A 115,343-nucleotide genomic window follows, 5' to 3' on the forward strand; every position below is an offset into this window, starting at 1 on the left:
CGTCAGGTCGATACCCTGGGCCTTCAAGGGCTCGCGCTGTTCACGCAACCATTGCGGCAGGCTGTTGTGCCCGGCCGCAGGCTGTCGGGGGTCGAACAGTTGCTGGGCCGAGTATCGGCTGAGGATCGCCATCACCTGGGGTTTGTCGCCCTTGGCCAGCAAGGGCCGGGCGCCGGCAAGGGCATGCTCGGTGGCGCGCAGGTTGCTGCTGACGAGCCTCTCGAACAGCTCGGTGTCCGGCGTGTCGTCGGCGAGGTAGTCACAGACCCCGGCGTTGACGATCAAGCCGTCGAGCGCACCCCATTGGCGTTGCAGCTGCTGGCTGGCGGCTTCAGCCTGAGCCCGGTCCTGAATCTGGCCAGGCACGCGCAGCAGGTGATTGCCATGGCGCTGCGCAAGTGCGTCGAGTTCCTGGCTATCCATGGCGCTGGCGGCGACCCGATGCCCCTGTTCGAGCAACTGTTCCACCAGGGCCAGCCCAAGTCCTTGGCTGGCTCCCGTCACCCAGAAACGGCGCGTAATACTCAAGATGGTTCCCTCTGGTTCTGCCAGGTGGACAGCCCTTTGAAGGCGTCCAGTGCACGCTGGCGACTGCTGTCGAGATCGACGATCGGACTTGTGTAGCTGTTTGAGTAATTATTAGTAGCAAATAGATCGGCAGATTTCACCGGTCGATGAATCGTTTTTTCGTCCAGTTGCTGCAACTCAGGCAGCCATTGGCGAATGAAGGTTCCCTTCGGGTCGAAGCGTTGTGACTGGGTGGTCGGATTGAAGATCCGGAAATAGGGCACCGCGTCCGTTCCGGTCGAGGCGCTCCACTGCCAGCCGCCGTTGTTGGCGGCCAGGTCGCCGTCGATCAGGTGGCGCATGAAATGGCGCTCGCCCTCGCGCCAGTCGATCAACAGGTTCTTGCTGAGGAACATGGCGACGATCATGCGCAGGCGGTTGTGCATCCAACCCGTCTCCAGCAACTGACGCATGGCGGCATCGATGATTGGGAAGCCGGTCCGTCCTTGTTTCCAGGCCTCCAGGTCGCCCGGCGCGTTGCGCCACGGCAAGGCCTCGGTATGTACACGGAAGGCGCGGTGCCGCGAGACCTGTGGATAACCCACCAGGATGTGCTTGTAGAACTCCCGCCACAGCAGTTCGTTCACCCAGGTCTGCACCCCGGCGTTGCCGCTGTCGAACTCGCCGTGATTGCTGGCCAGTGCCGCGTGCAGGCATTGGCGTGGCGAGATGACGCCGGCCGCCAGGTAGGGCGAGAGCTGGCTGGTGCCTGCCTTGGCGGGCAGGTCGCGCAGTTGCGGGTAGTCTTCGACGGTTTCGTCGATGAAGCGCGACAGCCGCCGCTGGGCTTCTTCTTCCCCGGCTGGCCAGTGGTCGCGCAGAGGCTGCGCGGGAATGGTAAAGCCATCGACCTGCTCCGGGATGGTATCGCTGGCGATGTCGAGAGGGGCTTGGCGATGCGGCTGTTGTGCTCGCGCGGGCAGGCTGCGGTGCAGGTGTTCGAGGCAGACGCGCTTGAACTGGCTGAACACCTGGAAGTACTGGCCGCCACGGGTCAGTACGCTGCCGGGCTTGAACAGCAATTGGTCGAGATGGGCGTGGGTGGCGACCCCGGACTGCTCCAGCAGGGTACGAGCCGCGCTGTCGCGCAGGGTTTCATTGACGCCGTACTCTTCGTTCCAGTGCACGGTGTCGATTCGGTGCTGGCGGCAGACTTCGAGCAGTACCTGGGGCACCTCGCGCCAGGTGTCGGTGGTGCGCACCAGCAGGGGGATGTTCAAGGCTTCCAGGGCCTGGCTCAGCAGGCGCAGGTTGCGCAGCCAGAAATCCACCTTGCAGGCGGCGTCATCATGGCATTGCCATTGGCCGGGGCTGGCGATCCAGAGCGCCACGGTCGGGCCACCCTGGCTGGCGGCCGAGAGCGCGGTGTTGTCGTCGATGCGCAGGTCGCTGCGCAGCCAGATCAGTTGCATGGGCATTCGGGCCTGTGGTGGTCGATCAGGGTTGCTGAAGCAGGCGCAGGGCTGCCTGGGGGCTATCGAACAGTTGCAGGTGGGGCAGTGCCAGTGCCTGCAATTGCGCTTCGAACAGGCCGATGGCGCTGCCGCCTGCCAGTGTGTTCACACTGATTTCCCGCAAGGCTCGCGACAGGGCGGGCAGATCCGGGCGGCGCCCGAGGTGCAGCAGCAATGCGCGGGGTTGCAGCAGCTCCACGGCTTGGCGCAGTTGCCGAGGTTCGACCGGCCATTCGAGGATTTCCAACGGCTGGCCGCTGCTGCTCAACAGCCAGGCGCAGAGCCAGAATTCGGCTTCGAAAGGCGTGTCGTCGGTGCGGGCGAGCAACACGCAAGGGCCGGCCAGTGAGTGGCTGTCGTGGTAGACCCGTGCGCCCAGCTTGCTGCGCAGCCAGGTGTGAAAGAACACCTGCTCCAGGCGCGCGTCGAAATGCGACTGCCAGCGCAGGGCGAGGGCGTCCAGCAGAGGCAGGAACAGGCGTTCACAGACGGTCACGGCGGGGTAGAGCGCCATTGCCTGGTTCAGCAATTGGTCCAGCTGGCGCTGGGCAAGGCGGGCGATAGCGCCGACCATCTGTTCGATGCGCTCGCCCCATTCGCCCTGCACGGTGGTCGCGGGGTCAGCGGCCTTGTCCAGCAGTTCGCGCACCTGGCTCACCGCCGCGCCCCGTTCGAGCCAGCGCAGCACGGCTTGCACCCGCTGCACCTGGTCCTGTGGATAAAGCCGATGCCCTTTGGGCGTGCGCTGGGGTTTGATCAGGCCGTAGCGACGCTCCCAGGCGCGCAGGGTGACCGGGTTGACGCCGGTCAGCCGGGCCACTTCGCCGATGGGTAGCAGGTCTTCAGATTGCATTGCGTAGTCCGAGGGTTTCCGGGTGGGGTTGCAGGTAAGCCTGCTGCATCAGGTAAGGGGCCGGGTAGTTGCGCAGGTGGTGCTTGAGCAGGGTCAGGGGCACCACCAGCGGCACCACGCCTTTCTGGTACTGGCCGATGACCTGCTGCAACTCGAGCTTGTCCGCTTGCTTGAGGTCATTGCGCAGGTAGCCGCTCAGGTGCTGCAACACGTTGCCATGGGTGCCGCGGCTGGCGCAACGACGCAGGGCCTGCATCAGCTGGCTGAAGTAATGTGGGCCGATTTGTTCGGGGGCGTCGTCGCGGGTCATGCTGCCCAGCAGGCGCCCCAGTTTGCGATAGGCTTGTGGGTTGTGGGCCATCAGCAAGTACTTGTAGCGTGCGTGGAAGCGGATCAGCGCGCCACGGCTTAGCCCATCGCTCAGCAAGCCCTGCCAATCGGCGTAGGCGTAGACGCGGGTGATGAAGTTTTCCCGCAGTACCGGGTCGTGCAGGCGCCCCTCTTCCTCGACGGGCAGGTCGGGGCGTCGGGCGCAGAACGCCGACGCATAGGCGCCGCGTCCGCCCAGGTACGGAGGGCGGCCGTTGTCCTGGTACACCTTGACCCGCTCAAGGCCGCACGAAGGTGACTTCTGCATGAACACGTAGCCGCAGATGTCATCGAGTTCGCCTGCCATCTGTTCGCCGTATGCACGCAACGGTCCAGCCAGATCGGTGGTGGTGTCGCGGCTGCCGGTGACGGCGGGATGATCCGGGTCGCCCACCAGGCGAATGGGTTCGCGGGGCACACCAAGGCCAATGGCGACTTCCGGGCATACCGGCACCCACTCGAAATGCTCGTCGAGCAGGTCGCGACACAGGTCGGAACGCTTGTGGCCGGCGTTGTAGCGCACGTTCTGCCCGATCAGGCAGGCGCTGATGGCCAAGCGTGGTTTGCCACTGGGAGCGGAAGGGTTCATGACGGACTCCGGAATAACCTGTACAGGGTGATCGTTTTGTACAGGTTTATTCCAGCACATTTGCAAACTTATACAAGTGCTACTTTTTGTATAAGCTTGCCGTTCCCACTAATCCAGGTGTTCCAGCAAGCGCCTTGCGGCTTCCTGGCCGCTGAGCCAGGCACCTTCGACACGGCCGGATAGGCACCAGTCTCCACAGGCGTAAAGGCCTTGGTCGGCGTCGGCGAGAGCGCCCCATTCATGGTTGCCGGCAGGGCGGGCATACAGCCAGCGGTGGGCGACGGCGAAGGAGGGAGGTGGTACCGCGCAGCCGACCAGCTCGGCGAACTCACGGTACAGTTGATCGATCACTTCTTCCTTGGACAGGTCGATATGGTGCTTGCTCCAGTTCGAGGTGGCGTGCAGCACCCAGGTGTCGAGCTGTTCCTCACGGCCAGGCTTGCTGCGATTGCGTGCCAGCCAGTCGAGCGGGTTGTTCTGCACGAAGCAACCTTGCATGGGGGTTTCCAGAGGATTGTCGAAGCCCAGGGCAATGGCCCAGGTCGGCTCCATCTGCACCCCGGCAGCCACTGCTGCGAGTTTGGGTGTGGCGGCCAGCAAGGGTGTGGCCTGAGGGGCTGGCACGGCGATTACCACGCGGCTGAACGGGCCATGGCTGCAGCCTTCGGTGTCCTGCAGGTGCCAGTACTGCTTGCCGCGGAACACCTCGGCGATGCGGCAACCGAAGTTCACCGTGACATCCTTGAGCAAGCCGCGAGTGATGGCGCTCATGCGCGGCACGCCAACCCAGCGGATCTGCTCGTCGGGGGAGGGGGTGAGTTCACCATCGCGATAGTTGTACAGCTGGGGTTTCCATTGCGCTGCCCAGCCGGCAGCGACCCACTGCTGCACCTGCTCGACGAAGCGCCGGTCGCGGGCGGTGAAGTACTGGGCGCCCAGGTCGAGCGCGCCGACCTCGCTGCGCTTGCTGGCCATGCGCCCGCCGCTGCCGTGGCCCTTGTCGAACAGGTGGACGGTCTGCCCGGCCTTTTGCAGGGCCTGGGCAGCAGACAGGCCGGCGATACCGGCACCAATGATGGCAATTGGAACAGTCATGATGGCCTCTTCGAACCGTGCTGTGTGCAGCCTACGCTGCTCGGCAAACCTGTACAATGCACAATGTTTGTATAAGGTTATTCCGCTCGATGGTCAGGTTCGCCTATGTTTATCCGAGAGCGTATGGTCAAAAAAGTGCCTTGATCTTAAAAATAGACCACGGCTGCCAACTGTGAGGACACAGCCATGCATATATTGCTGACCGGCGGTACTGGCCTTATCGGCCAGCACCTGTGCCAGCTCTGGCGCGGCCAGGGCCATCGCCTGACCGTGTGGAGCCGAACCCCCGAACAGGTGCCGAAACGTTGTGGCACGGGCGTGCGGGGCGTCGCTCGTCTGGACGATATCGCCCAGGACGATCCGGTGGATGCGGTGATCAACCTGGCGGGGGCGCCGATCGCCGATCGCCCCTGGACGGCCGCACGCCGGACCTTGCTGTGGGCCAGCCGCGTGACCCTCACCGAACAGTTGTTGGCTTGGCTGGAAAGCCGCGAGCAGCGCCCTGGCGTGTTGATCTCGGGCTCCGCCGTGGGCTGGTACGGTGATGGCGGCGAGCGTGAACTGACCGAGGCCTCGCCCCCTGTGAAGGAAGACTTCGCCAGCCAGCTGTGCATTGCCTGGGAAGAGACCGCTTCCCGCGCGCAGGCACTCGGGATTCGCGTGGTGCTGGTGCGCACGGGGCTGGTGCTGGCCAGTGACGGCGGCTTTTTGTCGCGCCTGCGCCTGCCGTTCAAGCTGGGGCTGGGCGGGCCGTTGGGCGATGGCCGGCAATGGATGCCCTGGGTCCATATAGAAGACCAGATCGCCCTGATTGATTTTCTCTTGCGGCACAACGAGGCGAGCGGTCCTTATAATGCCTGCGCGCCAGAGCCTGTGCGCAATCGCGAGTTCGCCAGGCGCCTGGGCCGAGCACTGCACCGCCCGGCATTCATGCCGATGCCGGCGTTGCTGCTCAAGGCCGGGCTCGGCGAGCTGTCGACGCTGCTGCTCGGTGGCCAGCGCGCGCGCCCCGTGCGCCTGCTGGCGGCAGGCTTCACGTTCCGCTTCAACGATCTGCAATCGGCCCTGGACGACCTGTCCAGGCGCCTCTGACATAGGAAGCTGCATGACCGATCACGCCCTGCTGCTGGTCAACCTGGGTTCGCCGGCCTCCACTTCGGTGGCTGATGTGCGCCGTTACCTCAACCAGTTCCTCATGGACCCGTACGTGATCGACCTGCCCTGGCCGGTGCGGCGGTTGCTGGTGTCGCTGATCCTGATCAAGCGCCCGGAACAGTCGGCCCACGCCTACGCCTCGATCTGGTGGGACGAAGGCTCGCCGCTGGTGGTGCTGACGCGCCGTCTGCAAGCGGCCATGGTCGAGCATTGGCCCCACGGGCCGGTGGAAATCGCCATGCGCTACGGTGAGCCAGCCCTACCGGACGTGCTGGAGCGCCTGGCGGCCCAGGGTGTACGCAACGTGACGCTGGCGCCGCTGTATCCACAGTTCGCCGACAGCACCGTGACCACGGTGGTGGAACTGGCGAAGCACACCATCGCCGAGCGCAAGCTGCCGCTGCAGACACGCATCCTGCAACCGTTCTACGACCATCCTGACTATATCGAGGCGCTGGCCGCCAGCGCCCGGCCGTACCTGGCGCAAGACTACGATCACTTGCTGCTGAGTTTCCACGGCTTGCCCGAGCGTCACCTGAAGAAGCTCGACCCTACCGGCAACCATGACTTCCAGGCCGCCGATTGCTGCAAGGACGCCAGTGCCGAGATGCGTGCGGTGTGCTACCGCGGCCAGTGCCTGGCCACGGCCAAGGCGTTCGCGCAGCAGATGGGCATTCCCGACGGCAAGTGGTCGGTGTCGTTCCAGTCGCGCCTGGGGCGCGCCAAATGGATCGAGCCCTACACCGAGACGCGCCTGGATGAGCTGGGCAAGGCAGGGGTGAAGAAGTTGCTGGTGATGTGCCCGGCGTTTGTCGCCGATTGCATCGAGACGCTGGAGGAGATCGGCGATCGGGGCAAGGAGCAGTTCATCGAGGCGGGCGGGAAAGAGCTGGTGCTGGTGCCGTGCCTGAATGATCACCCGGAGTGGGTGAAGGTATTGGCGGGGATGTGCGAGAAGGCTTGAGGCGCTTTCGCCGGCGAGCCGGCTCCTACAGGGCCTTGTAGGAGCCGGCTCGCCGGCGAACCAACGCAAAGGATCAGTGCAACTGATCGTCCAGCTTCTTGTTTTTCCAGCCGTCGTTGCCCGGCAGGATCAGGTTCAGGGCAATGGCCACGATGGCGCACAGGGCGATGCCCTTCAGGCCCCAGTCGTCCGGGCCGTCGCCACTGCCGATCAGTACGCCACCGATACCGAACACCAGGGTCACCGAGACGATCACCAGGTTGCGCGCTTCGGCCAGGTCGATCTTGTGGCGGATCATGGTGTTCATGCCCACCGCCGCAATGGAGCCGAACAGCAGGCAGAGAATGCCGCCCATCACTGGCACCGGAATGCTCTGCAGCAGCGCGCCGAACTTGCCGATGAAGGCCAGGGTGATGGCGAACACCGCCGCCCAGGTCATGATCTTCGGGTTGTAGTTCTTGGTCAGCATCACCGCGCCGGTGACCTCGGCGTAGGTGGTGTTGGGCGGGCCACCGAACAGGCCGGCTGCGGTGGTCGCCAGGCCATCACCCAGCAGGGTGCGGTGCAGGCCGGGCTTCTTCAGGTAGTCACGACCGGTCACGCTGCCCACCGCAATCACGCCGCCGATATGTTCGATCGCCGGGGCTAGGGCCACTGGAACGATGAACAGGATCGCCTGCCAGTTGAATTCCGGTGCAGTGAACTTGGGCAGCTCCAGCCAGGGCGCAGCGGCGATCTTGGCGGTGTCGACCACGCCAAAGGCGAACGACAGGGCAAAGCCCACCAGTACGCCCGAAATGATCGGCACCAGGCGGAAGATACCCTTGCCGAATACCGCCACGACCAGCGTGGTCAGCAGCGCCGGCATCGAGATCATCATCGCGGTCTGGTAGGGCATCAGCACGCTTCCGTCACCCGCCTTGCCCATGGCCATGTTGGCGGCGATCGGTGCCATGGCCAGGCCGATGGAGATGATCACCGGGCCAATCACTACCGGTGGCAGCATGCGGTCGATGAAACCAGTGCCCTTGATCTTCACCATCAGGCCCATGAAGGTGTAGACGAAGCCTGCGGCCATCACGCCACCCATGGTCGCGGCCAGGCCGAACTGGCCCTTGGCGAGGATGATCGGGGTGATGAAGGCGAAGCTCGAAGCGAGGAACACCGGGACCTGGCGGCCGGTCACCAGCTGGAACAGCAAGGTACCGAGGCCGGCGGTGAACAACGCCACGTTGGGGTCGAGGCCGGTGATCAGTGGCATCAATACCAGCGCGCCGAATGCCACGAAGAGCATCTGCGCGCCCGAGACGACCTGGCGCCAGAGCGGGTCGTTGAAGCCGTCCTGCATGATCAGGCGTCCTTCTGCTTGGTGCCGAAGATCTTGTCGCCGGCATCGCCCAGGCCGGGGACGATGTAGCCGTGCTCATTCAGGCGCTGGTCGATCGATGCCGTGTAGATCTGCACGTCCGGGTGGGCTTTTTCCACCACTTCGATGCCTTCGGGGGCTGCTACCAGCACCATGGCACGGATTTCCTTGCAGCCGGCCTTTTTCAGCAGGTCGATGGTGGCGACCATCGAGCCGCCGGTGGCCAGCATCGGGTCGATGATCAGGGCCAGGCGCTGGTTGATGTCTGGCGCGAGTTTTTCCAGGTAGGTGTGGGCTTCCAGGGTTTCTTCGTTGCGGGCAACGCCCACGGCGCTGACCTTGGCGCCCGGGATCAGGCTGAGCACGCCGTCGAGCATGCCGATGCCGGCACGCAGGATCGGTACCACGGTGATCTTCTTGCCGGCGATTTTCTCGACCTGTACCTTGCCGCACCAGCCGTCGATCTCGTAGGTCTCGAGTGGCAGGTCCTGGGTGGCTTCGTAGGTTAGGAGGGCGCCGACTTCCTGGGCGAGTTCGCGAAAATTCTTGGTGCTGATATCGGCACGACGCATCAGGCCGAGCTTATGGCGGATCAGCGGATGGCGGATCTCACGAGTAGGCATGGGGGAGGGCTCCGGGAGGCGGGCAAAAAAACCGCGATAGGTTAATCTATTCAGTCCCTGATGTCGTGCAGTCATTGTGCACGTTAGTCCATAAAGGCTTGATCTGGGACGAGCGGATGCGTACCTTTGCCCGCTTTTCCAAAACGCACCCCCTGGAGAGCGCCATGTCCGCCGATCTCGAGCATATCCGTCAAGTGATGCGCGAGGCTGATTGCCTGTACAACGAAGCCGAGGTCGAGGCCGCCATCGCCGAGGTCGGCAAACAGATCTGCAAGGACCTGCACGACAAGAACCCGGTGGTCTTCTGCGTGATGAACGGCGGCCTGATCTTCTCCGGCAAGCTGCTCACTCACCTGCAGTTCCCGCTGGAAGCCTCCTACCTGCACGCCACCCGCTACCGCAACACCACCAGTGGTGGCGAGCTGTTCTGGAAGGCCAAGCCGGAAGTGTCGTTCATCGACCGTGACGTGCTGATCGTCGATGACATCCTCGACGAAGGGCACACCCTGAGCGCCATCATCGAGTTCTGCAAGCATGCCGGCGCCCGCGCGGTGCACACTGCCGTGCTGATCGACAAGGATCATGACCGCAAGGCCAGCCCGGACCTGAAGGCCACCTACACCGGCTTGCCGTGCGTGGACCGCTACATCTTCGGCTATGGCATGGACTACAAGGGCTACTGGCGCAACGCCAACGGTATCTTCGCCGTCAAGGGGTTGTGATCATGCGCCAGCCTGGGTTCCTCGATCAGTCGTTGTTCACTGCGCTGGCCCTCAAGGCCGCCAACAGCCCGCGTGGTCGCCAGCACCACAATTTCCATGAGATGGAAGAGCCCTGCCACCGCATGGCTGTTGGTCTCCAGCCCAACACCTATATTCCGCCGCACCGTCACTTGGGTGATGACAAGGCCGAGGCACTGATCGTGCTTAAAGGGCGGTTAGGGCTGCTGATCTTCGACGAGCAAGGGGCGGTGACCGACAAGCGCGTCCTGCAGGCTGGTGGAGACTGCCTGGGTGTCGACCTGGCGCCAGGCACCTATCATGGCCTGGTGGTAATGGAAGCGGACAGCGTCATGTTCGAATGCAAGGCCGGCCCTTATCGACCGGTGGGTGAGGGCGAGCATGCCCACTGGGCGCCACGTGAAGGCGATGCGGGCGTTGCCGAATACCACGCCTGGATGCGCGCGCAGTTCGATTGAGCTTTCGACCCATTGCAGGGCAGGCTTGCCTCCTCATCGTTGGAGCGGGCTTGCCCCGCGACCGGGCCAGTGCGTAGAGTGCCTGCTCATGCCAAGGAGCCTCACATGCGTGCGATCGTCCCTCTCCTGCTGGCGGTGAGCCTTCCGCTTTCCGCCGCGCCGCTGCACAGCCAGTTCCTCCCCCCCGACGACCTTTCCCTGCGCCAGGAAGCGCCGACCAGCCAGCAATTGTTGCAGGTCACCGACTACACCGTGGTGGTGGGTACCCAGCGTCAGTCCGACCAGCAACCCATCCCCATTACCTCTTCCTTGCAGATGCGCCTGAAGGGCAAGCCATTGAGCAAGGGCTCGACCATTGGCCAGGTGCTGATCAATTTCGATGGAGAAGGTGGCAAGAGCCTGAAAAAACCGCTCTATGACGACAACAGCCGCACGCTGACGCTCAATTACCCGATGGCCGACTACCGGGTGATCATGGACCTGCTGCGCAACGAAACCCTGTACGTGCAGTTCCTCACCTACGCCAACGGCCACGTCTGGGCCGACTTGCACACCGGTACCGTACGTACGCGTTGAGGCTCGCAGGTTTCGAGGGGTACACTGCCGGCCTTCGAATTACCGTGATGGTCCAGTTGGAGTCGGCGATGCGCAAAGACAAGAAACAAGTGATTGGTGACGAGATCAGCGATGAGTACATCAAGTCGTTCCTGCAGTTCGAGCCGGCCGATGGCCTGACCTCGCCATCGCATCACAAGCTGATCAAGGGCTATCGCGGCCTGCGTGTCGATGACTTCGAACGCTATGTGGGGTTCTTCGTCGCGGCCGGCTACGACCTGGATGGCAAGGACGAGCATGGCAAGACCTTTGTCGAGGTGATCGCCGACCAGCGCAATGCGCCGGAGTACATCGAGATCATCGACAACGCTCGCGGTTGACTCCGCCCGTTCGGCCCCTCCTGTCGGTGCAGGGTGGGTGGCACAGGCACAAAAAAACGCCCCGAGGGGCGTTTTTTCGTTTCAGCCGGTTCAGGCGTAATGCTGTTTGGCCGGGCTGCTGTCCACCAGCTCCAGCGCCACGTCGTTGTCGGCGCTGATCTTGTGGTACAGGGCGGCATCGGTGGCCAGGACCTTCTCGCGAGCCGGGAAGATCTCCTTGAGCTTGGCGGCCCAGGCACCCTTGGCTTGCTCGGGGAAGCAGCGCTCGATCAGCTCGAGCATGATCGACACGGTCACCGAGGCGCCTGGCGAAGCCCCAAGCAGGGCGGCCAGGCTGCCGTCCTCGGCCGCCACCAGTTCGGTGCCGAACTGCAGGATGCCGCCTTTCTTCGGGTCTTTCTTGATGATCTGTACGCGCTGGCCGGCCACTTCCAGGCGCCAGTCCTCGGCTTTGGCTTGCGGGTAGAAGCGGCGCAGCGATTCCAGGCGTTGCTCCATCGATTGCATCACTTCGCTGACCAGGTACTTGGTCAGGTCCATGTTGTCGCGGGCCACGGCCAGCATCGGGCCGATGTTGCCCATGCGCACCGACAGCGGCAGGTCCATGAGCGAGCCGTGCTTGAGGAACTTGGTGGTGAAGCCGGCATACGGGCCGAACAGCAGCGACGTGTTGCCATCGACCACGCGGGTGTCCAGGTGCGGTACTGACATGGGCGGCGCGCCGACCGCGGCCTGGCTGTAGACCTTGGCCTGGTGCTGCTTGACGATCTCCGGGTTGTCGCAACGCAGCCATTGGCCGCTGACCGGGAAGCCACCGAAGCCCTTGCTCTCCGGGATGCCGGACAGTTGCAGCAGGGGCAGGGCCGCGCCGCCGGCACCGAGGAAGACGAAGCGGGCATCGACTTCACGGCTTGCGCCGCTGTTGACGTCCTTGATGCTCACGGTCCAGCCGCTGCCGTTGCGGCGCAGGCCGACGACTTTCTTGCTGTACTTGACTTGGGTATCCGGGCTGTTGCCCAGTTGCTTGAGCAGCTTGTTGGTCAGGGCGCCGAAGTTGACGTCGGTACCCTTCATCACGCGGGTGGCGGCGATGCGCTGGTCGGCCGGGCGGCCCGGCATCATCAGCGGCATCCACTCGTTCATCACGGCCTTGTCTTCGGTGTATTCCATGTCCGCGAAGGCGTGGTGCTGCTTGAGCAGCTCGAAGCGCTTCTTGAGGAAGGAAATACCCTTGTCACCCTCGACATAGCTCAGGTGCGGCACCGGGTTGATGAACGCGCGCGGCGAGCCGAAGCTGCCCTTTTTGCTGAGATACGCCCAGAACTGGCGCGATACCTCGAACTGGGTGTTGATGTGCACGGCCTTCTTGATGTCGATGCTGCCATCGGCGGCCTGCGGGGTATAGTTCAGCTCGCACAGGCCGGCATGGCCGGTACCGGCATTGTTCCAGGGGTTGGAACTCTCCGCGGCCCCGGAGTCCATCGCCTCGACGACCTCCAGCTTGATCGACGGGTCGAGCTCCTTGAGCAGTACGGCCAGGGTGGCACTCATGATGCCCGCGCCTACCAGTACCACATCAACCGATTCGTTCTGCGCCATTTAACGCGTCTCCACAATCTACAGCACCTAATTGACAGCACAGGGACCTGGGGTTGCCAGGATCGCCATGTCCGACTCTTCGCAGTTCTTGCAACTCCAGCGGACACCGCCAATCAGTCTTGGGTGTTCAGGTATTGAACGCCGTTTGCCACGGGTGCGGCAATTCGACTTATGGTCAAGGGGCCCGTCGTGCGTTATGGATCGGCCTCAGGCTCCTATCCTGCAGGAGCACTTGCGCCGTCTGCTCAGGGCTGTTTGTGAATCATCTGCCGCTTTTACACATGCCAGACTGTTCATTTGCTCGCCACACTCTCGTGAAGTTGTGAAAAACCGTTTTTTCACGCTCTTTTGGAGTCGTGAACCTCAAAAGTGGACTGCGCGATGGCAACCCGCAGGTTCATGCGAAGCAGAAGGCCGGAAACAGCAGGCACGACAGCCAATGCAAGACCTGAGTGGAAGGCTCTCTGTGGGCGAAGCGTCGAGGGTGCCGGGGTCAATCGGCGAATGCGGGGCCCGATCAGGAGACGTCCTTATAATCGGGGGGAGATTATAACGAGGTCGCGGGCAGAAAGGTCATGCTTCTTGGGTTTTTATTGCAGCGTTTGTCAGGCAGACAGGGTGCGTTGCTGCCAACGGCGCCTTGCAGGGGTGCAAAGGCGGGCGCTGGCCGGCAGCGGTTGACCCAGCCAGCCCAGGTGCGCCTCGCTGACCTGGACCCAGCCGCTGCCCGTGGGTGGCAGGCGGCACTGCTTGAAACCCAGGCAGATACCGTCGCTGTCGAGACGGGCATAGGTGGCGTGGCGCGGGCGTTGCAGGAGCAGGTTCCAGAACGCGGTCATGGCGGATGGTCCTGTGTGTTCGGGCTGGCGCCAGAATAGCGCGCCGGCCATGAAACCATTGTGACAGGCGGGAAAGGCCGATGGCTGGGCTGTGGCGCGCTGGGTATACTGTGGGCCTTTGCCGCTTTTTCTGGAGAAACGCGCATGTTGCAACGTCTGTTGGTCGGTTTGTTCGCGGTAGCCAGCCTGAGCCTGGCCGGTTGTGCCCACAGCCCGCAACAACTCAGCCCGCAACCCAAGCTAACGCAACAGTTGGCCCCGGTCGGCCACGGCCAGCCGGTGGTGGTCAAGGTGGTCGACGGGCGTGCCTCGCAATCGCTGGGCACCCGTGGTGGCATGTACCCCGAGACCAGCACCATCACCGTCAATGGCAACGACGTCGTGCCCAAGTTGCAGGCCCAGGCCGAGGCGGCGGTGCGCTTGCTCGGCTTCACCCCGACGCCCAACGCCTACAACGCGCCGCAGCTGACCGTGACGCTGGCTGAACTGAAATACCAGTCGCCCAAGGACAAGATGTACGTGACCGAGGCAACCATTGGCGCCACCTTCCGTGCTGATGTGTCGAACGCCAACCGTCGCTACAGCGGCCGTTACGGTGCCTCGCTGGACCAGCGTTTCGGCATGGCACCCAACCAGGAAACCAACACCAAGCTGGTCAGCGACGTGCTCAGCGATGCCCTGACTCGCCTGTTCAAGGACCCGACCGTCGGTCAGGTACTGGGCGAATAAGGCTTTCGCAATGAAGAAAACCCGCAGCTTGTGACCAGGCTGCGGGTTTTTTGTTGTCTGTGCCGACGCGAGCCCGCTAAGTGGTCAGTGCAAATCAGGCAGCCAGCACGTTGAAGTCCAGCAGGCTGATGCCCGTCAGCGCATCGACCTCCGGCAGGTCATGGTGGGCATGCCCGCCCAGCGCGCAATAGACCAGCCACTGGTGGTCCTGGACATTGATGGCGAAGCCGTCGATCAGCGCCTGCTGTTCGTCGCTCTGGGCCACGAGGTAGAGGCGGTCCTGGTTTTCGGCGTGCAGCATGACAAGCTCCGGTTCGGTTGAAGGCCGACAGGGTGGCCTGTCTTGATGACGAGCGTGTGACAGATGAAATTTACCGCAGCTGGTCGCAAAGTCAGGGCGGTACTCGTGGGCTTGGGTAGAATGCCGGGCTTTGCCGTCGTGATACCGAGGTCGCGCAATGTCGTTGCAAGTGCTGTGGGGCTTCCTGGCCGCCCATCCCGCCAAGCTGATCAACCTGTTGGCCCTGCTGATCACCTGCCCAGGTGGCCTGCTGCTGCATAGCGCCCGGCGTCGGGCGAGCATGACCCGCGAAAGCCTGGCGGTGGATGAGGGGCTGGTGGATGCCTTCGACCTGCGCGTGCCGCGCTACTACTACATCCTCGGGTTCTCGTGCCTGGCGATGGCGTTGTTGCTGTCCTGGTTCAGCACCTGGATCTGACCGTGACACTACCTGTAGGAGCCAGCCTTGCTGGCGAATCGCCCATTCACCACCGATGATGAGTGGGGTTCGCCAGCAAGGCTGGCTCCTACAGGTGTTTGCAGTCAGGCCACGGTGGCCTGCTGCCTGACCTGGTACTGATTGCGCACCGGCGTTGCGTACTGCTGCACCAGGTAGGGCTGGTGCTCCACCGGGCAAGCGTCCAACCGGCGCTGCCACTCTTCCTTCGCCTTGGCCAGCTCATCGGCCGGGAACAGCGTCTCGGCGCCCGGCACTTCCAGCGCCGCGTCCTTCTGCGCCCACATCGCATAGGCCAGGTAGTGCACCGGGAACAACCGGTAGCCACCGAGAATCTGCCGGTCGATAGCCTGTGCCAGCTGCTTGGTGTCCTCGTGGTACTCGGTCACCGGAGGCGCGAAGTTGATGTGCACCCGGCCTTTGTAGCCGGTGATGCCCTGGGCGATGCTGTTGTCATCCTCGCCTGGCACCTTTTTGTAGCTGCCGGTGGTGGCGCGGATGTACAGCTCACGGGCCTTGGCCTGGTCGCAGGGGTCGTATTCGTAGCTGATCGACACCGGAATCAGGTTCAAGCTCTGGATCACCGCGCCGAACGGCTCGTCCTTGCGGCTCATGTGGAACATTTTGAGAATGGCCGAGTCGGTGCGATCGTCACCGTCCTTGGCGCGGCCCTCGGCCTGGGCGATCCAGATCGACACGCAGTCGTTGCGGATCGAGTGGTTGATGTAGGCCGACAGCAGCTGGTAGGCCGCCAGCTTCTCGCGGCGGCCGCTGATCGAGCGGTGCACGATGAAGCTCTTGTTCAGGCGCATCATGTCGCTGACGAACGGCTTCTGCAGCAGGTTGTCGCCGATGGCGATGCGCGGTGTCGGCAGGCCGGCGTGGTACACCGCGTAGTTGACGAAGGCCGGGTCCATGACGATATCGCGGTGGTTGGCCAGGAACAGATAGGCGGTACCGGACTTGAGCTGTTCGACACCGGTGTAGGTGACGCCGTCGGTGGCGCGGTCGATGGTCCGGTCGACGTAGTACTCGACTTTGTCCTGCAGCGTGGCGACACACTGCACCCCTGCGAATTCCTTGCGCAGGCGCCGGGCGATCAGCGGTTTGAGCAGCCAACCGAAGGCGCCCGCCGCGCGCGGGAAGCGGAAGTGGGTGAGGATATCGAGGAATGCCGGGTCGCTGAGCAGGCGTGCCAGAACGGCAGGCACTTCAGCGTCGTCGTACGGTCGGATGGCATCGAATTCGCCCATCATGCTCTCTTGTTGGAAACGGCTAGGGTAATAAGGTAGGGGTGGGGCCCGAAAAACGGCTCGGACACACGCAGGCCCTGTAAACAGACCGGCAATTATACGCACAAGTCACTCGGGAGGCCGCGATGCTGGAAAGTGCGATCTACGATTGTCCCTATTGCGGTGAAGAAGTCGAGACGACCGTGGACTTGTCCGGCGGCGACCATGAGTACATCGAGGACTGCCAGGTCTGCTGCAAGCCCATCCGTTTCGTGCTGCAGGTGCATGGCGAGGAGTGGATGCTGGATGTCTATGGCGAGAACGACTGATGCAGCGAATCTATGACCCGGAAAACCTGCTGGAGGCGCAGATGCTGGTGGGCATGCTGGCCAGCGAGGGTGTCGAGGTGCATCTGGTCGGGCGCGACCTGATGGGCGCTGTGGGCGAGCTGCCGATGCAGGGGCTGCTGGGCCTGGCGGTGCCCGATGAGCAAGCCGGTTACGCGCGACAGTTGATCGACGCGTACAATGCTGCCCAGCCGCTTGTCGGCGAAGCGCCGGAGAGTTATCCCGGTACCCTGATCTGCTAGGTTCTGAAATCGCCCATGTGTGGACGCTACGCCCTGTTTCGCTGGACCCAGGCCTTCGCCGGCCTGCCCGGTTTCCCTTCGAGCCAGCAGGCCCAATGGAACATCTCGCCCGGCGCCACGGTGCTGATCCAGCGCCAGCTCGATGGCCAGATGCAACTGGCCAGCGCCCGCTGGGGGCTCACCCCGGCCTGGCTGACCGACTTGTCGCGCACGCCGGCCCAGGCCCGTGCCGAAACCCTGGCCGAGCAACCCATGTTTCGCGAGGCGCTGCGCCAGCGACGCTGCTTGATGCCGGCCAACGGTTTCTACGAATGGCGCGGCACGGCGCGTAAACGCCCGTACTGGGTGACACCGGGGGAGGGGGCTTCACTGTTCTTCGCGGCGGTGTGGGAAGTCTATCCGGTGCAGGAGCAGCAATGGCTGAGCTGTGCCGTGGTGACGCAAGCGGCAATGAACCAGCGTCGGCCATTGATCCTGGATGAAGCCGAGCAGGCGATCTGGCTGGACCCGGATACGCCGCTGGCGCGCCTGCATGAGTTGCTGGCCAAGCCGCCGACCGCCTTGCGCGAGCGAGCGCTGGCGTACTTCGTCAACGATCCGAAGCTGGATGGGCCGGAGTGCCTGACGCCGGCTTGAGCTGTGCACTGTAGGAGCGGCTTCAGCCGCGATGCGAACGACGCGGTGCTTGGCACCGGCATTGCCGGTGTTCGCGGCTAAAGCCGCCCCTACAGGTTTGCTGCATTTCAGACCCTGAACTGATTGATCAGGCGCCGTTGCTGCTCTGCCAGCTTGGTCAGCTCGGCGCTCGCCTGGCTCGACTCGTCGGCGCCACCAGCCACCTCGCCGGCCACCTGGCCGATGTTGATCACATTGCGGTTGATGTCCTCGGCCACCGCGCTCTGCTCCTCGGCGGCGCTGGCGATCTGGGTGTTCATGTCGTTGATCACCGACACTGCCTGGGTGATGCTCTCCAGCGATTCGGCGGCGCGGCTGGCCTGCTGCACACTGATGTCGGTCTTGCCCTGGCTCTGCTCCATCACCCTGACCACTTCCTGCGTGCCCTGCTGCAACTGCTGGATCATCTGCTGGATTTCTTCGGTGGCCTGCTGGGTTTTCTGCGCCAGGTTGCGCACCTCGTCGGCGACCACGGCGAAACCACGCCCTTGCTCGCCGGCCCGGGCGGCTTCGATGGCCGCGTTCAACGCCAGCAGGTTGGTCTGCTCGGCGATGGCGCGGATGGCGACCAGGATGGCGTTGATGTTCTCGCTGTCGCGGGCGAGGTCCTGGACCACGGTGACCGCGCGGCCGATCTCGGTGGCCAGGGCGCTGATCGAGTGCGAAGTGCCACGCACGATATCCAGGCCTTCGTTGGCGGCGCGGTCGGCGTCGCTGGCGGCCTGGGCCGCCTGGGTGGCGTTGCGTGCCACATCCTGGGCCGTGGCGGTCATTTCGTGCACGGCGGTGGCCACCTGGTCGATCTCGGCCATCTGTTTGTGCACGCCCTGGTTGGTGCGGATGGCGATGTCGGCGGTGTGTTCCGACGAGTCGCTGACCTTCTGCACCGAGCTGACTACCTGGCTGATCATCGTCTGCAGCTTGGCCAGGAAGGTGTTGAAGCCCTTGGCGATCGCGCCCAGTTCGTCGGCGCGGTCGCTTTGCAGGCGGCGGGTCAGGTCACCCTCACCCTGGGCGATGTCGTCGAGCATGGCGACCATCTGTTTCAGCGGCCGGGCGATGCCCTGGGCCAGCAGCCAGATCACCAGCAGGCCCAGGGCAGCGATGCCCAGGCCGACCACGGTCATGCCGGTGATATCGGTGCGGCGCTGCTCGGCCAGGTCCTTCTGCAACTGGGCGACGTCGGCCATGACGGTACTGAGCGGCAGCTCCAGCAGCAGGGTCCAGCGGGCGTCGGTGCTGGCCACCTTGAACGGCAGGTACAGCTCGATGCGGTCCTTGGCGGTCTCCACCTTGTAGTGCAGGTCTTCGCCCACGAGGTTCTTGAGGGTGCTCGCTTCATCGGCGTCCAGTACGTCGCTGGCCTTTTCGCCGAACTTGGCCGGGTCGCGGGTGTAGGCCACCAGGCGGCCGTTACCCGATACCAGGGCCAGTTCGCCAGCGCCGTTGTAGAGCTGACGGTCGGCGGCGTTGAGCAGGTCCTGGATGAAATTCACCGACAGGTCGGCACCGGCCATGCCCTTGAACTGGCCGTCGACCATGATGGGTTCGACGAAGGACGCGAGCATGACCATCTTGTCGCCTACCTTGTAGGGGGCCGGGTCGATCACGCAGGCCTTCTTCGACTCTTTCGGGCACAGGTAGTACTCGCTGGCGCGCACGCCGGTGGCCAGCACGGTGCGGTCATCGACGTCGGCCAGCTTGTCCTGGCCGAGGCTGCCATCACTGTTGCGGAACCACCACGGCAGGAAGCGGCCGCTGGCGCTGTCGATACCGACCATGCTGCTGCCGACATAGCGGGCGTCGTCGTGGTCGAGGGCGTTCGGCTCCCAGCCCAGGTAGGCGCCGAGCACGCTCGGGTTGGCCTCTACGGTGCGCTTGAGCTGGTTGATCAAGTGTTCGCGTTCGACCCGCATCAGTGGGCGGCCATCGGCGCCTTGCATGCCGATCATCGCGTTGCCGGTGGCCAGGCCGCGGGCGATCGACAGGGGCGCTTCCAGGCCGCGCTGGATCTCGCTGACCTGGGTGCGGGCCAGCGCCGACAGGCGCTGTTCGATCACGCTTTCGAACTGTTGCTGGGTGCGCTGCTGTACCAGCGCCTGGGTGCGTTCCCCGGAATACACGGCATAGAGCACCAGGGCGGCGACAATGCTCAGTACGATGGCACCGGCCAGGGCGGCCACGGAAAACTGGATCGACTTGAACTTCATGGAAGGCTCCGCGCGCAAGGAGGTCGTGTCCCTGTGTTATCGGCGGGCTAATACGAAAGCATGAGGGGCGTGCAGAAATCTTCCCTGTGGCTCTGGCGGGGCCAGGCGACTGGGCCTAGGATACGCGGCACGTAAAAAGGGAGTGTTTCAAATGCGTAAGTCATTCGTTGTCAGCATGTTGAGCGCCAGCGTCCTGCTGGGCGGCTGCCAGGCGGTCAATACCACCAGTGGCGGTGCCGTGGGCGTCGAGCGCAAGCAGTACATGTTCAGCATGCTCTCGACCGATGAGGTCAACCAGATGTACGCCCAGTCCTACCAGCAGACCCTCGGTGAGGCGTCGAGCAAGGGCGTCCTGGATAAAAGCAGCGCCGACGCCAAGCGCGTGCAGGCCATCGCCGACCGCCTGATCGCCCAGGCGCCACAGTTCCGGCCGGATGCCGCGCAGTGGAAATGGGAAGTCAACGTCATCAAGAGCGATGAACTGAACGCCAACTGCGGCCCGGGCGGCAAGATCATCGTCTATACCGGCCTGATCGATCAGCTCAAGCTTACCGACGCCGAGATCGCCGCGGTCATGGGCCACGAGATCGCTCATGCCCTGCGCGAACATGGCCGTGAAGCGATGTCCAAGGCCTATGGCGTGGAAATGGCCCGCCAGGGCGCGGGCGCGATCTTCGGCCTGGGCCAGGACAGCATGGCGCTGGCCGACACCGTGGTGAACTACGCCATGACCCTGCCCAACAGCCGCGCCAACGAGAACGAGGCCGACTTGATCGGCCTGGAACTGTCGGCCCGCGCCGGCTACGACCCGAACGCCGCGATCACCTTGTGGAACAAGATGAGCAAGGCGTCCGAAGGCGCGCCGCCTGAGTTCATGAGCACTCACCCGGCTTCGAGCAGCCGTATCGCTTCGCTGCAGGCAGCCATTCCGAAGGTGATGCCCCTGTATCAGGCCGCCAAGAAGTAAATTTCCGGGGCCCTCTGCAGGAGCCGGCTTTGCCAGCGAACACCGGCAAAGCCGGTGCCAGGCGCCTGGTTCGCCAGCAAGGCTGGCTCCTACCTTGCGACGTTTACCCTCAGCCAATCCAGCCGCTGGTCTTCATCGCCGAATACACCGCGACGACGGCCAGCACGAAGAACGCCGCCGCCGCCAGGCGGCGGATCAGCGTAAGCGGCAGTTTCTCCGCGGCGAAGTTGCCCGCCAGCACCACCGGTACGTTGGCAATCAGCATGCCTAGGGTGGTGCCGATGATCACCATGATCAGGTGCGGGTACTGGGCGGCCAGCATCACCGTGGCGACCTGGGTCTTGTCGCCGATTTCAGCCAGGAAGAAGGCGATAAGCGTGGTCAGGAACGGCCCGAAGCGGCGTGCGTTGCTGGTTTCGTCATCGTCCATCTTGTCTGGCACCAGGGTCCACAGCGCGGTGGCGGTGAAGCTCGCGGCGAGGATCCAGTGCAGCACGGCTTCGCTGAAGAAGCTGCTGACCCAGGCACCCACGGCGCCCGCGGCGGCGTGGTTGGCGAGGGTGGCGGCGATGATGCCGGCGATGATCGGCCAGGGTTTGCGAAAGCGCGCCGCGAGGATGAGCGCGAGCAGTTGCGTCTTATCGCCGATTTCGGCGAGGGCAACGATGGCGGTGGGGACGAGCAGTGATTCCAGCATCAGGATTCCTACGGGGGCGGGTCGACACGGCTATGACACGTACGACCTCCCCGCCCCGGGTAAGGTGTGCGTGTCATAGGTCTTGTCAAACCCTGGACCTGTCTGCGCAGATCGTGGGTCGCACGCGCCATGGCCTGTGGGCCAAGTGTGTTGACGCGTACCGGGCGAGCGGAGGGCTCGCGGGAGACTACTCCCCTAGGACGGAGCGGATTCTGCCTACGCAGGGCGGTTTCGGCAAGCCCTGTTTTTATCCACGTGTCGCTCGGTAGATACGAAAACCCTGTGCCTCGGCGCGAATCTCGCAGTTGCCCAGAGCGCCCTCGATGAGCGGTTGGTAACGCAGGAAGCTGTTGGCTACAAGGCGCATTTCGCCACCTTTTCGCAGATGTTCGCCGGATTTTTTCAGCAGGTTTTCCGAGGCTTGGTAATCGGTATGCACCCCGGTGTGGAACGGCGGATTGCTCAGGATCAGGTCCAGTTCGCCCGGAGCGGCATCGATACCATCACCACTGATCACTTCCCCTTCCAGGCCATTGGCAGCCAACGTCAGGCGACTGGCGGCAACGGCGAACGCATCGACATCCAGCAGGGTGACCCGGCTCTGTGGGTAGCGGCGCTTGATGGTCGCGCCCAGCACGCCGGCACCACAACCGAAGTCGAGGACATGCCCGCCGGGCAACCCGTCAAGGTGCTCCAGCAGCAGGGCGGTGCCCTTGTCCAGGCGACCGTGGCTGAACACGCCCGGCAGGCTGACCACCTGCAACGGACCGTCCTCGAGCGGCAGCTCGAAGCGCTCGGCCAGGCTCTCGAGCGGCGTGGCCTCGGGGGCATGGTCGACGGTCACCTGCCACAGCTGGCAGTGGCGCGCGCTGTCGAGCTTGCGGGGCTTGCCGAACGCTTGCAGCTGTTTCGCCGCGCCCTCGATGCCGCCGCGTTTCTCGCCGACCAGGTACAACTCGCGCCCGGCCAGGCGCGCGGCCAGGGCGTTGAGCAGGTAGGCGGCCAGCTCGCGGGACTTGGGCAGGAACAGGATGGCGGCGTCGAAGGCCACTTCGGGCACGCTCACGCCATGGTGGCAGCGGCCGCCGAAGCGGCTTTCGAGCAGGGCCTGGTCGCCTGCGTGCCAGGTCCAGCCATGTGCCTCGGGCAGTTGCCCGAGCAGGCCGTCGGCTGGCGCGCCGGCGATCAGCAATGGGCCCTGGAACAGCTCCGCCTGGCGGAGCACTACTTCACTGCGCGGGTCCATAAACGGAGCCTCCTGAAAAAAAGTGGCGCAGTGTACCAGAGCCGTCGCCGGCTCAGCCGACCACTCGCCGCGGCTGCCCGGCAAAGAACGCCTGGGCGTTTTCGGCGAGCTGGCCGACGATGCGCTGGCGCGACTCCACCGCGCCCCAGGCGCTGTGCGGGGTTACGATCAGGCGGGGAACGTCCGCCGCCAGCAACGGATTGCCATTGACTGGAGGCTCGACACTGAGCACATCGGTTGCCGCGCCGCCCAGGTGACCGCTGCGCAGGGCTTCGGCCAGGGCTTGCTCGTCGATCAGCCCGCCACGGGCGGTGTTGACCACCAGTGCGCCGGGCTTGAGCAGGGCCAGCTCACGGGCGCCGAGCATGTGCCGGGTGCGGTCGTTGAGCGGGCAGTGCAGGGTCAGGGCATCGACCTGGGGCAGCAGCTCATCGAGTGGCAGGCGATCGTCACGCGCCGGGCGCCCGGGCACCTGCCCGCTGAGCACGCGCATGCCGAACGCCTCGGCCAGCCGCGCCACCGCGCCCCCCAGCTCGCCGTGGCCGAGCAGGCCGAGGGTCTTGCCCTCGAGTTCGACGATGGGGAAGTCCAGCAGGCAGAACTGGCTGGCCTTGGCCCATTCGCCCCTGGCCACGGCCTGCTGGTAGTCGCACAGACGCGTGGCCAGGGCCAGCAGCAGGGCCAGGGTGTGCTGGGCCACCGATGGCGTGCCGTAGCCCTGGCAGTTGCACACCGTGATGCCTTGGGCGTGGGCGGCGGCCAGGTCGACGTTGTTGGTGCCGGTGGCGGCGACCAGGATCAGCTTGAGCTGCGGATTGGCGGCCAGGCTGGCGGCGTCGAGCATCACCTTGTTGCTGATCACCGCCACGACGCCTCGCAGGCGTTCGGTTACCTGGTCGGGGCGGGTGGTGGCGAACAGTTGCAGATCATCGAACTGATCCCGCAGGGGGGAAAGGTCGAGGTCACCGAGGTCCAGGGACGGATGGTCGAGAAACACGGCGCGACGTGGGCTGGGCATGGGGGCTCCGATGTGGGAGTGGTTCGGTCGCCGCGGTGGGTTTGGTCGGCGGGACTCTGTAGGGGCGGGTTTACCCGCGAACACGGGCGAAGCCCGTGCCATGCACCGCGTTGCCTGATTCGCGGGTAAACCCGCTCCTACAGGGGGCGCGATCCAATCTGGGCAGTGTCTGGCCCGTCGGTGCCGTTCGTCAACGCCGGCATTGCCGCTCATACCTTTGCGCGGCAAATCATTCCTTCGGCTGATTTGACCGGCGCGTCACCGATCTAGAGTTGATCCCAGAGCTGTCCGGCCCGCATCACAGAAAAGGGATACCCATGTTGCAGACGCGCATCATCAAGCCCGCCGAGGGCGCCTACGAATTTCCGCTGCTGATCAAGCGCCTGCTGATGTCCGGCAGCCGCTATGAAAAGACCCGCGAGATCGTCTACCGCGACCAGATCCGCCTCACCTACCCGCAACTGGGCGAGCGCATCGCGCGGCTGGCCAACGTGCTGACCGCAGCCGGCGTCAAGGCGGGTGACACGGTGGCGGTGATGGACTGGGACAGCCACCGTTATCTGGAGTGCATGTTCGCCATCCCGATGATCGGCGCGGTGGTGCACACCATCAACGTGCGACTGTCACCGGAACAGATCCTCTACACCATGAACCACGCCGAAGACCGCTTCGTGCTGGTCAACAGTGATTTCATCGGCCTCTACCAGGCCATTGCCGGGCAACTGACCACAGTGCAGGGGACCGTGCTGTTGACTGACGGCCCGGACAAGAGCGCCGACCTGCCAGGCCTGCGCGGTGAATACGAGCAACTGCTGGCAGCGGCCAGCCCGCACTACGACTTCCCCGACTTTGACGAGAACTCGGTGGCCACCACGTTCTACACCACCGGCACCACCGGCAACCCCAAGGGGGTGTATTTCACCCACCGCCAACTGGTGCTGCACACCCTTGCCGAAACCTCCGTGCTCGGCAGCCTGGACAGCGTGCGGTTGCTGAGCAGCAACGATGTTTACATGCCGATCACGCCCATGTTCCATGTACACGCCTGGGGCATCCCCTACGCGGCGACCATGATGGGTATCAAGCAGGTCTACCCGGGGCGCTACGAGCCGGACATGCTGATCAAGCTGTGGCGTGAAGAGAAGGTGACGTTCTCCCACTGCGTACCCACCATCCTGCAGATGCTGCTCAATTGCCCGTCCGCCGCCGGCCAGGACTTCGGCGGCTGGAAGATCATCATTGGCGGTAGCGCGCTCAACCGTGCGCTTTATGAAGCTGCACTGGCCCGGGGCATCCAGCTCACAGCCGCCTACGGCATGTCCGAGACCTGCCCGCTGATCAGCGCCGCGCACCTGAACGACGAGCTGCAGGCCGGCAGCGAGGATGAGCGCACCAGCTACCGGATCAAGGCCGGAGTGCCGGTGCCGCTGGTCGAAGCTGCCATCGTCGATGGCAATGGCAACTTCCTGCCCGCCGATGGTGAAACCCAAGGCGAGCTGGTGCTGCGTGCACCCTGGCTGACCATGGGGTATTTCCGCGAGCCGGAGAAGAGCGAAGAGCTCTGGCAGGGCGGCTGGCTGCACACAGGCGATGTCGCCACCCTCGACGGCATGGGGTTCATCGATATCCGCGACCGCATCAAGGATGTGATCAAGACCGGTGGCGAATGGATCTCGTCACTCGACCTCGAGGACCTGGTCAGCCGCCATCCGGCCGTGCGCGAGGTTGCCGTGGTCGGCGTGCCTGACCCGCAGTGGGGCGAGCGCCCGTTCGCACTGCTGGTGGTGCGTGAGGGGCTGAACATCGACGCACGCAGCCTGAAGGAACACCTCAAGCCGTTTGTCGAACAGGGGCATATCAACAAGTGGGCAATTCCCAGCCAGATCGCCATTGTTACTGAAATTCCCAAGACCAGCGTCGGCAAGCTCGACAAGAAGCGCATCCGTGTGGATATCAGTCAATGGCAGGCCAGTAACAGCGCCTTCCTCTCCACGCTGTAACCACTCCCCGGGTTGCGGTCGCCAGATCGTGACCCGCACGCTAGAGAGGGTGGTGTCTTGTCAAACGGCGAAATTGAGCCATGCTTCACCACTGCCAGCGCACAGGCCGGTCTTTTGGGGCAGGCCAGCAGCAGGGAGCGCAAATCACACTTTAGAGGGATCTAGCACCTGTGACCGCTGGCTATAGTCGGGCCAGGGGATTTTCAGGAATGGGGGAGGGCGCCGCGCATTGTCGTGGCGCCTCGGGCAGGAGCCGGTTTCACCAGGCGCTCGGCCGTTTCTGAAAGGACTCACTGCCATAACAAAAAAGTACATGGAGTAGCGTCGATGACATCTGCAAACCCGTTCTGGCGCCGGGCACGTCTGCCCTTGGCCGTCAGCCTCGCTTCTACGCTCGCAAGTCCTGCTTTCGCGGTCAGCTTCAACATCGGTGAAATCGAAGGCCAGTTCGACTCGTCGCTCTCCATCGGCGCCAGCTGGTCGACAGCCAACCCGAACAAGAACCTCATCGGGGTCAACAACGGCGGCAAGGGGTTGTCGCAAACCTCCGACGATGGCCACCTCAACTTCAAGAAGGGCGAGACCTTCTCGAAGATCTTCAAGGGCATCCACGACCTCGAGCTCAAGTACGGTGACACCGGCGTGTTCGTCCGTGGCAAGTACTGGTACGACTTCGAGCTCAAGGATGAACACCGCGAGTTCAAGGACATCAGCGACTCCAACCGCAAGGAGGGCGCCAAGTCTTCTGGTGCGGAGCTGCTCGACGCCTTCGTCTACCACAACTACTCCATCGCCGACCTGCCAGGCTCGGTGCGCCTGGGCAAGCAGGTGGTCAGCTGGGGTGAGAGCACCTTCATCGGTGGCGGCATCAACTCGATCAACCCGATCGACGTGTCTGCCTTCCGCCGCCCAGGTGCCGAGGTCAAGGAAGGCCTGATCCCGGTCAACATGTTCTACATCTCCCAGAGCCTCACCGACAACCTGTCGGCCGAAGCCTTCTACCAGATCGAATGGGACCAGACCGTCGTCGATAACTGCGGCACCTTCTTCTCGCAGCCGGACATCATCGCCGACGGTTGCAACAACAACCTGCGCGTGCTCAACAGCAGCCGCACGGTGCCTGGGGCTGCCCAGCAGTTCCTCGCCACCCGTGGCGTGAACATCAACGAGGAAGGCGTGATGGTCGGCCGCGGCCCGGACCGTGACGCCCGCGACAGCGGCCAGTTCGGCGTCGCCATGCGCTACATGTTCGAACCGCTGGACACCGAGTTCGGTGCCTACTTCATGAACTACCACAGCCGCGCGCCGATCTTCAGCGCCACCGGTGCCCCGCAGTCGGTGTACGCCGGCTTGGCCGGCTTGCCGGCTCAGCTGAGGTCGCTGGCGCCGATTATTGTCGCGGGCAACTCGAAGTACTTCGTCGAGTATCCGGAAGACATCCGTCTCTACGGCCTGAGCTTCTCCACCACGCTACCCACCGGCACGGCCTGGAGCGGTGAGCTGAGCTACCGCCCCAACGCCCCGGTGCAGTTGAACACCACCGACATCCTGTTCGCCGGCGTGCGTCCGATCGGTGGCGCGCTGGCCAACGCTTCGCTGCTCAACGGTGTTCCCGGCCAGGACCTGCATGGTTATCGCCGCAAGGAGATCACCCAGTTCCAGACCACCCTGACGCACTTCTTCGACCAGGTGATGGGCGCCAGCCGCATGACCGTCGTCGGTGAGGTAGGCGTCACCCACGTCGGTGGCCTGGAAAACGCTCACGAAGTTCGCTACGGCCGCGACCCGGTCTATGGCCCTGGCCCGCTGCCCGCCACCGGCGGTGCCAACACCTGCCAGGCACTCAATGCCAGCACCATCGCCGGTGCCGGTGCTGGCGCTTCCACCGCCAACCTCAACCGCAAGTGCGAGAACGACGGCTACACCACCAGCACCTCCTGGGGCTACCGCGCCCGGGTGATCTGGGACTACAACGACGTCTTCGCCGGGGTCAACCTCAAGCCCAACGTGGCCTGGTCCCACGACGTCTCCGGCTACTCGCCGGGCCCTGGCGGCAACTTCGAGGAAGGCCGCAAGGCAATCAGCCTTGGCCTGGACGCCGAGTACCAGAACACCTACACGGCCAGCCTGTCGTACACCAACTTCTTCGATGGCAAGTACACCACCGTGGATGATCGCGACTTCGTCGCCCTCAGCTTCGGCGTGAACTTCTAAGAACACTGATTCAGGACGACAACAGAATGAAAATGACCACACGTCTGCTGCAAGCCGGTGTACTGGGCCTGTCCCTGCTGGCGACCGGCGTCATGGCTGCGGTTTCTGCCAGCGAGGCGGCCAAGCTGGGTTCGACCCTCACCCCCATGGGCGCGGAAAAGGCCGGCAATGCCGATGGTTCGATCGGCCCCTGGGAGCCGCTGTCGAAGTCCGCCGGGACTGTCGACAGCAAGGGTTTCCTCTCCGACCCGTTCGGCAGCGAGAAACCGCTGTTCACCATCACTGCGCAGAACGCCGAGCAGTACAAGGACAAGCTTTCGCCAGGCCAGTTGGCGATGCTCAAACGTTACCCGGACACCTACAAGATCCCGGTGTACAAGACCCATCGCGGTTCCACCGTGCCTGACGATGTGTTCGCCGCCATTAAGGAAAACGCCACCAAGACCACGCTGGTCGGGGGCGGCAACGGCCTGGAGAACTTCCGCACCGCCATCCCATTCCCGATTCCGAAGGATGGCGTGGAGGTGATCTGGAACCACATCACCCGCTACCGCGGTGGCAGCGTGACCCGCCTGGTGACGCAGGCCACTCCGCAGCAGAACGGCTCGTACAGCCTGGTCTACTTCAAGGACCAGTTCGTGTTCCGCGACAAGATGAAGGATTACGACCCGAATAACCCAGGCAATATCCTGTTCTACTTCATGCAGGAAGTAACCGCGCCAGCGCGCCTGGCCGGTACCGTGCTGCTGGTCCACGAGACCCTCGACCAGGTCAAGGAGCCGCGCAAGGCGTGGATCTACAACGCCGGTCAGCGTCGTGTGCGCCAGGCGCCGCAGGTCTCCTACGACGGCCCGGGTACCGCCGCCGATGGCCTGCGTACCTCCGACAACCTGGACATGTACAACGGTGCGCCGGATCGCTACGACTGGAAGCTCGAAGGCAAGAAGGAGATGTATATCGCCTCCAACGCCTACAAGCTCGATGACCCGAAGCTCAAGTATGCGGACATCATCAAGCCTGGCCACATCAACCAGGACCTGGCGCGTTACGAGCTGCGCCGTGTCTGGCACGTGGTAGCCACGCTCAAACCTGGCCAGCGGCACATCTATGCCAAGCGTGACTTCTACATCGACGAGGACACCTGGCAAGCTGCGGTGATCGACCAGTACGACGGCCGCAACCAGCTGTGGCGCGTCTCCGAGGCCCATGCCCAGCCGTACTACAACGTGCAGGTGCCGTGGTACACCCTCGAAGCCATCTACGACCTGCAATCGGGCCGCTACCTGGCCCTGGGCATGAAGAACGAAGAGAAGAGCGCCTACGACTTCGGCTTCAGTGCCAGCAAGGCTGACTTCCAGCCAGCTGCCCTGCGTCAGTCGGGTGTACGTTGAGCTGATTGTCACCCACTTCGTGTGATCCCCCAGAACGCCCCGGCTTGCCGGGGCGTTTCTGTTCCGACGCAGAATTGTCCGCTCGCACTGATGACGCCCTATCGATCTCGCTGATGTCGATCAGCCTTGTTTCTTTTTGTCGTAGTCTTTTTTTGCAAAACGCGCCCATCACCTTCAAATGCGTTGCGTTTGCCGCTAGTCTCGCAAAGATCCGTACTGCCGTAGTCCTACAATCAGAACGAGCCGGCCATGACAGACCTGTCCCGTACGCATGGAGTTGCCAGTCAGGCCATGGGCCTGCTGGACGGGCGTTTCTTCCGGCCACCGCTGCCGGAGGCGCACGTACCGAGAGCGCGCCTGTGCCAGCGTATGCAAGCCGGGCTGACGGGGCGGTTGTTGCTGGTCAACGCACCGGCGGGCTTCGGTAAAAGTTCACTGGCCATCGAGTTCTGCCAGCAGTTGCCCGCACATTGGCGAAGCCTGTGGCTTGGCCTGAGCCAGCGCGATGCTGACCCTGGGCGTTTCCTCGAGCGTCTGCTCGAAGGCCTCCAGCAGTTCTGCCCGGCCTTGGGCGGGCAGGCCCTCGGGTTGCTCAAGATGCGCCAGCGCCACCAACCCTTCGCGTTCGAAGAGTGGCTCGATGGCCTGCTCGACGAGCTCGCGCTCTACCTGCAACCCGACACACCCTTGTTGCTGGTGCTCGACGACTACCACCTCGCCCAAGGGCCTGTTCTCGATCGCTGCCTGCAGTTCTTCCTCAATCACCTGCCACCCGGCCTTGTGCTGCTGGTCACCAGCCGCCAGCGCCCCGACTGGCACCTGGCGCGTCTGAGGCTGTCCCGGCTGCTGGTCGAGCTCAACGAACAGGACCTGCGCCTTACGCCAGACGAAGCGCTGGCCGTGATCGGCCGCCAGCCCACCGGCTTGCGTGGCCAGGCCCTCGACAACCTGATCCAGCGCAGCGATGGCTGGGTTGCCGGTTTGCGTTTCTGGCAACTGGCGGCCAGCGAATCCGGTGATGACAACGCCTTGCCCCAGGCCCTGCATGGGGGCGAGGGGTTGATCCGTGACTACTTGCTGGAGGAAGTCATCGACATGCTGCCTGCGCCCGTGCAGGCGTTTCTCTACGACACGGCCTGCCAGGAGCGCTTCTGTACTGAACTGTGCGACGCATTGCGCGAACGCCATGACAGCATGGAGGTCTTGCGTTACCTGCAGGCTCATCAGGTCTTCCTGGTACCCCTCGACGAGCACGGGCGCTGGTTCCGTTACCATCATCTGTTCTCCGACCTGCTACGTAGCCGTCAGGCCAGTGAGCCCCTGGCGGGGCTGCACCTGCGCGCCTGCCGCTGGTTCGAAGGGCAGGGGTTGCTCGACGAGGCGGTGGAGCAGGCGCTGCGTGCCGGTTACCTGGACGTGGCTGCGGACCTGGTGCAAAGCCTGTCCGAGGAGCAACTGCTGGCCGAACAGAATGTCGGCATGCTGCTGCGCTGGAAAATGGACTTGCCCGACAGCCTGCTGATCAGCACGCCACGGCTGATCGTGCTGTACAGCTGGGCCCTGGGGCTGGCCTGCCAGCTCGACGCCGCCGAAGAGCTCGCAGGTTATCTCAGCCGCTTCCTGCCAGCGCCATCAGCCACCGCGCAAAAGTCGATGCTGGCGCAGTGGCTGGCGCTGAGCGGCGTCATCGCTCGGGGACGGGGTGATCGCGAGCGTACCCTGGCCTATTGCGGCGAGGCGTTGCAGAGCCTGCCCTGCAAGCGTTATGGCCAGCGCCTGGTGTGCCTGTCCACACTGTCCAATCTGGCCATTGCCGATGGCGACTTCTGGCGTGCGCGGGGGTGGAACCGCGAGGCGCTGGAGCTGGCCCAGCGGGTCGGCAACCCCTTGTTCGAAGCATTGGCCCATTATGATCGGGCCCGGGTGCTGCATGCCCGGGGCGAAGTGCTGCGAGCGCAAGATGAAGTGCGCCAGGGGTTGCTGCGGCTGCAGGGGTTGTCGGGGCAGCGCCTCTACGCCGTGCGCGCTCGCCTGACACTGTACGAAGGCTATCTGTTGGCCGCGCGCCTCCAGCCTGTACAAGGCCGTGCCCGCCTGCGTGCCGGCTTGAGCGAGGCACGTAGCTGCCGTGACATCAGCGTGTTGATCGGCCATTGTGTGATCGCCTCGCTCGATGGCCGGGAAGGGCGCTTCGCCGAGGCATTCGCGGAGTTGGCCGAAGCAGAGCGGCTGATGCATATCTGGGACGTGCCGCCGATCTTCTACCTGGCCATGATCACCCTGGTGAAATGCGAACTGTGGCTGGCCCAGGGGCGGACGGACCTTGCAGAGTCCTGGTTGTTGCGCCTGGGGCAAACCTATGGGGGGGAGCAACCCGCGGCCGCCCCCGAGTTCCACCCGTTGCTGCCTTTGCACATCGAGCTGCAGCAGGCCTTGCTGGAGCGTGTACTTCAGCGCCCACACGATGCCGAGGCGCGTTTGCGCATGCTGGTCGAGCGGGGGCACGCCAGCGGTGGCATGACGCTGGTGGTCAGTGCAGTGTGCCAGTTGATAGGGTTGTTGCTCGTTGCGGGCCGAGAGCCCGAGGCGGGCAGGTTGTTGCCCCAGGCGCTGGAGGCGGCTCAAGGTGGAGCGTTGCAGGCGTTCCAGCGGCTGCTGGAGGATCACCCTGAATGGCTGCGTGAGCAACTGGTCGCCCAGGCCGCCAGCCCTGCCCAGGCCGACTTGCTGGCGCGCCTCCCCGAGGCGCAAGCCAATGCTCTCGGCGCCACTGAGGCGCTCAGTGGCCGTGAGCTGGCCGTGCTGGAGCTGATTGCCCAAGGCTGCTCAAACCAGCAGATCAGCGAGCGCCTGTTCATCTCTCTGCACACCGTCAAGACCCATGCCAGCCACATCAATGGAAAGTTGGGCGTCGAGCGACGCACCCAGGCGGTGGCCAGGGCCAAGTCCCTGGGGTTGTTGGCCTAGCTCCCGTACTGTCATCCCCGGGCTCATCTTTCCCGTCCCGCTGCCGATACAGGATTCGGCGCCATGCATCGTCGCGCGCCCTCTCCCCATTTCTTCGCATACAGGTCGTGTTGATGCTGCAGTACGGGCAAAAAAGCTTTCTGATCGTCGACGATTTCACCGACTTTCGCACCTCGACCCGCTCCATGCTGCGGGAGCTGGGCGTGCGCGACGTGGATACCGCGGACAGCGGCGAGCAGGCGCTGCGCATGTGCTCGCAGAAGCGCTACGACTTCATTCTCCAGGACTTTCACCTGGGCGATGGCAAGAAGAATGGCCAGCAGGTGCTCGAAGACCTGATCCTCGACAAGCTCATCAGCCATGAGTGCGTTTTCATCATGGTCACGGCCGAAAGCAGCCAGTCCATCGTGCTCAGTGCCATTGAACACGAGCCCGACGCCTACCTGACCAAGCCTTTCAATCGGGTCGGTTTGGCCCAGCGGCTGGAGAAGCTCACCCAGCGCAAGACGCTGCTCAAGCCTATCCTCCAGGCCCTCGACCGCTCCCGCCCGGCCGAAGTGCTCGCGGCTTGTGCAGAGCTGTGCAAGAAAGATCCGCGTTTCGCCCCGCTGTGCCTGCGCTATCGCGCCGACGCACTGCGAGACCTGAACCGTTTCGAGGAACTCGAGAAGTTTCTCAAGAGCATCCTCGCCAGCCGCCCGCAGCCGTGGGTCTACGCTGCACTGGGCAACCTGCTGCACAAGCGTGGCCAGAATGCCCAGGCCCAGGGTGTGTACGAGCAGGCGCTCAAGGCCTTCCCGATCATGCCCAACCTGTACGACGGCATGGCCGAGGTACTGGTAGCCCAAGGTGAAACCCGACGTGCCCAGCACATGCTGGAAGAAGCGGTGCGCCTGTCGCCACTCGCCGTGCGCCGCCAGGCCGCGCTGGGCAAGCTGGCCTTGGACAACGCTGACTTCGAAAGTGCTTCGAAGGCCTTCCGTCATGCCGTGAATCAGGGGCAGAGTTCACGTTACAAGGATGCCGAAAGCAACCTGGGGCTCGTCCAGGCACTGATGAACAAGAACGCCGGCAATGGCCTCGACGCCCGGACCCGCGTCGAAATCAACACCGTGCTCAGCGAAGTGGCCAAGGAGAACGTCGAGGACCAGGGCCTGCAGGTGCGCGCACGGTTGATGAAGGCCGCCAGCCTGCAGCAGGCCGGTGACGCGGAAACCGCGGCCAAGCTTACCGAGCAGGCCATGCAGCGCCTGGACAAGATGGAACAGTTCTTCTCGGTCGAAGCAGCGCTCACCGTGGCCAAGCAGTTGCAACAGCTTGGCCAGGACGCGGCGGGCACCTCGATTCTCAAGGGTTGCGTGGAGACCTACGGCGATGACCCCAAGGTCATGCAGAGCGTGGCCAAGCTCACTGACGACCCCACGGTGCTCGGTGCCGTGACCGAGGCGGTGGATCTGAACCGTCAAGGCGTGCGCAGCTATCAGGGTGGGCAGCTCAACGAGGCGCTGGGTATGTTCCGCAAGGCGCTTTCGTTGCAGCCGAAGAATATCAGTATCGCCTTGAACACCGCCCAGGCGCTGCTGCGTATCGGCGGCGAGACACCGTCGCCCGCAGTCATGCAGGAGTGCCGCAACTGCCTGACCAGCGTGGCCGGCATTCCCGCCAGCGACAGCCGCTACGACCGCTACCGCAAATTGCATATCCGGGTGTTCGGCGCATGAACCAGGACAACCAGGGGCTGGATTTCTCCACGGTGATCGCCTCCACCGTGCACGACCTGAAGAACTCCCTCTCGGCGCTGACCCATGCCCACAGCCAATGGCTGGCGCGCCTGCCCGAAGAACTGCGCGGCGGCACCGAGCAAGGCGTGGTGGAGCACGAGCTCAGCCACCTGAACGGCATGTTGGTGCAGTTGTTGGGGCTGTACAAGCTGGGCGTCAATCAGCTCCCCATCTGCCCGGACTACCACGAGCTCGACGATTTCATCGAAGCCCAGTTGGCAGCCCAGGAAGAGGTGATCAAGCACCGTGACATCCTCGCCACCTGGCGTATCGAGACCGAAAGCCCGCTGGGGTTTTTCGACCGCGAACTGGTCGCTTCGGTCGTTGCCAACGTGCTTACCAATGCTATCCGCTACGCCGGTCATGCGCTGCTGATCAGCATCGAGGAGGAGGGCGAGCAACTGGTTATCAGCGTCAACGACGACGGCACCGGTTATCCACAGCGCATGCTCGAGCGCCAGCACGATTATGTGCAAGGTATCGACTCGCAGAGTGGCAGCACCGGGCTGGGGTTGTACTTTGCCGCGCGGATTGCCGCGTTGCACGAGCGCAACGGCGTGCGCGGGCGGATTGAAATCGCCAATGGCGGGACGTTGGGCGGCGGATTGTTCCGGTTGTACCTGCCTTGAGAACTTGGTGAACACGTCAGCTCTTCAGGGGGGATCGCGTGTTGGCTGCAGGTGTTTGGCGATGGCCTTGCAGTGCCTGTGAGATCGAGCGCCGCCAGCGCTCGATCTCACAGGCACTGCAATGCTTTAATCGAGCATCTTGAAATCTGTGTAAATAAGCGACACACCTTCATGGGCCGAACATGAACTCACTACCTGCCTCCCTCATCCGCGAAACCTTCCCCGTAGGCCCGTTGCAGTGCAACTGTACCCTGATCGGCGACCCTCTCAGCAAGAAAGCCATCGTCGTCGACCCGGGCGGTGACGAGCAGAAAATTCTTGCCCGCCTGCAGCACCACGGCCTGACGCTGGTGAGCATCATCCACACCCACGCCCACTTCGATCATTTTCTCGCCTCCGGCAAGCTCAAGGCACTGACCGGCGCCACGTTGCACCTGCACAAGGCCGACCAGCCGCTGTGGGACAACCTGGAGATGCAATGCCAGATGTTCGGCATGCCCTACACCCCCGTACCGTCGCCTGACCGCTGGCTGAGTGACGACGAAGAGCTGGCCTGCGGCTGTGGTGTGGCGCTGCACACCCCCGGGCACACGCCGGGCTCGATGAGCTTCTGGTTCGCCGAGCACAAGCTGCTGATCGCTGGTGACACCCTGTTTCGCCGGGGTGTGGGCCGCACCGATTTGTGGGGGGGCGATCAGCGGGCTATCGTTCGTTCCATCAAGGAACGGCTGTACCGCCTGGATGAAGAGGCCATCGTGGTGACCGGCCATGGTCCGGACACCCGCCTCGGCGACGAGATGCGCGAGAACCCGTTCGTGCGCGCCTGAGGTTTCATGGAATTTTTCCGCTGCGCTGCAATCCAAGGCTGGCACAGATCCGTGAGTGGTCCGCCGCACTTTTGAATTTCAGTAGGAGCTTGTCCATGTTCACCATGCGTCGTCTGATTATCGTCGCTACCGCCGCTGCCCTGATGTCTGGTTGTGCCAGCCCCAACCCGTATGACAACCAAGGTCAGCCGCAGGAATCCACAGGGATGAGCAAGACCGCCAAGTACGGTGGGCTGGGTGCGCTGGCCGGCGCCATCGCCGGTGCCGCCATCGACCACAACAACCGTGGCAAGGGCGCGCTGATCGGCGCCGCCGCGGTGGGTGCCGCCGCCGCCGGCTATGGCTACTACGCCGACAAGCAGGAAGCCGAGCTGCGCGCGAAAATGGCCAACACCGGTGTCGAAGTGCAGCGCCAGGGTGACCAGATCAAGCTGATCATGCCGGGCAACATCACCTTCGCCACCGACTCGGCAAACATTTCCCCAAGCTTCTACTCGCCGCTGAACAACCTCGCCAACTCGTTCAAGCAGTTCAACCAGAACACCATCGAGGTGGTCGGCTTCACCGACAGCACCGGCAGCCGCCAGCACAACATGGACCTGTCGCAGCGCCGCGCCCAGGCCGTCAGCAGCTACCTGACCTCGCAGGGCGTTGACGCAACGCGGGTGACCGTGCGCGGCATGGGCCCGGACCAGCCGATCGCCAGCAACGCCGATGCCAACGGCCGTGCGCAGAACCGTCGGGTCGAGGTCAACCTGAAGCCGATTCCAGGCCAGCAGTATGACCAACAGGGTACCGTTCAGCAGTACCCGTAACGCGCTGGGCTGAAACCGATCGCGGGGCAAGCCCGCTCCCACGCCGTTCATTCAGGGCGTGGGAGCGGGCTTGCCCCGCGGTGTTTTCTAGCGCACGGTGCTGGCCTGAATGGCCGTCAGCGCGATGGTATGCACGATATCGTCCACCTGTGCCCCGCGCGGCAGGTCGTTGACCGGCTTGCGCAGCCCCTGGAGCATCGGCCCGAGGCTGACGCAGTCGGCGCTGCGTTGCACCGCCTTGTGGGTGGTGTTGCCGGTGTTCAGGTCGGGGAACACGAACACCGTGGCGCGCCCGGCCACTGGGCTCGATGGCGCCAGCTGGCGGGCGATCTCGGGGTTGGCGGCGGCGTCGTACTGCAGCGGCCCGTCGATCAGCAGGTCGTGCTCGGCCTGTTGCGCCAGGCGTGTGGCCTCGCGCACCTTCTCCACCTCTTCGTCGCTGGCCGCCGAATCGCTGGAGTAGCTGAGCATCGCCACCCGTGGCGCGATGCCGAACGATTCGGCCGACTCGGCGCTCTGCCGGGCGATCTCGGCCAGTTCGGCGGCGCTGGGGTGTGGGTTCATCACGCAATCGCCATACACCAGCACCTGGTCGGGGAACAGCATGAAGAACACCGACGACACCAGGCTGGCGCCCGGTGCGGTCTTGATCAGTTGCAAGGCCGGGCGAATGGTGTTGGCGGTGGAGTGCACCAGGCCTGAAACCAGGCCGTCGACCTCACCCAGGGCAAGCATCATGGTGGCGATCACCACCGGGTCCTCGAGTTGCTGCTCGGCCATTGGCGCGTTGAGGTTCTTGCTCTTGCGCAGCTCGACCATGGGCTCGACATAACGGCTGCGAATCAGCTCCGGATCCAGCACCTCCAGGTCGGGCGGCAGGGTGATGCCCTGGGCACGGGCGACGGCCTCAACCGCTTCCGGCTTGGCCAGCAGCACGCAGCGGGCGATGCCGCGCGCCTGGCACAGCGCGGCGGCCTGGACCAGCAGCGGCTCGGCGCCCTCGGGCAGGACGATGCGCTTGTTGGCCTGCTGGGCGCGCTGGATCAGTTGGTAGCGAAACACCGCTGGCGACAGGCGCAGTTCGCGTGGCGTGCCACAGCGCTGGTGCAGCCAGGCGGCATCCAGATGGCTGGCGACGAAGTCGGTGATGAACTCGGCGCGCTCTCGGTCATCCACCGGGATCTCGCGGTTCAGTGAATTGAGCTGGTTGGCGGTGTCGTAGGAGCCGGTGCTCACCGATAGAATCGGCAGGCCCGCTTGCAGGGCGCCGCGGCACAGGCCGAGGATGCGCGGGTCAGGCTTGCTGTCGCTGGTCAGCAGCAGGCCAGCCAGGGGCACGCCGTTGATCGCCGCCAGGCTCACCGCGAGGATGATGTCGTCACGGTCGCCCGGGGTCACCACCAGCGTGCCGGACGTCAGCAGTGGCACGGTATTGGCCACGGTGCGCGCGCAGATGATGATCTTGTTCATGCGCCGCTGTTCGTAGTCACCGGCGTTGAGCACCTGGGCGCCGAGCAGTTCGGCGACATCGCGGGTGCGCGGCGCGTTGAGGTCGGCTTGATAGGGGATGCAGCCCAGCAGGCGGAAATCGTTGCCACGCAGCAGCGGCGAGTGCTCGCGCAGGCGCGTGGCGAAATCGGCCATGCTTTCGTCGGTACGCACCTTGTTGAGGATCACCCCCAACACCTTCGGGTCGCGCGGGCCTCCGAACAGCTGGGCCTGCAACTCGACCCGGCCGGACAGCTCGCTCAGCACCTCGTTTTCCGGCGCTGATACCAGGATCACCTCGGCATCCAGGCTTTTGGCCAGGTGCAGGTTGACCCGTGCCGCGTAGCTGGCGTGCCGGGTCGGCACCATGCCCTCTACGACCACCACGTCCTTCCCGACGCAGGCTTGCTGGTAGAGACGGATGATCTCTTCGAGCAGTTCGTCCAGTTGCCCGTCACCGAGCATGCGCTCGACGTGGGCCAGGCTCAATGGCGTGGGCGGCTTGATACCGTGGGTGCGGGCGACCAGTTCGCTGGAGCGTTCCGGGCCGGTGTCGCCGGGATGCGGTTGGGCGATGGGCTTGAAGAAGCCGACCTTGAGCCCTGCGCGTTCCAGGGTGCGGACCAGGCCCAGGCTGATGGAGGTCAGGCCGACACCAAAGTCGGTCGGCGCGATGAAAAATGTCTGCATGCGTGCTTCTCGAAATAAGCGGTGCAAGGAATTCAATGACCAAGGGTATCGCTAACGGCACCCTGGGCGCACCAGCCACAGGCAAATGCCTGGCCGACCCGATGCGCACGCTGGGCGGGGTCGAGCACCCAGGGGCGCGATTGCCAAGGGGGCTGGTGGCGCAGGTGCTGGGTGTGGCCGCAGGACAGTTCGACCACCCAGTGGCCTTCCTCATCCAGGTGAAAGCCGATGATCTGACTGACGGGCGACTGTTCGTCCATGGCGCGTTCGCAATCGGACGATGCCTTGGTTACACTTCCCGGTTCTACATTCTTTTGCAAAAGGTCTTGCCCCATGCTGATCGCCGCCAACAAGGCTGTCTCCATCGACTATACCCTGACCAACGACGCTGGTGAGGTCATCGACAGCTCCGCCGGTGGTGCGCCGCTGGTTTACCTGCACGGTGCCGCAAACATCATCCCAGGCCTGGAAAAAGCCCTGGAAGGCAAGCAGGCCGGTGACGAACTGACCGTCGCCATCGAACCAGAAGACGCTTATGGCGAATACGCCGCCGAACTGGTCAGCACCCTGAGCAGCAGCCTGTTCGAAGGCGTCGACCAACTGGAAGTCGGCATGCAGTTCCACGCCTCGGCGCCGGACGGCCAGATGCAGATCGTCACCATTCGCGACATCGACGGCGACGACGTGACCGTCGACGGCAACCACCCGCTGGCCGGCCAGCGCCTGAACTTCAAGGTCAAGGTCGTTGACGTGCGTGATGCCAGCGAAGAAGAAATCGCTCACCGTCACATCCACGGTGAAGGTGGCCATCACCACTGATTTTCTGCGCTAAGCTCAGAGAGTCGCCAGGCGCTCGGGCAAGCCGGACTTGCCCTCCTCGGGAGGGTAGACGGTTTGACCGCGCGCCTTTTTAGTGGGCGGAATTCGCCCCCAGCGGCAAATGGGAACCTGAGAGGGGAATCAACATGAGTGCATTTCACGACCTGACGTTGCAGGCGCTGGATGGCAAGGAGCTGCCCCTTGCACCGTTCAAGGGCCAGGTGGTGCTGGTGGTCAATGTTGCGTCCAAGTGTGGCCTGACGCCGCAGTACGCTTCGCTGGAAAAGCTTCATCAGCAGTTCAAGGGCAAGGGTTTCAACGTGCTCGGCCTGCCGTGCAACCAGTTTGCCGGGCAGGAGCCTGGGAGCGAAAAGGAGATCAAAGACTTCTGCTCCCTGAATTATGGCGTGAGCTTCCCGATGGGCGCCAAGCTTGAGGTCAACGGCCCGCATCGTCATTCGCTGTATCGCTTGCTGGCGGGCGAAGGCGCCGAATTCCCGGGTGATATCACCTGGAATTTCGAGAAGTTCCTGGTGGGTAAGGATGGCCGCGTGCTGGCGCGTTTCGCGCCACGGACCGCGCCGGATGATCCGACCGTGCTGCAGGCGATCGAGAAGGCGCTGGCCTGAGCAGCCCAAGGGGCCGCCGAGCGGCCCCTGCAATCTCTCGCGATACCCCGCAATCACTCAAATCAATGATGCTGTGCCCGCCACCAGGCTCCCCCTAATCTTTGGCGCATTTCCTCACCCGTCGGGAGCGCCGCATGTCCAGCAACCCTCTGTTCCAGCCCTTCACCCTTGGCACCCTCGACTTGCCGACCCGCGTGGTCATGGCGCCGATGACCCGTACCTTCTCGCCGGGCGGTGTGCCCCATGACGGGGTGGTCGAGTACTACCGCCGCCGCGCCGCCGCCGGGGTTGGGTTGATCATCACCGAAGGCACCACGGTCGGCCACCTGGCCGCCAATGGCTACCCCAATGTGCCGCGTTTTCACGGCGAGGATGCCCTGGCTGGCTGGAAGAAGGTAGTCGACGCGGTGCACGCCGAAGGCGGGCGTATCGTGCCGCAACTGTGGCATGTGGGCAGCGTGCGCCGCCTGGGCACCGAGCCGGACGGCAGCGTGCCGGGCTATGGCCCGAGTGGTAAGGAGAAGGATGGCAAGGTGGTGGTCCATGGCATGACCCACGAGGATATCCGTGACGTCATCGCGGCCTTCGCCCAGGCCGCCCGTGATGCCCTGGCTATCGGCATGGACGGCGTGGAGATCCACGGCGCCCACGGTTATCTGATCGACCAGTTCTTCTGGGAGGCCAGCAACCGTCGTGATGATGAATATGGTGGTGACCTGGCCAGTCGTTCGCGTTTCGCCATCGAACTGGTCCAGGCCGTGCGCGAAGCGGTCGGCCCGGACTTCCCGATCATCTTCCGCTTCTCGCAATGGAAACAGCAGGACTACAGCGCGCGCCTGGTGGAGACGCCCGAAGCCCTGGCGGCCTTCCTCAAGCCGTTGTCCGAGGCTGGTGTGGATATCTTCCACTGCTCCACCCGGCGCTTCTGGGAACCGGAGTTCGCCGGCAGCGAGCTGAACCTGGCTGGCTGGGCCCGCCAGCTCACTGGCAAGCCGACCATCACCGTGGGCAGCGTCGGGCTGGACGGCGAGTTCTTGCAGTTCATGGTCGACACCGACAAGGTGGCCAAGCCGGCCAGCCTGGAAGGGTTGCTGCGCAGGCTCGAGGACGAGGAGTTCGACCTGGTGGCCGTGGGCCGGGCCCTGCTGGTGGACGCGCAATGGGCGCAGAAAGTGCGCGACGGGCGTGAAGCCGACGTGCTGCCGTTCAGCCGTGAGGCACTGACGACCCTGGCTTGATCGCCAGCGTGGCGGCGGTGGACGGTTTGCTTGCGCCAGCCTGGCAGGCGCCGCGCAGGTAGCCCTCGAACTGCTCGACGATCGCCGGCCAGCCCTGGCGTCTGGCGTGTTGCCGGGCATTGAGGCGCACCCGGCGCAGGGTCTCGCCTTCTTCGAGCAGCCAGCAGGCGGCATCGATGAAGGCGGCCTGGTCACCCGGCATGGCCAGGGCGCCGCTGTGGCCGTGGCGGATGTGCTGTGCGGCGGCGGCTTCGTCGTAGGCGACCACCGCCAACCCCGAGGCCAGGGCCTCCAGCACTACATTGCCGAAGGTCTCGGTGAGGCTGGGGAACAGGAACAGATCCCCGCTGGCATAGTGCTCGGCCAGCGCTTCGCCACGCTGTGTACCACAGAACACAGCCTCCGGCAGGTGCTGTTCCAGGCTCGCACGCTGTGGTCCGTCGCCCACCACGATCAGGCGCAGGCGTTTTTGTGGATAACTTTTTCTCAAGGCTTCCATGCAAGGGCGTAGCAGCGCCAGGTTCTTTTCCGGGGCCAGGCGCCCGACGTGCAGCACGGCGATGTCATCCACGCCCAATCCCCACTGGTCACGCAACGCCTGGCTGCGTCGGGCCGGGTTGAACAGGCCGGCGTCGACGCCCCGGGCCATCAGGCCCAGCCGCTCGAAGCCACGTCGCTCCAGTTCCAGACGTTGGCTGGCGCTGGGGACCAGGGTGACGTCGGTGCGCCGATGGAACCAGCGCAGGTAGTGGGTGAGCATCCGTGCCAGCAGGCCCAGGCCGTATTGCCCGGAGTACTGCGGGAAGTTGGTGTGGAAGCCGCTGACCACGGCGATCTCCAGGCGCCGGGCGGCGCGCAGGGCGCTCAGGCCGAGCGGGCCTTCGGTGGCGATGTACAGCACGTCCGGTCGCTGCCGGCGCCAACGGCGCAGCAGCCGGTGCATCGACACTTCGCCCCATTGCAACCCGGGGTAGCCGGGCAACGGCCAGCCTCGGCAAAGCAGCAGCGTTTCATCGGGCGTGTCCGTGGTGTCACTCGGCTGGCGTGGGCGCACGATCTCCACCTGGTGACCCCGTTGCCGCAGCCCGTCGCCCAGGCGGCCAAGGGTATTGGCCACGCCGTTGATTTCGGGTGGAAAGGTTTCGCTGACCAGGGTGATGCGCAGGGATGGTGTGCTCATGACAAAAAGTTTCCGCCACCCCGGTTGCGCCCATGTGACGGTTTTGTGACGGCCATATGACGCCTGATTTCCGGCGATTCCAGGCCGATGAATTATTCCTTGCAGCATGCTCAAGAACTGCATGGCCGCAGCCGATGCAGAGGCATTCGTCTACGGGAATTCGCTCCAGGAGAGCGGTCATGTTCAACAGCAAACTGAAGAAAGAAATCCAGCAACTGCGCGAAGAGCTGATGTCTGTCGAGCAGGTCAAGAACAGCCTCGACAGCGAGATGCTGGTGCTCCAGCTCGACCCCCAGGGCCGAATCGAGTCGGTCAACGGCAATTTCGAGGCCGAGATGCTCTACCGCGCCGAACAGCTGATCGGGCGCAACATCGAAGATATCGTCCCGCCCCACGTGAAGAAGCTCGACTTCTACCAGCGCATGAAGCACGCCATCACCCGTGGCGAGCACCTCAACGGCGCCTTCCGTCTGCTGCGCGGCAATGGCGAGGAGGCCTGGCTGCGTTCGATCCTGCAGCCGGTCAAGAACAGCGAAGGGCGGATCAAGTACTTCTCCCTGCATTCCAGCGACCTGACCCGCACCATCGAGACCTCCCGTGAGCACGAGAGCCTGATCAAGGCGCTGATGCGCTCTACCGCAGTGATCGAGTTCAACCTCGACGGCCAGGTGATCACCGCCAACGACCGCTTCCTGCAGACCATGGGCTACAACCTGGAGCAGGTGCGCGGCAAGCACCACCGCATGTTCTGCGAGCCGGAAGAGGCCAGCTCGGTCGGCTACCAGCAGTTCTGGGACAAGCTGCGCCGTGGCGAGTATGTCGCCGACCGCTTCAAGCGTATCGACGCCCATGGCCGGGTAGTGTGGCTGGAGGCCTCGTACAACCCGATCATCGACGCCCACGACGTTCTCTACAAAGTGGTCAAGTTCGCCACGGTGATCACCGACCAGGTCAACCAGGAACTGGCCGTGGCCCAGGCCGCGGACATCGCCTACACCACCTCCCTGGAAACCGACACCAGCGCACGCAAGGCCACCGACGTGGTGACCCAGACCGTCGAGGTGATGCGTGGCCTGGAGGGGTCCATGCAGGATGCCGCCGAGGGTATCCAGGCGTTGGACAAGCAGTCCAAGGTGATCGGCGCGATCATCAAGACCATCAGTGACATTGCCGGGCAGACCAACCTGCTGGCGCTCAACGCCGCCATCGAGGCGGCTCGGGCCGGTGAGCAGGGGCGTGGTTTCGCAGTGGTCGCCGACGAAGTGCGCCAGCTTGCCTCGCGCACCAGCAGCGCCACCGAAGAGATCGCCAAGGTGGTGCAGCAGAATGAACAGTTGGCCCAGGCGGCGGTGGACATCATCGACACCAGCAAGCGCCAGGCCGAGCAGGGCCTGGCCCTGGCCGCCGATACTGGCGGGGTGATCGTGGAGATTCAGGAAGGGGCGAAGAAGGTGGTGGACGCGGTGGGGCAGTTCTCCAGCCAGCTCAGTTCCTGACCTGACCAGGTAGGAACCAGCGTGCGCAAGTCAGCCACGCTCACGCACCCAGAATAGTGTCGCCCCGGCCACCGCCGCCGGCATCATCAGCACGTTCACGCCCGGGATCATCAACGCCAGGTAGGTGATCCCGCCAAAGCCCATCGACTGCCAGCGCTTTTGCCGCAGCCAGGCGAGCATGTCCTGCCAGCTCATCTTGTTGTTGTCCGCCGGGTAGTCGATGTACTGGATGGCCATCATCCAGACACCGAACACCAGCCACAACGGCGCGGCGATCACGTTGACCACCGGGATGAACGACAGGATGAACAGGCCGATGGCCCGCGGCAGGAAGTAGCCCAGCTTGCGCATCTCGCGGCTCAGGGTGCGTGGCACCATGGCCACCAGTTCCGCCCAGCTGAAGGGCGGGAAGGTGTCCTGGCCGCGCACCACCACCTCGACCTTTTCCGCGAGAAACCCATTGAACGGCGCGGCGATCACGTTGGCCAGCAGCGTGAAGGTGAAGAACACCATCAACAGCACCAGGGCGACGAACAGCGGCCAGAGGATGTAGGTGAGGAAGCTCAGCCAGTCGGGCAGGGTGGGCATCAGGCTGTCGACCCACAGGCTGAACTGGTGCCCGGCAACGTAGATCAGGCCGCCGAACAGCAGCAGGTTGATCGCCAGGGGCAGCAGCACGAACAGCCGCAGGCTCGGGCTCAGGACCAGCTTCAGCCCCTCGCGCAGGTACTGGGGGCCGGAAAGGACGGGGGCTTGCATCGGAATGCTCCGCAAAAGGAAAACGCGCTGACCTTACCGAGTTTGTCGCGGCGACGAAAGGCACGCGGTGGCCGGGAAACGGCCTGTAACAAAGCGCCTGGAGGTTGCCTATCGGTTTCTTCCCAGGATAGAGACTGCCTATGAGGTGGATTGTCGAAGGATATTTCCTTACTCTCTGCGGCCTCGCTACAGTGCGCTCAACTTTTTTGGTTTCAGGACCTGCGCGTTGTAGCCTTCCCCAAGTGCTGCGTGGGTCCCTTTTAATTCCAGCTGGCGCAGCCGGTACACAGGTACCGGCCCGGTGCGGCCGGCTCGACAGGAGTTCGACATGTCTGAAGTACGTCATTCGCGCGTCATCATTCTCGGTTCCGGCCCTGCCGGTTACAGCGCCGCGGTCTATGCTGCCCGCGCCAACCTCAAGCCGCTGCTGATCACCGGCATGCAGGCCGGCGGCCAGCTGACCACCACCACCGAGGTCGACAACTGGCCGGGCGACCCCCATGGCCTGACCGGCCCGGCCCTGATGCAGCGCATGCAGGAACACGCCGAGCGTTTCGAGACCGAGATCGTCTTCGACCACATCAACGCCGTGGACCTGGCCAACAAGCCGTTCACCCTGCGTGGTGACAGCGGCACCTACACCTGCGACGCGCTGATCGTCGCCACCGGCGCCAGCGCCCGCTACCTGGGCCTGCCCTCGGAAGAGACCTTCATGGGCAAGGGCGTGTCGGCCTGCGCCACCTGCGACGGTTTCTTCTACCGCAACAAGCCGGTCGCGGTGGTTGGCGGCGGCAACACTGCCGTGGAAGAGGCGCTGTACCTGGCCAACATCGCCAGCAAGGTGACCCTGGTGCACCGTCGCGACACGTTCCGCGCCGAGAAGATCCTGATCGACAAGCTGCACGCCCGCGTGGCCGAAGGCAAGATCGAGCTCAAGCTCAACGCCACCCTGGACGAAGTGCTGGGTGACAACATGGGCGTGACCGGCGCGCGCCTGAAGAACAACGACGGCAGCTTCGACGAAATCAAGGTCGACGGCGTGTTCATCGCCATTGGCCACACCCCGAACACCTCGCTGTTCGAGGGACAGCTGACCCTGAAGGACGGTTACCTGGTGGTCAACGGCGGTCGTGAAGGCAACGCCACCGCCACCAACGTCGAGGGTGTGTTCGCCGCCGGCGACGTGGCCGACCACGTCTACCGCCAGGCCATCACCTCGGCCGGCGCCGGCTGCATGGCCGCGCTGGACGTCGAGCGCTACCTGGACGGCCTGGCCAACGCCGCGCACTAAGCGTTGCATTGGTTCGCCGGCAAGCCGGCTCCTGCACAATCCCGTAGGAGCCGGCTTGCCGGCGAACAGGACCTATGAAAAAACCGACCTTATGGCCGGTTTTTTCATATCTGCGGTTCGATCACAGGCTAAGGCGCATCGACAGGTCCACCGCCTTGACATCCTTGGTCATGGAGCCGATGGAGATGTAGTCCACGCCTGTCTCGGCGATCACCCGCAGGGTGGTTTCGTTGACGCCGCCGCTGGCCTCGAGCTTGGCTTTGCCGCTGTTGATGCGCACCGCCTCGCGCATCTCGTCCAGGGTCAGCTCGTCGAGCATGACGATATCAGCCCCCGCCGCCAGCGCCTGGCGCAGCTCGTCCAGGCTTTCCACCTCGATCTCCACCGGCTTGCCCGGCGCGATGCGGTGCGCCGCTGCCACGGCCTGGGCCACGCCACCGCTGGCGGCGATATGGTTTTCCTTGATCAGGAAGGCGTCGTACAGGCCGATCCGGTGGTTGTGGCAGCCACCGCAGGTCACTGCGTACTTCTGCGCCAGGCGCAGGCCGGGCAGGGTCTTGCGGGTATCGAGCAGGCGCACCTGAGTGCCTTCCACCAGGTCGGCGAGCAAGCGCGCGCGGGTGGCCACGCCCGAGAGCATCTGCAGGAAGTTCAGCGCCGAGCGCTCACCGCTGAGCAGCGAGCGGGCCGGGCCTTCGAGGTGGAACAACGCCTGGTTGGCGGTGGCCCGCTCGCCGTCCGCGACCTGCCAGTGCACCGCCACCCGCGGGTCGAGCTGGCGGAACACTGCATCCACCCAGGCGGTGCCGGCAATCACGCAGTCTTCGCGGGTGATGATGGTCGCCTTGGCCAGGCGCTCCGCCGGAATCAACTGGGCGGTGATGTCGCCGCTGCCGATGTCTTCCAGCAGCGCGCGGCGCACGTTGGCTTCGATTTCGGCGGTCAGGTCGGCGAGGCGTAGGTTCGGCATGGTCGGCTCCACAAGCTAGGTGCCGGCGATTATAGGGCAGGGGGGCAGCGTGTACAGCTGCTGCGGCGGTGACCTTTGGTCAGGTTGTGCGAGCAATCGGGCGAATGCACTGTCAGTGAGGCGTGCGAATGGCGTGCTAGCAGCTGTCAGAATTTTCATCGATAATGGCGCCTTGTATTTGGCGTCATAGCTTTGACGACCCCTTCCTGTCGAACAACGCTACATCCATCAAGGAGTCCGGGATGCATAAAGAAGGCAAGGTGGTGCCCTTGGCGACCGCCATCGACCGGGGCGCGCGCACGCCCTCGCCGAGCCTTCCCGTGTTGCTCCTGCAGGTGCGCGACAAGGCGGCCTTGCAGCTGCGCCAAGGCTTGCAGGCGCTGTTCGACAATGCCGACGACACCCTCTTCGAGATGGCCGACAAGGCCGGCGCCCGGGTCGACCAGAACCTCTACTTCGAAGCCATGCGCGACCTGCGGCTGAAGCGCAAGAGCATCGAGCGTGGTTTCCTCGACCTGTTCTACGAGGCCTTTGCGCGGATTGGCCAGAACGACCTGTTCGAGTCGCTGATGCCGACGCCAGTGGCCTGCGGCGAGACCGAGCTTGAGCGTTCCTGCGTTGTGCAGGGCATGGTCGACCGGGTGCTGTCGCGCGACGGTTTCTTTCTCCAGCAGTTGAACCAGCGCTTTGCCGTGCTGCTCGACCGGGGCCTGGATGAGCGGCACAACCCGCTTGGCCCTGCCAGTCTCTGTGATTATTTCCTGGCGGCCGGGCGCAATCTGGGCGTGGGCTCGAGCGTCAAGATGGTCTTGCTCAAACTCTTCGAACGCTATGTGCTGCGTGACCTCGACCTGCTGTATGGCGAAGCTGGCCAACTGCTGGCCAGCGCCGGTGTGCTGCCCGACCTGCAACCTGCGCCGCGCCGCCGCGCCGAAGATCTGCGCGGCATTGCCCGGCGTGTGCCGGCCAACCCCGTGCAAGCTGGCGAGTCGGGGGCCGATGCTGCCGGCCAGGCCTTCTTTGCCTCGGTACAGGAGCTGCTGGCCCCTTCCCGGGGATGCATCGCGCCGCGCCTGCAAGCCGTGGGCTCGGCCCAACCGATCGGCACGAGCGACCTGCTGCGCCTGCTCACCCACCTGCAGCATTACGTGCCAGCCGCTGGCGAGCCGGATGACTTCAACCTTGGCCAGCAGCTGGAGCAGTTGCTGCTGCGGGTCAGCGTGCGTAGCGGTACGCGCCGGCGTATCGCCACCGACGACGAGGACATGATCAACCTGGTGGGCCTGCTGTTCGGCTACATCGAGGTCGACGACAACCTGCCCGTCAGCCTGCGTGGGCTGATCGGCCGTCTGCATATTCCTCTGCTCAAGGTTGCCCTGATCGACAAGGCGTTGTTCTGTCGCGCCACCCATCCGGCGCGGCGCCTGCTCAACGAAATTGCCACCATGGCTATCGGCTGGGAGAGCGACGCAGACGGCCTGCGTGACAGCCTGCACCTGCGGATGGAGCGCATCGTCCAGCGGCTGCTCAATGATTTCTCCGAAGATTGCGGGCTGTTCAGCGAACTGCTCGACGAGTTCCTGGCCTTCAGCCAGGACGAGCGGCGGCGCAACGAGTTGTTCGAGCAACGCACGCGCGAGGTAGAGGAAGGCCGTGCCCGCACCTTGCTGGCCCGTCAGCGTGTACAGGATGAGTTGAACCTGCGCCTGCGGGGGCGATTGTTGCCCGAGGGGGTGCTGCGGATGCTGGTGCAGTCCTGGAGCCAGGTGTTGCTGCTGGCCTGGCTCAAGCAGGGCGAGGCGTCAACGGCATGGGCCGAAGGCCTGGCGACCATCGACACCCTGCTCGTCAGCATTGTTCCGCACCCTGAACCGAGTCGTTTGCTTGAGCAGGTGCCAGGCCTGCTCAAGGCATTGCGCGAAGGGCTCGCGGGGGTGGCGCTGGATTCGGCGGCCACCCGCGAGTTCTTCCTGCAACTGGAGCAGCTGCACCTGCAGGCGTGCGCGGGGACGGTGGCGCAGAGCGACGGGGCGTTGGCCCTGGTACGTGTCGAAGACGACATCGTACTGGCCATCACCGACGAGCCGGCCGGCGGGCCACGCCCGTGCCTGGATGACCAGGAACCCGCGTTGCGCCAGGTGCAGCGCCTGCGTATCGGCACCTGGGTCGAGGTGCTGGACGATGATGAACCGTTGCGTTGCAAGTTGGTGGCGCGTGTGGACATCAACGACCGCTTCGTCTTTGCCAACCGCACCGGGATGAAGGTGCGTGAATGGAACCGTGCCGGGCTGGCCATGGCGCTGCGTATGGGGGAGGTTCGCCTGCTCGATGACGGGTTGCTGTTCGAGCGCGCGCTGGAGGCGGTGCTCGAGGGGTTGCGGCGGCAGCAGGGGCACTGAAGCCGTAGGCACGTTGGTGTGGAATTGTGTTGCTGTTACTGGCCCTTTCGCCGGCAAAGCCGGCTCCTACAGGTGCGGCGCTGACCTGCGAGGCGAGCCGACGCTCCGCGCGCCCTTGCGACGCTCACAATGATTCACATGCAATCGGCCGCGCCTGCGAGGCATACTGCGCTCCTGTACCCGGTGTTTTCAGGATCTGCTCCATGCAATTGGACCGTGCGACCGGTTGGTTCTCCGGCGTGACCCACTGCCCTTCGCCGAACTTCAACGCCCGCCCCGACGGCGAGGCCATCTCGCTGCTGGTCATCCACAACATCAGCCTGCCACCGGCGTGCTTCGGCACCGGCAAGGTCCAGCAGTTCTTCCAGAACCGCCTGGACCCGCACGAGCACCCCTACTTCGCCACCATCAACCACCTCACGGTGTCCGCCCACCTGTTCGTCGAGCGTGACGGCCAGGCGACCCAGTTCGTCTCGCTGCTCGACCGTGCCTGGCATGCCGGTGTGTCGCGCTTCGAGGCGCGTGAGGGCTGCAACGACTTTTCCATCGGTATCGAACTGGAGGGCACCGACGAGCTGCCCTACACCGATGCCCAATACGCCACCCTGGAGCAGCTGACCCGCGAGATCCGCAACGCCTGGCCGGTGATCGGGCCGCAACGTATCTGCGGTCACAGCGACATCGCCCCGCAGCGCAAGACCGACCCAGGCCCGGCATTCGACTGGCCGCGCTACCGCGCCGCCCTGCAGCGTAACGAGGACAAGGCATGAGTTTCCTGGTATTGGTGCTGGCGCTGTGGGTCGAGAAGTTCTCCGCCCTGCGCCACCGTGTGCAGCGTGATGGTTTCTTCCTCGGCGAGCTGGTGCGCCTGGAGCGCAGCGGCAAGGTCCACCCCTGGTGGACCCTGGCCATCCTGATCCTGCTGCCGGTGGCGGTGCTGGCCTTGCTGCTGCATGTGCTGGAGCCGGTCGCCTATGGCCTGCTGGCGTTGCCGGTGCACCTGCTGGTGCTGGTGTACAGCCTGGGGCGTGGCGATGTGAAGGCGGCCTTGGGGCCGTTTCGCGATGCCTGGCGCCGGGGCGACGAGCAGGCCGCGCTGCATGTGGCCGAGCGCGACCTGGGCCTGGCCGCCGATGATGCCCGGGGCCTGATCAAGCGGGTCCAGGGGCATCTGTTGTGGCAGGCCTACCAGAGCTTCTTTGCGGTGATCTTCTGGTACTTCCTGCTTGGGCCGGGTGCGGCGTTGGCCTACCGCCTGCTCGCCCTGACCGCCGACCACAGCCGCCAGCCGGCACTGCAGACCCTGGCCTGGCAATTGCGGCATGCCCTGGATTGGCTGCCGGTGCGGGTCATCGCGGTGAGTTTCGCCCTGGTCGGCAATTTCGTCGCGGTCACCCGGGTGATGCTGCACGAATTGCTCGACTGGCATATCAGTGCCGTGCACCTGGTGGCCAAGGTCGGGCGGGTGGCCGACGATATTCCGGAAGAGGAAGACCGCCAGCGCGGGCTGGAGCGGCTGGACAGCCTGTGGGAACTGCTGCTGCGCTGCGCGGTGCTGTGGTACGCCTGCTTTGCGCTATGGACCGTGCTGGTCTGAGGTTTCATGGCGCCTGGTTCGTCTTGTGGGGGCGGCTTCAGCCGCGATCACCCGCGAAGCAGGTGCCACACACCGCATCGCGGCTAAAGCCGCTACAGGCGAACACGCTTCGCGCTTAACCATAAGTTACAAACCTTGACTCCAATCTGCGCTATACAAAGCCTTGGGCTATAGATGGCCTAGTGCTACCCCGCAGAACAACAAGAATTCAAGGAGGTGACCTGTGAAGCAGCTGCTCTATCCGGCCATCGCACTGATGAATCGCCTGAGCTTCGGTATGAAGTTCAGCTTGATCAGCGTCCTGTTTTTCCTGCCCATGCTCGCCACCAGCTTCTATCTGGTGCGTGACGCCTACAACCAGCTCCATGCCACCCACGTCGAGCTGCAAGGCCTCGGGCCGCTGGGCGACAGCCTGGCCCTGCGCGGCGACCTGGAAACCCTGGGCAATCTTCTGCAGATCAATGCCGTGCTCGGCCAGTCGGGCCAGGCCGGTGATGTGGAGACGCGCATCGCCGCTTTGCAGGACAAGGTCCAGGCCCAGCTCGACGCGCTCAAGGGCAGCGACCCGGTGCTCGAGGCCAAGCGCGGCGAGCTGGCCGATGCCTTCGCCCAGGCGCGTGGCGAGACGTCGCTGCAGAACAAGGTGGCGTTGTTCGACAAGCTTCTGGCCCAGGCCCAGGTACTGGGCAAGCTGGTCGCCAGCCAGGCAGGCCTGAGCCAGGATAGCCAGGCCTCGGTGCGCCAGTTGGGCGAGTTGGTCGGCAGCGCCACCGCCCAGGTCACCCAGGCGCTGGGCGAGGGCCGGGCGATGGGCGCGGTAGCCCTGGGGCGCGGCTTCATGGACTCCTCTGGCAGTGCCCGTTTCGAAGACCTGTTGCAGCGCCTGGATCGGTTGTCCGCCGACTATGCCATTCGCCTCGACGATGCCCTGGCCAGCGATGCCAGCGTCAAGGTCGCTCTCACCGCTGTCGCCCAGGCCAGCCAGGCCACGGTCAAGCAGGCGTCGACGCTGTTCGAGGATCAGGTGGTGGTGGCCGAAAGCCTGGACACGCCGTGGGCCGGTTTCTACCAGCAGGCCAGCGACCTGATGGCCCAGACCTACCGTCTCAACGACGCTGTGCTGACTCATCTGCACGGGCAACTCGAGGAGCGCCTCGGCGAACATCGCCTGCGCATGATCGGCCTGGTGGTCGCGTTGGCCTCGGTGTTCGTGCTGATCATCTACCTCTACAGCGGCTTTTACGTTTCCACCCGCGAAACCCTCGGGAACCTGGGCAGCGCCATGGACAAGGTGGCGGCCGGCGACATGACGGTCAGCTTCCAGGCTCGCAGCCAGGACGAGCTTGGTGAACTGGGGCGGGGTTTCAACGAAACCGTGCGGCGCATCCGCGGGCTGATCGAGCAGGTGGGCCACACCGTGACCATGGTCGAGGAGCAGGCCGGCCAGGTGCTGTCGGTGTCGGCCCGCAGCAACCTGGCGGTCAGCGGCCAGCGCGAGCAGATCGAGCAGGTGGCCACGGCGATGAACCAGATGAGCGCCACTTCACTGGAGGTCGCGCGCAGCGCGGCATTGGCCGCCGAGGGCGCACAGCGGGTCAATCATGAAAGCGCCTCCGGCCGGGACCTGGTCGAGAGCCAGCAGGGCAGCATCGCCCGCCTGGCCGGCGAGATCGACCAGAGCGTGGTGGCGGTCAACCAGCTGGCGGGTGACAGCCAGGCGATCGGGCGTGTGCTGGAGGTGATCCGCAGCATCGCCGAGCAGACCAACCTGCTGGCCCTCAACGCTGCCATCGAAGCCGCCCGGGCCGGCGAGCAGGGCCGGGGCTTCGCCGTGGTCGCTGATGAAGTGCGGACCCTGGCCAGGCGTACCCAGGACTCCACCGAGGAGATCGCGCAGATGATCCAGCGTTTGCGCGATGGCGTCGGGGCGGCGGTCAAGGTGATGGGCAGTAGTCACCAGATGGCTGCTGGCACGGTCGATGAGGCGCGTCAGGTGCAGCAGGCGCTGGGCAATATTCTTGGTGCGGTGGGCGGGATCGTCGAGCAGAACCAGCAGATTGCTGCCGCCGTTGAGCAGCAGACGGCCGTGGCCCACGATATCGACCTGAACATCGTGGCGATCAACCGCGCGGCCCAGGACACCACTGAGGGCGCCTGCCAGACCGAGGACGCCAGCCGGGCGCTGTCGGCGCAGGTGGTGGAGCTCAAGCGTTTGATCGGGGCGTTCAGGGTCTAGCCGCCTCGGTTCGCCGGCCAAGCTGGCTTCTACACGGATTGCGCAACACCTGTAGGAGCTGGCCTTGCCGGCGAAGAGGCCGGAACAGTCAACGCCGCCTCACCAGCCAAACACCTCACAGGCATTGCGGCTACTGGCCTCGGCCAATACTTCGGCCTCAACCCCCATGACTTCCGCCAGCGCCCCGGCAATCTCCGGCAGATGCTCCGGGCTGTTGCGCTGCCCGGGGAACATCGCCGGCGCCATGTCCGGCGCGTCGGTCTCCAGCACCACGCTCTGCAAAGGCAGGCGCGGCAGGGTCTTGCGCAGGCGCAGCGCCTGGGGCCAGGTGGCGGCGCCGCCGAGCCCCAGCTTGAACCCAAGCTTGATGTATTCCCGCGCCTCCTCATAGCTGCCGGCAAAGGCATGGATGATCCCCGCCCGCGCCGGCGTGTAGCGCTTGAGCGTGGCGATCACCTGGGCATGGCTGCGGCGCACGTGCAGCAGCGAGGGCAGGGCGAAGTCGCAGGCCAGTCGCAACTGAGCCTCGAACAGCGCCTGCTGGCGCGCCGGGTCCAGCTCTGGCAGGTAGAAGTCCAGGCCGAACTCGCCCACCGCGCACAGGCGTGTATCACCGTGCAGGTGCTCCAGCCACTCGCGCAACTGCACCAGGTGCTCGGGGCGATGCTGGTCGAGGTAGATCGGGTGCAGGCCCAGCGCGGCGAAGACCCGCGTGTCGCGGCAGGCCAGGTCCCACACCCGCTGGAAGTTCTCCTGATACACCCCCAGCACCACCATCCGTTCCACTCCGCGTGCCGCCGCGTTGGCCAGCAACGGCTCGCGATCGGCGTCGAAATCAGGGAAGTCGAGGTGGGTGTGGGTGTCGATCAGGCGCATGCTCAGGCCAGGGCGATACGTTGCTTGAAGGTGCGGCCGATGGCGTGCACGCCGGGTTCGTAACGCTTGTGCTCGATGGCGGCCAGCGCCAGCTCCAGCGCGGTGGCGGCTATCAGGCCGTGCTGTTGGGCCATGGCGTTGACCGGCAGTGGCAGGAAGTCGAGCAGCTGGTTGTCGCCGAAGGTACCCAATTGCAGCTCGCGCGAACCGGCAGGGCGTGCTTGCAGGGTGTCGAACACGCCTTGCAGCAGCACGTAGGAGGTGGTCACCAGCGCGTCCGGCAGGCCACCCAGCTCGTCGATCAGTTGCTGCATCAGGCGCTGGCCGCATTCGCGGCTGAACGCTTCGCCCTGGTAGCGGCGCACGTCACCGGCAAAGCCTTGCAGGGCCTCTTCGAAGCCCCCGGCGCGGGCCTGGCTGACCGACAGCTCAGGGCGCGCGCCGATCAGGGCGATGCTGCGCGGGTGGGTCTTGAGCAGGCTCTGCGTCAGCTGGCGGCTGGCATCGCGGTCGTCACTGATCACCGAACAGAAGTGTGCCGGGTCCAGGCGCCGGTCGATGGCGATCACCGGCAGGCCCTTGGCCTGCAACTCGCGGTAGCTGTCGTCTTCTGGCGGCAGGCAACTGGCGACGAACAGCGCGTCACAGCGGCGCGCGCGGAACAGTTGCTGCAACTGGCGCTCGCTGTCGGGCTGGTCGTCGCTGCTGGCGATCAGCAACTGGTAGCCACGGGCCCGGGCCCCTTGCTCCAGTTGCTTGGCGATGCGGGCGTAGCTGGGGTTCTCCAGATCCGGGAGAATGAAGCCCAGTGTGCGGGTGTGCCGGCTGCGCAGGCCGGCGGCCTGGGGGTTGGGGGTGAAGCCATGGGCCTCGACCACCGCACGCACGCGCTCGACGGTGCTGTTGCTGATGCGCTGCTGTTCGGCCTTGCCATTGATGACGTAGCTGGCGGTGGTCACGGACACACCGGCCAGACGGGCGATATCGCTGAGTTTCACCGAATTTTCCTTGTTATTTCCGGGGCTGACTGCTTGCCTGACCGGTTAGTTTCACCCATCGGCAGGCCCGCGCGCAGACGACCATTGTCGCAATTGTCCGACAGGATGGGGCTTTTTCGTCGGAAGATTATCGAGTAACGTGGCCACTTGGTCAGATTAAACGATTCATCTGGTTAAATTATTCTGCCGTGAAACCGCCAGGTTACTCGCCACGCTGATCGTTCGAGCGGTAATTGGCCGCCACATTCACAACAATACCTGGGTCGCCGACGTGGGCGCCGCAAAAGGAGAAGGTCATGCTCGAGCTTGTCGTGGAGCAGATTGCGATGGGCCAGAAAGCCGCCGACAAAGAGGAGGCGCTGGCCTTGCTGGCCGGGCGGCTGATGGCCGATGGACTGGTGGCCGAGGGGTACCTCGAAGGGCTGCGCGCCCGTGAGGCGCAAGGCTCGACCTTTCTCGGCCAGGGCATTGCCATCCCCCATGGCACGCCGCAGACCCGCGAGCTGGTTTTCGCCACCGGCGTATGCCTGATGCAGTTTCCCCAGGGGGTGGACTGGGGCGACGGGCAGATCGTCTACCTTGCCATCGCTATCGCCGCGCGTTCCGACGAGCACTTGCGTTTGCTGCAATTGTTGACCCGCGCCCTGGGCGAGACCGACCTGGCCGAGGCCCTGCGCCGGGCCAACTCCGCCGAGGCGCTGCTCAAGCTGCTGCAAGGCGCCCCCCGCGAGCTGGCGCTGGACGCGCAACTGGTCGGCCTGGGCCTTGCCGCCGAGGACTTCGACGAGCTGGCCTGGCGCGGCGCCCGCCTGCTGCAACGCGCCGGGTGCGTCGACAGCGGTTTTGCCGCCGTGCTGCAACAAGCCGAACCGCTGCCATTGGGTGAAGGCCTGTGGTGGCTGCACAGCGAACGGCAGGTGTTGCAACCGGGCCTGGCCTTCATCACCCCACAGCAACCCGTGCGTTACCACGACCAGCCGCTCAATGGCCTGTTCTGCCTGGCCAGCCTCGGCGCCGCTCACGAAGCACTGCTCGAGCGCCTGTGCGAAGTGCTGATCGAAGGCCGTGGGCAGATGCTCTACCAGGCCACCAGCAGCCGCGCCGTGCTCGAAGTGCTCGGTGGCGAGGTGCCCGCCGACTGGCCCAGTGCCCGTGTGGTGCTGGCCAACCCCCACGGCCTGCATGCCCGCCCGGCCAAGGTGCTGGCGCAACTGGCCAAGGGCTTCGAGGGCGAAGTGCGGGTGCGTCTGCTCGACAGTGCCCAGCCCGCGGTATCGGTGAAAAGCCTGAGCAAGCTGCTCAGCCTGGGGGCGCGCCGTGGCCAGACGCTGGAGCTGACCGCCGAACCGGCCATCGCTGCCGATGCCCTGCCGGTGCTGCTCGCGGCCATCGAGCAAGGGTTGGGCGAGGAGGTCGAGCCGCTGCCGGAGGCCGTACCGCCGACCGCCGAGCCGGCCGCCGAAGCCCTTCAGGCACCCACTCCAGGCTGCCACCTCCAAGGTGTCGCTGCATCGCCGGGCATCGCCAGCGGCCCGGCCCACGTCTGTGTCGAGCGTGAGATCGACTACCCACTGCGCGGCGAATCCCCCGCGCAGGAGCGCCTGAAGCTGCGCCACGCCATCGAAGCCGTGCACGGCGACCTACAAGCGTTGGTACAGCGCAGCGACAAGGCCATCGGCGAGATCTTCGTCACCCACCAGGAAATGCTCGCCGACCCGGCCCTGACCGACGAAGTCGAGTCGCGCCTGGCCCAGGGTGAGAGCGCCGCCGCCGCCTGGATGGCGGTGATCGAAGCCGCCGCGCGCCAACAGGAGGCGCTGCACGATGCCCTGCTGGCCGAGCGTGCCGCGGACCTTCGCGATATCGGCCGTCGGGTGCTGGCGCAGCTGTGCGGTGTGCAGGACACCCCGGTGCCCGAACAACCCTACGTGCTGGTGATGGCCGAGGTCGGCCCGTCGGATGTGGCGCGCCTGGACCCGGCCCGGGTCGCCGGCATCGTCACCGCCCAGGGCGGCGCCACCGCCCACAGCGCGATCGTCGCCCGTGCCTTGGGCATCCCGGCCGTGGTGGGTGTCGGCGCGGCGGCCCTGTTGCTGGACAATGGCACGCCGCTGCTGCTCGATGGCCAGCGTGGCCGGGTGGTCATCGCACCGTCAGCCGATGAACTGCAGCGTGCCCTGGCCGAACGCGATGCCCGCGAGCAGCGCCTGCAAGCCGCCTGGGCCAACCGCCACGAGCCTGCGGTCACCCGTGATGGCCACCGTGTGGAAGTGGTGGCCAACATCGGCGAAAGCAGCGCTATCGACAAGGTGGTGGAGCAGGGCGCCGAAGGCGTCGGCCTGCTGCGCACCGAACTGATCTTCATGGCCCACCCCCAGGCGCCCGACGTGGCCACGCAAGAGGCCGAATACCGCCGCGTGCTCGACGGCCTGGCCGGCCGACCGCTGGTGGTGCGCACCCTCGATGTGGGCGGCGACAAACCCTTGCCCTACTGGCCCATCGCGGCGGAGGACAACCCTTTCCTCGGCGTGCGCGGCGTGCGCCTGACCCTGCAGCGCCCCCAGGTGATGGAGGACCAGCTGCGTGCCTTGCTGCGCGCCGCCGGCGACCGGCCGCTGCGGATCATGTTCCCCATGGTCGGCCAGGCCCACGAGTGGCGCGCGGCCAAGGCCATGGTCGAGCGCCTGCGCCAGGAGATCCCGGTCAGCGACCTGCAGGTCGGCATCATGGTCGAGGTGCCTTCGGCCGCTTTGCTGGCCCCACAGCTGGCCCGCGAAGTGGACTTCTTCAGCATCGGCACCAACGACCTCACCCAGTACACCCTGGCCATCGACCGTGGCCACCCAAGCCTGTCGGCCCAGGCCGACGGCCTGCACCCAGCGGTGCTCAACCTGATCGACATGACCGTACGCGCCGCCCATGCCCAGGGCAAGTGGGTGGGCGTGTGCGGCGAGCTGGCGGCCGACCCGCAGGCGGTCGCCGTGCTGCTGGGCCTGGAGGTGGACGAACTAAGCGTGTCCGCCCGCAGCATCCCTGAAGTCAAGGCACTGGTACGCCAGGCCGATCATTCGACGGCCCGCGCCCTGGCGCGCGAGGCCTTGCAACAAGACAGCGCCGAAGCGGTCCGGGCGCTGGTGGAGCGTTACTGAGATGGCCAAGATCCTCACCCTCACCCTCAACCCCGCGCTGGACATCACCGTCAGCCTCAACCACCTGCGCCCCGGCCAGGTCAACCGCAGCCAGGCCCAGTACAGCCACGCCGCTGGCAAGGGCTTGAACGTCGCCCAGGTGCTGGCCGACCTGGGGCACGACGTCACCGTCGGCGGCTTTCTGGGCCACGACAACCTGCAACCTTTCGAGGCGCTGATCGAACGACGCGGTTTCACCGATTGCTTCGTGCGTGTGCCGGGCGAAACCCGCAGCAACATCAAGCTGGTGGAAGCCGACGGCCGGGTCACCGACATCAACGGCCAAGGCCCTCAGGTAGACGAAGCCGCCCAGGCGGACCTGCTGGGCAAGCTGGCGCAGGTCGCGCCCGGCCATGACGCGGTGGTGGTGGCCGGCAGCCTGCCGCGCGGCATCAGCCCGCAGTGGCTGCGCGCGCTGCTGGACACCCTCAAGGCTCAAGGCCTGAAGGTGGCCCTGGACAGCAGCGGCGAAGCGCTGCGTGCCGGTTTGCAGGCCAAGCCCTGGCTGGTGAAGCCGAACACCGAGGAACTGGGCGACGTGCTCGGGCTGCCGGTGAACACCTTGGCCGAGCAGCGCGCCGCCGCCCACTCGTTGCTGGCCACCGGCATCGAGCATGTCGTGGTGTCCCAGGGCGAGCAAGGCGTGAGCTGGTTCGCCAGGGGCCTGGCGCTGCACGCCCAGCCGCCGCGTGTGCAAATCGCCAGCACGGTGGGCGCGGGCGACTCGCTGGTGGCCGGCATGGTCCATGGCCTGCTGCAACACGAGCCCGCCATGGACACCTTGCGCCGTGCCACGGCCATCGCCGCCCAGGCGGTGACCCAGGTCGGTTTCGGCATCGACGACCGTGACCAACTGGCACGGTTGCAAGCTGGGGTACAGCTGACAGAACAACAAGAAGAGGGCTGCTGATGAACATTGCCATTGTCACCGCCTGCCCCAACGGCCAGGTCTCCAGCGTGCTCAGCGCACGCCTGCTGGCCGCCGCTGCCCAGCGCCGCGGCTGGAGTACCAGCGTCGAAGTGCAGGACGCCGACCACCCCGAACGCCGCCTGACCTCGGCGCAGATCGCCGAGGCCGACTGGGTGCTGGTGGTCAGCACCGGCCCGGTGGAGCTGGCGCGTTTTGCCGGCAAGCGCCTGTTCCAGAGCACCCCGGCCCAGGCCCTGGCGGACCGCGAAGGTTTCCTCGACGAGGCGGCGGCCAAGGCGCAGGTTCAGGAAGTGGCCCCCGCCGTACCCATCGCCGGGGTGAAGATCGTCGCGGTAACCGCCTGCCCCACGGGCGTGGCACACACCTTCATGGCCGCCGAGGCCCTGCAGCAGGCCGCCCAGGCGCTGGGCTACCAGCTCACCGTCGAGACCCAGGGTTCGGTCGGCGCGCGCAATCCACTGTCTACCGAGGCCATCGCCGACGCTGACGTAGTGCTGCTGGCCGCCGATATCGAGGTGCCCACGGCTCGCTTCGCCGGCAAGCGCATCTACCGCTGCGGCACCGGCATCGCCCTCAAGCAGGCCCGCGCCACCCTGGACAACGCACTGAACCAGGCCAAGGTCGAGAGCGCCGGCGCCAATACCCTGCAAAAGGCCGAGAAGACCGGCATCTACAAGCACCTGCTGACCGGTGTGTCGTTCATGCTGCCGATGGTGGTGGCCGGCGGCCTGCTGATCGCCCTGTCGTTCGTGTTCGGCATCGAGGCCTACAAAGAAGCCGGCACTTTGCCCGCCGCGCTGATGCAGATCGGCGGCGAGGCCGCCTTCAAGTTGATGGTGCCGTTGCTGGCGGGCTATATCGCCTGGTCCATCGCCGACCGCCCGGGCCTGGCCCCAGGCATGATCGGCGGCCTGTTGGCCGGCACCCTGGGCGCGGGTTTCATCGGTGGCATCATCGCCGGTTTTCTCGCCGGCTACAGCGCCAAGGCCATCGCCCGCTGGGTACGCCTGCCATCGAGCCTGGAGGCGCTCAAGCCGATCCTGATCATCCCGCTGCTGGCCAGCCTGTTCACCGGCCTGGTGATGATCTACGTGGTCGGCCAGCCGGTGGCGGCGATGCTCGAAGGGCTCACGCAGTTTCTCGACAGCATGGGCACCACCAACGCCATCCTGCTTGGGCTATTGCTCGGTGGCATGATGTGCGTCGACCTCGGTGGCCCGATCAACAAGGCGGCCTACGCGTTCTCGGTGGGGTTGTTGGCCTCGTCCAGCTACGCGCCGATGGCCGCCACCATGGCTGCTGGCATGGTGCCGCCGATCGGCCTGGGTATCGCCACGTTCCTGGCGCGGCGCAAGTTCGCCCAGAGCGAGCGCGAGGCCGGTAAGGCGGCGCTGGCGTTGGGGCTGTGCTTCATCTCGGAGGGCGCGATCCCGTTTGCCGCCAAGGACCCGCTGCGGGTGATCCCGGCAAGCATCGCCGGGGGCGCGCTGACCGGTGCGCTGTCGATGTACTTCGGCTGCAAGCTGATGGCGCCCCATGGCGGGCTGTTCGTGCTGCTGATCCCCAACGCGATCAACCATGCGCTGCTGTACCTGCTGGCGATCCTGGCGGGGAGCCTGGTGACGGCGGTGGTGTATGCCGTGATCAAGAAGAGCGAACAGGTGGAGATGGTGGTGGCGCCGGCGAAGTGACAGGCCGGGCTTGCCGGGGAATAGAGTCACCCCCGCGTCCTGCCCCGCAACGGCTTCAACAGGTCACCCAACCCGTTGTGGTCGATCTCGTGCATCAACGCCAGCAACCCGCCCAGCTCGCCGGGCGGGAACCCTTTGCGGGCGAACCACGCCAGGTAGTCGCCCGGCAGGTCGGCGATCAAGCGGCCCTGGTACTTGCCGAAGGGCATGGTGCGGGTGACCAGCAGTTGCAGCGATTCGGGTTTCATCGGGCTCGGGCCTGGGCAGGTTTGGGCCGCGAACCATACTGCAATCTGCACGACGACCCAAGCGGCGATCATGCAGAACGCTGCTTTTCAGGTTTTGATGACTTAATTTAAATAATTGATTTTTAAGGGTTATTTTTAATTTTCATGACTGGCATGAAGCCTGCTCCATTACAGGTGACTTCCACCTGCCAAGGAGTAGTTGCCATGAGCAATCCCAACAAAGACGTGATCGACGTACTCAACGACCTGATCGAATACAGCAAGGATGGCGAGAAAGGCTTCAAAGCGTCCGCCGATGATGTGAAGAACCCCGAGCTCAAGGCGTTCTTCGTCCAGCGCGCTGGCGAGTGCGCCAATGCCGCAGGCGAGCTGCAAGGCGAAGTGCGTCGCCTGGGTGGCGACCCGGAAACCAGTACCAGCATCAGCGGCGACCTGCACCGCGGGTGGGTCAACCTCAAGTCGATGGTCACCGGCAAGGATGAAGCCGCCGTGCTCAATGAAGTGGAGCGGGGCGAGGACCATGCCCTCAAAGCCTACAAGGAAGCCCGCGAAAAACTGGTCAAGCTGGGGCGTACGGCCAACGACCAGAGCTATGTGCTGGTAGAGAAACAGTTGCAGGGGGTACAGCGTAATCATGACCAGGTGAAGGCGTTGCGTAACGCGGCACGCGCTCGGTCTTGAACCTCGGGGCCGCTTTGCGGCCCATCGCGGCTGAAGCCGCTCCTACAGGTAGTCTGCGATGCCTGTAGGAGCGGCTTCAGCCGCGATGGGCTGCACAGCAGCCCCAAGGTCACACTACTTGGTCTTGGGGCCCTTCCACCCGGTTGCGACCATTGGCCTTGGCCCGGTACAACGCCTCGTCCGCGTCACCCAGCAGCGCCGCCAGGTCCTGCTGGGTGCCGGGGATGTGCAAGCCAATGCCAACACTCACCGTCACCGAACGCTCATCGTCAGCGAACGGCGGCATCGCCTCGACGCTGCCCCGGATACGCTCGGCCAACAGCTGGGCACCCGACAGGTCGGTCTCCGGCAGCACCACCTGGAATTCTTCCCCGCCATAGCGCGCGGCCAGGTCGGCCGGGCGCCGGATGCACCGCTCGATGGTCTTGGCCACCTCGCGCAGCACGTGGTCGCCCCCCGCATGGCCATGGCGCTGGTTGAACGCCTTGAAGTGATCCACATCCACCATCAGCACCGCCAGTGGCCGGCGATTGCGCTGGGCACGTGCCCACTCCAGGCGCAGCACCTGGTCCAGGCGGCGGCGGTTGGCCAAGCCCGTGAGGCTGTCGGTGGCGGCCAGGGTCGCCAGGCCCTGCTCGGCTTCATGGCGACGGCGCAGCTCGCGGCCCAGCAGCAGGGTCAACCAGAGAATACCGATGCACAGCACCCCGGTGGCCACGCTGACCAGGATCGCCGTGCGCCGCCACGACTGGAACACCTCGTTCGAGGAGTGCACCACCAGCACGATCAGCGGCAGGTCGGCGACTCGGGCGAAGGTGTAGATGCGCTGAACGTCATGGGTGCTGGAGCGGGCCGTGAAGCTGCCGCTGCGTTCGCTCAGGATGCGTTTGAAGTTGGGGCGTTCGCTGAAGCTGGCGCCGATCAGCGGGTCCTGCGGTCGAGTCGGTTGGCGTGCCAGCATCTGCCCGTCGGTGTTGAGCAGGTTGATGCTGCTGTCCGGGCCGATGTCGAGGCGCTCGAACAGTTGGTTGAAGTACGACAGCCGTAATGCACCGGCGGCCAGGCCGAGGAACTCGCCGTTGTTGCCGGTGATGCGCCGGCTGAAGCTGATGCACCAGTCCAGGTTGCCCAGGCGTGCCTTGAACGGCGGGCTGATCAACAGGCCCATGCCGGGGTGGTCGCGGTGGGTCTGGAAGGGCACGGTGTCGGCGAAGTTGGCCTGGCGCGGGATGATGCTGGTGGAGTCGCCGACCACATCGCCTTTGTTGTCGAGCCAGAGAATGTCGCCGCGAACGGGCGCGGTGAATGCCTGGTTGAACAGGATCTGCTGGCGCAGCTTGGGCGGCACGTCGAGCAGTTCCGGGTGGCGCACCGCCCAGACCAGGCCCTTGAGCGACTGGTCGTAGAGTTCGACGTTGCGCAGGATGTCGCTTTCAATCAGTTGCACAATGTTGCTTGAGGAGCGCATCGCCGACTGCTCGACGCTGTCGCGTTCGCGGGCCAGCAGGTAGCTGACGATGGCCACGATGGCGAGCACGGCGAGGCAGCTGCCCAGGTTGAGGATCAGCTCGGGGTGTGACTTGTACAGGGCGGATCGTGGTGATCGGGTGGGCAACGTCATGCTCGCAACTGCATAAGCCCCGGGATCCATGGGGAGTGGGCCGGAAAGCGGCGGGCGATATTCTAGGGAAGCGCGGATTGTCGGACAAGATTAAAGGTGTTCCGCCCGACGGAAATGATTCAGTAGGGGGTGGGGCCGCAGGTTTCCTGTAGGAGCGGATTCATCCGCGATGCGCCGCGCGGGCGGCGCTCGATCTCATGCCCGCTGCAAAGCTTTCGTCGAACACCTTGAAAAACTGACGCTTAACCTCCGTCAGACATTTCCGAACTTGAAACCAAATCCTTCAGGCAGGCAGCGCTTCGGACCTATCCTACGCACCTGCCGGAAGGGTCTGGATATGCCGGGAAATTCATCAGGGCTAACGTCGTCGGGTCGCCAAATGGGTGACCGGGCGTGAGAAACCCGAATGATGTTGGTTCCGCAAACTGTTTCGGCAGTCGTGCATGGGCAGACCTCGGTCTGGCCGGGTTCCAATGTCCTCGGTTTTCTCACCCCATGCACGGCTGCCACCCTTATCTGGTGAGAAAGGATGAGCTGGCGGTTTCCTTTTACGACATTGGTAACTGCATATGAAAAAGCGCGTACCTGACCCACCTATCCCCTACATCTCCATCATCAATCACCTCACCATCGACGAAGTCCGGGACCACGCTGCGGTCCTGATGTCGACGATCCACAAGACCGCCGGTGTCTACATGGCGTTCAAGCCCGAAGACCGCCCCGAAGTGCTGGTGGACAACCTCTTGCATTCTTGCCCAGTTGCTCCAGTGCCTGTTCGAACACGCCAGGTCGCAGGAGGTGGCGCCATGAGCGATAAGCCCGAACCCGCCTTCACCGCAGGCGAGGAGACCTTTCTCGAATGTTTTCGTGTGCAGCCCGGTGTGCCCTTCAGCCGGGCGTTCGATGAAATTTCGGTGTTGCAGGGCTGCATCCTGCACCTGACCACCGAGGCGGAATTCGAAGGGGACTTGCTGGCGGGGAGTGCGGCGCGGATGCTCAGTGCCATGGCCAAGGCGCTGATCAATGACCTGGAGATCGGTTTGAACCGTAATCGGTGAGTGTGGGGCCGCGTTGCGGCCCTTCGCCGGCAAGTCGGCTCCTACAGGGGGCCCAGGTAGGAGCCGGCTTGCCGGCGAAACGAGGGCGAAGCCCTCGCCCCCGATCCCGGATCAGAACACGTTCAGCGGATAATCCACGATCACCCGGAACTCGTCGTTGTCCGCCGTCGACGAGTACGCCGCGTTGGCCCGGTGCGTGGCATAGCGCAGCAGCACCGACAGGTCCTTCAACTGGCCTTCCTGGAATACGTACTTCACGTCGAAGTCACGCTCCCAGTGCCGGGCGTTCTCGCCCTCGGCGTTATAGAAGTTGTAGTACTGGGTGTCCTGGCTGGCCTTGGTCAGGTCGGCCTTGCCGCGCGAGTACGACAGTGTCGAGGTCAGGCCGGGGATGCCGACGCCGGCGAAGTCGTAGTTGTACTGCAGCTTCCACGAGCGCTCGTTCGGCGCGTTGAAGTCCGAATACATGCGCGAGTTGTCCAGGTAGATGCTGTCACCCAGGTTGATGTAGTCGAACGGCGTGTCGCCGTTGACCCGCTGGTAGGCGGCGGTGACGCTGTGGTACCCGGCGGCCACGGTGAAGTGCACGCTCCAGGTGTTGTTGTCGATGTCGCCCAGCTTCGACTGGCCGGTATCCTGGGTGTGGTAGAAGTGCACGCCCGGGTTCAGGCTCACCAGGTCGTTGACCTGGTAGGTGTAGTCGAAGTCGGCGTAGTACTGGTTCCAGATATCCTTCAGCTCGGCGGCGTAGACGTTGGCGGTGACGCCCTCGGTGCCGCTCCACGACGCGCCGGCCCAGCTCAGGTTCTGGCTGTCTTGCTCGGGCGTTTGGTTGCTGTAGTAGGTGTTGATGCGGCGGTGGCCGCTCTGGTTGTACGGTTTGGTGAAGCTGACCTTGCCGCCCTCGAGCATCAGCCCGTCGATGCTGCGGTTGGTCACGGCGACGCCGCGGAAGGTCTGCGGCAGCATGCGGCTTTCGCCACCGGCGATCACCGGGTTGGTGAGGAACAGGTCACCGGCCTTGAACTCGGTGTCGAAGCCCTTGAGCTTGATCGCGCCACCGGCAGTGGAGAAGGCGTGGCGCGCCTTGTCTTCCGGCGCGCTGGGCAGGATCGAGGTGCCGGCGTGGCCGCCGCCGCCGTCCAGCTTCAAACCGACCATGGCGTGGGCGTCTAGGCCGAAACCGATCACGCCCGGCGTGTAGCCGGACTCGAAGCGGGCGACGGCGCCTTGGCCCCACTCGCGCTTGTCCTTGATCGAGGCATTCTTCTCGTTGCGGTTGAAGTAGGCATTTCTGAAATGCAGGTTCAGCGTGGAACCTTCGATGAAGCCATCAGCCTTGGTTTCATCGGCCTGTGCGGCCACGGGCATCGTTGCGGCCAATGCAACGAACAACGGGGTGAAACGAAACGCGAAAGACACCGGTACAAACTCCTTTGGTCAAGCGATGGGGCAGTTTTTTATTGTCGTGCCTGCAAGTTTCTTATTAGAGACGTCACAGCTGGGCTGATAGTTTCGACACATAAAAAAAGCCGCTGCGGAGCAGCGGCTTTGAAAGGCTAACATATCGTCACAGGCGGTGCCCATGGTGTAGCCAAGGGAAATCTGGAAACGCGGGCGTCGTCTATCAACTGTCGGCATTGTTGTCGACGGGCACCTTGGAAGCGGTCTGCTGCACGTCTTTGGCAGCGTCGGCCTGGCGCGCGGCGAAGGCCTCTTGGTGAACACTGGCAAGTTCGCTGTTACGGGCGACGAAGGCCGGGGATTCTTCCGCCATGGCCAGGGGCGACAACAACAGGGACGACAGGACGAAGACGCTGGCAATACCCATACTGTTGGACATTTGATACAACCTTCTTGCGGGGCAAGTGCTAATGGAGACAGGGCTTAAGTTAGACCCGTAAACTCACGGGAAACAGCGTCTGTTCAGATAAGCACTGTTGCGCAAAAAGTAATGATCGCAGTGAATAACTTCATATTTTTACCGCAAACCCGCGTAGTTGAGCGTTCGGCAGGTTGATGCCGAACGTGTTGGCGCCGGCGTCGCTGTGCACGAAAACAGTGCCGCCATGCATCACCGCGATGGCCTTGACGATCGCCAGCCCCAGCCCATGGTTACCGCCACCACTGTTGCTGCGCGCCGCATCCACCCGGTAGAACCGCTCGAACAGCATCGGCAGGTGTTCATCGTCAATCGCCGGCCCCGGATTGCTCACGGCGATGCTGACCTGTTCCTCACCCGCCTCGATGCGCACCTGGATCACCTGGTGCGGCGCGGTGTGCTGCACGGCGTTGTTCAGCAGGTTGATCAGCGCCCGGCGCAACTGGGCCTTCTCGATGCAGGCCTGGGCATCGCCGCTGACGGTGACGCTGACCTGGGCGTCCTCGAGGATGTAGTCGAGGTAGTCGAGGGTGGTGGCCACTTCCTCGGCCAGCGAGGCGCTGGTCAGCGCAGTGGCCTTGCTGCCCTGGTCGGCGCTGGCCAGGAACAGCATGTCGTTGATGATACTGCGCAGGCGCTCCAGCTCCTCGAGGTTCGATTGCAGCACCTCGAAGTAGTGTTCGGCGCTGCGCCCGCGGGTCAGGGCCACTTGGGTCTGGCCGATCAGGTTGGTCAGCGGCGAGCGCAGTTCGTGGGCGACGTCGGCGTTGAAGGCTTCGAGCTGTGAATAGGCCTGGGTGACGCGGTCGAGGGCGGCATTGAAGGCGCCGGCGAATTGCGCCAGCTCCGGGGGCAGGTCGTGGGTGGGCAGGCGGCCGTCCAGGCGCGGCGGGGCCAGGGCCTGGGCTTCGTCTGAAAGGGCTTGCAGGGGCTTGAGGCCGATGCGCGCCACCCAGTAGCCCAGCAGCGAGGCCAGCAGCACGCCGAAAGCGGCCAGGCCGACGATGGCCACCAGCAGGCTGTGCTGGGCTTGCCAGAAAGTCTCGGTGTCGATGCCGATCAGGAAGCGCAACGGCGGACGGTCGCCCAACGCGGGGAGCTCACTGACCAGCACTTTGTACGGGTAGGGGCTGGCGGCCAGACGCAGGTCGCGCATCCCCGGCGTGCCTTCGGCGAAGGCGCGCACCTGTTCGGTGGGGTGGCCGTATTCGAACGCCGGGTCGCTGCTGACGACCCAGAAGCGGATGCGCCGGTCTTCTTCGCTGAGCAGGTTGAGCTTGTTGTTGACCTTGGCCCAGTGCTCGGGGGTGCCGAAGCGGTTGAGGGTGGATTCGAGCACGCTGAAGCGCGCGTCCAGTTCGGCGGCCGGCAGCAGGTCGAGGCTGTGGTCGACCTGGCGGTACAGGGCGCTGCCGATCAGCACGAACACGGCCAGGGCGACCAGGGTGAACAAGGCCGAGAGGCGCAGGGCGAGGGAGTTGCCGGGTTTGGTAGGGAGATGGCCTTGGATCATTTGCGGCTACTCATCGGGGTGCGGTTGGTTTGGCACGATTGCGCAGGAGCGGCTTCAGCCGCGATCACCCGCATGGCGGGTGCCAGCAACCGCGCTGCCTGCATCGCGGCTGACGCCGCTCCTACGGATCTCTCGATCGCCTGCAAGTCACGCACGGTTCTCCAGGACATAACCCATACCTCGAATGGTATGCAGCAGCTTGTTGTCGAACGGCCCGTCGAGCTTGGCACGCAGGCGCTTGATCGCCACCTCGACCACGTTGGCGTCGCTGTCGAAGTTGATGTCCCAGACCAGTTCGGCGATGGCGGTCTTGGACAAGATCTCGCCCTGGCGCCGGGCCAGCACACTAAGCAGCGAGAACTCCTTGGCGGTAAGGTCCAGGCGTTGCCCCGCGCGGGTGGCCTTGCGCGCCATCAGGTCGATCCACAGGTCGGCCACCTGGATCTGCAGGGGCTCATGAATGGCGCTGCGCCGGGTCAGCGCCTGCAGGCGGGCGACCAGTTCGAGGAACGAAAACGGCTTGCCCAGGTAATCGTCTGCGCCTTCGCGCAAACCATGGATGCGGTCTTCGACCCGCTCGCGGGCGGTGAGCATGATCACCGGCGTCTGCTTGCGCGCCCGCAGCGCGCGCAGCACGCCGTAACCGTCCAGGCCGGGCAGCATCACGTCGAGCACGATCACCGCATAGTCGCCCTCCAGGGCCAGGTGCAGGCCGTCGATGCCGTCACGGGCCAGGTCGACGGTGAAGCCTTGTTCACTCAGGCCGCGATGCAGGTAGTCGGCGGTTTTCTCTTCGTCTTCGATGATCAGCACACGCATGGTCTTGTCTCAACTGGCGCTTGAAGCGGCGGCCGGGGTGGCCCGGCGGCGGTGGAGCAGCTGTTCCAGGGCCAAGTATATGACCGGGGTGGTGAACAGCGTCAGCGCCTGGCTCACCAGCAGGCCGCCGACCACGGCGATGCCCAGCGGCTGGCGCAGTTCGGCGCCGGTACCGAAGCCGAACAGCAGCGGTACCGCGCCGAGCAAGGCGGCGAGGGTGGTCATGATGATCGGGCGCAAGCGCACCAGGCACGCCTGGCGAATCGCCTGCTCGGGCGTCATGCCCTGGTGGCGCTGGGCTTCGAGGGCGAAGTCGATGAGCAGGATGCCGTTCTTCTTGACGATGCCGATCAGCAGCACCACGCCGATCAACCCCATGATGCTGAAGTCCTGGCCGCTGGCCCAGAGCAGGATGATCGCGCCCAGGCCCGCGGACGGTAGCGTGGAGATGATGGTCAGTGGGTGCACGAAGCTCTCGTAGAGCACCCCGAGGATGATGTACACCGCCACCAGCGCGGTGAGGATCAGGTAGGGCTGGCTCGACAGCGAACGCTGGAACGCCTGGGCCGCGCCTTGGAAGTTGCCGGTGATGGCGTCGGGCATGCCCAGTTCACGCTGGGTGCGTTCGAGGATCTGCACCGCATCGCCCAGGGCCACGCCGGGGGCCAGGTTGAACGACAGGTTGGCGGCCGGGAACAGGCCGTCGTGGCTGATCGACAGGGGGCCAGTACTGGGCGGGGCAACATGGGCAAGGGCCGACAGCGGCACCATCTCGCCGGACAGCGGCGAGCGCAGGTAGAAGTAGTTGAGGCTTTCAGCTTTGCCGCGCTGGCGGGCGTCCAGTTCGAGGATCACCTTGTACTGGTTGGTCTCGGTCTGGAACTCGCTGATCTGGCGTTGGCCGAAGGCGTCGTACAGGGCCTGGTCGACGTCGGTGGTGGTCAGGCCGAAGCGCGCGGCGGCCTGGCGGTCGATGTCGATGCGGGTGACGCTGGCGCCCAGTTGCAGGTCGTTGGACAGGTCGCGCAAGGCCGGGTTTTCCCGCAGGCGCTCGGTCAGGCGCTGCGTCCACAGGTTCAGCGCCACGCCGTCGTTGCTCTTGAGCACGTACTGGTACTGGGTGCGCGAAGGGCCTGAGCTGAGGTTGATGTCCTGGCCGGCGCGCAGGTACAGGACGATGCCCGGCACCTGGGCCAGTTTCGGGCGGATCCGGTCGATCCACTCGCTGGCTGACACATCGCGCTCGCCCCGTGGCTTGAGCGAAATCCAGAAGCGGCCGTTGGCGATGGTCTGGTTGCTGCCGGTGACCCCGACCGAGTGCGAGTAGGCGCGCACGGCTGGGTCGTCGCCGATGATCTTGGCCAGGGCCAGGTGTTTGTCGATCATCGAGGAATACGAGACGTCCGCCGCCGCCTCGGTGGTGCCGAGGATGAAGCCGGTGTCCTGCAAGGGGAAGAAGCCTTTGGGAATGCCCACGTAGCCGGCCACGGCCAGGGCCAGGGTGAGGCCGAATACACCGAGGGTGATGCGCCGGTGGGCCAGGGCGCGGTCCAGGCCCTTTTCATACCAGCGCAGCAGGCGCGGGCCGACCCCGCCCTCCTGCTCGCTGGGCGGGCGGCGCATGAACAGTGCGCAAAGGGTCGGGGCCAGGGTCAGCGACACCACCACCGAGATCAGGATGGTCGCCGTGGCGGTCAGGGCGAACTCCTTGAACAGACGGCCCACCACGCCGCCCATGAACAGCAGCGGGATGAACGCGGCGATCAGCGAGAAACTGATCGATACCACGGTGAAGCCGATCTCGCCGGCGCCCTTGAGCGCGGCGGTGCGGCTGTTGTCGCCGGCTTCGAGGTGGCGGTGGATGTTCTCCACCACGACGATGGCGTCGTCGACCACGAAGCCCACGGCGATGACGATGGCCACCAGGGTCAGGTTGTTGAGGCTGAAGCCGAGCACGTACATCAACGCGCAGCTGGCGATCAGCGACACCCCCAGCACGCTGGAGACGATGAAGGTCGCCGACCACTGGCGCAGGAACAGCGCCATCACCCCGATCACCAGGGCCACGGCGATCATCAGGGTCAGCTCCACCTCGTGCAACGAAGCGCGGATGGTCTGGGTGCGGTCCTGCAGCACCGACACCTCGACCGCGGCCGGCAGCATTTCCCGCAAGCGGGGCAGGGCGTCGAGCACCCGGTCCACGGTGTCGACGATGTTGGCGCCGGGCTGGCGGAAGATCACCAGGTTCAGGCCGGGTTGCTCGCCGGACCAGGCCTTCACGTAGGCATTCTCGGCGCCGTTGATCACCTTGGCCACGTCGGCCAGGTGCACCGGGGCGCCGTCGCGGTAGCTGACGATCAGCCTGGCGTAGTCCTCGGGGTGGAACAGCTGGTCGTTGGCGGCGATGGTCGACACGCTGTGCTCGCCATACAACGCGCCCTTGGCCAGGTTGAGGCTGGTCTGCTGGATGGCCTGGCGCACGTCGGCCAGGGTCAGGCCGATGGCGGCGAGCTTCTCGGGCTGGGCCTGCACGCGGATGGCCGGGCGCAGTTGGCCGGTGATGTTGACCAAGCCAACCCCGTCGATCTGGCTGAGCTGGCGGGCCAGCAGGGTCTCGGTGTAGTCGCTGAGCGCGTTGCCGGGCATCTGCGCGGAACTGACGGTGAGGATCAGCACCGGGCTGTCGGCGGGGTTCACCTTGCGCCAGGTGGGTGGGCTGGGCAGGTCCTGGGGCAGGCGCGCGGTGGCGGTGTTGATCGCTGCCTGGACTTCCTGGGCGGCGGTGTCGATGTTCTTGTCGAGGGTGAACTGCAGGATCAGCGTGGTCGAACCCAGGGCGCTGCTGCTGGTCATCTGGGTCATGCCGGGGATGGCGCTGAACTGTACTTCAAGCGGTGTGGCTACTGACGAGGCCATGGTCTCGGGGCTGGCGCCGGGCAGCGCGGCGGTGACCTGGATGGTCGGGAAGTCGGCCTCGGGCAGCGGGGCGACCGGCAGGCGCGGGAAGGCGATGGCGCCCAGCAGCACCAGGGCGAAGGTCAGCAGCAAGGTGGCGATGGGGTGGTCGATGCACCAGGCCGAGACGCCGTTGCGGGTGTTCATGGCTGGCTCCTGCGGTCGGCCATTGCGGGCGGTGCCGGCGCCTGCGGCGTGACCTCGACCTTCGCCCCCGGCTTGAGGCGCGACTGGCCGTCGAGCACCAGCCGGTCGCCGGCCTTGACCCCGGCGACGATGGTCAGCGTGCTGTCCTGGTACAGCACCTTGACCGGCACGCTGGTGACCTTGTCGCCGTCCACGCGGTAGACGAAGTGGCCGTCGATGCTGCGCTGCACCACGGGCGGCGGCACCACCAGGGCGTTTTCATCCACCGCCGTGCGCAGGCGCACGGTGACCAGCTGGCCGGGCCACAGGCGGCCGTCCTGGTTGTCGAACTCGGCCTTGACCCGCACCGTGCCGGTGGTGGCCGAGACCTGGTTGTCGATCAGGCTGAGGTGGCCCTTGGCGAGCAGGCTACGTTCGCCGTCGGCGTCCATGTAGGCTTCGACTTCAGCCGGTGCGGGTGCTTTCAACAGGCTTTGTAGGGTAGGTAGCTGTTGCTGGGGTAACGAGAATTCCACGGCGATCGGGTCGATCTGGGTGACGCTGAACAGGCCTTGGGCATCGGTGGTGCGCACCAGGTTGCCGGGGTCGACGTTGCGGATGCCAACCCGGCCGGTCACCGGCGAGGCGATACGGGTGTAGGAGCGTTGCACCGTGGCATTGTCGATGGCGGCCTGGTCGCCGGTCATCGTGGCCTGAAGTTGGTTGACCAGTGCCTGTTGCTGGTCGAGGGTCTGCTTCGACACGCCGTCGTCGGTACTGAGCAACTGGTAGCGCTTGAGATTGACCCTGGCCACCTGCAACTGCGCCTGGGTCTGGCCGAGCTGGGCGCGGGCCTGGTCGAGGCTGGCGCGGATCGCCCGGTCGTCGAGGGTGGCCAGCAGGTCGCCCTGTTTCACCCATTGCCCTTCCTTGACCAGCACCTGGGTCAACACACCCTCGACCTGGGGGCGCACCTCGACGCTGTGCAGCGACAGCACCGAGCCGATGGCGCCGAGGTAGCGCGGCACGTCCTGCTGGGCGACGGCGACCACCCGCACCGGCACGGCGCTCGCGCCACGGCTGGCGGGGGCCGATGGCCGTTGGGCCAGCCAGAAGCCGGCAGTGGCCAGTGCAACCAGGGCCAGGGCGGCGAGAACGAAGAGGCGGGACGGACGTCGCATCGGGCGGGCACCTTGGCCAGGGGGCGGAAACAGTTTTCGGTTATCCACGGTTATAGCGCGCCGACCGGGTCGCCAGCGTGACGCCAGGCTGTCACGGCTGTCAGTTTCGAGGCTTGATGGCCAAATGCCAATATCCTGCCGTGGATCAATGTTGCCCCGCCATTTGCCCCTAGAGTCGAACGCCCTGCCGATTTCCCGAACAACAACGAGAGCCTCCGATGAAGTGCAATATGCCCGTTACCGGTCGCGAAGTGGATTACCCCGGCGACGCCAATATCCTTTCCACCACCGACCTGGACAGCCGTATTACCTACGCCAACGACGATTTCCTGCGGGTGAGCGGTTTTACCCGTGATGAGTTGTTGGGCCATGCCCACCATGTGGTGCGTCACCCGGACATGCCGCCCCAGGCCTTTGCCCAGATGTGGCAGGCGCTCAAGGCCGGGCGTTCGTGGATGGGGCTGGTGAAGAACCGTTGCAAGAATGGCGATCACTACTGGGTCAGCGCGTTCGTCTCGCCGATCAGCAGCGCTGGGCAGGCGCTGGAGTACCAGTCGGTACGCACCAAGCCCAGCGCCGCGCAGGTTGAAGCGGCCGAGCGCTGTTACGCGCGGTTGCGCGAGGGCCGGCGTGGTTGGCGCGAGCGGCTACCGGTGCTGGGGCTGGCGACGCGGTTGTCGCTCGGGGTCGCTGCATTGCTGGCCGTGGTGATGGGGGTTGGGCACTGGTGGCTGGAGCGCCCGTTGTGGGCGTCACTGGTGGAAATCGGCGTTGCCGCAGGCCTCAGCGCGGGGATCATCCTGCTGTTGCTGCGCCCGTTCGAGCGCCTGCGCCGCCAGGCGTTGGCCATCGCTGACAATCCGTTGAGCCAGCAGCTGTACACCGGCCGCCGCGACGGCCTGGGCCAGATCGAGTTCGCCATGCGCATGCTCAAGGCGCAGTTGGGGGCGGTGGTCGGGCGTATCGGCGACACCTCCTCGCGGCTGGCCGGGCATTCCGGGTCGTTGGTCGACGCGCTGCACAGCAGCCATGCCAACAGCCTGGAGCAGCAAAGCGAGGCCGACCAGGTGGCCACGGCGATCCACCAGATGAGCGCCAGCGTCGCTCAGGTCGCCAGCAGCGCGCAGATGGCGGCGATGGCCGCCGACCAGGCCGAGGGCGAGACGCAGTCCGGTCATCAGCTGGTCGACCGCAACCGCTGCGCGATTCAGGACCTGGCAGGCTCGCTGGTGGAAGCCAGCGAAGTGATCCAGCAGTTGGAGAACCACAGCAGCGAGATTTCCGGGGTGCTCGACGTGATCCGCGGCATCGCCGAGCAGACCAACCTGCTGGCGCTCAACGCCGCCATCGAGGCGGCGCGGGCCGGCGACCAGGGGCGTGGGTTCGCGGTGGTCGCCGACGAGGTGCGTGGCCTGGCCCAGCGCACCGCGCAGTCCACCCACGATATCCAGCGCATGATCGCCGCCCTGCAGGACGGCGCCCGCGCGGCGGTGCAGGTGATGCAGCAGAGCAGCGCCCATGCCGGGCACAGTGTCGAGCAGGCGCAACTGGCCAGCGACGCGCTGGACAGCATCAGCGTGCGGGTCAACCAGATCAACGAAATGAGCCTGCAGATCGCCGCGGCGGTGGAGCAGCAGAGCCAGGTGAGCGAGAACATCAACCGCAACATCATCAGCATCCGCCAGGCCAGCGAGGCGACGGTCAGCGTCGGGCAGCGCAGCCACAGCAGTGCCAGTGACGTGGCGGAGCTGGCCAAGGACCTGCGGCGGCTGGCGGATGAGTTCTGGCGGCGTTTGTAATCGGATGGACTCGCCCCCGCCGAGGCATCACAGTGCCACGGTGGCGTTCTAAAAAGCCAACGGCAGCGAGGGCGAGACCATGAGCAAGCATAGGACGAAGCGCAATTCCCTGTCTTCCAACGATGTAACGCTTTGCCAACATCTGTCAGTCGACCTGGCCAAGCAAGTCTTTCAGGTGGCCGGAGATGACGGTTCCGGGCGCGTCATCTACGAAGATCGAATCAAATCCCGTGAAGCCTTTCATGCGTTCCTGACCAGGCTGCCACCCACTGTGACGGTCCTGATGGAAAGTGGCCCCGGCGCTCAAGCATGGGGGCGTTTGCTACAGGCGCAGGGAACGCCAGTCCGCATCCTGCCCGCGCAGCGAGTGGCGGAGCACCGCAGTGGTGCCAAGAACGATCGTAACGACGCCCATGCCATCTTGCGCGCAGGCCGGGATACCAGCATTGCTGCGGTGCCGATCAAGAGCACTGCCGCTTTGGCGATTCAAGCCTTACACCGCGCCCGCAGAGGCTATGTCAGGCGCCACACCGCGCTAGGCAACCAGATCCGCGGCCTGTTACTGGAACAGGGCGTCGCCCTGGCGCAAGGCGATTTAGCCGTCAGCCACGGTGTACCGCGCATTCTTGAAGATACGACTCAACCATTGCCAGATCTGCTGCGTGAATTGCTCGATGAACTGCTCGCCGAATGGCGCTATCTGAGTGAGCGTATCGCCATCCTGACAGGACGGCTCGAAACAGCGGCGCAGGCCGACAAGGTCGCATGCCGCCTGATGACGATACGCGGTGTCGGCCCGATCATCGCCACAGCGATGCTGGCCAAGCAGCCTGAACCTTCGCGTTTCCCCAATGCTCGACAGTTTGCCGCTTACTTTGGCCTGGTGCCCGACCAGCACAGCAGTGGAAAGAAGGTCAGGCTAGGCAAGATGAGCAAGCGAGGTGACGGCTACCTGCGCAGCATGATGATCCAGGGTGCGCACGCGGTTCTTAGCCATTTGAAGCCTGATTCCGATCAGCCAGACGATCGCCGCCTCTTGCGATGGTTAACTCGACTTGGTCGCAAGGAGGCGGCGATCAGACTGGCTAATCGAAATCTGCGCATCATCTGGGTGCTGCTACAAGGTGAGCAGGTCTACCAACGCCAACCGAACGATCGTCAGGAGCCCGCCATGAGCCACTGACTTACAGTGTTACGCCACCGGGGTGCCGAGCGCCCCAGCCCCTGCTAGTGAACATCGACCCTAGGTAAGACCGTCGCGGATTAATGCCTACGCTCCTACCGGCCCAAGAGGCCTAAATGTAATGGGCATGCTGCGAGCTCACCCCGATGTTGGCCAGAAGCACCAAGCTTCCTCGAATAGGCCTGATACATAGATGCAACCGGGTAACCTTGTTCGAAAAGCAGGTAGACAATGTAGGCGAGTCCATACATAGGAGCGGCTTTAGCCGCGATGCGGGCAACGCCATTTTGGCACCCGCTTCGCGGGTGATCGCGGCTGAAGCCGCTCCTACAGAGATCGCCTAGAAACCGATGAATGCGTAGTAGACCGGCGCTTCGCCGGTCACTTGCAAATGCTGATCCGTCAGCTCGGTGGCAAGCGCCTCGTCCTGGACATGCACCATCCAAGGGGCGTCGACGGTCTGTGGCGCCTGCCCCAGCACTGCGGCAAACGCCGCCATATCCGGCAACCACGCGGTAAACCCATTGCCCTTCAACGCGCTGGTGGTCATCCCCAGCGCCTGGCAGATCGCCACTTTGCCGGCGATGTCGTCCCGGTCCGCCTGGCGCGACGCGTCGATCAACGCCCGGAGCCCGGCATCCACCGGCAGGCTGCCATGGATCAGCACCGGCCCTTGCTCCCAGGCCTCGGGTGGGCAGTCTTTGTTTTCCGGCCGCAGCGGCAGGTGCGGGTTGATCTCGGCCGGGTAGATCCGGCACACCAGCGGACGGGTGTCATAGATGGTGCACAGGTCGTTGGCGTCGAGGTTGCGGCAGCGCCCGGGATTGAACGCGGCGAAGGTTATCGACACACGCAGTTCGCCTGTGCCGCAGTGCACGGGGTGGGATCGGCGCAGCACATGGTCACGTTGGTCGGCCGGCATGCCAGGCCCATCGATGATGAAACCCTCGATCAACACGACCACCTGGCCACCGGACGCGGCCCACTGGCGCGATTCGGCGAGGGTCAGCGGCACGTGGTGGCCCGTGCAGCACTTGCCGCAGCCGGTACAGGCAAAACGAATACTGTCGCTCACGGCTTGCCGGCTTCCCACTCGGTCACGAACGCCTGCTGGCGCTGACGATCGTACAGGCACAATTCTGTGCCGGTGCGTTGTTGCATGTGCTTCTGTGGGTAGGTGCCTTCTACCAGCAGCGCGCTGTAGCCGACCTGGTCGTCGAACTCGGCGGGCTTGCCTAGCACGTGGGCGTCCTTGAACTGGCTGGCGGCCAGGCAGGCCTTGAGCATCTGCTGGCGCTGGTCGCTCCAGGCTTGGGTGGAAGAGGCCTGGCCGATGGACGGTACCAAAAGACAGAGCAGCAGGAGAGTCGAGCGGGTCATCTGTTTAATCCCTGTTGAGGGGCCGGATTATGCCGTTGGCGTGCCGGTGTGCAAGGGAAAATTTCCTACAAATTATAGATTTCATCCACGATATGTTTATTGGATATTTTCTGAAGGTGTCTCGCGTTGTTTCTATGGCTTGCAAAGCTGCTCTGTGCTGCTAGAACTGATGGGTCTTGATTGTGCTGAGCCTAGGAGAGGTGAAATGCGTTTTGACGGGAGTCAGGATAACTTGCGAGAGCGCTTGAGCCAGTTGGATACAGTAGGCGAATGGAAAGCACTCAACCCCAATCAACTTCAATTCAGAAGCAAAAGCGGCGGTGTTCTGAATTGGTTCCCAAGCACTGGGAATATTGTATTTCAAGGTAAGCCAGAACCCGCTGCGGAGCTGGAAGCGCTGGTTGAACGCTTGATATCCGGAAGCACGGGGCCAGAGTCCCGTGAAAGGACCAATGCCGCGGCTCTGGCCCTGCGAAGCTTATCTGAAACCTCCGGGTTGAAATCAACATCCTTTCTTGATGACTCGTATACCGACTCCGAATTGGTTTTAGGCTTTGTCGGGTCAATTGGCACTGATCTCAAGACGGTATGCCAACTGGTAGAGGAAAGATTGAAGGCTTTTTCTTACACTGCACAGCATATAAAGATGTCTGCGGATGTCATAGCATTGCTGGGTGAGGCGCCCAATGCTCAGAATGAGTTCGAGCGTATCGACGGGTTCATGCGCGAGGGTAATCGATTGCGCAAGCTATGTCAGGATAATTCGATTCTGGCGCTGGGGGCTGCGGCACTCATTGGGGAGCGGCGGGGCAAGGCTGAGCCTAGGAGGCATGCTTACCTGATCAACTCGTTGAAAAGCCCGCATGAGGTTCAGCGCCTGCGAAAAGTGTACGCCGGTGGCTTCTTTCTGATCGGTGTGCATGCGGATCATGAACGACGCAACAATTACCTCGTGAAGGACGTCAGGCTCACGGCGGAGCAAGCAGCAGAGTTGATTTCACGCGATGAAGACGAGAAGGACGACTATGGCCAGCACACCCGGGACACCTACCATCTCTCGGATTTTTTCATCAATTACGACGGCAATCACGATTCACTGAAAATGCAGGTGTGGCGCGTACTTGACCTGTTATTCGGCAAGCCGTACGTCACCCCGACATTCGACGAATATGCCATGTTCATGGCGTTCTCCGCCTCGTTGCGTTCCGCTGACCTATCGCGTCAGGTCGGGGCCGTAGTAACCAAGGATGAGTGCATTATCGCCACAGGTGCGAATGATGTACCAAAATCTGGAGGCGGCCTCTATTGGCCCGTTGAGAGTGCTGCCCATGAGGTGGTTGACCAAGAGGATGGGCGGGATTACATGCGAGGCGAGGACTCCAACGCTGTCCAGAAGAACATCATTGTCGAAGATATTCTTCGATTGCTTCCGGAGGACTATCGCAACGATGTCGCGCCATTATTGAGAAAAAGCAAGATAAAAGAGATTACGGAATATGGAAGAGTGGTTCACGCTGAGATGGAAGCGTTGCTGTCCTCAAGCCGGACAGGAGTCAGTGCAATGGGTAGCACTCTCTACTGCACCACTTTCCCATGTCACAACTGTGCCAAGCACATCATCGCCGCCGGCGTGAAGCGCGTGGTGTATGTTGAGCCTTATCCCAAGAGCAAGGCGCAACAATTCCATTCTGATGCAATCTCTTTGGACAGGCATGGTAAGGGTGTGCTGTTCGAGCCCTTTATGGGCGTAGGGCCGAGGAGCTTCTTCGACCTGTTCTCCACAAATCTGGGTAGCGGCTATCCTGTCATACGTAAAACGGATGATGGACAAGTGGTTGACTGGTCGGAATCGGATGCTAAATTGCGCACCCAGATGTTACCTTGCTCATATATGGAACGTGAAAAGGTAGCGAGCGAATTGCTGTCAACCTATTTGGAGGAGCAATCAGATGAGCGGTAATAAACAGGATTTTCTCCGATACCTCGATGCATGCCGCAAGGAAGTCGAGCAATGGCCGAGTTGGAAACAGGAAGCTTTGAAAGCGCCAGCTAGGGAAGCAGCGCAAAAGGTAGCTGCCACGCAAAATGCAGGGCAACCTAAGCGTTGATACTCTAGTGAGCAGAGGCCATGGCCTTCTGCTCAACTCACTTGCCCGCTTAACGCTCTTCGAACACCACCGCCCGCGCCGCCGTCACCAGGCAGTTGGTCAGCTCGGGCGAGGAGAACTTGGTGAGGATGGCGTTGGCCCCTGCCAGTTTGGCCTTGTCGCCGCTCATCGCGCTGTCCAGCGAGGTGTGCAGCAGGATATACAGGTGCTGGAAGTCCGGCGTCTCACGCAGGGTGCGGGTGAAGGCGAAGCCGTCCATCTCCGACATCTCGATGTCGGAGACGATGATGTTGATCTCCTTGTCGGTGCCTTGCAGCTCCAGCAGCACGTTGATCGCGTCCTTGGCGCTGCGCGCGGTGTGACACTCGATACCCAGGTTGCGCAGGGTGTGCACCGACTGTTGCAGCGCCACCTGGCTGTCGTCCACCACCAGGATGTTGGCAGCTGCCAGCAGGCTGGCATCCTCTTCGCTGACTTCGCCCGGGTGCGGCTCATGCTGCGGCGGGGCGATGCCATGGATGACCTTTTCGATGTCCAGCACCTGCACCAGGGTGTTGTCGACCCGGGTCACGCCGGTGATGAACGAGCGGTTGCCGGAACCGAACGGCGGCGGCTTGATGTCGGTGCTCAGGCAATGAACGATGCGGCTCACTGCCTGCACATGCAGGCCCTGGCGCGAGCGGCTGATCTCGGTGACGATCAGGCAGCCGCCGTCCGGGTCGGCCAGGGGCATCTCACCAATGGCCCGGGACAGGTCGATCACCGACAGCGAGTTACCACGCAGGGTGGCCACGCCTTTCACGTGCGGGTGGGCCTCCGGTAGCTTGGTCAGCGGTGGGCAGGGGATGATCTCGCTGACCTTGAGCAGGTTGATTGCCATCAGCTTGCCGCTGCGCAGGGTGAACAGCAGCAGGGACAACGAGTCCGCGCGGGCTTTTTGCGTGGCCATGGGCAACCTTTGGTTCGAAATGGGGAGGATGCCGGGTTATCGGCTTTTTGGCGCCGGGCTTTAGCTTAGTTTGCGATTACGGATAGCGCTTTACCGGCTGTTCGCCGACAAACCCGGTCAACGCAGCCCCAGACGCTTGGCCAGCCGGCTCAGGTTCGCCCGATCCAGCCCCAGCTCCCGTGCCGCGGCCGCCCAGTTATCCCCATGACGCTTCAGGCACGCTTCGACGACCTGCCGTTGATAATCATCCACTGCCTCGCGCAGTCCGCCCTCGGGCAGCGGCGCGTCGGCGGGTGGCATTTCGGTTGCGACATGCACGGCGGGCACGACGTTGCGCAGGTCCAGGTCCGCGGCCTCCAGCGTGAGAATCTTCGGCCGCTGCCCATGGTGCCCCAACGCCTTGAGCGCCGAACGGCCGATCAGGTGCTCCAGCTCACGCACATTACCCGGCCAGTCGTAGGCCAGCAGCGCGGCCTGGGCATCGGTGGAAAGCCTCAGGCTGCCCAGCCCCAGGCGCGAGCGGTTCTGCTCCAGGAAATAGCCAGCCAGCAACAGTACATCGCGACCCCGTTCGCGCAAGGGGGGGACCTGTAGGGGGTAGACGCTCAGCCGGTGATAGAAGTCGGCACGGTAGTTGCCGTTGCGCACTTCCTCCGCCAGGTCGCGATTGGTCGCGGCGATCAGGCGCACATCCACCTGGTGTTCGCGGTCTGAGCCCAGCCGTTGCAACTGGCCACTCTGCAGCACGCGCAACAGCTTGGCCTGCACAGCCAGCGGTAATTCGCCGACTTCATCGAGGAACAGGGTGCCGCCGTTGGCCAGCTCGAACTTGCCACGCCGTTCGCCATGGGCGCCGGTGAAGGCGCCGCGCACATGACCGAACAGTTCGCTTTCCACCAGGGTGTCGGGCAATGCGGCGCAGTTCAGGCTGATCATCGGCTTGTCGGCGCGGTTGCTGGCGCTATGCAGTGCCTGGGCCACCAGCTCCTTGCCGACGCCGGTTTCGCCGGTGATCAGCACGGTCAGGTCGCTGCCGCCGACCAGGCGGATTTCCTCGACCAGGTGCTTGTGCGCCTTGCTCTGGCCGATCAGTTCCCTGTCCTGGCCGCTGGCCTGGCGGTACACCTCGGCGCGTTGGTGCTCGTCCTCGGCACGCAGGGCCAAGTGCTCGATGCGCTCGGCCACGGTGACGGTGGCGGCGGCCAGGCTGGCGAAGGCTTGCAGGGCATCGAGCTCCAGGCTCTGGAACTGGCCGGGGGTGAGGGCGTCGAGGGTCAGCAGCCCCCAGGGGCGTTCGTCGACCATCAAGGGGCAACCCATGCAGTCATGTACTTCGAGGTCGGCGTGGGTGGCGTTCACCAGGCCGTCGTAGGGGTCGGGCAACGGGCTGTCGCTGGCGAAACGGGTCGGTTCCGGGCGGCTGAGCAGCGCCTGGAAGCGTGGGTGCTCGCTGACCCGGAAGCGGCGACCGAGGGTGTCAGGTGACAGGCCGTCGACCGCCAGCGGCACCAGCCACTCGCCATCAAGGCGCAACAGCGCCGCGGCGTCACATGGCAGCAGGCCGCGCATGGCCTGGAGCAGACGGCGGTAGCGCTCCTGGTCGGGCAGGTCGCAGGACAGGTCGCTGACCAGGGGGAGGAGGGCGGTGAGCAGGGGTTTTGCAGTCATATGGACTCCTGTTGGTCGGAATGACTATACGCTTGGGTGTGTCCTTATGACACCTATAATGCTCAAGCCCCTGAATTCATTGGCTTTTAAAGTTGGCACGATTGCTGAAGCAACGATGACAACTATTCGAAGCCACAGGCTCAGGAGTCGCTGCAATGCTCAATGCCGAACAACGTGCAATCATCAAGGCCACTGTTCCCCTGCTGGAAAGCGGTGGCGAGGCGCTGACCACCCACTTCTACAAGTTGATGCTCAGTGAATACCCCGAAGTACGCCCCCTGTTCAACCAGGCCCACCAGGCCAGTGGCGACCAGCCACGTGCCCTGGCCAACGGCGTGCTGATGTATGCCAAGCACATCGACCAGCTTGAGCAGCTCGGTGGCCTGGTCGGGCAGATCATCAACAAGCATGTGGCCTTGCAGATCCTGCCCGAGCACTACCCGATCGTCGGCGGCTGCCTGCTGCGCGCCATCGAGGAAGTGCTGGGCAAGGATATCGCTACGCCCGAGGTGATCGCCGCCTGGGCTGCCGCCTATGGGCAGCTGGCCGATATCCTCATCGGCGCCGAAGAGAGCCTGTACAAGCAGAAGGAAGAAACCGCCGGTGGCTGGCGCGGCGCCCGCGCGTTCCGCCTGGTGCGCCGCGAGCAGGAAAGCCGCGAGGTGGTCTCGTTCTACTTCGCCCCGGTAGATGGCAAGCCGGTGATCAAGGCCGAGCCGGGCCAGTACATTGGGCTGCAACTCTTCATCGGCGGCGTCGAGCAGCGCCGCAACTATTCCCTGTCGGCCCTGTGCGACGGTGAGCAGTACCGCATCAGCGTCAAGCGCGAGGCTGAAGGCAAGGTTTCCAACTACCTCCACGACGAACTGATGGTGGGCGCGACGGTGCAGCTGTTCCCGCCTTCCGGTGACTTCACCCTGGCCGCCAGCGACAAGCCGCTGGTGCTGATCAGTGGCGGCGTGGGCATCACCCCGACCCTGGCCATGCTCGAGGCGGCGCTGAAGACCGAGCGGCCGGTGCACTTCATCCACTGCGCGCGCAATGGCGCGGTGCATGCGTTCCGTGACTGGGTCGACGGGCTGGCAGCGAAGCATCCGCAACTCAAGCGCTTCTATTGCTACGCCGAAGACGACGGCAGCCGCGCCGCAGATGCGGTGGGCCTGCTGGATCAGAACCTGCTGGCCGAGTGGATGCCGCGCGAGCGCGATGTCGATGCCTACTTCCTCGGGCCCAAGGGCTTCATGGCGGCGATCAAGCGCCAGCTCAAGGGGTTGGGGGTGCCGGAAGGGCAGAGCCGTTATGAGTTCTTCGGGCCGGCGGCGGCGTTGGAGTGATCGGTAGCGCTTACTGACGGTTCGCCGGCAAGCCGGCTCCTACAGGTTCCGTGGGAGCTGGCTTGTCGGCGAACGGCACTTGATCCCAATCGCTGCGGTTCGGCGTTCCGCCTTAGCGCTTCCTGCCATGCTCCCGACCGTGGGTAATCGAGAACGAAGCGGACGATTGCAGTCGCAGGGGGCGTTGCAGCCGAGCGCCGAACCGCAGCGATTGGGCCCAGCCCTCTCTATATAAGGAAGATGAAAGCCTCTACACCGGCCTTCATCTTTAATCCTCCTTTAATCACTGTATCCTTCACTCCCGAGTGTCGAGGGGCCGTGCCCTGTCCGGCGCTCGGGCCGCCGTGTTTTTCACGCGCGGTGGTTGAACCGAAACCGACCTGCTCGGTCCTAGGTCAACGGTGGATAGCCGCACGCCCCGCCTCGACACATTCAAAGGTCATCTCCAGCGTGTAGACTTGGCGCCCTCGGGCAGCCAACGCTGCCACTCTCCATCGAAGGAATCGGCAATGAACGAACTCTCATCGCGCCTGAATCGGGAACGGCGCTTTCTGGTGCTCCTCGGCGTGATCTGCCTGGCGCTGATCGGCGGCGCCCTGTACATGCAGGTGGTACTCGGAGAAGCCCCTTGCCCACTGTGCATCCTGCAACGCTATGCGCTGCTGTTCATCGCGATCTTCGCCTTCATCGCCGCCGCCATGCCGGGGCGCAAGAGCCTGACCTTGTTCGAGGTGCTGGTGGTGCTCAGCGCCATCGGTGGCATCGTTGCAGCCGGCAACCATGTGTATATACTCGCCAACCCGATGGTCAGCTGCGGCATAGACACGCTGCAACCCATCGTCGACGACCTGCCGCTGGCCAAGCTGTGGCCGCTGGCGTTCCAGGTCGATGGCTTCTGCTCCACGCCGTACCCACCGATCCTGGGGTTGTCGCTCGCGCAATGGGCTCTGGTCGCCTTCGTGCTGACCACCGTGCTGGTCCCCCTGGGGATCTACCGCAACCGCCGTCGTGGTTAGACCAAAGTCCCTGATTGACCCAGGTCTATTGCGCGGTGGGAGAAGGCGCAAATCTCGCCGGATGATTGACTAGGATCAAGCTGGAGGCCTTGCGCAATGCAGGTTTCAGGGCTATTCGGCGGGGTGCGACAAACTGTCGCGAAGTTGATTTTTCGAGCGCTATTGTTACGGATTCTGTAAAGGACTGTTGCTCAATAAGTCATAGTCAATGGGGGGCGACCTCACTACAATCGCCCCCAATTTCCGTTCGGCACTGCTTGCAAGTCGCAGGATTGAAGGAAGCCGCAGCGCTCCCTTTTGCTGACTTCGTCAAGTTTCGCCCAACGGCGATACCGGGCGGACCCCCCTCCGCGTTTTCCCGCACCAAATGGACTTGGTCTGAAGTACAGGCCTGTTGCCTACGAAACCATAAGCACCGCTAACCCGCTTGAAGCCAAGATCCTGCAGTCGGATCCCGGGCAGGGGCGTGTACGGGCGCGAATTGCCGCACTTGGCAGGACGAAGTGTTGGCTACCAAAACACAAATTGCATTGAAGCAAGCTGATCTAGAGGTCGTGAGATGAGTAAAAAGCGTTACCCCAGACTGTTTGGCATATTGCCCTTTTTAGGCATGCTTTTACTCAGTGGGTGCAACTGGACCCTGCTCGACCCAAAGGGCCAGGTCGGCATTGAGCAGAAGAACCTGATCCTGATCGCCACCGGCCTGATGCTGCTGGTGGTCGTGCCCGTGATCATCATGACCCTGGCGTTCGCCTGGAAGTACCGCGCTTCCAACAAGGCCGCCACCTACACCCCCGACTGGTCGCACTCGACCAAGATCGAAGCCGCGGTGTGGATCATCCCGATCCTGATCATCATCGCCCTGGGTTACTTCACCTACCACTCCACCCACAAGCTGGACCCGTACCGTCCACTGGATTCCGATGTGAAGCCGGTGCAGATCGACGTGGTCGCGCTGGACTGGAAGTGGCTGTTCATCTACCCGGAGCAGGGCATTGCCACGGTCAACAAGATCGTCTTCCCGGCTAACACCCCGGTCAACTTCCGTGTCACCTCCGACGCCGTGATGAACTCCTTCTTCATCCCGGGCCTGGGTGGCCAGATCTACGCCATGGCTGGCATGACCACCAAACTGCACCTGATCGCCAACGAGAACGGTGAGTTCGACGGTATCTCCGCCAACTACAGCGGCGCCGGCTTCACCGGTATGAAATTCAAGGCGGTTGCCACCTCGCAAGCTGACTTCGATGCATGGGTCGCTGAAGTGAAGGCATCGCCGAAGAAACTGGACCAGGCCGAATATGACGCCTTGGCCAAAGCAAGCGAAAACAACCCAGTCGCGCTGTACAGCGAGGCCCAGGCTGACCAGTTCCAGCGCATCGTCGACAAGTACGAAGGCATGAACCGCGGTCGTCCTAGCCACGAAGAAGCAGGCAGCAAAGACCTGGCCACTACCAAGGGTGTGGAATCGAGTATGCAACCAGCTGCCGGTGCAGAGGAGTAAGAGATGTTCGGTAAATTAAGCCTGGAGGCGATACCCTATCACGAGCCGATAGTCATGGTGACGCTTGCCATGATCGCGCTCGGTGGTATCGCCGTCGTTGGTGCCATCACCTATTTCCGCAAGTGGACCTACTTGTGGACCGAGTGGTTGACCACGGTCGACCACAAGAAAATCGGCGTGATGTACATCATCGTCGCTATGGTCATGCTGCTGCGCGGCTTCGCCGACGCCATCATGATGCGTACCCAGCTGGCCGCCGCCACCGGTGGCTCCGAAGGCTACCTTCCGCCTGAACACTATGACCAGATCTTCACCGCCCACGGTGTGATCATGATCATCTTCATGGCGATGCCGTTCTTCACCGGCCTGATGAACCTCGCGGTTCCGCTGCAGATCGGTGCACGTGACGTTGCCTTCCCGTTCCTGAACTCCCTGAGCTTCTACCTGCTGCTGGCAGGCGTGCTGCTGGTCAACATCTCGCTGGGCGTTGGTGAATTCGCCAAGACCGGCTGGGTTGCCTATCCGCCGCTCGCGGGTATCCAGTACAGCCCTGGGGTGGGTGTCGACTACTACATCTGGGCGCTACAGCTCTCAGGCCTGGGTACGACACTGACCGGCGTGAACTTCCTCGTCACCGTGATGAAGATGCGCGCCCCTGGCATGAAGCTGATGGACATGCCGATCTTCACCTGGACCTGCACCTGGGCCAACGTGCTGATCGTCGCTTCGTTCCCGATCCTGACCGCCGCACTCGCCCTGCTGACCGTTGACCGTTATCTGGACTTCCACATCTTCACCAACGAGCTTGGTGGGAACCCGATGATGTACGTCAACCTGTTCTGGGCGTGGGGTCACCCTGAGGTCTACATTCTGATCCTGCCGGCCTTCGGCGTGTTCTCGGAAGTCACCTCGACCTTCGCAGGCAAGCGCCTGTTCGGTCACCACTCGATGATCTACGCATCGGGCGCGATCGCCATCCTGGGCTTCGCGGTCTGGCTGCACCACTTCTTCACCATGGGTGCCGGCGCCAGCGTCAACACCTTCTTCGGCCTGGCGACGATGCTGATCTCCATTCCGACCGGTGTGAAGCTGTTCAACTGGCTGTTCACCATCTACCAGGGCCGTCTGCGCTTCACCGCGCCGATCATGTGGACCCTGGGCTTCATGGTCACCTTCTCCATCGGTGGCATGACCGGCGTTCTGCTGGCTGTTCCAGGTGCCGACTTCGTTCTGCACAACAGCCTGTTCGTGATCGCCCACTTCCACAACGTGATCATCGGTGGCGCGGTATTCGGCTACATCGCCGGCTTCGCCTTCTGGTTCCCGAAAGCCTTCGGTTTCACCCTGAACGAGAAGTGGGGCAAAGCTGCCTTCTGGTTCTGGATCTCCGGCTTCTACGTAGCGTTCATGCCGCTGTACGCCCTGGGCTTCATGGGCATGACCCGTCGTCTGAACCACTCCGACAACCCGCTGTGGGAACCCTACCTGTACGTGGCCGTCGTCGGCGCCGTGCTGATCCTGTTCGGTATCGCCTGCCAGCTGATCCAGATCTACGTCTCGGTTCGCGACCGCAAGGACAACATGGACGTCACTGGCGACCCATGGGGCGGCCGTACTCTGGAATGGTCGACTTCGTCGCCACCTCCGTTCTACAACTTCGCTCACATGCCTGAGCATGTTGGCCTGGACGCCTGGCACGAAGCCAAGCAAGCCGGTGCCGCGTACAAAGCCCCTGCCAAGTACGAAGCGATCCACATGCCGAGCAACACCTCCACCGGTCTGTTCATGGGCCTGCTGTTGACTGTGTTCGGTTTCGCCTTCATCTGGCACATCTGGTGGCTGGTGGGTGCGAGCCTGGTTGCGACCATCGCTGTCTTCGTTCGCCACGCCGCGCGTGACGACCAGGGCTACATGGTTCCGGCCGAAGAAGTGGCGCGCATCGAAGGCGAGCGCATGAAAGCGCTGGCCAAGGCTGGTGCACTGCCTGCCGGCGGCGCACGTGTCGAATCGTTTGAACGGGTGTAATCAATGTCCAGTCAAGTAATGCACGGTGCTGCTCATGGTCACGACCATGGGCATGATGACCACCACCACGACTCGGGCCAGATGACCGTCCTCGGTTTCTGGCTGTACCTGATGACCGACTGCATCCTGTTTGCGTCGCTCTTCGCCACCTACGCGGTGCTGTCCGGCAGTTTTGCCGGCGGCCCGTCGGGTCACGACATCTTCCAGCTCGACTTCGTGCTGGTCGAAACCGCGTTCCTGCTGCTGTCCTCGATCACCTTCGGCTTCGCCATGCTGAAGATGTTCGACGGCAAGAAGGCAGGCGTGCTGGGCTGGTTGGCTGTGACCTTCCTGTTCGGTGCAGGCTTCATCGCGATGGAAATCTATGAGTTCCATCACCTGATCGCCGAAGGCTTCGGCCCGCAGCGCAGTGGCTTCCTGTCGGCGTTCTTCGCCCTGGTAGGGACCCACGGCCTGCACGTGACCGCCGGCCTGATCTGGATGGCGATCATGATGTATCAGATCAACAAGCACGGCATCACGCCGACCGCCAAGACCCGCATGAGCTGCCTGAGCCTGTTCTGGCACTTCCTGGACGTGGTCTGGATCTGCGTGTTCACCGTCGTCTACCTGCTGGGAGTTCTGTAATGGCTAGCGCACACGACACTCATCACGAGGGTAACCACGGTAGCGTGAAGTCGTACATGATCGGCTTCGTGCTGTCGATCATCCTGACCGCGATCCCGTTCGGCCTGGTGATGTTCCCGAGCCTGCCGAAGAACCTGACCGTCCTGGTCGTGGTGGCCATGGCCGTCATCCAGGTGGTGGTGCACCTCGTGTACTTCCTGCACATGGACCGCTCGAAAGAGCAACGTTCCAACGTGTCGACGTTCCTGTTCACTGTTCTGGTAATCGCGCTGCTGGTCGGCCTGTCGCTGTGGATCATGTTCAGCATCCACTTCGAAATGCTGGCCAAGTGAGGTAAGACTGCATGTCCGTTAAGCACTTTATCCAAATCACCAAACCGGGGATCATTTTCGGTAACGTGCTTTCCGTGGCAGGCGGCTTCTTCCTTGCCTCGAAGGGCCATGTGGACTTCGCCCTGTTCCTGGCGGTGGTGATCGGTACTTCGCTGGTGGTCGCGTCCGGATGCGTGTTCAACAACTGCATCGACCGTGACATCGACCACAAGATGGAGCGCACCAAGAACCGCGTCATGGTGCAGGGTGGCATGTCGCTGACCCTCGCGCTGGCTTACGCCACCCTGCTCGGGGTGGCCGGCTTCAGCCTGCTGTATGTCCAGGCCAACCCGCTGGCGGCGTTCTGCGCGCTGGTCGGCTTCGTCGTCTACGTCGGTTTCTACAGCCTTTGGCTGAAGCGCAAATCGGTGCACGGCACCTTGGTTGGCAGCCTGTCCGGTGCCATGCCTCCGGTGATCGGCTACTGCGCCGTGAGCAACAGCTTCGACCTGGCTGCGGTGACGTTGCTGGTGATGTTCAGCCTGTGGCAGATGCCGCACAGCTTCGCCATCGCCATCTTCCGCTTCAAGGACTACAGCGCCGCCAACATTCCGGTCCTGCCGGTGGCGCGCGGTATCCTGGCGGCGAAGAAGCAGATCGTGCTGTACGTGCTGGCCTTCGTCCTCGCCACTGTCATGCTGACCCTCGGCGGCTACGCCGGCCTGGGTTACCTCGCCGTGGCGGCCGCCATGGGCCTGTACTGGCTGTACATGGCCTGGGGTGGCTACAAGGCTGAGGACGACAGCAAGTGGGCACGCAAGGTGTTTGGCTTCTCCATCCTCACCGTCACCGCCCTGAGCGTGATGATGTCGGTGGACAGCCAGACCGCGGCCGATGTGCTGATGACCTACGCACGCTGACAGCTGCCTGTACCGCGAAACGCCCCGGCTTGCCGGGGCGTTTTTTTTTGTGTGGGAAATTACATAAGTATCCAGTTGACAGGGTCACGTACTTTGCAGGATTTTATCCGCCGCAGGTCAGGATGACCTGGCGGCCGTGGGTTGGCCGTACCCTCTTCCGACAAAGGACTGTACCGTGACCGAATCGAGCCTCGCTCTCTCGGCAGGTGGCGCGTTGCCGCGCCAACGCCCCCTCGCTGCGCCCATCGACACCGCGCTCGCCATTCTGGAATGCCTGTTCCGCCGCCGCAGCCTGGCCCCCGGGCAGGACCCTGCGCTGGATGAGGCCGCCCTGGCGCCGCACCTGCCCAAGGTGTTGGCCGCCCTCGAACAAGGCCTGCCGATCGAAATGGTGCTGCCGGCGTTCCCTGGCAAGTCGCCGAACCGCCAGAAGACCCTCGGCCCGCTACCCGATCTGGCCGAGCACCACGCCATCGACGAACTGCACAGGCTGTGTGAGGAGATCCGTGCGCTGCACGCGCCGGGGGCGGTGATCCATATCTGTTCGGACGGTTATGTATTCTCCGACCTGGTGCGCGTGCCCGATGTCCATGTCCAGGCCTACACCGACGACATCCAGCGTTACGCCGACCAGCATTACCCCGGCAGCTTCACCCTGTTCGACCTGAAGGACGCCTACCCGCATCTGGGTTGCCTGGATTCGATGCGCGAAGAGTTGATGATCGAGCACGGCCAGTCGCTACGGGTTCTGCAGCAACGCTTCGAAGCCGAAGAGCACATGATGTTGATGTACTGCGGTATCCACCGCTTCCTGTCGGAGGACTACGCCGGCTTGGCGGATTTCGCCGGCATGAGCATGAACGCGGTGAAGAAGGTGGCCAAGCCCGCGTCGCAGCGGGTGATCCAGCGCAGCGAGGCGTGGAGTGCCTTGCTGCAGGCGCGCTACCCCCACTGCCTGCGCCTGTCGATCCACCCGCAACTGGCCGTGTCCACGAAGATCGGCATCCGCCTGGTCCCCACCAGCGACCTGTGGCGCACGCCGTGGCATTCGGTGGCCATCAAGCGCCGGGGCGTGGTCACCTTGGAGCGCCGCAGCAATGTCGACGAGCGTTACAGCCGCCTGGTGTTCAGCCGTGGCCGGCCATGCCACTACGCCAGTGCGCAGTGATGGGGCGGCTGGCTGATGTGCGTGCGGTGCTGTTCGACCTGGACGGTACCCTGGTGGACACCTTGCCCGATATCGCCTGGTGCCTGAACCATGTTCTGGGTCAGCACCGGCTGCCCCCTCTGGCTGTAGAGTCCGTGCGTGCCCTGGTCGGTGGCGGCGTGGCCGCGATGATCGAGCGGGTCGCGCACGAGCACGGCGTGGAGGATGCCCAGCACTTGCAAGCGGCCTACAGCGCCTGCTATCGCCAGCACCTGGTCAAGCTGTCGAGGCCTTACGCGGGTGTCGAGCCGCTGCTCGAGGCCCTTGGCGCGCGGGGCCTGCCCATGGCCGTGGTGACCAACAAGGCCCATGCACTGGCATTGCAAGTGGTCGAGTACCTGTTACCGACGAATGCGTTCGCCGTGGTCATTGGCCACCGAGCAGGGCAGCGCCTCAAGCCAGCGCCCGACGCAGCCCTGCAAGCCGCCGAGAGGCTGGGTGTGGCGCCCGGGCATTGCCTGTTCGTCGGCGACACGGCCATCGATCTGCTCACGGCGCAGGCCGCCGGTATGTCGGCGGTGGCAGCGGGTTGGGGCTATGGCGAGCCCGACGTGCTGCACGATCACAATCCGCAGCTGTATTGCGAACACCCTCATCAGTTGCTCGCGGCCATGTGCCCGGCAGCTGGACAACCCCCGCGAGCCGAACTGACAGGTTCGCTGTAGCTTCCACTCAAGGACGACAGAAGATGCAAGACAAAGACAGCTGGGTTTCGGCCGTCAGCCAGGTGCTGGACGGTTACCTGCTCAAGGTCGAGGGCGATCGCTTCGCCGATGCCGGCAAGGTGCACCTGGCCAAGGACCTGGCACGTTGCTTCGAACGTGGTGAGCCCGTGCGCATGGTGCTGCCGGGTTTCCCCTGCAAGTCGCCGAACGATCGCGACAAGACCTTTGGCGTGCTGCCGGACTACGGCGAGGTCATGGCCATCGAGCGCCTTGACCGCCTTGGCCAGGAGATCGCCGCCCTGCACGCACCGGGGTGCGAGATCGTCATCCTCAGCGACGGCACCACCTTCAACGATATCGTCGGTGTGCCCGACGATGTTCGCCGGCATTACAACCAGGCATTGCGCACCCTGTGCGTCACCCACAGCATTCGCTGGGTGAGCATGGAGGACCTGTTCCCCCAGGCCAGCAGCCCCGAAGCGCTGCGTGCGACGCTGGTCAAGCAGGCCCGCCTGCCCTGGAAGAACGTCGAGGCGTTGATCGAGCAGTGCCAGCAGGACGAAGGCCTGGCCCGTAGCCACGACAAGCTGTGCAGCCACCTCTACAACGACCTGCGCCTGTGTCGCCAGCCGGGGCAGGACGAGGACGAGCACCTGCGCCAGATCAGCCACAAGGCCTACCAGATGATGCTGCGTGGCCAGGCCCTCAACGCCGCGGTGGAGCGTTTCTTCCCCGAGCACATTCGCCTGTCCGTGCACCAGTACGACAATGCCGGGCCCAAGTTCACCCTGGCCCTGGCCGACGGCCTGCACCATGTGATCAGCCCCTGGCACGCGGTGCCGGTGCGCCAGCTCGATGGCGGCCAGTCCTTGTGCGGCCGCGCCGAGATCGACGGCAGCCGGCATGTGCAGGTGACCTGGCAGGGGCGGCCATGGTTGCTTCACGAAACTCAGGGTGAAGCGCTGCAAGGTTATCGCTTCGAATTGCAGAAGCTGCCCCTGTTCGGCCTGGTGGTCAGCGACCCCATGGGGCTGGGCTTCGAGCGATTGTCCACCGAGACGCTGCAAGCGCTGGTGCGCAGTTTCGGTTTCGTCTGCCTGCGCGGTTGCGAGTACGCCGACCAGGCCAGTTTCGCCGCCGATTGCGCGCGCTTCGGCACCATCTACCGTTGGGCCTTTGGCGAGGTGCACGTGGTCAAGCCGGCCGACCAGCCGCAAGGGGTGGTGCATTCGCTGGAGAAGACACCGCTGCACTGGGACCTCAACCTGCTGCCCGAAAGTGACCCGCTGGTGCAGCGCGACCCCAAGTTCTGCGCGCACACCTTCATGCTCTACTGCAAGACGCCGCCGCAGCCCGGGGAAGGGCAGACCACTATCGTCGACAGCCGCAATGCCCTGGCCAAGGTCGGCCTGCGGACCGCCCGGCAATGGCAGGGCGTCGATATCACCTATTACACGCGCATGACCTATTTTGGCGGCTCACCGCGCACCTATCCGCTGGTGGACCGCGACCCTCGCAGCGGCGAGCCGGTGTTGCGCTACCAGGAAGGCTGCGAGTCATCGCTGCAGACCCTGGAGCAGCAGGTGCAGGGCGGTGACGAGGTGTTCCAGCGCGAGCTGATCGAACAACTGGACGGGCTGGTCTACGACCCGCACTGCCTGATTGCCCATGAATGGGCGGCGGGTGACCTGGTGCTGATCGACAACTACCTGACCTTGCACGGGCGTTTGCCCATGAGCCCGGCCTCGGCGTCGCGTGAGCTGTGGCGGGTTCAGGTGTATTGATCCAGCTCCATCCTGTGTGACTGCACTGGCCCATTCGCCGGCTTTGCCGGCGAAAACGCCGATCGAATTCGCGCTCATTGATTCTGTATTTGTGGATTATTCAATTCATACGCCTGAAAAATTCTAATAAAACAGAAAATTATCCTTTACGAAATTTGCTGTGCGGGATTATCTTCTGATTCGGCCGCCGCAGCGGCCAACGTCGCTCGGACGGTTCCGGGCGCTTACGTCTGCAGAGGAACACATGGCCAATCCAGGTTCGCCGCGCCGCTTCGCGCGCATCGATCGTCTCCCCCCGTACGTCTTCAACATCACCGCCGAGCTCAAGATGGCCGCCCGTCGCCGTGGCGAGGACATCATCGACCTGAGCATGGGCAACCCCGATGGCGCCACCCCGCCGCACATCGTCGAGAAGCTGGTGCAGGTCGCCCAGCGCGAAGACACCCACGGCTACTCTACCTCCCGCGGTATCCCGCGCCTGCGCCGTGCCATCTCGAACTGGTACAAGGAGCGCTATGACGTCGCGATCGACCCGGAGAGCGAGGCCATCGTCACCATTGGCTCGAAAGAGGGCCTGGCGCATCTGATGCTCGGTACCCTCGACCATGGCGACACCGTGCTGGTGCCCAACCCCAGCTACCCCATCCACATCTACGGCGCGGTGATCGCCGGTGCCCAGGTGCGCTCCGTGCCGCTGGTGCCGGGCGTGGACTTCTTCAACGAACTGGAGCGGGCGATCCGCGAGTCGATCCCCAAACCCAAGATGATGATCCTGGGGTTCCCGTCCAACCCCACCGCCCAGTGCGTCGAGCTGGACTTCTTCGAGCGCGTGGTGGCCCTGGCGAAACAGTACGACGTGCTGGTGGTGCACGACCTGGCCTACGCCGACATCGTCTATGACGGCTGGAAGGCCCCATCGATCATGCAGGTGCCGGGGGCCAAGGACATTGCGGTGGAGTTCTTCACCCTGTCCAAGAGCTACAACATGGCGGGCTGGCGCATCGGCTTCATGGTGGGTAACCCGGAGCTGGTCAGCGCCCTGGCGCGGATCAAGAGCTACCACGACTACGGCACCTTCACTCCGCTGCAGGTGGCGGCCATCGCCGCCCTGGAAGGCGACCAGCAATGCGTGCGCGACATCGCCGAGCAGTACCGCCAGCGCCGCAACCTGCTGGTCAAGGGCCTGCACGAGCTGGGCTGGATGGTCGAGAACCCCAAGGCCTCGATGTATGTCTGGGCCAAGATCCCCGAGGCTTACGCGCACCTGGGCTCGCTGGAGTTCGCCAAGAAACTGCTGGCCGAGGCCAAGGTCTGCGTGTCGCCGGGCATCGGTTTCGGTGACTACGGTGACGACCATGTGCGTTTCGCCCTGATCGAGAACCAGGACCGCATTCGCCAGGCCATCCGCGGCATCCGCCAGATGTTCCGGGCCGACGGCCTGATCAGCAAGTAACCCCGTCCGTGTAGGAGCCAGTCTTGCTGGCGAACCCCTGCCTGCGTGTTCGCCAGCAAGGCCGGCGCCTACCGGTAAAGCGCCGCCGATCGGCGGCGATGTTTTTTTGCATGCCCCCTCTTCTCAGCCGTTCGCGCTTGGATTACAAATGGCGCCGCGGGCGCTCGCCCTCATAACAACAACCTCCCTCCCTGGCCATCATGTCCGAACAGAACCCTTGCCTGACCTGCGGCGCCTGCTGCGGCTACTTTCGTGTGTCTTTCTTCTGGGGTGAATGCCAGTCCGCCGGCGGCGTGGTGCCCGACGATCTGGTGGTGCAGATCAACCCGACCCGCGTCGCCATGATCGGCACCGACGCCAAGCCTTGCCGCTGCGTCAGCCTGGGTGGCGAGATCGGCACGCAGGTGGCCTGCACCATCTATGAAAACCGCTCCAGCCCGTGCCGCGAGTTCGATGCGTCGTGGGAAAACGGGGTGCACAACCCCAGCTGCGACGATGCCCGCGCGGCCTATGGCCTGCCACCGCTGACACCGCCAGGGGCCAACGAGCCGCACTGGCCGGATGACGGCGCCGAGGTGGCCTGACCCGGCGTATGAAACCTCTGTAGGAGCGGCTTCAGCCGCGATCACCCGCAACGCGGGTGCCGCATACCGCGATGCCAGCATCGCGGCTGAAGCCGCTCCTACAAACGTCTAACCTGTTCACGCTTTGGCAAAGTGACATGACCGTTCGTCGGCTGGATCCAACCAGAAGCCTCTTGAAACCCGCGAAACACGTGCCGCCTTGAAAAAGTATTAACACCATTTGCTCCCCTCCAACGCCGTACTGCCCGTCCTACAGCGGCTACACATTTCCTCAAAGGAAATTCGTAGCCATTGATCAGGCGTTTCGGCCGTCGCGTGTTTCGCTGCTCTTTCTCGCCCCCGCTGCACACGCATTCAAGGACTGAATTGCCTGATCCACGAAGGAGCTCTCCGTGGACAGACGTGCCGCCTCCCGTTTCCCCGCCCGTTTCTCGCAACTGTCCCTGGCCGTCAGCCTGGGGGTCGGCGCCCTGGCCTTTGGCCTGACGAGCGAGCAGGCGCTGGCCGTCTGCAGCGCAGCCGGGTCCATCATTACCTGCAACGGCGCGGCCAACCCACTGGCGCCCAGCTACACCAACGGCGGCAGTGGCCTCACGGTCAACGTCAACCCCGGTGCCTCGCTGGGCACCCTGCTGGGCGTGGGCGGCACCTCTCTATCGCTGGCCGGCAACAACAACACGCTGAACAACTCCGGCACCATCGACCCGACCTTGCTGGGGCTGCTGAGTATCCAGTCTTCCGCCTTGCTGATCGGCAACACCGGCACTGGCAGCACGCTCAACATCAACAACAACGCCACGGGCGTGATCAAGGGCACGGGCGCGTTGCTCGGGGTGAACCTGCTCAACCTGACGGGCATGGCGCTGGATGCGCGCAACGGCGCCGCGGGTACCACCACCATCAGCAACGCTGGCAGCATCGGCTCCTCGGCGTTGCTCGGCCTCACCCTGGTGAGCGAGGACACCCCGGTCATCGCCGTGACCGGCGGCGGCACGGTGAACTTCACCAACACCGGCACCATTCTCGGCCGGGCAGCGTTCGAGGCCTCGGCGGCGGGCAACACCTTCACCAACGCCGGCACCCTGACCGGCAGCCTGGCGATGGGCGCCAACAGCACCAACCGCTTCAACGCCATCACCGGCTCCAGTGTCAGTGCCGGGCTCGGGGTCGGCGTGGCCTTGCTGGTCACCAGCAACCCAAACCTGGCCTATGCGCCAGCGGGCAAGATCGATGGTGGCGCCGGTGGCACCAACACCCTGGCGTTGCAGAACGCCATCGGCGGCGGTAGCGGGACCAGTGGCAGCGGCACGATCAACGCTACGAACTACATCAACTTCAACCGGCTGATCGTCGACAGCGGCACCTGGAGCCTGATCGGCCAGGTGCTCAATGGCACCACCCAGACCACCCTCAACGGCGGCGCGCTCAGCTTCGACAATTCCAGCGCCTTCGGCAGTGGTGGTATCACCGCCAACGGTGGCAGCCTGCAGGGCAGTGTCGGCGGGCTGAGCCTGGCCAATGCCCTGACCCTCAACGCCGGCCTGAGTGTCGGCGGCGTCAACGACCTGGCCCTTAACGGTGTGGTCTCGGGTGTCGGCGGGCTGACCAAGACCGGCGCCGGCCTGCTCACGCTGGGCGGCACCAACACCTACAGCGGCGGCACCACCCTGGCTGCCGGCGGGCTCAACCTGACCAGCGCCGCGGCGCTGGGTAGCGGCGCGCTCACCGTCAGCGGCGCGGGCAGCCTGCAAGGCAGCGTGCCCCTGGTACTGAACAACGCCGTAGCGTTGAACGCCGCGCTGACGTTACCCGGCAGCAATGCCCTGACCCTGGGTGGCGTACTCAGCGGCACCGGTTCGCTGGTCAAGAGTGGCAGCGGGGGCTTGACCCTGAATGGCGTCAACACCTACAGCGGTGGCACCACCCTGGCCAGCGGCACCCTCACGCTGGGCAATGCCAGCGCCCTGGGCAGTGGTGCGTTGGGCCTGACCGGCAACGGCACCCTCGACACCACGGCGGCCATGACCCTGGCCAATGCCATCAACCTGGGCAGCAGCACCCTGACCTTGCCTGGCAACAACGCACTGACGCTCAACGGCGTGATCGGCGGCACCGGCAGCCTGGTCAAGAACGGCGCCGCCGACCTCAATCTCAATGGCGTGAATACCTTCAGCGGCGGCACCAGCCTGGGCGCGGGCAAGCTCACCGTGGGCGATAGCGCCGCGCTGGGCAGCGGCGCCCTGGCACTCACCGGCAACGCCAGCCTCGATGCCAGCACCGGAGTCAGCCTGGCCAATGCCATCAACCTCGGGGCCAACACCCTCGACCTGCTGGGCACCAGCGCCACCACCCTGGACGGTGTGATCAGCGGCACCGGGGCGCTGGTCAAGAACGGCGCCGGCGACCTGACCCTGAACGGCAACAGCACCTTCAGCGGCGGCCTGACGCTCAATACCGGCAAGCTCACCGTCGGCCACAGCAACGCCCTGGGCGGCGGCGCGCTGACCCTGGGCGGCAACGCCAGCCTCGACGCCAGCACCGCGGTCAACCTCGGCAACGCGATCAACCTGGGCGCCAATACCCTGAACCTGCTGGGTACCAGCGCCACTACGCTGGGCGGTGTGATCAGCGGTACAGGTGCACTGGTCAAGGATGGCAGCGCCGGCCTCACTCTCAACGGCAGCAACACCTTCAGCGGCGGCACCACCCTCAACGCAGGCGTGCTGACCGTGGGCAACAACAATGCCCTGGGCACCGGCGCGCTCAGCCTGGGCGGCAACGCCAGCCTCGACGCCGGCGCGACGGTCAACCTGGGCAACGCCATCAACCTGGGAGGCAACACCCTGACCCTGCCTGGCAGCAATGCCGCCACCCTGGGCGGTGTGATCAGCGGTACTGGCGCACTGGTCAAGAACGGCGCCAGCAACCTGACCCTGGCGGGCAGCAACACCTTCAGCGGCGGCCTCAACCTCAATGCCGGCACCCTGACCCTGGCCAGCGCAACCGCCCTGGGCACCGGCGCGTTGTCCGTCGGCGGCGCCTCGACCCTGGCCAACACCACGGCATTCACCCTGAACAACGGCGTCACCCTCGGCGCCAACCTGACCTTGGCCGGCGCCAACAACCTGGTCCTGGCCGGCAACCTCAGCGGCACCGGCGGGTTAACCAAGAACGGCAGCGCCAGCCTCACCCTCTCGGGCAGCAACACCCACAGCGGCACCACCACGCTCAACGCCGGCACCCTGGTGCTGGGCAGCGCCACCGCACTGGGTAGCGGGGCCCTCGACGCCGCGGCGGGCACCACCCTCGACACCAGCGTCGCCGGCTTGAACATCGGCAACGCCCTCAACCTGACCGGCAACCTCACCCTCGCCGGCAGCAACGACCTCACCCTGGGTGGCGTGATTACCGGGGTCGGTGGCCTGACCAAGAACGGCAGCACCACGCTGACCCTCACCGGCACCAATACCCAGGCCGGTGCCACCAACCTCAACGCCGGCGCCATCGTGGTCGGCAGCAACACCGCGCTGGGCAGTGGCGCGCTCAATGCCGCCGGTGGCACCAGCCTGGACGCCAGCAGCGCGGTCAACCTGGGCAACGCCATCAACCTGACCGGCGCGCTGGCCATCGGTGGCAGCGCCAACCTCGGCCTCGGTGGCCTGGTCAGCGGCGCGGGCAGCCTGGTCAAGAACGGCAGCGCGACCCTGACCCTGTCCGGCCCCAACGCCTACCTGGGTGGTACCACCCTCAATGCCGGCGGCCTGGTGCTGGGCAACACGGCCGCGCTGGGCGTGGGCAAGCTCACCGTGGCGGGCGCCGGCAGCCTGGACAGCACGGCGGCGCTCAGTGTCGGCAACGCCGTCACCCTTGATGCCGACCTCACCCTGGCCGGCAGCAACAACCTCAGCCTCAACGGCGTGATCGACGGCACCGGCCGGCTGATCAAGAACGGCAGCACCACGCTCACCCTCGGTGGCCTCAACAGCTATGCCGGCGGCACCCTGCTCAACGCAGGCGGCCTGGTGCTCGGCAACGCCAGCGCGCTCGGCACGGGTACCCTGACCGTGGGCGGCGCCGCGAGCCTGGACAACAGCAGCGCCATCAGCCTGGGCAACAACGTCGTGCTCGACGCCAACCTCACCCTCGGCGGCAGCAACGCACTGACCCTGGGCGGCGTGCTCAGTGGGGCAGGGCAACTGGTCAAGAACGGCGGCGCCACCCTGACCCTCAACGGCGTCAACACCTACGCCGGCGGCACCACCCTGAGTGCCGGTGGCGTGGTCATCGGTAATGGCGGCGCCCTGGGCAGCGGCGCCCTCAACGTGACCGGTGCCGCCAGCCTCGACAGCAGCGCCCCGCTGATCCTGGGCAACGACATCGGCCTGGGCGCCAACCTCACCTTCGGTGGCAGCAACGACCTGACCTTGAGCGGTGCCCTCAGCGGCACGGGCGGTTTGATCAAGAACGGCCTGGCCGACCTGACCCTGCTCGGCAACAACACCTTCAGCGGCGCGATCGACCTGCTCGGTGGCAGCCTCAACACCGTGGGCACTGGCGGGCTGGGCAATGCCTCGTCGCTCAATGTCGGTGCCGGCGCCAGCCTCAACCTGGGCGCCAGCGCCGGGGTTGGTGGCCTCAGCGGTGCGGGCACGGTGAACGTGGCCGGTAGCGGCAACCTGAGCGTGGGGGGCAACAACCTGAACAACGTCTTCAGCGGCGTGCTGGCGGGCGCTGGCGGGCTGGTGAAGAACGGCACGGGCAGCCTGGAACTGTCGGGCGTGAACGTGCTGGCGGGCGACACCACGGTCAACGCCGGCCTGCTCAACGTCACCGGTACCCTGGCCAGCGCCAACGTGCAGGTCAACAGTGGCGCCAGCCTGGGCGGGACCGGCAGCCTGCTGGGTGCCCTGGATATCGCCAACGGCGCGCACCTGCTGGCCAATAGCGGCGCCACGCTGGCCACCGGCGCGCTGACCCTGCACAGCGGCTCGATCCTCGATTTCGGCCTGGGTTCGCCTGCAACCGGCGGCACCGCGCTGGTCAATGTCAACGGCAACCTGACCCTCGACGGTACCCTCAACGTCAGCGATATCAGCGGCTTCGGCACCGGTATCTACCGCTTGTTCGACTACACCGGCGCCCTGGTGGACAACGGTGTGGTGCTGGGTACCGTGCCAGGCAGCGTGTTGCCGGGCGACCTGCAGGTGCAGACCGCCATCGGCAGCCAGATCAACCTGCTGGTCGGCGGCGCCACCGGCACCGTGCAGTTCTGGGACGGTGCCCAGAGCGTGCCCAACGGTGTGATCGACGGCGGCACGGGGACCTGGAACGGCGTCAACACCAACTGGACCGATATCAACGGTGTGGCCAACAACACCTGGGCCAGCGACTTCGCCGTGTTCCAGGGCACCGCGGGCGACGTTACCGTGGTCGACACCCAGGCCGCCACTGGCCTGCAGTTCGTCACCAACGGCTATCGCCTGATCGGCACCGGTGGCCTGAACCTGGTCAACGGCAGCAACGGCGCTTTCACCGTGCGGGTCGATCCGGGTGTCACCGCCACGCTGAACGTCGGCCTCTCGGGCAGCGGCCAACTGGCCAAGCTCGACAGCGGCACCCTGGTGCTCAACGGGGCCAACAGCTACAGCGGTGGCACCGTGCTCAACGGCGGTAGCATCATCGTTGGCAACAACACGGCCTTCGGCACCGGGGCGGTCAGCGCAGCCGCTGGCACCAGCCTGGACAGCAACACGGCTGTCACCCTGGGCAACGCCTTTGCCCTGGGGGGCGCCCTGACCGTCGGTGGCAGCGCCGACCTTGGGCTGTCGGGTGTCGTTTCGGGTGCCGGCAGCCTGATCAAGGCCGGTGGCGCCAACCTGACCCTTGGCAACGCCAACACCTACAGTGGCGGTACCAGCCTTGGTGCCGGCACCCTGACCGTGGGCAACGCCCAGGCCCTGGGCACAGGCGGCCTTAGCGTCACGGGCGCTGCCAGCCTGGACAGCACCGGCACCCTGGCACTGGCCAATACCGTCGCCCTGAACGCCAACCTCACCCTGCCAGGCAGCAATGACCTTACCCTCAACGGTGTGCTCAGCGGCACCGGTGACCTGATCAAAGCCGGTGCCGGCACGCTGACCCTCAACGGCAGCAACAGCCAGCAGGGCATCACCAGCCTCAACGGCGGCACCCTGGTGGTGGGCAGCAACACGGCACTGGGTAGCGGCGCGCTGAATGCCGTAGGGGGCACCACCCTGAGCAGCAATGCCAACGTCACCCTGGCCAACCAGGTCGCGCTGGCCGGCAACCTGACCATCGCCGGGGCGCAGAACCTGACCCTGGGCGGCAACATCACCGGTGTCGGCGGCCTGACCAAGACCGGCAGCGGCACCCTGACCCTGAACGGCACCAATGGCAACCTGGGCAACACCAACCTCAATGCCGGCACCCTGGTGCTCGGCAGTGCCAGCGCCCTTGGTCTCGGCCAGCTCAACGCGGCCGCTGGCACCACGCTCGACAGCGCCACGGCGCTGAACATCGGCAACACCGTCAACCTGGGGGGCAACCTCACGATCGCCGGCAGCAACGACCTGGACCTGAGCGGCCTGGTCACCGGCGCCGGCAGCCTGACCAAGAACGGCGCCAGCAACCTCACCCTCAGCGGCGCCAACACCCTGGCCGGTGGCGTGACCCTCAATGCCGGCACCCTCACCTTGGGTAACAGCCAGGCCCTGGGCACTGGCGCCCTGACCGTCGGCGGCGCCAGCAACCTGGCCACCACCGGCCCCCTGACCCTGGCCAACCAGGTGGCGCTGAACGACACCTTGAGCCTGCCGAGCAACAACAACCTGACGCTGAGCGGCGTGATCAGCGGCACCGGCGGCCTGACCAAGACTGGCAGCGGCAACCTGACGTTGAATGCCGCCAACACTTACCAAGGCACCACCACCCTCGGCGCCGGAACCCTGACCCTGGGCAACAACACCGCCCTGGGCTCGGGCAACCTGGCGGTAACCGGCAACAGCACGCTGGCCACCACCGGGGTGCTGCAAGTAGCCAACGCCATCGGCCTTGGGGCAGGCACCACGCTTGGCGTCGACAACACCCAGACATTGACCCTCGACGGCGTCATCAGTGGCGGGGGCAGTCTGAACAAGTCGGGCAGCGGCCAGTTGATTCTCAACGGCAACAACACCTACACCGGCGGCACCGCATTGCAGGCCGGCAGCCTGCTGCTGGGCAGTGCCGGCGCCCTGGGCAGCGGCGCGCTGACCGTCACCGGTGCCGCCACCCTCGACGCCAGCCAGTCTCTGGCGCTGACCAACGCCATCAACCTGAACGGTGGCAACCTCACCCTCGGCGGCAGCCAGGCGCTGACCCTCAACGGTGTGATCGCGGGCAACAACAGCCTGGTCAAGAACGGCGCCGCCAGCCTGACCCTCAACGGCAGCAACACCTACAGCGGCGGCACCACGCTAAACGGCGGCACCCTGGTAGTGGGCAGCAACACCGCCCTGGGCAGCGGCGACCTCAGCACCGGCGCCAACACCAGCCTCGACGCCAGCGGCGCGGGCGTCACCCTGGCCAATGCCGTGCACCTGGGGGGCACGCTCAACGTACCGGGCAGCGCCGATCTCACCCTCAACGGCGTGCTCGATGGCGTCGGCGGCCTGAATAAATCGGGCGCCGCCACCCTGACCCTCAACGGTGCCAATAGCTACCTCGGCGGCACCACCCTCGGCGCCGGCCAGCTCGTGGTCGGCAACGACAACGCGTTGGGGCAGGGCGCCCTGACCGTCGCCGGGGCCTCGACCCTGAGCGCCGGCAGCAACGTCACCCTGGGCAACAACGTCACCCTCAACGCCGGCCTCACCGTCGCCGGCAGCAATGACCTGACCCTTAGCGGCGTGCTCAACGGCACCGCCGGGCTGGTCAAGAATGGCAGCGGCAACCTCACGCTCAACGGCAACAACGGCTTCCAGGGCGGCACCCAGCTCAACGCCGGGCGCCTGACCGTGGGCAGCAGCGGCGCGTTGGGCACCGGTACCCTGGCGGTCACCGCCGACGCCACCCTGGCCAATAGCTCGCCCATGGCCTTGGGCAACACCATCGCCCTGAGCAACGGCGCCAACCTGACCGTCGAAGCCGCCAACGCGCTGATCCTCAGCGGCGACCTGGGCGGCAGCGGCAACCTGGTCAAGACCGGCGTCGACGACCTCTCCCTAGTAGGCGTCAAGACCTTCACCGGCAACGTCGATATCCAGGCCGGCTCCCTCACCACCCTGGGCAGCGGCGTGCTGGCCAACGTCGACACCCTCAACGTCGGTGCCAGCGGCCAGCTCAACCTCAATGGCAATGCCAGTCTCGGCAGCCTGACCGGCAGCGGCCAAGTCGATGTCGGTGTCGGCAGCGTCCTGAGCCTGGGCAGCAACAACCTCAGCAGCACCTTCGCCGGCGGCCTCAACGGCCTGGGCGGCCTGACCAAGGTCGGTACCGGCACCCTGACCCTGACGGGCACCGGCAACCTGGCCGACAACACCCAGGTCAACGGCGGCACCCTGAAAGTCGATGGCACCCTGGGCAGCAACCTGCTGACCGTCGCCAGCGGCGCCACCCTGACCGGTAGCGGCACCGCCAATGCCGCGGTGGTCATCAGCAACGGCGGCCACCTGGCCGGGCAGAGCGGCAGCACCCTGGGCCTCGGCAGCCTGGTGCTCAACAGCGGCTCGATCGTCGATGTCGGTCTGGGCACTCCGTCCACGGGTGGTACTGCGCTGTTCAACGTCGGCGGCAACCTGACCCTCGACGGCACACTCAACGTCGGCAGCATCGGCGGCTTCGGCAACGGTGTGTACCGGGTCTTCGACTACACCGGCGCGCTCACCGACAATGGCCTGGACTTCGGCAACCTGCCGCTAGGCGTCGGGCTTGGTGATGTGACCCTGCAGACCGCCCTGGCCAACCAGGTCAACCTGCTGGTCAGCGCCGCCGGCCTGAACATCCAGTTCTGGGACGGCAGCCAGAGCGTGGCCAACGGCCAGGTCGATGGCGGCGCGGGTGTGTGGAACGCCACCAACACCAACTGGACCGACCTCAACGGCGCGGCCAACGGCACCTGGGGCAGCACCTTCGCGGTGTTCCAAGGCACGGCGGGCGATGTCACCGTCGACGGTAGCCAGACCGTCAACGGCATGCAGTTCGTCACCAACGGCTATCGCCTGCTGGGCGGTACCGGCGGGGTGCTCGACCTGATCAACGGCACGAGTGGCGACACCAGCGTGCGCGTCGACCCCGGCGTGACGGCCACCCTCGATGTCGGCCTCGCCGGCATCGGCAAGCTGAACAAACTCGACAGCGGCACCCTGGTGCTCAATGGCAGCAACAGCTACAGCGGCGGCACCCGCCTCAGCGGCGGCACCCTGGTGCTGGGCAACAACAACGCCTTGGGCAGCGGCGCGCTCGACGCCGCTGCGGGCACCACCCTGGACAGCAACGCGGCGGTAGCCCTGGGCAACGCCGTCGTGCTCAGTGGCACGCTGAACATTGCCGGCAGCAACGACCTGGCGCTCAACGGCAACATCAGCGGCGCCGGTGGCTTGCTCAAGGCCGGCAGTGCACGCCTGGCGCTGGGGGGCAACAACACCTTCGCCGGCAACACCGCGCTCAACGGCGGCACCCTGGTGCTGGGTTCCAACACCGCGCTGGGCACCGGCAGCCTGAACGCCGCCAGCGGCACCAGCCTGGACAGCAGCCAGGCCGTCACCCTGGGCAACAACGTCAACCTCGCCGGCCCGCTCACGGTGCTGGGCAGCAACGACCTCACCCTTGGCGGCACCGTCGCCGGCGCCGGCCGCCTGCTCAAGGCCGGCGCCGCGCGCTTCGCGCTGATGGGCGCCAATACCTACAGCGGCGGCACCGAGCTGCAGGCCGGTACCTTGGTGGTGGGCAACAACGCCGCCCTGGGCACGGGGGGCCTGGACGTCACCGGCAATGCCAACCTCGACAGCGCCAGCGCCGTCAGCCTGGCCAACCCGGTGAATGTCAGCGGCACCCTCAACGTACTGGGCAGCAACGACCTGCAACTGGGTGGTGTGCTCAGCGGTGGCGGTACGCTCAACAAGAGCGGCCTGGCCGACCTGACCCTGTCGGGCAACAACACCTTCAGCGGCGTGCTCAACATCCTTTCCGGCAGCCTGAGCACCATCGGTACCACCGCCCTGGGCACCCAGAGCGCGCTGAACGTCAGCACCGGCGCCCACCTCAACCTCGACGGCAATACCACCCTCGGCGACATCGGCGGCACCGGCGCGATCCAGATCGCCACCGGCAACAGCCTGAACGTCGAAGGCGGGGTGTTCGATGGCAATATCGCGGGCACTGGCACCTTGAACAAGCGGGGCACCGGCACCCTGTCGCTCAGCGGCAGCAACAGCCACACCGGCAACACCAACGTGCAGGCCGGCCGGCTGCGGGTGAACGGCTCGCTGGCCAGCAGCGCGGTCAACGTCGCCAGCGGCGCCACCCTGTCTGGCGCCGGCAGCCTCGGCGGCGCGGTGAGCGTGGCCAGCGGCGGTGCGCTCGCGGCCACCAGCGGTGCCACCCTGAGCGCGGGCAACCTGACGCTGGACAACGGCTCCAGCTTCAACGCGGCTCTCGGTGCCTCGGTCGGTGGCGCCGCCGCGCTAGTTGACGTGGCGAACAACCTGACCCTGGGCGGCACCCTCAACGTCAGCGATATCGGTGGTTTCGGCGCCGGCGTGTACCGCCTGTTCGCTTATGGCGGGAGCCTGGTCAACAACGGCCTGGCCATCGGCAGCGCGCCAGTGCCGGTCACCGACCTGACCGTGCAGACCGCCGTCGCCAACCAGGTCAACCTGGTGGTCGGCGGGGCCAGCAACGTGCTGTTCTGGGATGGCATTCAGAGTGTCGCCAACGGCCTGATCGACGGCGGCAGCGGTACCTGGAACGCCGTCAACAGCAACTGGACCGACGCCAACGGCGTGCTCAACCAGACCTGGAACGACACCTTCGCCGTGTTCCAGGGCGCCCCGGGCACCGTCACCGTCGACGGCAGCCACACCATCACCGGCCTGCAGTTCAGCACCAATGGCTATGTGCTCAACGCGGGCGCCGCGGCTGAACTGCTGGGTAACGGCGCCACCAACCTGCGGGTCGACACGGGTGTCACCGCCACCCTCAACGTCGCCCTCAACGGCACCGGCAGCCTCGCCAAGCAAGACGCCGGCACCCTGGTGCTCAACGTCGCCAACGGCTACAGCGGCGGCACCGCGCTCAACGGCGGCACCCTGGTGGTGGGCAACGACAGCGCGCTGGGCAGCGGCACCCTGACCGCCGCCACCGGCACCACACTGGACAGCAACAAGGCGGTCACCCTGGCCAACAACGCCGTGCTCAATGGCGCCCTGGCCATTGGCGGCGGCAACGCCCTGACCCTCAACGGTGCTATCAGCGGCACGGGCGGCCTGGTCAAGAACGGCACCAGCCAGCTGACCCTGGGCGGTGCCAACAGCTACACCGGCGGCACTCAGATCAACGCCGGCAGCGTGGTGGGCAATAGCACCAGCCTGCAAGGCGCCATCCTCAACAACGCGGCGCTGACCTTCGAGCAGAACGCCAACGGCAGCTACACCGGCAACCTCACCGGCAACGGCACCTTGACCAAGACCGGCAGCGGCGAACTGCTGCTGACCGGCGTCAACGGCCTGACCGGCGCCACCACCGTCAACGCCGGCAGCCTGATGGTCAATGGCCGCCTCGACAGCGCCACCGTGCAGGTCGCCACTGGCGCGCGCCTGGGCGGCAGCGGCACCTACGGCGGCACCGTGCAGATCGCCGATGGCGCCACCCTGGTCGCAGGCCAGAGCGCCACGCCGCTGACTGTGGGCAACCTCAACCTGAGCTCGGGCAGCGCGCTGGACTTCAGCCTTGGTGCCCCGGCCGCGTCCACCACGGTGGTCAAGGTCAATGGCAACCTGGTGCTCGACGGCACGCTGAACATCACCGACCTCGGTGGCTTCGGCACTGGTGTCTACCAGTTGTTCAGCTACAGCGGCAGCCTGACCGACAACGGCCTGGTGTTCGGCGCCATCCCCGGCGGCGTGGCCCTGGCCGACCTCGGCCTGCAAACCGCCATCGCCAACCAGCTCAACCTGGTGGTGCAGAACTACGGTGAAGAGCTGCTGTTCTGGAACGGCGGCAAGACCAACCCCGACGGCAGCATCGGTGGCGGCAGCGGCACCTGGGGCCCGAACACCAACTGGACCAATGCATCCGGCACCACGTCCACCGGCTGGAGCGGCCAGTACGCCGTGTTCGGCGGCGCGCCGGGCACCGTCACCGTGGTGGGTAACCAGTCGTTTTCCGGCATGCAGTTCCTCAGCGACGGCTACCAAGTGGTGCCGGGGGCGGGCGGCAGCCTGACCCCGGTCAACGAGGCCGATGGTGGCCTGGCGCCGGTGCGGGTCAATGCCGGTGCCACCGCCGTGGTCAGTGCGCCGCTGGTCGGTACCGGCGGCATCGAGAAACTCGACGCCGGCACCCTGGTGCTCAGTGGCGCCAACACCTACAGCGGCGGTACCACCGTCAGCGGCGGCACCCTGGTGGGCAACACCACCAGCCTGCAAGGCAACATCCTCAACAACGCCAGCCTGGTGTTCCAGCAATCGGCCAACGGCACTTTCAATGGCACCCTGAGCGGTACCGGCACCACCACCAAGCAAGGGGCCGGCACCCTGCTGCTGACTGGCAACCAGCCCACCACCGGTGCGTTCAACGTCAACCAGGGCGTGCTCCAGGTCGGTGACGCGGCGCATCCGGGCACCACCCTCGGTGCCCAGGTGACCGTGGCCAACGGTGCCGCGCTGACTGGCAACGGCACCGTCGGCGGGCTGGTCAACAACGGCACGGTGATGCCTGGGCCTGGCGGCAACCTGAACGTGACCGGCAACTTCACCAATGGCCCCAGCGGCACCCTGGTGATCGACCTCGGCGTGGAACCGGTGAACTACCTGAACGTGGGCGGCACCGCCAACCTTGGCGGCAGCCTGCAGGTGCTCAATCTCGACGATGACGACGGGGTGTACACCGTGGTCAGCGCGGGTGGAGGCATCAATGGCACCTTCGCTGGCACCAACCTGAGCAATTCGGCGTTCCTCAACAGCGTCCTGGCCTATGGCGCCAACCAGGTGATCCTGTCGGTCAGCCGCAACGGCACCTCGTTCGCCGATGTTGCCGCCTCCGGCAACCAGCGCGGTGTCGCCACCGCCCTGGAAAGCGCCGGCGCCCCGGCCGTGCTGCGCAACACCCTCGTGACCATGGACCGCGATTCGGCGCGCAGTGCCTTCGACAGCCTGTCCGGCGAGATCCACGCCAGCACCGCGACCGTGCTGATCGAGGATTCGCGCTACATCCGCGACGCGGTCAACGACCGCCTGCGCCAGGCCGATTGCAGCCGCGAGAACGATCCACGGCGCACCCTGGCGCCCACCGCCAACCAGCAGCTCACCAGCGAAGGTTGCCAAGGCCAGGCCGTGGGCTGGATCCGCGCCATCGGCGGTTGGGGGGACTACGACGGCAACAGCAACCATGCCAGCGTCGACCGCGACCTGTCGGGCTTCATGCTGGGCGTGGACCGTGCGCTGGATGATGAGTGGAAGGTCGGTGTCGCCGCGGGCTACACCCGCTCCAGCATCGACGCTCACCGTCGCCGTTCGGACGCCACCGTCGACAGCTACCACCTGACCACCTACCTGGGTTACCAGCTGGACGCCTTCGCCGCACGCCTGGGTGTGGCCTATGCCTGGCATGACATCGATACCAAGCGCGATGTCGCGGTGGGCAGCTACGACGACCGGCTCAAGGCCAAGTACAAGGCGCGCAGCGCCCAGGTGTTCGGCGAGGTGGGGTATGCCATCGATGCCGGTGGTATCGCCCTGGAGCCGTTCGCCGGGTTGGCCTACGTCAACTACGACAGCGACACTGCCCATGAGAAGGGTGGGGCAGGGCGGCTGGAGGGCAAGGTCGACCAGGACGTGACCTACTCCACCCTGGGCGTGCGGGCGGGTAAGCACATCAAGCTCGACAGCGGCGGCACGATCACGCCACGGCTGTCCGTGGGCTGGCGCCATGCCTTTGGGGATGACAAGCCGGATGCCGACCTGCGCTTTATCGATGGGGGTTCCGGGTTCAGCACCGAGGGTGTGCCGATTGCCAAGGATGCGGCGGTGGTCGAGGCTGGTCTGGACCTGAGTGTGGGCGCCAGTGGCAAGCTTGGGGTTGGGTATTCCGGGCAGTTGTCCAACGAGAACCGCGACCATGGGGTGGTGGTGAGCTTCAGCATGGGGTTCTGAGGGCGATCGAGCGCCGCTCGCGCGGCGCTCGGTCTCATGCTCGCTGCAACTCCCCCGGCGAACACCTCGAAAGGCCAACGCCTAACCTCCGTCAGACATTTCCGAACTTGAAACCAAATCCTTCAGCCTGGCATCGCTTGGGAACTATCCTACGCGCCTGCCGGAAGGCTCCGAATTGGCTGGAAATTACTCCGAGGGTAACGTCGCTGGGTCGTCAAATTTGGCGACCGGGTGTGAGAAGCCCGTTGTATTCACCATTTTGGCTTTCCATTTTCATGGCAGTCGTGCGCGTGCAGGCTTCGGTCTGGCCGTGGCTTTTCATGGTGTCTACACGGTCTTCTCACCATGCGTACGGCTGCCACCCTTGTCTGTGAGAAGGATGGAGGTGGTTGTCTCCCTGTAATTCTTGAGGAGAACACCATGAAAAAACTGGTACCTGACCCACCTTATCCAATCCCCTTTGTCACCATCATCAGCGACCTCGCCCCCGAGGAAGCCATGGCCCACGCCAACAAGCTGATGCACACCCTCAGCGACACCATCCACGCCTACACCCACTGCCCACGCGACGAACGCCTGGACGTGATGATGGACAGCGCCGAAATCCTCGCTCAACTGGTCATCGCGCTGGTCCGCCACGCCCGGGCCAAGGGGGCGCCAGTATGAGCGACGACTTCAAGCCCGGCCCGACCCAGGGCACGACCACCTGCCTCGAGATCTTCCGTATCCAGCCCGGTATTCCTTTCGAACACGCCTTCAGCGACCTGTCGATGCTGCTCGGGTGCGTGGCGCATTTCACCACCGAAGCGGAGATGGAAGGAGACCTCATGGCCAGCAGCGCCGCGCGGATTCTCAGCGGGCTGGCCAAGGGGCTGATCGATGACATGGAGTTGGGGTTGAGCCAAGGCAAGTAAGCGCATCACTTATCGAGACTGCCGGGCAGTCTCGATAAGGCAAGGTCAATAAGGGCTGACCAGGATGGCCAAGAGTGTGACCAAGGCGATAGGCGCGAAGAGCACCATCAACACGAGTATCAAGTGGATGAAGGCTTCCATGGTTTATCGTTGCGTGCCTCCAAAAAATGCCCAGCTGTGGAAAAACACCATGAAGAAATAGAAGACCAACGAGGCGGGCCAAAGCCACTCGTACAGTTCTGTGATGTCAAACACCAATAGGAACTGCCTGTGGAGCGCCATGTAGAGATACAGTGCGCCGATCTGGGTGTTGTAGAGATAGCTGGTTATGGCACCCGCCCAGAAAAAACCTCTCTGTGCCAGGTAACGCCTGAGCATTATTGAAATGACAATGTCCACCGTGACGAACGCGGTGAGGGCAACCTCCATTTCAGAAAGTATTCCAGGATCAAGTGATGCCATGAGGGTTAGTCCTGCCCGTCGAACGACAAGATCCTAAGCCATGGTCTGCTCCGCGTATGCCGGACCGTTCCGATGCCCCGTTCGGACGTTGCCTAGCGGCAAGTCGCTCCATGCCTACACGTGGGTGTGTGACATAAACATTGTCAGGCTCCAGGCTTTTCAAGGTGTTCGGCGTTAGCGTTGCAGCGTCTATGAGATCGAGCGCCGCCCGCGCGGCGTATCGCGGATGAATCCGCTCCTACAGGTAGCGCGCGCAACCGTAGGAGCCAGCTTTGCTGGCGAACACCGGCAAGGCCGGTGCCAGACACTGCGGCGCCTGCTTCGCGGATGAATCCGCTCCTACAGGTAGCGCGCGCAACCGTAGGAGCCAGCTTTGCTGGCGAACACCGGCAAGGCCGGTGCCAGACACTGCGGCGCCTGCTTCGCGGATGAATCCGCTCCTACAGGTACCGCGTGCAACCGTAGCTGCCAGCCGGCACGAGAGTGGGCCTTTCGCCCAACTTCTAGCAAGTCAACCCCCTACTAACGGCGAACTTTTCTCCACATAGCCAAATGGATGAAGTGCAAGGGCAAGTTTCCGGCCCTTTGGATTCATTCGTTCAGCAGAACTGTCATTGCCCTCAGGCTTCAAATGCATACCTTACGCGAGGCCATTCTTCGAAAGCGCTCTAGCACGGCGCTTTTGCGGGAATCAAAATGTTTAAATCCAGTTACATGTCTGAAACAAACTGAAATATAGAAAACAGTTTTAACGTGTGTTTATTTGTAAATTCACATTTGTCTTATTTTGATACAAATGCCGGATCGACAAAAAAATCCCCCCGCCATTTACTTGCCCCCGACTTCGGTGTGCACCAAGTGACTAGTGAGAAAGTTGCACGGATACCCCGCACTCCCGAGTGAGTCAGTAGTTGAACACCCGACCTTGACGAATAAAGTCGGTGCCTTGCGCTTAACACTTTCAGACGTATCCGCCTTGTTGCGGATCGCCAGGCATGCTGGCCAAAAACAGAGGGCGTATGTGCCGTCTTAGATGGTGGGCGTGGTGTAAGTAGCGAGTCTGCTAGTTGTTAACGTCAAACTTTGATAAGGAATATCAGGCATGACGCAACTCCCCATCCAAGGTGTCCTTCCGGTCGCCATCCTGCCGTACAACAACGACCTCTCCCTGGATACCTCGGCCCTGCGCCTGCAGGTCGAACACATCCTGCACACCGGCTGCGACGGCGTGGTCATCGGGCAGATTTCCGAGGTCTCGCGGCTGACCACCAGCGAACGCTTCCGCGTAGCCGAACTGATCGCCGAACAGACCGGCGACAAGGGCCTGGCCATCATGAGCACCGGTGGCGAGAGCATCGCCCAGGCGATCGAATATTCGCGCCAGGCCGAGCAGGTCGGCTGTGACGCGCTGCTGGTGATGCACCCGTCGATGTGGGCGCTCGATGACGAGCAGATGTACACCTACTTCGCCAATGTCGTCGAAAGCGTGCAGATACCGGTGCTGGTGCACCACGCCAAGTCGCTGGCCAAGCGGCCGCTGTCGATCGACGTGCAGGCCCGCCTGCTCAAGGCGTTCGGCCCGCAGAAGGTGCAGTTCAAGCCCGAATCCGCGCCCACCGCGCCCAAGGTTTCGCTGTTGCGCGACGCCACCGGCGGCCAGGCGCGGATCTTCGAGGGCGACGGCGGCATGATGCTGGTCGATACCTACCAGCGCGGCCTGGCGGGGGTGATCCCGGCCACCGAGATCGCCGAGATCACCGTGGCGCTGTGGCGCGCATTGCAGGCCGGCGACGAGCGAACCGCCCGAGCCATCGCCTACCCGCTGTCCTACCTGATGTGCCACATGATGGCGAGCATCGACTGTTACTTGCAGTTGTCGAAACACCTGCTCAAACGCCGCCGGTTGATGAGCAATACATTGATCCGCCCACCCGTGGATTTCACCATGGATGTGGAAACCCTTAAAGAAGTTGAAAAAGTCTACGACCAACTTTTCGAATTCGTGACCCAGTAATAAGGAAGTTACTCATGCAGCGTATTGGTTTCTCCATTGAATTGACCAGCCTCGAAGCCGCCGAACTGTATAAAGCCATGCACCGTGATGTCCCCGTGCAAATTGCCGGTGAACAAGGCGTACTGCGTGAAATCGGTTTGCAGCGTATGTCGATCTACTTGTTGCCGCCGCGCACCTTGTTCATGCAAGTCGAAGCCCACGATCAGTTCGACCCGCTGCGCGACTTTACCCACGCCCTGTCGGTGCACCCGGTGATCCAGGCTTGGGACGACCGCATGCACGGTGACGACAACCCGCTGCTCAAACGCATCGAAGGCAACCGCACCGACCTCAACTGGTGGCGCCTGGAGCAGGTGTACGACTGGACCCTGGAAACGGCGGGCCAACAAAAATGACCGCGCACAACCAGTCATTCGTGTTGATGGATTGCACCTTCCGTGATGGCGGGTTCCAGACCGACTGGCGGTTTTCCGATGCCATGGTCGGGCGCTATTTCGGTATGTGCCAGGCCACCGGCGTGGACATTGTCGAGATGGGCTACCTGAACCTGGACCCCGCCGCGCGGGTCAGCCACCCCGGGTCGTTCAAGGCACTGCCCGAGTCGCTCAGCGATGTGCAGCGCCAGCAGGTCGACCTGGGGCCGATGCGCGCGGCGGTGATGATCGATGCCTGGCGCATCCTCGATCAGCCGGTGCAGGCTGCCGCCGAGGTGATTCTGGCGGCGATCCGGCGCTCGCCGTTCCCCATCGCCATCCTGCGCATCGCGGCCATGAGCAGCCAGCTCGCGGGCAGCCTGGCGCTGGCCAAGGCGTTGGCGGGGCAGGACCTGGCGGTAATGATCAACCTGATGCAGGCCGCCGAACTGACGCCGGAGCAACTGGCCCTGGACCTGCCTGCGCTGGCCGTCGAACCCGTCACGGCGTTGTATTTCGCCGACAGCTTCGGGCGCATGCTGCCGGAGCAGGTCCATCGCCTGTTCAGCCGGGCGCGGGAGCTGACCCCGTTGCCGCTGGGCTTCCATGCCCACGACAACTATGGCCTGGCGGTGGCCAATACCCAGGCGGCGCTGGATGCTGGCGCCCGCCATGCCGATGGCACGTTCGCCGGGATCGGGCGAGGGGCCGGCAACGCGCCGACCGAAACCCTCGGCCTGCTGAAGTCGGGGACACGGGAAATGGCCGAGTGCGAGGCGTTCCTGGCGGCGCACATCGAGCCGCTCAGGCTCACGGCGAACTGGGGCTACTCGCCCACCTATCGCAGCCAGGCCAGGCACAACGTGCACCCGACCTACGCCCAGCGCCTGTTCGAAGGCACGCCGCTGACGGGCCTTGAGCGTATCGACATCCTCGGCAAGATCGCCGGGCATGCCGGGGCGCACAAGTTCGACGCGAGCATTCTCAGCCACTACCGGTGAACGAACATGGTCAAACTCGGTGAACTGCTGGCGGACTGCAAGTTGGTGTTCTTCGACTGCGACGGCGTGCTGCTCGACTCCAACGGGGTGAAGCTGGCCGCGGTCGATCACGCCCTGGCCGCCTACCCGGCGGTGCTGCGCGAGCGCTGCAAGGACAGCTTCCGGCTCAACTTCGGTCGCCCGCGGCGCTGGCACTTCGAAGCCTTCCAGCGCTTGATCGGGGTGGCCCAGGAGGAAGATTTCGTGGCGGCGAGCATCGAGCGCTACGAGCAGTACCTGCAAGCGCACTATCGGCATTCGCCGGCAGTGGCTGGCGCGCCGCACCTGCTTGCTCGGCTGGCGGCCCGTGGGGTCATTTGCACGGTGGTCAGCGGCGGCGTGGAGGCGGAGATCAATGCCGCGCTGGCCGAGTGCGGGATGGATCGGCTGCTGGCACGGGTGGTGGGTTCGCCGGTGACCAAGATCGCGGCGATCAACGCGCTGCTGGAGCAGTACGACTGCAGCGCCGCGCAAGCCGTGTTCCTCGGTGATGCCAGCGCCGACGCCGAGGCCGCCATCGCTTGCAAGGTGCCGTTCATCTTCGTCAGTGGGCATGCGCTGATCGCCCGCTCGACCCTCAGCGCCAGCTGGCCTGAGGGCCACTGGGGCGGTGAGGTGCCCAACCTGCTGGCGGACAACGCTGTATCGCGCTTTTGCGTGAGCAACCAGACGATCAAGGAGGACTCATGAACACAACCACGCAGCGGCCGCTGCGCATCGCCAT

Annotated in this window: 91 protein-coding genes, 5 pseudogenes and 1 riboswitch (2 of these 97 running past the window's edge); of the genes and pseudogenes, 60 read left to right on the plus strand and 36 right to left on the minus strand. The window is 64.6% G+C overall.

Annotation, left to right across the window (positions count from 1 at the left end):
- The 5 genes from IM733_RS23495 to IM733_RS23515 form a co-directional block, all read right to left on the minus strand.
- Positions 1–528, minus strand: the 5' portion of a protein-coding gene (locus IM733_RS23495) for an SDR family oxidoreductase (RefSeq protein WP_248918682.1). Its footprint begins 159 nt before the window's first position; only the first 528 of its 687 coding nucleotides appear in the window; its start codon is at positions 526–528; the stop codon falls past the left edge of the window.
- Positions 525–1,979 carry a deoxyribodipyrimidine photo-lyase gene (gene phrB, locus IM733_RS23500; protein WP_248918683.1) on the minus strand — a complete coding sequence of 485 codons (1,455 nt, stop codon included), beginning with the start codon at positions 1,977–1,979 and terminating at the stop codon, positions 525–527. The genes IM733_RS23495 and phrB overlap by 4 nt, the downstream gene beginning before the upstream one ends.
- 25 nt (positions 1,980–2,004) lie before the next feature.
- Positions 2,005–2,874: a MerR family transcriptional regulator gene (locus tag IM733_RS23505; RefSeq protein WP_248918684.1), complete on the minus strand. Its 870-nt coding sequence runs from the start codon at positions 2,872–2,874 to the stop codon at positions 2,005–2,007.
- The gene (locus IM733_RS23510; protein WP_248918685.1) at positions 2,864–3,832 is read right to left on the minus strand and encodes a YbgA family protein; all 969 of its coding nucleotides are present in this window, start codon (positions 3,830–3,832) and stop codon (positions 2,864–2,866) included. Before IM733_RS23510 ends, IM733_RS23505 begins: the two co-directional genes overlap by 11 nt.
- A gap of 108 nt (positions 3,833–3,940) precedes the next feature.
- Positions 3,941–4,927 (minus strand): NAD(P)/FAD-dependent oxidoreductase, encoded by a 987-nt coding sequence (locus tag IM733_RS23515; protein WP_248918686.1) that lies wholly within the window; start codon positions 4,925–4,927, stop codon positions 3,941–3,943.
- 186 nt (positions 4,928–5,113) lie between these two features.
- Here IM733_RS23515 and IM733_RS23520 point away from each other — a divergent pair, with 186 nt between their 5' ends.
- Together IM733_RS23520 and hemH are read left to right on the plus strand one after the other, a co-directional pair.
- A complete protein-coding gene (locus IM733_RS23520) occupies positions 5,114–6,019 on the plus strand; it encodes a TIGR01777 family oxidoreductase (protein ID WP_248918687.1) in 906 nt (301 codons plus the stop codon).
- Between the two features lie 13 nt (positions 6,020–6,032).
- Positions 6,033–7,046: a ferrochelatase gene (hemH, locus tag IM733_RS23525; protein ID WP_248918688.1), complete on the plus strand. Its 1,014-nt coding sequence runs from the start codon at positions 6,033–6,035 to the stop codon at positions 7,044–7,046.
- Positions 7,047–7,119: 73 nt separating this feature from the next.
- Here hemH and IM733_RS23530 read toward each other — a convergent pair whose 3' ends face one another.
- Both IM733_RS23530 and upp read right to left on the minus strand, forming a co-directional pair.
- Positions 7,120–8,394 carry a uracil-xanthine permease family protein gene (locus IM733_RS23530; RefSeq protein ID WP_240066285.1) on the minus strand — a complete coding sequence of 425 codons (1,275 nt, stop codon included), beginning with the start codon at positions 8,392–8,394 and terminating at the stop codon, positions 7,120–7,122.
- A 2-nt stretch (positions 8,395–8,396) separates the two neighbouring features.
- Positions 8,397–9,035 (minus strand): uracil phosphoribosyltransferase, encoded by a 639-nt coding sequence (upp, locus tag IM733_RS23535; RefSeq protein ID WP_011532223.1) that lies wholly within the window; start codon positions 9,033–9,035, stop codon positions 8,397–8,399.
- Between the two features lie 164 nt (positions 9,036–9,199).
- Here upp and IM733_RS23540 point away from each other — a divergent pair, with 164 nt between their 5' ends.
- The 4 genes from IM733_RS23540 (at position 9,200) to IM733_RS23555 (ending at position 11,168) form a co-directional block, all read left to right on the plus strand.
- Positions 9,200–9,757, plus strand: a complete 558-nt coding sequence (locus IM733_RS23540; RefSeq protein WP_248918689.1) for a hypoxanthine-guanine phosphoribosyltransferase — start codon at positions 9,200–9,202, stop codon at positions 9,755–9,757.
- Between the two features lie 2 nt (positions 9,758–9,759).
- Positions 9,760–10,233, plus strand: coding sequence for a WbuC family cupin fold metalloprotein (locus IM733_RS23545; RefSeq protein ID WP_248918690.1), 474 nt, complete (start codon positions 9,760–9,762; stop codon positions 10,231–10,233).
- Positions 10,234–10,338: 105 nt separating this feature from the next.
- Entirely contained in the window at positions 10,339–10,809 is a 471-nt protein-coding gene (locus IM733_RS23550; RefSeq protein ID WP_248918691.1) for a hypothetical protein, read from the plus strand.
- Between the two features lie 68 nt (positions 10,810–10,877).
- Complete coding sequence (locus IM733_RS23555; RefSeq protein ID WP_248918692.1) at positions 10,878–11,168, plus strand: PA4642 family protein; 291 nt, start codon at positions 10,878–10,880, stop codon at positions 11,166–11,168.
- A gap of 90 nt (positions 11,169–11,258) precedes the next feature.
- On the opposite strand, the gene mqo is transcribed toward IM733_RS23555, so the two are convergent.
- Positions 11,259–12,767, minus strand: coding sequence for a malate dehydrogenase (quinone) (gene mqo / locus IM733_RS23560; RefSeq protein WP_248918693.1), 1,509 nt, complete (start codon positions 12,765–12,767; stop codon positions 11,259–11,261).
- A 605-nt stretch (positions 12,768–13,372) separates the two neighbouring features.
- Positions 13,373–13,606: a hypothetical protein gene (locus IM733_RS23565; RefSeq protein ID WP_248918694.1), complete on the minus strand. Its 234-nt coding sequence runs from the start codon at positions 13,604–13,606 to the stop codon at positions 13,373–13,375.
- Between the two features lie 144 nt (positions 13,607–13,750).
- On the opposite strand from IM733_RS23565, the gene IM733_RS23570 reads away from it, so the two are divergent.
- Complete coding sequence (locus tag IM733_RS23570; RefSeq protein WP_011532230.1) at positions 13,751–14,335, plus strand: YajG family lipoprotein; 585 nt, start codon at positions 13,751–13,753, stop codon at positions 14,333–14,335.
- 94 nt (positions 14,336–14,429) lie between these two features.
- On the opposite strand, the gene IM733_RS23575 is transcribed toward IM733_RS23570, so the two are convergent.
- Positions 14,430–14,636 carry a hypothetical protein gene (locus IM733_RS23575; protein WP_248918695.1) on the minus strand — a complete coding sequence of 69 codons (207 nt, stop codon included), beginning with the start codon at positions 14,634–14,636 and terminating at the stop codon, positions 14,430–14,432.
- Between the two features lie 157 nt (positions 14,637–14,793).
- On the opposite strand from IM733_RS23575, the gene IM733_RS23580 reads away from it, so the two are divergent.
- On the plus strand, positions 14,794–15,054 hold the full coding sequence (locus IM733_RS23580) for a hypothetical protein (RefSeq protein ID WP_011532232.1): 261 nt from the start codon (positions 14,794–14,796) through the stop codon (positions 15,052–15,054).
- Between the two features lie 104 nt (positions 15,055–15,158).
- Here IM733_RS23580 and IM733_RS23585 read toward each other — a convergent pair whose 3' ends face one another.
- Entirely contained in the window at positions 15,159–16,325 is a 1,167-nt protein-coding gene (locus IM733_RS23585; RefSeq protein WP_248918696.1) for a 1-acyl-sn-glycerol-3-phosphate acyltransferase, read from the minus strand.
- A gap of 125 nt (positions 16,326–16,450) precedes the next feature.
- Between IM733_RS23585 and IM733_RS23590 the strand changes: the two genes are divergently transcribed.
- Genes IM733_RS23590 through IM733_RS23600 form a run of 3 tightly spaced genes read left to right on the plus strand, consistent with a single transcriptional unit; the run spans position 16,451 to position 17,529 of the window.
- Positions 16,451–16,633, plus strand: coding sequence for a CPXCG motif-containing cysteine-rich protein (locus tag IM733_RS23590; RefSeq protein WP_248918697.1), 183 nt, complete (start codon positions 16,451–16,453; stop codon positions 16,631–16,633).
- Positions 16,633–16,893, plus strand: coding sequence for a putative signal transducing protein (locus tag IM733_RS23595; protein WP_248918698.1), 261 nt, complete (start codon positions 16,633–16,635; stop codon positions 16,891–16,893). The genes IM733_RS23590 and IM733_RS23595 overlap by 1 nt, the downstream gene beginning before the upstream one ends.
- A 15-nt stretch (positions 16,894–16,908) precedes the next feature.
- The gene (locus IM733_RS23600; protein ID WP_248918699.1) at positions 16,909–17,529 is read left to right on the plus strand and encodes an SOS response-associated peptidase; all 621 of its coding nucleotides are present in this window, start codon (positions 16,909–16,911) and stop codon (positions 17,527–17,529) included.
- Positions 17,530–17,636: 107 nt separating this feature from the next.
- On the opposite strand, the gene IM733_RS25855 is transcribed toward IM733_RS23600, so the two are convergent.
- A complete protein-coding gene (locus tag IM733_RS25855) occupies positions 17,637–18,479 on the minus strand; it encodes a methyl-accepting chemotaxis protein (RefSeq protein ID WP_432760441.1) in 843 nt (280 codons plus the stop codon).
- A gap of 15 nt (positions 18,480–18,494) precedes the next feature.
- A pseudogene (locus IM733_RS25860) lies at positions 18,495–19,778 on the minus strand (HAMP domain-containing protein); the annotation flags it as partial.
- 151 nt (positions 19,779–19,929) lie between these two features.
- Between IM733_RS25860 and IM733_RS23610 the strand changes: the two are divergent.
- Positions 19,930–20,745: a M48 family metallopeptidase gene (locus IM733_RS23610; RefSeq protein WP_011532237.1), complete on the plus strand. Its 816-nt coding sequence runs from the start codon at positions 19,930–19,932 to the stop codon at positions 20,743–20,745.
- A 109-nt stretch (positions 20,746–20,854) separates the two neighbouring features.
- On the opposite strand, the gene IM733_RS23615 is transcribed toward IM733_RS23610, so the two are convergent.
- The 3 genes from IM733_RS23615 to IM733_RS23625 form a co-directional block, all read right to left on the minus strand.
- Positions 20,855–21,442 carry a TMEM165/GDT1 family protein gene (locus IM733_RS23615; protein WP_248918701.1) on the minus strand — a complete coding sequence of 196 codons (588 nt, stop codon included), beginning with the start codon at positions 21,440–21,442 and terminating at the stop codon, positions 20,855–20,857.
- Positions 21,443–21,529: 87 nt separating this feature from the next.
- Positions 21,530–21,651: riboswitch (yybP-ykoY riboswitch) on the minus strand.
- Positions 21,652–21,689: 38 nt separating this feature from the next.
- Positions 21,690–22,688, minus strand: a complete 999-nt coding sequence (locus tag IM733_RS23620) for a class I SAM-dependent methyltransferase (RefSeq protein ID WP_248918702.1) — start codon at positions 22,686–22,688, stop codon at positions 21,690–21,692.
- A 52-nt stretch (positions 22,689–22,740) separates the two neighbouring features.
- Positions 22,741–23,706 (minus strand): 2-hydroxyacid dehydrogenase, encoded by a 966-nt coding sequence (locus tag IM733_RS23625; protein ID WP_248918703.1) that lies wholly within the window; start codon positions 23,704–23,706, stop codon positions 22,741–22,743.
- Positions 23,707–24,023: 317 nt separating this feature from the next.
- On the opposite strand from IM733_RS23625, the gene IM733_RS23630 reads away from it, so the two are divergent.
- The 8 genes from IM733_RS23630 (at position 24,024) to IM733_RS23665 (ending at position 36,330) form a co-directional block, all read left to right on the plus strand.
- The gene (locus IM733_RS23630; RefSeq protein ID WP_248918704.1) at positions 24,024–25,706 is read left to right on the plus strand and encodes a fatty acid--CoA ligase; all 1,683 of its coding nucleotides are present in this window, start codon (positions 24,024–24,026) and stop codon (positions 25,704–25,706) included.
- 327 nt (positions 25,707–26,033) lie between these two features.
- Complete coding sequence (locus IM733_RS23635) at positions 26,034–27,920, plus strand: DUF1302 domain-containing protein (protein ID WP_248918705.1); 1,887 nt, start codon at positions 26,034–26,036, stop codon at positions 27,918–27,920.
- A gap of 26 nt (positions 27,921–27,946) precedes the next feature.
- Positions 27,947–29,311, plus strand: coding sequence for a DUF1329 domain-containing protein (locus IM733_RS23640; protein WP_248918706.1), 1,365 nt, complete (start codon positions 27,947–27,949; stop codon positions 29,309–29,311).
- A 249-nt stretch (positions 29,312–29,560) separates the two neighbouring features.
- Positions 29,561–32,278 (plus strand): LuxR C-terminal-related transcriptional regulator, encoded by a 2,718-nt coding sequence (locus IM733_RS23645; RefSeq protein ID WP_248918707.1) that lies wholly within the window; start codon positions 29,561–29,563, stop codon positions 32,276–32,278.
- A 113-nt stretch (positions 32,279–32,391) separates the two neighbouring features.
- Positions 32,392–33,999, plus strand: coding sequence for a response regulator (locus IM733_RS23650; protein ID WP_248918708.1), 1,608 nt, complete (start codon positions 32,392–32,394; stop codon positions 33,997–33,999).
- Entirely contained in the window at positions 33,996–34,688 is a 693-nt protein-coding gene (locus IM733_RS23655; RefSeq protein ID WP_011532246.1) for a sensor histidine kinase, read from the plus strand. Before IM733_RS23650 ends, IM733_RS23655 begins: the two co-directional genes overlap by 4 nt.
- 182 nt (positions 34,689–34,870) lie before the next feature.
- On the plus strand, positions 34,871–35,515 hold the full coding sequence (locus IM733_RS23660; RefSeq protein ID WP_248918709.1) for an MBL fold metallo-hydrolase: 645 nt from the start codon (positions 34,871–34,873) through the stop codon (positions 35,513–35,515).
- 95 nt (positions 35,516–35,610) lie between these two features.
- Positions 35,611–36,330: an OmpA family protein gene (locus tag IM733_RS23665; protein ID WP_248918710.1), complete on the plus strand. Its 720-nt coding sequence runs from the start codon at positions 35,611–35,613 to the stop codon at positions 36,328–36,330.
- Positions 36,331–36,417: 87 nt separating this feature from the next.
- On the opposite strand, the gene pta is transcribed toward IM733_RS23665, so the two are convergent.
- Together pta and IM733_RS23675 are read right to left on the minus strand one after the other, a co-directional pair.
- Positions 36,418–38,508 carry a phosphate acetyltransferase gene (gene pta, locus IM733_RS23670; protein ID WP_248918711.1) on the minus strand — a complete coding sequence of 697 codons (2,091 nt, stop codon included), beginning with the start codon at positions 38,506–38,508 and terminating at the stop codon, positions 36,418–36,420.
- 32 nt (positions 38,509–38,540) lie between these two features.
- Positions 38,541–38,843 (minus strand): DUF3565 domain-containing protein, encoded by a 303-nt coding sequence (locus IM733_RS23675; protein WP_248921226.1) that lies wholly within the window; start codon positions 38,841–38,843, stop codon positions 38,541–38,543.
- On the opposite strand from IM733_RS23675, the gene IM733_RS23680 reads away from it, so the two are divergent.
- The 3 genes from IM733_RS23680 to IM733_RS23690 all read left to right on the plus strand — a co-directional run bounded on the left by IM733_RS23680 (position 38,842) and on the right by IM733_RS23690 (position 41,194).
- Positions 38,842–39,327 carry an FKBP-type peptidyl-prolyl cis-trans isomerase gene (locus IM733_RS23680; RefSeq protein WP_248918712.1) on the plus strand — a complete coding sequence of 162 codons (486 nt, stop codon included), beginning with the start codon at positions 38,842–38,844 and terminating at the stop codon, positions 39,325–39,327. The genes IM733_RS23675 and IM733_RS23680 overlap by 2 nt on opposite strands.
- A gap of 146 nt (positions 39,328–39,473) precedes the next feature.
- Positions 39,474–39,956: a glutathione peroxidase gene (locus IM733_RS23685; protein ID WP_248918713.1), complete on the plus strand. Its 483-nt coding sequence runs from the start codon at positions 39,474–39,476 to the stop codon at positions 39,954–39,956.
- 134 nt (positions 39,957–40,090) lie between these two features.
- Positions 40,091–41,194, plus strand: a complete 1,104-nt coding sequence (locus tag IM733_RS23690) for an NADH:flavin oxidoreductase (protein WP_248918714.1) — start codon at positions 40,091–40,093, stop codon at positions 41,192–41,194.
- On the opposite strand, the gene IM733_RS23695 is transcribed toward IM733_RS23690, so the two are convergent.
- Complete coding sequence (locus IM733_RS23695) at positions 41,163–42,374, minus strand: glycosyltransferase family 4 protein (protein ID WP_248918715.1); 1,212 nt, start codon at positions 42,372–42,374, stop codon at positions 41,163–41,165. The genes IM733_RS23690 and IM733_RS23695 overlap by 32 nt on opposite strands.
- Positions 42,375–42,643: 269 nt before the next feature.
- On the opposite strand from IM733_RS23695, the pseudogene IM733_RS25865 reads away from it, so the two are divergent.
- Together IM733_RS25865 and IM733_RS25870 are read left to right on the plus strand one after the other, a co-directional pair.
- Positions 42,644–43,276 (plus strand): annotated as a pseudogene (locus IM733_RS25865) (PAS domain-containing protein); the annotation flags it as partial.
- A 177-nt stretch (positions 43,277–43,453) separates the two neighbouring features.
- Positions 43,454–43,870: pseudogene (locus IM733_RS25870) on the plus strand (methyl-accepting chemotaxis protein); the annotation flags it as partial.
- Between the two features lie 30 nt (positions 43,871–43,900).
- On the opposite strand, the gene cysZ reads toward IM733_RS25870, so the two are convergent.
- Positions 43,901–44,629 (minus strand): sulfate transporter CysZ, encoded by a 729-nt coding sequence (gene cysZ, locus IM733_RS23710; protein WP_248918716.1) that lies wholly within the window; start codon positions 44,627–44,629, stop codon positions 43,901–43,903.
- Positions 44,630–44,957: 328 nt separating this feature from the next.
- Between cysZ and trxB the strand changes: the two genes are divergently transcribed.
- Positions 44,958–45,920 (plus strand): thioredoxin-disulfide reductase, encoded by a 963-nt coding sequence (trxB, locus tag IM733_RS23715; protein WP_248918717.1) that lies wholly within the window; start codon positions 44,958–44,960, stop codon positions 45,918–45,920.
- A 121-nt stretch (positions 45,921–46,041) separates the two neighbouring features.
- On the opposite strand, the gene nadC is transcribed toward trxB, so the two are convergent.
- On the minus strand, positions 46,042–46,890 hold the full coding sequence (nadC, locus tag IM733_RS23720) for a carboxylating nicotinate-nucleotide diphosphorylase (RefSeq protein WP_248918718.1): 849 nt from the start codon (positions 46,888–46,890) through the stop codon (positions 46,042–46,044).
- Between the two features lie 242 nt (positions 46,891–47,132).
- On the opposite strand from nadC, the gene IM733_RS23725 reads away from it, so the two are divergent.
- From IM733_RS23725 to IM733_RS23740, 4 genes are all read left to right on the plus strand, one after another.
- Positions 47,133–49,289: a DUF1631 domain-containing protein gene (locus IM733_RS23725; protein ID WP_248918719.1), complete on the plus strand. Its 2,157-nt coding sequence runs from the start codon at positions 47,133–47,135 to the stop codon at positions 49,287–49,289.
- A gap of 203 nt (positions 49,290–49,492) precedes the next feature.
- A complete protein-coding gene (gene ampD, locus IM733_RS23730; RefSeq protein ID WP_248918720.1) occupies positions 49,493–50,059 on the plus strand; it encodes a 1,6-anhydro-N-acetylmuramyl-L-alanine amidase AmpD in 567 nt (188 codons plus the stop codon).
- Complete coding sequence (gene ampE / locus IM733_RS23735) at positions 50,056–50,886, plus strand: regulatory signaling modulator protein AmpE (RefSeq protein WP_248918721.1); 831 nt, start codon at positions 50,056–50,058, stop codon at positions 50,884–50,886. Before ampD ends, ampE begins: the two co-directional genes overlap by 4 nt.
- A 223-nt stretch (positions 50,887–51,109) precedes the next feature.
- Positions 51,110–53,122: a methyl-accepting chemotaxis protein gene (locus IM733_RS23740; protein ID WP_248918722.1), complete on the plus strand. Its 2,013-nt coding sequence runs from the start codon at positions 51,110–51,112 to the stop codon at positions 53,120–53,122.
- 99 nt (positions 53,123–53,221) lie between these two features.
- On the opposite strand, the gene IM733_RS23745 is transcribed toward IM733_RS23740, so the two are convergent.
- Positions 53,222–53,998, minus strand: a complete 777-nt coding sequence (locus IM733_RS23745) for a TatD family hydrolase (protein ID WP_248918723.1) — start codon at positions 53,996–53,998, stop codon at positions 53,222–53,224.
- A 2-nt stretch (positions 53,999–54,000) separates the two neighbouring features.
- Positions 54,001–54,996 (minus strand): catabolite repressor/activator, encoded by a 996-nt coding sequence (gene cra, locus IM733_RS23750; RefSeq protein ID WP_248918724.1) that lies wholly within the window; start codon positions 54,994–54,996, stop codon positions 54,001–54,003.
- Between the two features lie 296 nt (positions 54,997–55,292).
- Here cra and ptsP point away from each other — a divergent pair, with 296 nt between their 5' ends.
- From ptsP to IM733_RS23765, 3 genes are read left to right on the plus strand one after another with little or no spacing between them, the layout of a single operon-like run.
- The gene (ptsP, locus tag IM733_RS23755) at positions 55,293–58,145 is read left to right on the plus strand and encodes a phosphoenolpyruvate--protein phosphotransferase (RefSeq protein WP_248918725.1); all 2,853 of its coding nucleotides are present in this window, start codon (positions 55,293–55,295) and stop codon (positions 58,143–58,145) included.
- Position 58,146: 1 nt separating this feature from the next.
- A complete protein-coding gene (gene pfkB, locus IM733_RS23760; RefSeq protein ID WP_248918726.1) occupies positions 58,147–59,094 on the plus strand; it encodes a 1-phosphofructokinase in 948 nt (315 codons plus the stop codon).
- Positions 59,094–60,806: a PTS fructose-like transporter subunit IIB gene (locus tag IM733_RS23765; RefSeq protein WP_248918727.1), complete on the plus strand. Its 1,713-nt coding sequence runs from the start codon at positions 59,094–59,096 to the stop codon at positions 60,804–60,806. The genes pfkB and IM733_RS23765 overlap by 1 nt, the downstream gene beginning before the upstream one ends.
- A gap of 26 nt (positions 60,807–60,832) precedes the next feature.
- Here IM733_RS23765 and IM733_RS23770 read toward each other — a convergent pair whose 3' ends face one another.
- Complete coding sequence (locus tag IM733_RS23770; RefSeq protein WP_248918728.1) at positions 60,833–61,054, minus strand: DUF3820 family protein; 222 nt, start codon at positions 61,052–61,054, stop codon at positions 60,833–60,835.
- A gap of 204 nt (positions 61,055–61,258) precedes the next feature.
- Here IM733_RS23770 and IM733_RS23775 point away from each other — a divergent pair, with 204 nt between their 5' ends.
- Positions 61,259–61,735, plus strand: a complete 477-nt coding sequence (locus tag IM733_RS23775) for a ferritin-like domain-containing protein (protein ID WP_248918729.1) — start codon at positions 61,259–61,261, stop codon at positions 61,733–61,735.
- A gap of 109 nt (positions 61,736–61,844) precedes the next feature.
- Here the strand turns inward: IM733_RS23775 and IM733_RS23780 are convergent, their stop codons facing one another.
- Positions 61,845–63,350: a sensor domain-containing diguanylate cyclase gene (locus tag IM733_RS23780; protein ID WP_248921227.1), complete on the minus strand. Its 1,506-nt coding sequence runs from the start codon at positions 63,348–63,350 to the stop codon at positions 61,845–61,847.
- A gap of 812 nt (positions 63,351–64,162) precedes the next feature.
- Here IM733_RS23780 and IM733_RS23785 point away from each other — a divergent pair.
- Positions 64,163–64,414 (plus strand): DUF3077 domain-containing protein, encoded by a 252-nt coding sequence (locus IM733_RS23785; protein ID WP_248921228.1) that lies wholly within the window; start codon positions 64,163–64,165, stop codon positions 64,412–64,414.
- A gap of 111 nt (positions 64,415–64,525) precedes the next feature.
- Here the strand turns inward: IM733_RS23785 and IM733_RS23790 are convergent, their stop codons facing one another.
- The 6 genes from IM733_RS23790 to IM733_RS23815 form a co-directional block, all read right to left on the minus strand.
- On the minus strand, positions 64,526–65,785 hold the full coding sequence (locus IM733_RS23790; protein WP_432760442.1) for an OprD family porin: 1,260 nt from the start codon (positions 65,783–65,785) through the stop codon (positions 64,526–64,528).
- A 256-nt stretch (positions 65,786–66,041) separates the two neighbouring features.
- Entirely contained in the window at positions 66,042–66,257 is a 216-nt protein-coding gene (locus IM733_RS23795) for a hypothetical protein (RefSeq protein ID WP_248918731.1), read from the minus strand.
- A gap of 130 nt (positions 66,258–66,387) precedes the next feature.
- Complete coding sequence (locus IM733_RS23800) at positions 66,388–67,809, minus strand: heavy metal sensor histidine kinase (protein ID WP_248918732.1); 1,422 nt, start codon at positions 67,807–67,809, stop codon at positions 66,388–66,390.
- 147 nt (positions 67,810–67,956) lie between these two features.
- Positions 67,957–68,628: a heavy metal response regulator transcription factor gene (locus IM733_RS23805; protein ID WP_248918733.1), complete on the minus strand. Its 672-nt coding sequence runs from the start codon at positions 68,626–68,628 to the stop codon at positions 67,957–67,959.
- Positions 68,629–68,637: 9 nt separating this feature from the next.
- On the minus strand, positions 68,638–71,730 hold the full coding sequence (locus IM733_RS23810; RefSeq protein ID WP_248918734.1) for a multidrug efflux RND transporter permease subunit: 3,093 nt from the start codon (positions 71,728–71,730) through the stop codon (positions 68,638–68,640).
- Positions 71,727–72,890, minus strand: a complete 1,164-nt coding sequence (locus tag IM733_RS23815) for an efflux RND transporter periplasmic adaptor subunit (RefSeq protein WP_248918735.1) — start codon at positions 72,888–72,890, stop codon at positions 71,727–71,729. Before IM733_RS23815 ends, IM733_RS23810 begins: the two co-directional genes overlap by 4 nt.
- Before the next feature lie 230 nt (positions 72,891–73,120).
- Between IM733_RS23815 and IM733_RS25875 the strand changes: the two are divergent.
- From IM733_RS25875 to IM733_RS23825, 3 genes and pseudogenes are all read left to right on the plus strand, one after another.
- A pseudogene (locus IM733_RS25875) lies at positions 73,121–73,390 on the plus strand (PAS domain-containing protein); the annotation flags it as partial.
- Between the two features lie 303 nt (positions 73,391–73,693).
- Positions 73,694–74,689: pseudogene (locus tag IM733_RS25880) on the plus strand (methyl-accepting chemotaxis protein); the annotation flags it as partial.
- A 79-nt stretch (positions 74,690–74,768) separates the two neighbouring features.
- Positions 74,769–75,872, plus strand: a complete 1,104-nt coding sequence (locus tag IM733_RS23825) for an IS110 family transposase (RefSeq protein ID WP_248917269.1) — start codon at positions 74,769–74,771, stop codon at positions 75,870–75,872.
- A 340-nt stretch (positions 75,873–76,212) separates the two neighbouring features.
- On the opposite strand, the gene IM733_RS23830 is transcribed toward IM733_RS23825, so the two are convergent.
- Both IM733_RS23830 and IM733_RS23835 read right to left on the minus strand, forming a co-directional pair.
- Positions 76,213–76,947, minus strand: a complete 735-nt coding sequence (locus IM733_RS23830) for a YkgJ family cysteine cluster protein (RefSeq protein ID WP_248918737.1) — start codon at positions 76,945–76,947, stop codon at positions 76,213–76,215.
- Complete coding sequence (locus IM733_RS23835; protein WP_248918738.1) at positions 76,944–77,252, minus strand: hypothetical protein; 309 nt, start codon at positions 77,250–77,252, stop codon at positions 76,944–76,946. The genes IM733_RS23830 and IM733_RS23835 overlap by 4 nt, the downstream gene beginning before the upstream one ends.
- A gap of 205 nt (positions 77,253–77,457) precedes the next feature.
- Here IM733_RS23835 and IM733_RS23840 point away from each other — a divergent pair, with 205 nt between their 5' ends.
- Together IM733_RS23840 and IM733_RS23845 are read left to right on the plus strand one after the other, a co-directional pair.
- On the plus strand, positions 77,458–79,212 hold the full coding sequence (locus tag IM733_RS23840) for an anti-phage dCTP deaminase (RefSeq protein ID WP_248918739.1): 1,755 nt from the start codon (positions 77,458–77,460) through the stop codon (positions 79,210–79,212).
- On the plus strand, positions 79,202–79,360 hold the full coding sequence (locus IM733_RS23845; protein ID WP_248918740.1) for a hypothetical protein: 159 nt from the start codon (positions 79,202–79,204) through the stop codon (positions 79,358–79,360). The genes IM733_RS23840 and IM733_RS23845 overlap by 11 nt, the downstream gene beginning before the upstream one ends.
- Before the next feature lie 49 nt (positions 79,361–79,409).
- Here IM733_RS23845 and IM733_RS23850 read toward each other — a convergent pair whose 3' ends face one another.
- Positions 79,410–80,309, minus strand: coding sequence for a chemotaxis protein (locus IM733_RS23850; RefSeq protein ID WP_011532282.1), 900 nt, complete (start codon positions 80,307–80,309; stop codon positions 79,410–79,412).
- A 117-nt stretch (positions 80,310–80,426) separates the two neighbouring features.
- Positions 80,427–81,977, minus strand: coding sequence for a nitric oxide reductase transcriptional regulator NorR (gene norR / locus IM733_RS23855; protein WP_248918741.1), 1,551 nt, complete (start codon positions 81,975–81,977; stop codon positions 80,427–80,429).
- A gap of 155 nt (positions 81,978–82,132) precedes the next feature.
- Between norR and hmpA the strand changes: the two genes are divergently transcribed.
- The 15 genes from hmpA to IM733_RS23930 all read left to right on the plus strand — a co-directional run bounded on the left by hmpA (position 82,133) and on the right by IM733_RS23930 (position 110,690).
- Positions 82,133–83,311, plus strand: coding sequence for an NO-inducible flavohemoprotein (gene hmpA / locus IM733_RS23860; RefSeq protein WP_248918742.1), 1,179 nt, complete (start codon positions 82,133–82,135; stop codon positions 83,309–83,311).
- A gap of 509 nt (positions 83,312–83,820) precedes the next feature.
- On the plus strand, positions 83,821–84,327 hold the full coding sequence (locus tag IM733_RS23865) for a disulfide bond formation protein B (RefSeq protein WP_248918743.1): 507 nt from the start codon (positions 83,821–83,823) through the stop codon (positions 84,325–84,327).
- 559 nt (positions 84,328–84,886) lie between these two features.
- Positions 84,887–85,831, plus strand: coding sequence for a ubiquinol oxidase subunit II (cyoA, locus tag IM733_RS23870; protein WP_213659645.1), 945 nt, complete (start codon positions 84,887–84,889; stop codon positions 85,829–85,831).
- A 3-nt stretch (positions 85,832–85,834) separates the two neighbouring features.
- On the plus strand, positions 85,835–87,856 hold the full coding sequence (gene cyoB, locus IM733_RS23875; protein WP_248918744.1) for a cytochrome o ubiquinol oxidase subunit I: 2,022 nt from the start codon (positions 85,835–85,837) through the stop codon (positions 87,854–87,856).
- Positions 87,857–87,859: 3 nt separating this feature from the next.
- On the plus strand, positions 87,860–88,483 hold the full coding sequence (cyoC, locus tag IM733_RS23880; RefSeq protein ID WP_011532289.1) for a cytochrome o ubiquinol oxidase subunit III: 624 nt from the start codon (positions 87,860–87,862) through the stop codon (positions 88,481–88,483).
- Positions 88,483–88,815, plus strand: coding sequence for a cytochrome o ubiquinol oxidase subunit IV (cyoD, locus tag IM733_RS23885; RefSeq protein WP_011532290.1), 333 nt, complete (start codon positions 88,483–88,485; stop codon positions 88,813–88,815). Before cyoC ends, cyoD begins: the two co-directional genes overlap by 1 nt.
- A gap of 11 nt (positions 88,816–88,826) precedes the next feature.
- Positions 88,827–89,714, plus strand: a complete 888-nt coding sequence (cyoE, locus tag IM733_RS23890; protein ID WP_011532291.1) for a heme o synthase — start codon at positions 88,827–88,829, stop codon at positions 89,712–89,714.
- A 175-nt stretch (positions 89,715–89,889) separates the two neighbouring features.
- Positions 89,890–90,882, plus strand: coding sequence for an isocyanide synthase family protein (locus IM733_RS23895; protein ID WP_248918745.1), 993 nt, complete (start codon positions 89,890–89,892; stop codon positions 90,880–90,882).
- A complete protein-coding gene (locus tag IM733_RS23900) occupies positions 90,858–91,586 on the plus strand; it encodes an HAD family hydrolase (RefSeq protein ID WP_248918746.1) in 729 nt (242 codons plus the stop codon). The genes IM733_RS23895 and IM733_RS23900 overlap by 25 nt, the downstream gene beginning before the upstream one ends.
- A gap of 23 nt (positions 91,587–91,609) precedes the next feature.
- A complete protein-coding gene (locus IM733_RS23905) occupies positions 91,610–93,370 on the plus strand; it encodes an isocyanide synthase family protein (protein WP_248918747.1) in 1,761 nt (586 codons plus the stop codon).
- A 244-nt stretch (positions 93,371–93,614) separates the two neighbouring features.
- Positions 93,615–94,823 carry an alanine transaminase gene (gene alaC / locus IM733_RS23910; RefSeq protein ID WP_213659651.1) on the plus strand — a complete coding sequence of 403 codons (1,209 nt, stop codon included), beginning with the start codon at positions 93,615–93,617 and terminating at the stop codon, positions 94,821–94,823.
- Between the two features lie 200 nt (positions 94,824–95,023).
- Positions 95,024–95,407 carry a YkgJ family cysteine cluster protein gene (locus IM733_RS23915; RefSeq protein ID WP_248918748.1) on the plus strand — a complete coding sequence of 128 codons (384 nt, stop codon included), beginning with the start codon at positions 95,024–95,026 and terminating at the stop codon, positions 95,405–95,407.
- A 392-nt stretch (positions 95,408–95,799) separates the two neighbouring features.
- Entirely contained in the window at positions 95,800–109,776 is a 13,977-nt protein-coding gene (locus IM733_RS23920) for an autotransporter-associated beta strand repeat-containing protein (RefSeq protein WP_248918749.1), read from the plus strand.
- 420 nt (positions 109,777–110,196) lie between these two features.
- Positions 110,197–110,442, plus strand: coding sequence for a hypothetical protein (locus IM733_RS23925; RefSeq protein WP_248918750.1), 246 nt, complete (start codon positions 110,197–110,199; stop codon positions 110,440–110,442).
- Positions 110,439–110,690, plus strand: a complete 252-nt coding sequence (locus IM733_RS23930) for a DUF3077 domain-containing protein (protein WP_248918751.1) — start codon at positions 110,439–110,441, stop codon at positions 110,688–110,690. The genes IM733_RS23925 and IM733_RS23930 overlap by 4 nt, the downstream gene beginning before the upstream one ends.
- Before the next feature lie 144 nt (positions 110,691–110,834).
- Here the strand turns inward: IM733_RS23930 and IM733_RS23935 are convergent, their stop codons facing one another.
- Positions 110,835–111,152 carry a hypothetical protein gene (locus tag IM733_RS23935; RefSeq protein WP_248918752.1) on the minus strand — a complete coding sequence of 106 codons (318 nt, stop codon included), beginning with the start codon at positions 111,150–111,152 and terminating at the stop codon, positions 110,835–110,837.
- A gap of 1,102 nt (positions 111,153–112,254) precedes the next feature.
- Here IM733_RS23935 and IM733_RS23940 point away from each other — a divergent pair.
- The 5 genes in view from IM733_RS23940 to IM733_RS23960 are tightly spaced (at most 14 nt apart) and all read left to right on the plus strand, a layout consistent with a single transcriptional unit that may run on beyond the window.
- Positions 112,255–113,166: a dihydrodipicolinate synthase family protein gene (locus IM733_RS23940; protein WP_248918753.1), complete on the plus strand. Its 912-nt coding sequence runs from the start codon at positions 112,255–112,257 to the stop codon at positions 113,164–113,166.
- 14 nt (positions 113,167–113,180) lie between these two features.
- Positions 113,181–113,561 carry an L-rhamnose mutarotase gene (locus tag IM733_RS23945; RefSeq protein WP_248918754.1) on the plus strand — a complete coding sequence of 127 codons (381 nt, stop codon included), beginning with the start codon at positions 113,181–113,183 and terminating at the stop codon, positions 113,559–113,561.
- Positions 113,558–114,580 (plus strand): homocitrate synthase, encoded by a 1,023-nt coding sequence (locus IM733_RS23950; RefSeq protein WP_248918755.1) that lies wholly within the window; start codon positions 113,558–113,560, stop codon positions 114,578–114,580. Before IM733_RS23945 ends, IM733_RS23950 begins: the two co-directional genes overlap by 4 nt.
- Positions 114,581–114,586: 6 nt before the next feature.
- The gene (locus IM733_RS23955) at positions 114,587–115,309 is read left to right on the plus strand and encodes an HAD family hydrolase (RefSeq protein WP_248918756.1); all 723 of its coding nucleotides are present in this window, start codon (positions 114,587–114,589) and stop codon (positions 115,307–115,309) included.
- Positions 115,306–115,343 carry the 5' end (the start) of an SDR family oxidoreductase gene (locus tag IM733_RS23960; protein WP_248918757.1) on the plus strand. Its footprint extends 664 nt past the window's final position, so 38 of the gene's 702 nt are visible here — the first part of the coding sequence; its start codon is at positions 115,306–115,308; the stop codon falls past the right edge of the window. Before IM733_RS23955 ends, IM733_RS23960 begins: the two co-directional genes overlap by 4 nt.

Source organism: Pseudomonas entomophila (assembly GCF_023277925.1).
GTDB lineage: Bacteria > Pseudomonadota > Gammaproteobacteria > Pseudomonadales > Pseudomonadaceae > Aquipseudomonas > Aquipseudomonas entomophila_D.

Coding starts and splice junctions, on each gene's coding strand:
- phrB (WP_248918683.1), bottom strand. CDS start 1,979: ATGCAACTGATCTGGCTGCGCAGCGACCTGCGCATCGACGACAACACC.
- IM733_RS23505 (WP_248918684.1), bottom strand. CDS start 2,874: ATGCAATCTGAAGACCTGCTACCCATCGGCGAAGTGGCCCGGCTGACC.
- IM733_RS23510 (WP_248918685.1), bottom strand. CDS start 3,832: ATGAACCCTTCCGCTCCCAGTGGCAAACCACGCTTGGCCATCAGCGCC.
- IM733_RS23515 (WP_248918686.1), bottom strand. CDS start 4,927: ATGACTGTTCCAATTGCCATCATTGGTGCCGGTATCGCCGGCCTGTCT.
- IM733_RS23520 (WP_248918687.1), top strand. CDS start 5,114: ATGCATATATTGCTGACCGGCGGTACTGGCCTTATCGGCCAGCACCTG.
- hemH (WP_248918688.1), top strand. CDS start 6,033: ATGACCGATCACGCCCTGCTGCTGGTCAACCTGGGTTCGCCGGCCTCC.
- IM733_RS23530 (WP_240066285.1), bottom strand. CDS start 8,394: ATGCAGGACGGCTTCAACGACCCGCTCTGGCGCCAGGTCGTCTCGGGC.
- upp (WP_011532223.1), bottom strand. CDS start 9,035: ATGCCTACTCGTGAGATCCGCCATCCGCTGATCCGCCATAAGCTCGGC.
- IM733_RS23540 (WP_248918689.1), top strand. CDS start 9,200: ATGTCCGCCGATCTCGAGCATATCCGTCAAGTGATGCGCGAGGCTGAT.
- IM733_RS23545 (WP_248918690.1), top strand. CDS start 9,760: ATGCGCCAGCCTGGGTTCCTCGATCAGTCGTTGTTCACTGCGCTGGCC.
- IM733_RS23550 (WP_248918691.1), top strand. CDS start 10,339: ATGCGTGCGATCGTCCCTCTCCTGCTGGCGGTGAGCCTTCCGCTTTCC.
- IM733_RS23555 (WP_248918692.1), top strand. CDS start 10,878: ATGCGCAAAGACAAGAAACAAGTGATTGGTGACGAGATCAGCGATGAG.
- mqo (WP_248918693.1), bottom strand. CDS start 12,767: ATGGCGCAGAACGAATCGGTTGATGTGGTACTGGTAGGCGCGGGCATC.
- IM733_RS23565 (WP_248918694.1), bottom strand. CDS start 13,606: ATGACCGCGTTCTGGAACCTGCTCCTGCAACGCCCGCGCCACGCCACC.
- IM733_RS23570 (WP_011532230.1), top strand. CDS start 13,751: ATGTTGCAACGTCTGTTGGTCGGTTTGTTCGCGGTAGCCAGCCTGAGC.
- IM733_RS23575 (WP_248918695.1), bottom strand. CDS start 14,636: ATGCTGCACGCCGAAAACCAGGACCGCCTCTACCTCGTGGCCCAGAGC.
- IM733_RS23580 (WP_011532232.1), top strand. CDS start 14,794: ATGTCGTTGCAAGTGCTGTGGGGCTTCCTGGCCGCCCATCCCGCCAAG.
- IM733_RS23585 (WP_248918696.1), bottom strand. CDS start 16,325: ATGGGCGAATTCGATGCCATCCGACCGTACGACGACGCTGAAGTGCCT.
- IM733_RS23590 (WP_248918697.1), top strand. CDS start 16,451: ATGCTGGAAAGTGCGATCTACGATTGTCCCTATTGCGGTGAAGAAGTC.
- IM733_RS23595 (WP_248918698.1), top strand. CDS start 16,633: ATGCAGCGAATCTATGACCCGGAAAACCTGCTGGAGGCGCAGATGCTG.
- IM733_RS23600 (WP_248918699.1), top strand. CDS start 16,909: ATGTGTGGACGCTACGCCCTGTTTCGCTGGACCCAGGCCTTCGCCGGC.
- IM733_RS25855 (WP_432760441.1), bottom strand. CDS start 18,479: ATGATCAGCCAGGTAGTCAGCTCGGTGCAGAAGGTCAGCGACTCGTCG.
- IM733_RS23610 (WP_011532237.1), top strand. CDS start 19,930: ATGCGTAAGTCATTCGTTGTCAGCATGTTGAGCGCCAGCGTCCTGCTG.
- IM733_RS23615 (WP_248918701.1), bottom strand. CDS start 21,442: ATGCTGGAATCACTGCTCGTCCCCACCGCCATCGTTGCCCTCGCCGAA.
- IM733_RS23620 (WP_248918702.1), bottom strand. CDS start 22,688: ATGGACCCGCGCAGTGAAGTAGTGCTCCGCCAGGCGGAGCTGTTCCAG.
- IM733_RS23625 (WP_248918703.1), bottom strand. CDS start 23,706: ATGCCCAGCCCACGTCGCGCCGTGTTTCTCGACCATCCGTCCCTGGAC.
- IM733_RS23630 (WP_248918704.1), top strand. CDS start 24,024: ATGTTGCAGACGCGCATCATCAAGCCCGCCGAGGGCGCCTACGAATTT.
- IM733_RS23635 (WP_248918705.1), top strand. CDS start 26,034: ATGACATCTGCAAACCCGTTCTGGCGCCGGGCACGTCTGCCCTTGGCC.
- IM733_RS23640 (WP_248918706.1), top strand. CDS start 27,947: ATGAAAATGACCACACGTCTGCTGCAAGCCGGTGTACTGGGCCTGTCC.
- IM733_RS23645 (WP_248918707.1), top strand. CDS start 29,561: ATGACAGACCTGTCCCGTACGCATGGAGTTGCCAGTCAGGCCATGGGC.
- IM733_RS23650 (WP_248918708.1), top strand. CDS start 32,392: ATGCTGCAGTACGGGCAAAAAAGCTTTCTGATCGTCGACGATTTCACC.
- IM733_RS23655 (WP_011532246.1), top strand. CDS start 33,996: ATGAACCAGGACAACCAGGGGCTGGATTTCTCCACGGTGATCGCCTCC.
- IM733_RS23660 (WP_248918709.1), top strand. CDS start 34,871: ATGAACTCACTACCTGCCTCCCTCATCCGCGAAACCTTCCCCGTAGGC.
- IM733_RS23665 (WP_248918710.1), top strand. CDS start 35,611: ATGTTCACCATGCGTCGTCTGATTATCGTCGCTACCGCCGCTGCCCTG.
- pta (WP_248918711.1), bottom strand. CDS start 38,508: ATGCAGACATTTTTCATCGCGCCGACCGACTTTGGTGTCGGCCTGACC.
- IM733_RS23680 (WP_248918712.1), top strand. CDS start 38,842: ATGCTGATCGCCGCCAACAAGGCTGTCTCCATCGACTATACCCTGACC.
- IM733_RS23675 (WP_248921226.1), bottom strand. CDS start 38,843: ATGGGGCAAGACCTTTTGCAAAAGAATGTAGAACCGGGAAGTGTAACC.
- IM733_RS23685 (WP_248918713.1), top strand. CDS start 39,474: ATGAGTGCATTTCACGACCTGACGTTGCAGGCGCTGGATGGCAAGGAG.
- IM733_RS23690 (WP_248918714.1), top strand. CDS start 40,091: ATGTCCAGCAACCCTCTGTTCCAGCCCTTCACCCTTGGCACCCTCGAC.
- IM733_RS23695 (WP_248918715.1), bottom strand. CDS start 42,374: ATGAGCACACCATCCCTGCGCATCACCCTGGTCAGCGAAACCTTTCCA.
- cysZ (WP_248918716.1), bottom strand. CDS start 44,629: ATGCAAGCCCCCGTCCTTTCCGGCCCCCAGTACCTGCGCGAGGGGCTG.
- trxB (WP_248918717.1), top strand. CDS start 44,958: ATGTCTGAAGTACGTCATTCGCGCGTCATCATTCTCGGTTCCGGCCCT.
- nadC (WP_248918718.1), bottom strand. CDS start 46,890: ATGCCGAACCTACGCCTCGCCGACCTGACCGCCGAAATCGAAGCCAAC.
- IM733_RS23725 (WP_248918719.1), top strand. CDS start 47,133: ATGCATAAAGAAGGCAAGGTGGTGCCCTTGGCGACCGCCATCGACCGG.
- ampD (WP_248918720.1), top strand. CDS start 49,493: ATGCAATTGGACCGTGCGACCGGTTGGTTCTCCGGCGTGACCCACTGC.
- ampE (WP_248918721.1), top strand. CDS start 50,056: ATGAGTTTCCTGGTATTGGTGCTGGCGCTGTGGGTCGAGAAGTTCTCC.
- IM733_RS23745 (WP_248918723.1), bottom strand. CDS start 53,998: ATGCGCCTGATCGACACCCACACCCACCTCGACTTCCCTGATTTCGAC.
- ptsP (WP_248918725.1), top strand. CDS start 55,293: ATGCTCGAGCTTGTCGTGGAGCAGATTGCGATGGGCCAGAAAGCCGCC.
- pfkB (WP_248918726.1), top strand. CDS start 58,147: ATGGCCAAGATCCTCACCCTCACCCTCAACCCCGCGCTGGACATCACC.
- IM733_RS23765 (WP_248918727.1), top strand. CDS start 59,094: ATGAACATTGCCATTGTCACCGCCTGCCCCAACGGCCAGGTCTCCAGC.
- IM733_RS23770 (WP_248918728.1), bottom strand. CDS start 61,054: ATGAAACCCGAATCGCTGCAACTGCTGGTCACCCGCACCATGCCCTTC.
- IM733_RS23775 (WP_248918729.1), top strand. CDS start 61,259: ATGAGCAATCCCAACAAAGACGTGATCGACGTACTCAACGACCTGATC.
- IM733_RS23785 (WP_248921228.1), top strand. CDS start 64,163: ATGAGCGATAAGCCCGAACCCGCCTTCACCGCAGGCGAGGAGACCTTT.
- IM733_RS23790 (WP_432760442.1), bottom strand. CDS start 65,785: ATGCCCGTGGCCGCACAGGCCGATGAAACCAAGGCTGATGGCTTCATC.
- IM733_RS23795 (WP_248918731.1), bottom strand. CDS start 66,257: ATGTCCAACAGTATGGGTATTGCCAGCGTCTTCGTCCTGTCGTCCCTG.
- IM733_RS23800 (WP_248918732.1), bottom strand. CDS start 67,809: ATGATCCAAGGCCATCTCCCTACCAAACCCGGCAACTCCCTCGCCCTG.
- IM733_RS23805 (WP_248918733.1), bottom strand. CDS start 68,628: ATGCGTGTGCTGATCATCGAAGACGAAGAGAAAACCGCCGACTACCTG.
- IM733_RS23810 (WP_248918734.1), bottom strand. CDS start 71,730: ATGAACACCCGCAACGGCGTCTCGGCCTGGTGCATCGACCACCCCATC.
- IM733_RS23815 (WP_248918735.1), bottom strand. CDS start 72,890: ATGCGACGTCCGTCCCGCCTCTTCGTTCTCGCCGCCCTGGCCCTGGTT.
- IM733_RS23825 (WP_248917269.1), top strand. CDS start 74,769: ATGAGCAAGCATAGGACGAAGCGCAATTCCCTGTCTTCCAACGATGTA.
- IM733_RS23835 (WP_248918738.1), bottom strand. CDS start 77,252: ATGACCCGCTCGACTCTCCTGCTGCTCTGTCTTTTGGTACCGTCCATC.
- IM733_RS23840 (WP_248918739.1), top strand. CDS start 77,458: ATGCGTTTTGACGGGAGTCAGGATAACTTGCGAGAGCGCTTGAGCCAG.
- IM733_RS23845 (WP_248918740.1), top strand. CDS start 79,202: ATGAGCGGTAATAAACAGGATTTTCTCCGATACCTCGATGCATGCCGC.
- IM733_RS23850 (WP_011532282.1), bottom strand. CDS start 80,309: ATGGCCACGCAAAAAGCCCGCGCGGACTCGTTGTCCCTGCTGCTGTTC.
- norR (WP_248918741.1), bottom strand. CDS start 81,977: ATGACTGCAAAACCCCTGCTCACCGCCCTCCTCCCCCTGGTCAGCGAC.
- hmpA (WP_248918742.1), top strand. CDS start 82,133: ATGCTCAATGCCGAACAACGTGCAATCATCAAGGCCACTGTTCCCCTG.
- IM733_RS23865 (WP_248918743.1), top strand. CDS start 83,821: ATGAACGAACTCTCATCGCGCCTGAATCGGGAACGGCGCTTTCTGGTG.
- cyoA (WP_213659645.1), top strand. CDS start 84,887: ATGAGTAAAAAGCGTTACCCCAGACTGTTTGGCATATTGCCCTTTTTA.
- cyoB (WP_248918744.1), top strand. CDS start 85,835: ATGTTCGGTAAATTAAGCCTGGAGGCGATACCCTATCACGAGCCGATA.
- cyoC (WP_011532289.1), top strand. CDS start 87,860: ATGTCCAGTCAAGTAATGCACGGTGCTGCTCATGGTCACGACCATGGG.
- cyoD (WP_011532290.1), top strand. CDS start 88,483: ATGGCTAGCGCACACGACACTCATCACGAGGGTAACCACGGTAGCGTG.
- cyoE (WP_011532291.1), top strand. CDS start 88,827: ATGTCCGTTAAGCACTTTATCCAAATCACCAAACCGGGGATCATTTTC.
- IM733_RS23900 (WP_248918746.1), top strand. CDS start 90,858: ATGCCACTACGCCAGTGCGCAGTGATGGGGCGGCTGGCTGATGTGCGT.
- IM733_RS23905 (WP_248918747.1), top strand. CDS start 91,610: ATGCAAGACAAAGACAGCTGGGTTTCGGCCGTCAGCCAGGTGCTGGAC.
- alaC (WP_213659651.1), top strand. CDS start 93,615: ATGGCCAATCCAGGTTCGCCGCGCCGCTTCGCGCGCATCGATCGTCTC.
- IM733_RS23915 (WP_248918748.1), top strand. CDS start 95,024: ATGTCCGAACAGAACCCTTGCCTGACCTGCGGCGCCTGCTGCGGCTAC.
- IM733_RS23925 (WP_248918750.1), top strand. CDS start 110,197: ATGAAAAAACTGGTACCTGACCCACCTTATCCAATCCCCTTTGTCACC.
- IM733_RS23930 (WP_248918751.1), top strand. CDS start 110,439: ATGAGCGACGACTTCAAGCCCGGCCCGACCCAGGGCACGACCACCTGC.
- IM733_RS23935 (WP_248918752.1), bottom strand. CDS start 111,152: ATGGCATCACTTGATCCTGGAATACTTTCTGAAATGGAGGTTGCCCTC.
- IM733_RS23940 (WP_248918753.1), top strand. CDS start 112,255: ATGACGCAACTCCCCATCCAAGGTGTCCTTCCGGTCGCCATCCTGCCG.
- IM733_RS23945 (WP_248918754.1), top strand. CDS start 113,181: ATGCAGCGTATTGGTTTCTCCATTGAATTGACCAGCCTCGAAGCCGCC.
- IM733_RS23950 (WP_248918755.1), top strand. CDS start 113,558: ATGACCGCGCACAACCAGTCATTCGTGTTGATGGATTGCACCTTCCGT.
- IM733_RS23955 (WP_248918756.1), top strand. CDS start 114,587: ATGGTCAAACTCGGTGAACTGCTGGCGGACTGCAAGTTGGTGTTCTTC.